Origin of the sequence: Marinobacter alexandrii, assembly GCA_039984955.1 — a bacterium.
Lineage (GTDB): Bacteria > Bacteroidota > Bacteroidia > Cytophagales > Cyclobacteriaceae > Ekhidna.
In genome coordinates this window covers 865,073-957,483 of the sequence record JBDWTN010000005.1, presented here as the reverse complement: position 1 = coordinate 957,483, position 92,411 = coordinate 865,073, and the positions used below count along the sequence as shown (strand labels likewise).

Sequence of the window (92,411 nt, the reverse complement as noted above, 5' to 3'; positions counted from 1 at the left end):
GAAGGGTAAGATGACGATACTAAATGCGATTAGAAATAAACTACTTCACAGAATAGTGGCAGTAGTGAAGCGAGGAACACCCTATGAAGATCGAATAGGACAAAATAAAGTGCAAATGACTTGATTTTACCATAGATATCGCTCAACTAGCAGGCGGTATGCCCACAAGTTGCAAAGAGCACTAAACTAGCGAAACTGACCAACCCCAGCAACAGCATCTATGAAAAACTGCGTTCTGAAAGTAAAGGCCAGAGCGGAGGAAAATGTTAAGGAAGGGGAACTATCTAAAGACGAAGCTTTGCGGTTCGGTAGAAGGATTAGTTGCTAGGAGCACTTTGACATATGCACTTTAGCGACTGTTACCTGCCGGCTTTTAAACACCTTTGAGTTTGTTTGGATTTCTGGAGGTATGGAAGACTCTGGATATCACAACCTTGTCCTCGGTTACTCTGTAGATAACCTTGTAGCTCCATATCACTAAGAAGCGATATTCCGATTTCTTGTGTTCCAACAAAGGCTCAATTCTTTCCATTTTGGGAGTTTCTTTCAGTAGGCTTGTTGAATTCAAAATTCTATTCAGAACTGTTTCGGCATATGAAACTCCTTGTTCCTCCTTTATGAATTTGATTGAACGTTCGAGCTGTCCATAGGCTCTCTTCGTCCAAATTACCTTAGCCATTCTTTGGATTGAGACTCAACTTCTGATTGTGATAAGATTTCACCGTTTTTCTCTTGTCGTTCCGATATTTCAATATCTGTCAATAGTGAAAGTTGTTCATAAACATCTTCAAGTGTTGATTTTGGAGTCAAACTATTGGCGATCTGTTTTAGATGTTCTTTGAGCTTCGTTTCCATGTCAACTAAGTTAACAAATGTCGATCTCATTCCGTTCTGGATCGGATAAATTTTGCTAATAGCACTGCTGGAAGGTAACGTCTAACTAGCGAGAGTATGCCCACTAGTTGTAAAGAACACTAAACTAGCGAAACTGCCCAACACCTACAACGGCTTCTATGGAGAACTGCGTTCCGAAAGTCTCAGTCCAGAAAGATGAAAGGAGCAAGGGGAAATGAAAGTAGCAGAATGGGCTGTGAAGCGGTCGATTTGCACTGAAACTGATAGAAAGCACACAGGCATATTCTCGCTAGTGCCTGTTACCTATCGTTTCTTTAGTTCTGGGTTAACCAGTTCTAAGATTTTTCCAGTTCCAATGATGGTCGCTCCTTCAGTAAATTCGAACTTTGTTCCTACAGTTAGTCTGTTTCTGAAGTGTTCAACTGCTACGATTTTAATTTTTGCTCTAACTGTTTCACCAGGTTCAACGTTGTTTCGCCCAACATAAATCTGTTTGCCAGAAGTTAGCATGTTATCAAATGGAACTTTATGGTTGGCCGGTATCCGGAAGATGCTTGCGTTGATCGACCTCCTTGTTCAGGTGTCCTAAAATAAAGTTCAGCTATAAAGTCTATATCAGTACTCACGAAGTTTGGTCAATTGTTTTGCTCTCTTTTGGAGAGTTTCTTCCACTTACGCTTATTCATTTCAATAAGAACAACACCATGCTTTCCACGAATACCATAGATAGCCTCTGATTGTTCAGTTGACTTGAGTAGAGAGATTTTCTGAATATCGGTCAATATGATTTCATTTAGGATTTTCTGACGTTCAATTGGATATCCGTTAATTACTATCAAAGGTGTATCAGAGGGAGTGATACTTGCTTTATCTCGAATAATCAGTTTTGTATCTGTTGAGCTATGAGAAATCTGTACACCAGAATTGTTTGTTGTGTCTTCCTCTGTTGGTGTGAAATTCAAATGAGAGTAGGCTTGATTTTCAATGTACTCGTTAAGGGTTGTCTGATCTGCAAGCTCTTCCCAGTCGGTTACAACTTCCTGAGATACAGCGTTAAGCCAATAGAGAGTTATGAGAATAGTTAGCAGTGCTCGCATAATGATAGGTAACGATCAGCTAAAATCCGTAGACTGACCATTCATTAATTGCTTTAAAACTATTTGATTCAAATGCTCGCTGCAAGTAGCTCATTAGCCTATGGATTTTTAGCGCCTGTTATGCTCTTTTAGTCTATTTTGAAGAGCTTCTGAGTTTGAGACAGTGAAAGAATCTCATATTGATTCACGTCTATATTTTCAGGAATTTTATCTCTTAATAGTGGCACGATGAACTGCGCGTTTAAACTATTTGCTACTTGAACTATCGTATTGATCTGGTTGTCATGAATGTTTTCAAGTTGATCATGCATAATGAAATGTAGATGTTCTATTTCTAAAGCATCTGCAAACTGAATATACGCAAAATCAAATGCGGCAATTTGTCCTTTCTTTTTACCTGTGCTTGGATTTCCTTCAACGTTCGTCACAATAAGGTTATATCCCTTATCATTAATCTGAGAACTTAAAAGATAATACTCACCATAAAGGCGATTTGACATTTCGGAAAAATACTTATTGAAGTCTCGTATTCTACTTTGAATTAATTCATCCTTAGAGGAAATCCCTTGATTTATGGAAATGAGTTCTGTATCAATTCTCGATAATTTCTCGTTGGAAGACTCCCACAGTCGTTTTTGCTCATCAAGATTTCCTTTCCTTTCAAACTGCTTGTTGAGATCTATGACTATTCGCTCTAAATCTTCTGTAACACCAGATTTTTGTAATTTTTCAGAAAGGTCATCTTCCTTAGTTCGAAGGTTGAGAATCTCATTTCTCAATTTCTTAATTGACTGTTCTAATTCAGGCAGCTCTTTAGTAATGTATTCGAGCTTTTCTACAATCAATTCATTATGAAAGCGAACTGTCTCTTCAAATGAAGCTTGTATTTCTGGAATAAGAGATTTGGCTTTATTGTATAAAGAAGCAACATGAGAAACGTCCAATTTGGTGACTTCTTTTTCCAACTCCTCCTTGCTTTCAGTGATTAAGCTTTTCCTCATCTCAAGTCTACTCAACTCGCTTGATGCCTTGTTTAAACTTAACTTTACGTTATTTAAATCATCAACATCTGTACTATAATTTTCATTAATACTGAAAGTTCTTTTCTCCTTTTCTAATTCTTCAATTTTATCATTAAGAAAGGAGAGTTGTTGAACGATTAAAGATAATTCACCTTCTTTTTTAAGCCTTCTTTGAAATTGTTCTTCTCTTTTTTTCTCATCAGACAATCTCTGTTTTTCAGCTAGTTCATCAGTACCTATTCCGAGCCAAAACAAAAACAACGCCTCATACACTTCGTTAGAAGCAAAGGAATTGAGGACCCGGACAATGTTGCCCATTTTATTCTTCTCATCCCGAATGTTTTTTGAAATAATTTGTCTAAACCTAGGTTCCCTTACCTGAGTGTTAAAGATGACTTCCTTCAATCTGTGTTCAAAGTCCTTGTCATTAATAATATTTTGACCATCAACTTCTTGTATCTTCCTTTTTCTAGGTAGAAAATTCCTTCTTATCAAGACTTTTTTAGTTGGGTTGCTAATGTCATCAACCAGGGTGATGGAAATAATGACTTCATTGTCTTTAAGGAAATTCTCGACAGTTGTATTGGGTTGCTTCTTAAATTCAGTGTCTTGATATATGTTTTTACCGTCTGCACCAAAGCAATAGTCGACTAGTCTTAAAACAGTTGTTTTTCCAACGTTATTTCCGGTTGACTGTTGATTTTGATTTTCAGGTGTTTCGTCAACAATAAAGTTTATACCCTTACGAAAGGTTATATCTCTGATGATTTCACTCCTCTTTTCTATTTTCAGATTTTCTAGAAACATTTTTGGAGCATCCCGTTTTTGCCTTTTTTAATAATACCCAAAATGAACAACCAGTCTAATACCAGAGTGTATAAATTCATGGTTAAACTTTGATCCTTGTTTGCAACAATATAAAGATCAAAAAAATCAATCTCTTCCTTCTCATATTTATCAAGGTAATCAATGAGTTGACCACCAAGGAAATATAAATCTCTTTCTGGATGAATATTTCTATCTAAAATCATGCTTTAGGTGGTTCTTCTAAAATATTACATCGCATAAATGCATCAACCATAATTACAAGAAGGCTAATCTCAATTGCTTCGATTGGTAAATCATTGTTGGTATTATCACTTTTATCTATTAGTTCCCAAAGTTCACTCTCAACATTGGAAAATATTGAATCAGCATTTTCTTTAATCTCATCAAATGAGTTGTACTTGCCTTTTTCTTTGAGATACAATTTTTTAATATTTCTTAAGACGAGTTCTTTTTTAGTTGACCCGATTCTTTCGATTTCATCGTAAATCTTACTAAGTCTCCCCTGATAGGCACTGTATTCTTCAATTATTGGCCTGTATTGGATTACATGATTAAACTGAATCTTCAATTCTGGATTAGGAGCCGTTATAGGTTCATCTGGCAAATTATCACCAAAAAAATCAGTCCCAATGTGGCCGATAACCGTATTTAAAGCAGATGGGTGTTTACCAATTAAATCTTTCCCAGATAATTTTTGTTTTGTTTGAGACTCGTGATTCCTCTTCATGTCCCGAAGTACTTTCACGGTATATTTCTCTATGTCATTTGTCTCGATATGGTGATTAGGGCAAAGAAGGAGTAAGTTCTTAAAATCTCTTCTTTCATCATCTGTCATATTTGGATTGTAGCGATCTGATTTATGCAAGCTTGGGTTTGCATCCTCAATATGACAAATATTCGAAAAATTGGTTTCGTCTTCCGAACTTAGTAGTTCGACTGGACAACTAGGGAATGCACAATTATTCCTTGACAAACCATAAAGGCGTTTGATTGTAAGTTGAGAATAATTTCGTGCACTGTTTTTTGCCATCCCTCAAAGATCAAAAAAATTTGTCGCAACTCATGATATTAGTTCGGTCTTGCAATTGAGCATAACATTAATGTAAACAACATTATGTTGTTTATCTACCTTTCAAATATACTTTTCGAAACCATACTGTCCAATGGGCTCTTGATATCTTCCAAATTTCTGCTGCTCACATGGGTATAGATCTCTGTGGTTTTTGAGCTGCCATGACCAAGCAAGCTTTGAATATACCTAAGATTCGTGCCTTGCTCCAGAAGATGTGTTGCAAAACTATGCCTCAATGTATGAGGTTTTACCTTTTTCTTAATTCCGGCTTTTAGAGAGGCTCGATTCAAAACTTTCCGGACACTCGTGGAGGAATATTGATGGCCCGCAGATCCCTCAAATAAATAATTTTCAGGTCGATATCGCTGATAATACAGACGTAGTAGTTTCAGTAGGTGAGGAGACAAAGTCGTCAGCCTATCTTTACATCCTTTGCCTTCTCTCACCCATATCCGCATGTGGTCAGCGTCAATGTCTGTAATTTTTAAGCTAAGTAATTCACCCACACGCAAACCTGCCGAATACAAGACTGTAAGTAATGCTTTATGTTTTAGGTTGGGTGTGTTTTGCAGAATAAGACCTACTTCCTCCATGCTGAGTACATGAGGTAGTTTTTGTTGCTTTTTAGGTCTATCCAGAGAAAAATACTGCGGGTCTTGACCCAGTACATGCTCTAAGTAAAACTTTATAGCATTGATACTCTGATTCTGATAAGATCTTGAGATGTTTTTGAGATGTTTTTGAGGTGTATTAATTGAGTATGGTATTGAATGATGTGCTGCCTAGATACCTGATGAAGCGGTAGGGGATAAGTGCAGGAGAGAAAACCCCTGAACATGGAAGCGTAAGTTCGTTGTGTTGAAGGACTATATCTCATCGAAACAAGCTTTTCGTTCATTAGCCGAACAGCTAGTTGATATTCTGAAGCTGTACGTGTGGTACAAGGAGAATTTTTCATCGCAGTAAATAACCCTTTTATTATTGACATAAGTATTTAATAAAATGGATAATTTCTCCTCCAATGCATGCCTTAATTGTGGTAAAGGGCTGGCCGGACGTATGGATAAGAAGTTTTGTGACGCCTATTGTAGGAATTCCTACAACAACCAACACAAATCTGAAGATGAACGCTACATCAAAGAAATCAATGTCATCCTCCGGAAAAACCGAAGAATACTTAAGACGCTTTGTCCTATAGGGAAAGCTACGGTGAGAAAAGAAGTGCTTGATGAAATGGGCTATAACTATCAATTTTTCAATAGCCTTTTCAAGACAGATACCGCACTTTACTACCTGGTCTATGATTATGGCATAGCTCCCATTAAAGAAAAGGGTGTGCCCAAGGCACTCATCGTACAGCGGCAAAGTTATATGGATGAGCTTGGATTTGAGATCTGGAAAAAATAATCCCCTATCCATAATTTATGAATAGGGGATTTAAATAATTGTTGCTTCGCGATCTAGCAGAACTCTTCGTATACCTGCTCCAGGTGATCTGCGATCATCTCAGCAGATCTTCCTTCAATGTGGTGTCTTTCCACCATATGTGCTAGCTCGCCATCTTTGAATAAAGCGATAGCCGGTGATGATGGAGGAAAAGGAAGCGTGAATTCACGCGCCTTTCGCGTTGCGTCTAGATCAAAACCCGCAAATACGGTTGTCAGATTATCCGGCTTCTTCTCTGACTTTTCAAGAGAGCGTAAAACGCCAGGTCGGCATGTACCAGCGGCACATCCACATACTGAGTTGATCACTAAAAGTGATGTTCCTTTATGATCTGTCAGATGATTCACAACTGCATCAGCAGAAGTTAAATCTTCGAATCCATTTTGAGTAAGTTGAGCTTTCATCGGAGCTACTAATTCCGCAGGGTACATATTCGTATTGTTTAATTTTTATTTATTACATAAAACCAAGTTCCAACTTAGCTTCCTCAGACATCATCTCTGTAGCATAAGGTGGATCAAAGGTCAATTCTATATTCACATCGTTAACACTCTCTACAGCCTTCACGTTCATTTCTATTTCGCTGGGGATACTCTCAGCAGCAGGGCAGGAGGGAGACGTCAATGTCATGATAATCTCTACATTATTAATAGGTAGAATATTGATCTCATAGATAAGTCCCAATTCATAGACATCAACGGGGATCTCAGGGTCAAATACATTTTTGATGGCACGTACCACCTCTTCCTTCAGTGCGAGAATATCGTTATTTGTTTTCGTTTCACTCATGATTCTTGCTTTGCAGTAAGCGCTAACGCATACATTTTCATTTGCTTGATCATTGCGGCAAACCCATTAGACCTTTGTGTGCCTATGAATCTATCCATGCCTATTTGCTTGGGAAAGTAAATCTCTGCATTCATCACATCTGTTGGAGGTGATTGACTCAGTACCCTAACTAACAAGCTTACCAGACCTTTTGTGATGGCTGTATTGGAGTCAGCTCTGAATTGAACTCTCTCATTATCCAGTTGAGCCGTCATCCACACTTTGGATTGGCAGCCTTTGACGATGTTGTCATCAAGTCTATATTCCTCTGGAAATTCTCCTAATTCAGCGCCAAGTTCCATGATGTAATCCAGCGTCATTTCCATATCCCCATCTAGCATGGAGAACTCCTCAATAATCTCTTCCTGACGTTGCTTGATCTGATCCATCAGCTAAATTTCTTCACAATGTTTTCCACTGCCTCACAAAAGATGTCTATTTCTTCTTTGGTATTGTAAACCGCAAATGAAGCCCTTACAGTTCCATCAATCTGTAGGTAATCCATCAGTGGCTGAGTACAATGATGCCCTGTTCGGACAGCAATGCCTCTGGCGTCTAAGAGTTGACCAAGATCATACGGGTGGACATCATCCAATAAAAATGAAATAACACTCGCTTTGTTGTCTGCCGTCCCTATCGCATTGAAGCCAGGAATTTCTTCCAGTTTCTCAGTAGCGTAAGTCAATAGCTCATGTTCATATTCGGCTATGTTTTCATGCCCTAGTCCATCGATGAAGTCCATGGCGTATTTGAAGGCGATTACTTCTCCAATATTTGGTGTGCCTGCTTCAAACTTGTAAGGGATGTCATTAAATGTGGTGCCATCAAATGAAACGTCTTTAATCATTTCACCACCTCCTTGATACGGAGGGATGGCTTCTAACATATCCCTTTTCCCATAAAGAACACCAACGCCAGTCGGCCCGTACATCTTATGACTAGACAAGGCGAGAAAATCGCAATCCAGTTCTTGAACATCGAGCTTTACATGAGGTGCCGCTTGAGCTGCATCAATCAACGTAATAGCGTCAAACTGTTGAGCTGCATCAATGATTTCTTTTACGGGATTAATTGTCCCCAGGGAATTAGAAACAAAATTCACTGCCACAAGAGCAGTTCTCTTATTCAGTAGTTTTTTGTAAGCATCAACTAAGATTTCTCCTTTTTCGTTGATTGGAATGACTTTGATCACGGCACCTACTTTTTCAGCAGCTAGTTGCCAAGGGACAATATTGGAATGATGCTCCAGTTGTGATACCAGTATCTCATCACCTTTTTTCAGGAATTTAGAGCCCCATGATTGGGCAACTAAATTGATGCTTTCGGTCGTTCCTTTTGTGAAGATGATTTCATCAGCTTCTGCAGCATTTATAAACTGCTGAACTCGCTCACGCGTCTCTTCAAATGCTTTTGTAGAACGTTCAGCTAAGGTGTGAATACCTCGATGAATATTTGCGTGATCTTTTTCGTAAAATTGGATCAATGAATCAACTACTGCTTTTGCTGTTTGGGAAGTAGCCGCATTGTCAAAATAGATCAAAGGTTTTCCATTCACCTCTTGGTCAAGAACAGGGAATTGACTTCTGATCTTTTCGATATCAAGCGATGCTGTAGCCGTACTCATTAGCTTAATTTTTTATCGATCAATTGTTGAACTTCCGAAATAACAGACTCCACTTTTACATGCTCCATAGTCTCTCGTGCAAAAGCATTGAGAATCATCGCTTTCGCGCTTTTTTCATTAATTCCTCTAGCTCTTAAATAGAAAATAGCATCCTCATCCAATTGACCAGAAGTACATCCATGCGAGCATTTCACATCATCTGCCCAAATTTCTAATTGAGGCTTGGTATGAAGCGTCGCGTCTTCAGAAAGTAAAATGTTGTTGTTGGACTGAAATGCGTTTGTTTTCTGTGCATCTTGTCGCACATAAATTTTCCCATTAAAAACTCCCGTTGATTTTTCATCCAGAATTCCTTTGTAAAGCTCATTGCTATACGAGTTGGGTTTCATGTGGTCAACAGATGTGTTGTTGTCTACATGAGATTTTTTATCGAGCAGAAATAAGCCATACATATGACCTTCACAGTTTTCAGCGTCTAGATTGATTGTCAGGTTATTTCTAACCATGGCTCCTTCAAAGGAAAATGTGTTGTTGTAGAAGTGCGAATCTCTAGACACGTTGGCTATTACCGTCTCGTGACTAAATGTTTCGGTATTGTAGTTTTGAACTTTTGTGTGATATCCAAAAGCATTTTTTCCAACCTCAAATTCAATATAGGAATTGGTGAAGGTTTTTGAGTCTGTAGGAGTGATCAATTTTTCGATGACTCTGAATGTATGACCATCCTGTACATTGACTTTAATGCGTGGATTGGAAATCCCATTAGAGTTAAAATGATAAATGAATACAGAAGCTTCTTGATTTGACAAGATTCTTACTTCCTGCTTTGCATAAGCCGTATTCAATAAACTTAAAGGGTCATGCTTTCCTTTAGAAACTTCCGCGACCTCATAGGTTACATCATTTGAAATAGTAGACTGCTCAATCGATAGTTCACCGTTGATAAAAACAAGGTGACTTCCATCTTCCTTGTAAAGCTTCTCGGAATCAAATATGCTTTTCCCTTCTAAGCTGAAATCAATGTTCTTTTCAAGCAAAGAAGTGACAGGTGTGAATTTATAGGCTTCAGACTTCTTGTGCGGAAGCCCTATTTCATTCAACATCTTTAGGGCATCTTCTTGAACTTGATTGCCTTGAAAGGAAGTAGTAAGACTATCTAATATTGTAGAAGTTTCCATAATCATACTGCAGCTACTTCTTCCTTAATCCAATCGTATCCTTTTTCTTCTAACTCTAATGCTAAGCTCTTATCTCCGGATTTCACTATTCTTCCTTTGTAAAGGACATGTACATAATCAGGGACGATGTAATCGAGAAGTCTTTGATAGTGTGTTACCACTATTGAAGCGGTGTTTTCTGTCTTTAATTTGTTTACTCCATCTGCAACAATCTTCAATGCATCGATATCCAGTCCTGAGTCTGTCTCATCAAGGATCGAAAGCTTAGGCTCTAACATAGCCATTTGAAAAATTTCATTCCTTTTCTTTTCACCACCGGAGAATCCTTCGTTCAATGATCTGCTCAGCAGGGCTTGGTCGATATCGACTAGCTTCATTTTTTCCTTCATGCGCTTAAGGAAATGAACTGCGTCAAGTGCTTTTTCTCCTCTAGCTTCTCTCACTTGATTGAGAGCAGTTTTCAAAAAGTTTGTTGTGGACACTCCTGGTATTTCAACAGGGTATTGAAAGGCCAGGAATATTCCTTTTTGAGCTCTTTCTTCTGGGCTCAATTCTAGTAGGTCATTTCCTTCGAAAGTCACTGATCCTCCAGTAACATCATAGTCTTCTCTTCCTGCCAGAACAGATGCTAATGTACTTTTACCTGAACCATTTGGTCCCATGATAGCATGTACTTCGCCTGCTTTTACTTCCAGATCAATGCCTTTGAGTATTTCCTTGTCCTCAATAGAGGCTTGTAAGTTTTTGATACTTATCATACGTATGTTGAGTTGACTTATCCGACGCTTCCTTCCAGGGTGAGCGCCAACAATTTTTGAGCTTCCACAGCAAACTCCATTGGGAGTTTGTTCATTACTTCTTTCGCAAACCCATTTACAATGAGTGCTACAGCAGTTTCTTCGTCGATCCCTCGTTGTTGGCAATAGAAGATTTGATCTTCTCCAATCTTGGAGGTGGTAGCTTCATGCTCTACCTGTGCTGTTTTATTCTTAAGGTCTATGTATGGGAATGTATGAGCACCACACTGATCACCCATCAACAATGAATCGCATTGTGAGAAGTTTCTTGCATTCTCAGCGCGCTTCATTATTTCTACTTGCCCACGATAGCTATTCTGAGATTTACCAGCAGATATTCCTTTAGAAACTATTCTGGACCTAGTATTCTTACCAATATGAACCATTTTGGTACCCGTATCGGCTTGTTGATAATTATTGGTTACAGCTACTGAATAGAATTCACCTACCGAATTATCTCCTTTTAAGATACAAGATGGATATTTCCAGGTGATTGCAGATCCAGTCTCTACCTGTGTCCATGAGATCTTAGCATGATCACCTGCACAAATCCCTCTTTTGGTTACGAAATTGTAAATACCGCCTTTTCCGTTTTTGTCTCCTGGGTACCAGTTCTGTACCGTTGAATATTTTACTTCGGCATTTTTGGCTGCATAGATTTCTACAACAGCAGCATGCAGTTGGTTTTCATCCCTTTGTGGGGCAGTACATCCTTCTAGGTAGCTTACATAACTTTCATCGTCTGCTACAATAAGTGTTCTTTCAAATTGTCCTGTATTTGCCGCATTGATGCGGAAATAGGTTGAAAGCTCCATTGGACACCTTACGCCTTTGGGTATGTAACAGAAGGAACCGTCAGAGAATACGGCAGAATTTAAAGCAGCAAAATAATTATCGTTGGCTGGGACAACAGAACCCAAATATTTTTTTATCAATTCCGGGTGTTCGTGTACTGCTTCACTGAATGAACAGAATATTACGCCGAGTTCTGATAGTTTATCCTTAAAAGTAGTAGCTACTGACACTGAGTCAATTACGGCATCTACAGCGACACCCGTAAGCCTTTTTTGCTCAGTGAGTGAAATACCGAGACGTTCGAAAGTCTTTAGAAGTTCTGGATCTACCTCTTCAAGGCTTTTGGGTTTTTTATCTTGTTTAGGAGCGGAATAATACCTGATGGCTTGATAGTCAACTCCGGGATAGTTAATGTTTGCCCATTTAGGCTCAGTCATTTTCTTCCACTGATCAAATGCCTTTAGTCTCCAGTCCAGAAGCCATTGAGGTTCTTCTTTCTTTGCAGAAATGAAACGAACAATATCTTCATTGATTCCTAAAGGGGCTTCATCAGCTTCAAAATCTACGGACCACCCGTGTTCGTATTCTTTGGAGGTAAATTCTTCTAAAATTTGATCGTCAGTACTCATCTATTTCCTTCGTTTCAAGAATGCAAAGGTATATCTTATTTATAGCAATTCTAAATAAGAACAAGGATCTTGAAAGAAGGTTCATAGCAAGCTTAATTTTTTAAAAAGTGAGGTGTTTATTCACACTTTCCTCCAATGAAATAAAGGTTTCGGTGCTTTCTATTCCATCTACTTTTTGAATTTTATCATGAAGAACATCCTTTAGATGTTGCGTGTCTTTACAATAAATCTTGCAGAAGATGTTATAGTTACCAGTAGTGTACCTAATAGTTGCAATTTCCGAGATCTCTTTTAACTCACTCACCACTCTATCATAAAGTGAACTTTTCTCCAGGTAAATCCCTAAAAAGCATGTGATGTCATACCCTAGCTTTCCATAGTCGATTTTTAGGGTTGTACCTTTAACGATCCCCATTTCCTCTAGTTTTTTCATTCTCACATGCACAGTACCGCCAGATACGAATACTTTTTTAGCGACTTCAGTGTAAGGCATTTTAGCATCTTCTGATAGAATGTTGAGGATTTTCAAATCGACGTTATCAATATCATAATTTTTACTCATATCGAAAGGGTTGAATTACGAATTTTTCAATTTAAAACGTTTGAAATTTATTTAGGTGTAAATATTTAACGAAAATATTGAATTATTTTTAATAAAATGACTATTCTACTAAATTTGATCTCATAATCATACTGTAGAGTGGTGAAACTGGCAGACATGCCCTCCTCTCTCGGGGGTGGAGATAAGGGATAAATCCCGGTTTGTTCTCTCGCGATTTGTAGAATCGAGAGAGAACGTTCGGGACTAACTGCTCCGTGGAGGTTCGAATCCTCCCTCTACAGCTCGATAAATTTTGGGTTAATGTTGTTTATTTAGGTCTTGGTAGGGGTGCCAAGACCTTTTTTCATTTTTAATCCTTTTCCAGTAATTCGCTTACCTTATCTTTATCAGCTATTTAAGAAAAATAACTGAGCCACTAAACATGGATAAACAACCTTGGCACGATAGCTACCCAGAAGGCGTACGCACTGAGATAAACCCTGATAGTTACCAATCAATACCGGAAATGGTGAACGAGAAGATCAGTGAATATCAAGATTTGGTAGCTTTTGAAAATATGGGGAAGGAGATTACCTTTTCTGAACTAGGTCAATCTATAGATCAATTTGCTTCTTATCTGCAAAATCATACGAACCTGAAGCAGGGAGATCGTATCGCAATCCAGATGCCTAACTTACTTCAATACCCAGTGGCACTGTATGGTGCTTTAAAGGCGGGAATGGTAGTGGTGAATACGAATCCACTTTATACACCTAGTGAGATGCTTCATCAATTCAATGATTCAGGAGTAAAAGCAATTGTGATCGTCGAAAACTTTGCGTGTAATCTGGAAGAGATTATCAAAGAGACACAAATTGAGACTGTTATCTTAACCAAGATAGGAGACATGATTGGTGGACTAAAAGGGAGCATAGTCAACTTTGTTGTCAAGAATATAAAGAAAATGGTTCCTCCTTTTAGCCTTCCAGCTGCCATATCTTTTAAAGATGTATTGAAAGCAGGGGCTGAAAAGCCCGTTTCCAAAGTGGATATTGAAGGCTCTAAACTAGCTTTTCTTCAGTACACTGGGGGTACCACTGGAGTGTCTAAAGGAGCCATGCTTACGCATAGGAATGTGATTGCCAATATTGAACAAGTTTGTGAATGGATGCTACATGGGGGGCTCGTGGAGAGAAAGGAGATTTTTATCACGGCACTTCCAATGTATCATATTTTTGCACTAACCTGTAATGCTTTGATGACTGTTCGGATTGGAGCCAGAAATGTTTTGGTTACAAACCCGAGGGATATGAAAGCATTCCTTAAAGATCTGGGAAGGCATAAATGGACCATACTCACAGGAGTTAATACGTTGTTCAATGGACTGTTGAATCAACCAAGCTTTAAAAATCTTGATTTTTCCAAAGTCAAATTTTCTTTTGCGGGAGGAATGGCTCTTCAAAAATTTGTGGCAGATAAGTGGTTTGATGTAACGGGTACTCCAGTGTCCGAGGGCTATGGCCTTACAGAGACATCACCAGTACTTACAGCTAATCCTCTGAGGAGAGATGCAGAAACAGGTTATATAGGTATGCCGATTCCTAGTACGGAGGTGATTATCATTGATGATGATGGTAATGAGGTGAAGACAGGGGAGCGTGGCGAACTTTGTGCTAGAGGACCTCAGGTCTTTCAAGGGTATTGGAATAGACCCGAAGAAACAAAAAACTGCTTTCATAAGGATTGGTTTAAGACAGGCGACATTGCTGTACTAGATGAGAAGGGATTTTTTAAAATAGTGGATAGGAAAAAGGAAATGATTCTGGTTTCCGGATTTAATGTCTATCCTAACGAGATTGAAGATTGTATTGCACTGCATGACAAAGTGCTGGAGGTTGGTGTTATTGGCGTTCCCGATAAAAAGTCTACTGAGGCAGTTAAGGTTTATATTGTAAAAGCAGATGCCAGCCTTACCGAAGAAGAAGTTATTGAGCATTGCAAAGAGCACCTAACAGGATATAAACGCCCTAAATATGTATCATTTATTGATGAACTACCCAAGTCTAATGTGGGCAAAATTCTAAGGAGAATTCTTAAAGAAAACGATTTAAAAACTAACACTTACGATTGACAATGAGACTTAAACTTTCGATTCTAATCACCCTTTTTTCAACATTTTTATTAGCTCAAAATACGAACAATGCTGATACTACTTATTGGCGAATAGGTGGGGTAGGAGCACTTACTTTCTCGCAAGTTTCCCTAACCAATTGGGCTGCCGGGGGACAAAATTCTGTATCCATAAATTCAAACTTTGGCATTTTCGCTAACCGCGTAAAAGGAAGAGGGAAATGGGAAAACTCCATGGATCTCGCCTATGGCTTGGTAAAACAGGGAGAAGCAAGCTTTACTAAATCTGATGACCTAATAAACATTGTGACTAAGTATAGTTATAAGATAAATAAAGATAATGGGAAATGGTTCTATAGTACAATAATGGATTTCAGGACTCAATTTTATGAAGGACTTGATGAAGAGGGTACTTTCATTTCGGATTTTATGGCACCAGGGTACCTGACGGTCGGACTTGGTATTTCATACGACCCAAGTGAAAAATTAAGTTTTTCTTATAAGCCCCTTACAGGAAAATTCACTTTCGTAAATAATCAAGAATTAGCCGATCAAGGTGCATATGGTGTAGACCCTGGCAAGAACTCACGAGCAGAGTTCGGTTCCTTCTTTAGAGCTAAATACAAGAACGATATTTTTGAAAGTAAGCTCGAACTATTTACCGGATATACAGAGAATGTAGGGGAGATTGATGTGAACTGGCAAAATGCATTGGTTCTTCAGTTAACCAAAGTATTGTCAACTAATGTATTTACTCAGTTGATCTATGATGAGGATATTTTAATTGCTGGAGATGACGGAGAAACGAAAGCAAGAGTGCAATTTAAGAGTGTACTTGGTGTAGGCCTTACCTATCAATTCGGAAAGCAGAAAAAACAATAAAGAATTAATCTAGTTAAACATACGTCAAAATTCATTTTGACGTATTCTTGTCATTTCAAAAACCAAATAAGTTAAGAATAGAATTATGCCTGAGTTTAATGTAGGAGATAATATGATCTATATATTTCCGATACTACTACTTTTTATGGTAGTGGAATATGTTTTAGCCAAAAAGGATTACGAATTGAAAGATTCACTTGCCGGGTTTGGCATTGCACTTGGAGCGGCTTTCATCTCCTTTTTCTCTAAAGCTTTTACAGTAGCGGTTATATTTCAAGGCATTTTCGAATTTTTCGAACCGATAAGGGAACAATACCTTGGTTACACGACTATTGGATGGGCCTGGTGGGCTTGGATTTTAGCTATAGTGGCAGATGATTTTAATTTTTACTGGCATCACAGATTAAGCCACACAGTACGAGTTTTATGGGCTGCTCATGTTCCTCATCATTCTTCGAAGAATTACAACTTTGCAGTGAGTATACGTAATGGATGGTTTATCACATTCTATAAACCAATATTTTGGCTATGGATGGCATGTATTGGTTTTGAGCCTATCATGATCGGTTCAGCATTGATTGTAAATGCTACATACCAATATTTTTTACACACGAAGCACGTAGGTTCTTTAGGTTTTTTAGGAAAAATATTTAATAACCCGCATGTGCATGCGGTGCATCATTCTAGTAATGTTGAATACCTGGATAAAAATCATGGAGGTATTTTGCTGATTTGGGATCATATTTTTGGAACGTGGCAAAATACTATCAAAGGGGTTGAGCCAAAGTATGGAATACTTAGCCCACCAAATACATACAATCCTATTAAGTTAAATACACATATTTTCGAAGACATCATTCATGATGTGAGAAAGGCAAAAAGCTTTAAAGAGGCTATGATGTACATCTTTGGCCCTCCAGGATGGAGTCCTGATAATAGTTCACTTACTGTGAAACAGATACAAAGAGGAGAAGTAGCGAAAGGCGAAGAAGCTTCTACTTCTGCTGCGGCGTAGGTTCTACGTTAGATTTTATATAGATATCACGTTGAGGGAATGGAATTTCTATTCCCTTTTCTTTGAACTTCTCAAAAATGGAGAAATACAATTCAGTCTTCAATCTCCTCGGTTTATCTGTATGGGTTGAAGTCCAGATTGCAAGTGTAAAGTTTAGAGAGCTATCCCCAAACTCGTCGAAAAATACATGGGGCTCAGGAAATTTTAATACATGATCATTTTCCTCAGCTACCTTCATGAGTACTTCTTTCACATCTTCAGGGTCTTCTTTGTAGCTAACCCCTACAGGAATGTCAAAGCGTATATTGCGATCATTGTGACTCCAATTTATAACACGGGATGAAATAAATTCGGAGTTAGGAACGATGATAGAAACATTTTCATTTGTGAGAATGGTTGTCGCTCGAACTGAGATATTGATCACATCTCCTTCAATATCTCCAACCACAATTCTATCTCCTACTTTAATTGGTTTTTCAAATAAGATAATAATTCCAGATATGAAATTGTCAGTTATATTTTGTAATCCAAAGCCAATACCGACACCAAGAGCACCAGCTAATAGACTCAAAGAACTCATGTCTATCCCTGCGCTTTGAATGATGAAAATTGCGCCAATAAACATAACCATCACACGGGTTATCAGTCCAATGGAGTTTCTGGCACCTTTTTCCATATTGGCTTTAACCAATATTTTATTTACCAGGAGGTTTCTAAATCTTTTTGCAACGAATGTTAGGATTATGAAACTAAGGAGGAAGTAGATGATGGTTCCCAGACTGATTTCACTCTTTCCTAAATTGAAAAGGTTGGTAGTGAAAAGCTCACCTAGTTGGGTAAGAAACGAAACAATATTTTCCCAGAGTTCTTTCAATGAATCTATTTTGTTTGATTGGTTAGACAGTAAACCTACTTTAGAAGTTTGAAAAATGGAATTTACAGACTTTTCAGAATTTAACCCGTAGCATCGCTTTTATTTCTGAGGCCGTATCCCCAATTGAAGAATCCAAAGACGAGCCAATAATGTTGGTTATTCCTGCAGCACCGGGAAAAGTTGTTTGGGCATATCTTATCCATATCGAGATGTTCCTCATAGGATCGTATCGAACCATCGCATAAGTCCTGATTCCTGAACCATTGTATGCCGGAATGGAAAATGCATAGAGGACGTCACTTTCGTAGACATATTGAGCATTATCGAAATCATCTGTTTCAAACAATGCCATCCGGGTATTGAATTTCAGTTTCCATACTTTGAAATTTACATCCTGTATAATGGCAAAGCCTTTCGTGAATTCTCCTCCTTCGTTTTGTGTGCTGCTTTGGACTTTGGTTTTTAATTTCAGCCATGGCCTAAGTTCATAATCTACATTGAAAATATAATTTCGTTTGATCTGATCTGCAAGGATGTTTAAGTTATCGCTCGGTAAGGTGACTTGCCTCTTTTGCTGGCGAATTTGGGCATACAGTGTAACTTGTCTGGAAGGAAAATGAGAGTACCTAGCTAGCCACTCCTGACCTACTGATGGAGCTTCCGTACGAAATCTTAACCAAGGGAATTCAAACCGATCGTAATAAATATTGACTTTGTGACGTCTATTAGGGGTGATAGATAAGCCCCAGTAGGTACCTTTTTCATTGATGTTTCTCGAATTTTCCGAAAAAGAATTTCCGTAAAACGAGTGGAAGTCACGATCGTAATTTCGTAAGACCATTGCGATATCAATCGTTCTGGATAGACTGGCCACTAACCCTCCAACAGCTCCAATTCCTCCGCTTTTTGATCTGGCAGTTTCGCTAAAAAAGGAGAAATTTTGCCATGTATAATTTAGGTAGGCGGAAGTGATGTAATTATGATCTCCCTTGAATTCAAACTGATTGTAATTATTTGGCTTGCGTTGTAGTGGACGACTATAGTGACTGTTGAGACCAGAAAGGCCAAAAGAGAATCTTCTATGTGGACGATACTGTATAAAAACCCCAATTGACTCCTCTTCAACCTGATTTTTGGTTGCCAGCTCTCGGGAAGTTCGATGAAATCCAGTGTTTTGAATGGAATTAACAAATTCATCAAAATCTGAAAAAGTGGTGTCGGATTGAACGTTTCCATCTTGTTTCAGTTTTGAGTAAAATACTGAAAATTCAAAATCCCCAAAACTCTTGGTTATTCCTGCTCCTCTAAAAAATCCAAATTCTAAGACAGATGTATATGGTCGTATGCCGAGCGTGTTTCTTTTGGCTGTGTTCACGGTTTCTGCGCCTTTTCCGGCATTGAAACCCGCTCCAAAAACTAGCCCTTGACCAACTTGTAATTGAAAATCACCCAACATGATCTTATCGAACCCAAACTTATTTTCTAGAAGTAAGTGGTACGAATAAAAATCAAACCCGTTTTGCCCATTATCGAAACTAAACTGCTCACCATTGTCTTTTTCGAAAGTGAATCCAAGACTGAAATCACCTCGATGACTAGTTCTGAATCGTCCATAGATTTTATTGGGAGACCCCTTGTATCTGGTTGGCTCGGAAGTTACTGTATCGATGATAGCATTGTTTTCACCACGAATAAATGTTGTGTCCAGAGGTAATGCCGGCGTATAACCTAGCTGCTCCTCTAGTCGCCGAGTATACCTAAGAAGAAAATAGTTATTGTCTTCTGTAAGTATCCTTTGAAGGATTGGTCGAGTATCTGCAGATGATTCTTTAACAGTGATGAATGGAAGAAGGAGCCTGATGGTTTCCAGATTCATCTCTGGTACAGCTTGCAGTTCATGGATGGATAACAGGTTTCCGAACCTATCTCGGTACGTAAAAAAATTAGATAATTGAGCAGGATTGAGAATATATAATGATGCAAGTTCTTCTGGCTCGACTGTATTTACATTGAGCTTATTGCTGTAATAAAGGAGTAACGACTCATAAATATCCTCGTAGGAAACATCTTCATCTTGAATTTGAAATAACCGCTCGGCAAACACTTCAAGATCAATTTCTTCATTCTGTGCTGATACCAGAAAGCAGGCTGAGAGCAATACTATGGAAAACCATTGCTTCATTTTTTGAATGAGTAGGCTAATGAAACTTCATGTATATTTCCTAGATTAGAATCATTGGAAAATGCGTAATCTAATTTGAAGTTTTTAGGATGAAACCCTACTCCAAATGCTCCTAATGATGGATTTGTGCTGATCCCTGTTCTGACAAATACATTTTCGATTATTTGGTATTCGAGTCCTGCTTTTATGATTTCATCAAAATCTAAATCCTTTTCTACTTCTATATTTAACATCAGTTCCGAGGAAGGGCGGTACGAAAAACCACCTTTCATTATTGTTGGAATCTTTTCTCCCGTCTCAGAACTAATCTCAGCTTGGTTGAGGTTGAAAATATGAGCACCGAAACTCATTTTGGGAGTTATCTCAGCAATCCCACCAAATTGTATGGCTAGTGCCTGATTGGTGCCAATCGTTGAAATATTGTATTGCAATAAGTCCAACCCAAGTCCGAGGCTAACCATCTGTATTTTATTGCCAATGGCAAGGTGAATTCGCTGTTGACTAAAAATATCATCACCAAATTTGTAGAAGCCAACTCCGGCATTTCCAATTTCTGAATGATACAGAGCACCTGCTCCAATGACTTGAAACTCTGACACACCGTATCTATTTTGGTATGCTGCAAAAGCTGTATGGGCATCAATGCCACCAATTCCCCCAATATTGTTAAATAGGCTGAATTCATCTTGAAGTGTGAGAGAAGCTCCTGCCATACCTGCACTTCGCCCTCCAAGGTTGAATGAACCATCCTGAGCTTGAATAAAAAAGGAAACAAAAAAGACGAGAATGCAGTGAACACGCTTCATGTCTGCAAAGTATGCATTTGGCAGCTTTATGTCAATAATTGTAAATTAACTCGTGATCAAGATTTTGCATATCGTAATAACAGCTACCCTTAGTATATGGGTCTCAATGGCTCAAGAAAAAGATACTCTTTACTATTCTGATGGTAGCATAAAAGCTATTGGGTTAGCTGAAGAGAAGGCTAAATCTGGAATCTGGGAATTCTTTTACCCTGAAGGAGAGTTGAATGCAAGACTCACATATAAGAGTGATGAATTGGACGGAATTCAGGAGTATTATTCATTTGATGGAAAGTTAATCGCTTCAGAATTTTATAAAGACGGGCTTCCAGAAGATACCGCTACCTATTTCTATCCGTCAGGACAAATTGAAAAGCATGGAAAATACGAAGATGGACTTTACACTGGAGAGTGGCTGTTTTATTATGAAAACGGGATATTAAAACGCAAAGGAATCTATGAAGTGGGGATTCCAAACGGACATTGGAGATTCTACCATGAAACTGGTCAGCTGAATCAGGAAGGTAAGCTGATGGCAGGAAAAGAGATTGGTTTTTGGACGTATTTTGATGAAAGTGGAAGTCAGTTATACGAGGGAAATTGGAAAGACGGAAAGAAAGCTGGGCAGTGGTATTTTTTCAAAAAAGGAAAAAAGAGGGAATGGAAAAACTTTGATTAGAACAAGGAAAGAATATTGATAAAGAAGAATGTTTCATTTTGGGCAGTCCGTGATAGCTCGAATCTGAAAGTAATATCATTCACCAATACTAGGTCAAGTCCAGTTCCATAGCTATATAAATACTGGTCAGTAAGTAGGTCGCTCCCGTCATAATCTGGATAGCCAACAGCATAGCCCTGGTCAAAATAGATTTTTCCATAAACAGTAATTGGAAAAGTCCGGAACTGCCTGAGCGGCATCACTTTGCTAATGTTATATTTTCTCCCGAAAAGCTGATGTTTAAATTCATTGCGTTGTAATACATACGAACTCGCTTCAATGATTCGCAGGTCATACCCGCGAAGTACCTCCGTTAAAAACCCAATGGAGTAATAGTTAAAATAGCTTCGGTCCTTTGCAGGAAAAGTACTCAGCCCAGACAGATTGGTAACCAGAAAAAAGTTGTCTTTAAATGTCCAGTATTTAGTCAAGCCCAGTCGCGCTCTCCAGAAATTTACTCCATCATTATAAATGCCGAGACCATGTTTAAACAATCCTACTCGATACCATTCTCCACTAGTTGGATAGTTTCGATTGTTTCGTTTGTCCCAAACAAACCTGTAACCAAGCCATAAATGCTGTTGTTGGGTTCTTCCATCTCCCAGATAGTTTTCATTAATACGTGCGACTGTATCGGCTACATCTAATCTGATATGCCCAAGGGTAGTTAAATGAAATGAATAGAATGAACTTCTATAGGAGTGACGGACGGATGTTCTGTATGCTCTTCGAAGAACGTCTGTCTCTGAGGATGTGAAACGTCGTATGTTTTCTCTGGTGATCACGGGTACGTTTTTTGTTTCGAAAAAACTGCTACTTATAAGCAATCCATTGCGTTGCTTTTTATCAATATATGGAATGCGATACTGGACATTTAGCGCAGTTTCAAATCCTGTTTGTAACCACAGTCTTAGCATTTCACCTCTTCCTCGAAAATTAAATTGTGTGAGTTTAATTCCATAATTAACCCTACTTAAATCGCGATCTCTGTTTACCCACCAGTCGTTGAAATTACGATCCACTAACCGAAAGATGGGGAAAGGATAGAAGTACCATCGTTCTTCAACTGTGATCTTTACATCAGTTGATCCATTTGTAGTGTTTACTAAATCAATTGATACTTCGTTGAAGAGATTGGTATTATATATGCGATTCTTGTCCCATATAAACATGCTGTCAAGTTGATAGCGTTGATAAATTTGGCCTTCCTCAAAACTGAGTTCTCGTGTTATCATTTGAGGCTTTGTTTTGAAATTGCCTTCAATGATTATTTGATTTATGGTAAAGAGTTCGCTAGAGTCTTGCTGACAGTAAGTAAACTGACAGAAACTAAGAAAAATGAAAATGAAGAGAGCTTTTTTCAATACCAATCAATCAAAATGTGAACCCACTATTCATAGCGGTTAACGCGCAAACTGTTGATTTTTTAGTCAGCTTGCAAATTTGCTTGGTACTTTTGTCTTGTGAATCGCATACTGAAGAAAATCCTCGTTTTCCCAATTCTGGTGTATCAATACTCTATCTCCCCATTGCTTCCACAGTCATGCAGATTTACACCTACTTGCTCACAATACGCGAAGGAAGCTATTCAGAAGTACGGATGGAAAGGGTTCTTGATGGGGATCAAACGAATCAGTAAGTGTCACCCATGGGGAGGGAGTGGGTATGATCCGGTGGATTAGTTCACAGAACAAAGCCCACTGATATTACAACGAAGGTGTTGAACAAAGTTCTGAAGGTACTGTGGTGAATGCTCATCCTCCATTGTAATCGCTTGCCATGTTCTATGTATTCCTCTTTTGGTTACTGGTACTAAAGCTAAACTTTCATCTTTGAGGTATGGCTCTATGATCCATTTGGCCATTACATTGATACCCATTCCGGCTCTCACCATTTCAAGAACTGCTTCTGTTACTTGCACTTGCATTATTTTTTTTGGTTTTATTCCAGCTGGTGCAAGCACTTGTGAAAAAAGGGTAACTGATTCAAGTGGATAAGAATGGATAATTACGTTTTGATCTTCAAAGTCTTCTGCTACAACGTATGGTTTCTTTGTCCAAGGATGATCGAGAGGGACCAATGCATACATCTCGTCTCTAAAGAGATCGTGATAACTGATGTTTGCGCGATCTGATGAGTCATAAATAATTGCTAAATCGATATTGCCGTCGAGAATTTGATCTTCGACATCCGCTGCATTATTGTGAAATATTTCTATCTCGACATTAGGAAATTCTTTCTTGAAGTCTGTCATCAATGAAGGAAGCCAATGGTAGCACGTATAACATTGTGTGGCCAATCGGAGCGTACCAGTACTGCCTGACACATACTTCTTGATGGATAGCTCTGTACGCTCAAGATCCTCCAGAATACGTTCAGCAGATTCCAAAACCATCTTTCCTGCATTGGTTAAAATCAGTTGCTTGTTGACGCGATGAAAAAGCTGAGTACCCAGTTGGTTTTCTATCTCTTTCAATTGATGACTGAGCGCAGATTGAGATAAAAACAAGGAATCCTTCGCCTTGGTAAGACTTTTTGTTTCTGCTACTTCCCGAATGAGTTTTAGATGCCTGATTTCCATTTTGCTATATTAGTAAAATTCATTGTTATTATAAAATCAATTCATCCAATTAATAGTGTGTCGAGTTTTGCTTTCCGTTCAATTTGAGGAAACGAACTTCTACTACTATGAAAATCAGAAATGTTTACTTATTGATACTTTTAGCTAGTTGCTGGGGGCCTTCTTTCTTATTTATCAAAATTGCGGTGGCTGAGATTTCACCTGTGATGTTAGCAGCACTACGAATTGGAATAGGAGCTGTTATCCTAAACCTGATTTTGCTTTTAAAGAAGGAAAAGCTGCCAGTAACACTTGTTTTTTGGAAGAAGACGTTTATTGCAGGATTCTTTGCGCAGGGACTTCCATTCACCTTGATCAATTGGGGAGAACAGTTTGTAGACAGTTCACTCGCCTCTCTCATTAATGGATTGGTACCACTCTGCACCATAGTTCTTTCTCAAATTATGCTTCGAAATGAGAGGATGACAAAGAATAAACTAACAGGTGTACTATTGGGATTCATAGGGCTCGCAGTTCTTGTGATGCCGAATTTACTTTCAGGAGTAACAGGTAGTTCTCAGGGTATCTTATCTATTACCGCAGCTGCATTTAGCTATGGTTTTGGACTGGTATATATCAAAAAGTACCTGATAAATATTCCTTCATTCAGGGCTCCAGCCGCTCAATTGCTTTCAGTTGCCATTTATCTTCTCCCAATGGCATTTTTAGCTGATTCATCATTTTCATTAATGGAAGTAAGTTGGCAAGCGATAGGAGCTGTTGCTATTTTAGGTTTGTTTGGAACGGCTGTAGCATTTGTGATCTATTTCAAGCTTATTGAGCAATCTAGTGTGGCTTATGCCTCTTTGGTAACATATCTGATGCCTGTTTATGGTGTAATCCTAGGTATTATTTTTCTAAATGAACAATTCACACTTTGGATGTTTTTAGGTGCTGTTCTTATTCTCGCTGGGATACGAACGGTTAATAAGCCACTCAAGTCAAAGATGAAAGTTTTTGGAGAGGGTTTGGATGCTGCGTATTTCACAAAATTCAGATAAGGATGATGAATGTTACATTCAGATTATTCATTTACTTGTTGCTTATCAATAGTTTGCAGGGGACTTTCGGCCAAACGCTACAGCATGGTTTTGTTACAGATACTGATTTAGTGGGAATCACCTAAAGAAGTATCGATGAGGCTTTATGATAGATACAATCAATTTTTGCTGATGGAAGCTTGGCGATTAAAAGAGAAGGTGGTTTGGGAGCAATTTGGTTTAGATTTTAATCCTGAGGAAGATCAGAATGTTTATTTAACTCTTAATCGTGGGATACGAAAGATAAATAGTCAAGTTAAGTTTGGTATTTCATTGAATAATTTTACTGCAATGACATTTAAACTCAGTCATTCTGTTGCCTTTAAATAGATAGTATGTTAGAAATAAGACCTACATGTGAGAATTGTAATAAGTCTTTACCTGCGAATAGCACAGAGGCTATGATCTGTACGTTTGAATGTACATTTTGCAAGAGTTGTGTTGATCTGTTTCAGAATGTTTGCCCGAATTGTTCGGGAGGGTTTGTGCCACGACCGGTTCGACCAGCTGACTTGTTAAAAAAATATCCACTGACTGATAAAATTGTCTATAAGCCGGTGGATATGGATAAGCAAAAAGAGTTGATTGAGAAATTTGCAGAGGTAGATCCAAAAGATCGATAGGTTTATTCAGTAGATGATTTGATATCCTTTCTGATGAGTTTTTTTATAAAGTTCAATTGCCGATCATTTCTGATCATTAAGTCTTCTCTGGTAAACCCTATATCATAATCAGGAAGAAGGCCTCTTCCACTATGCTCTTGTGGTTTCACATTGGTAAAACCAGCCACCAGAGGCGTGTTGACGAATATCCCTGAGTTAGGTAGACTCATTTTGATGAAGCTAAAACTGTTTCCACCTTCGTAAGCTCCATTGGTTTCTTTGCCTATGAATACCCCCAACTCGTAACTCTTTGCAAGAGAGGCAAATTCAGATGCTGCAGAAGAGGTTTGTTCGTTAATCAAGAAATAGATTTTGCCTTCAAATTTTCTTTCTTTAGATTCAAAAGGACCAATTCCAATATTTTGTTCTGCACTCAATAAATAAGTTCCATTGGGTTGTTGAGTAAGCTCATCCTTAATTTTTTCTCTTTCACTTGCTGGAACATCTGCATATTTCAGAAACTCTGAATTATCTGTGATGGTGTATGCATATTTATAATACTCAAATGGTTCATCATCTTTCATGAGATATGACAGTAATTCAACGCCATGAACATCCCAGCCGCCTCCATTATTCCTTAAATCCACGATTAGATACTTGGATCCTTTCTTTTTAATCTTTTTGAGAGACTTATCCATAAAATTTCTCATTGCTTGCTGTGCCTCATTTTCAGAATCACCTTCACCAAAGGAGTTGAAAGAAAGTGCAGCCACATCAGGAATGTCTTTTAAGAATGAAAGTTTAAAAGGCTTTGATGGGCCATTATTATACATTTTAAGCATTTTCTTATTGACTGGATTTTTCTTGTAGTTTGAAGAAGTCAATGCTGTACTTTGTGCTGGCGACTCAATAGAGATAAGCTGATTGTCAAAATCTTTGAATACCATCTCGTAGCTCTCTGATTGATCTATGAATGAGTAATAAAACAGCCAAAATGAAGAGCCGGTTAAGGTGATATCTTTTGCTAATTCGATGTACCCATCCGACCATTTATGTTTGTGAAGCTTACTTCTAAGACTATCGACTTTAATGCCATTAATGCTTACAAGTTCAAAACCCGGTTTGATCGTCTCATTTAAGGTTCCATTAAAGAGGACATAGGGTTTACCATTGATAGGGAAAAAGAAGAATGGAACTGTTTTGATTTTTCGAATGAAGCTATTCAAGTTTTTTGATGGAATAACATAAGTGTGTGCACATCGAATCTCGGCGTTTAGTTGTGCTAGTGTTCGAAAAAAATCATAAAAAGATTGTTCACTATTTAGCGATTCTTCAACTTCATTCATTCTAGATTGAATAACTTCTTTTGAAGTGTATCTATAGAGTCCAGGGTGCGTCTCCTCTAATAACTTACGGTAAAGCCTGAAGTCTTCTTTTTGTTGATCAGCTGTTAGTCGTTTGTCCTGAAGAGTATCTGACTGAGCGTAACCAAAAGAAACGATAACGGTAAGAAATATGAATAGTAGCCTTCGCATTTGAATTTATTTTTTCCTCAAAACAACGGGTAAATGAGTTTCGAAACTTCTCAAATCTAGGAATGAGATGTATTTCTTTATTTCAAAGAGGTTCTGAAAGATTTAGGGGTTTCTTTCGTGATGGACTTAAAGGTCCGTTGAAAAGTAGCTTGCGAATTAAATCCGCTTTCCAGAGCAATACCTGTTATAGTCAGATGATCATAAGCTGAGTCAGCTAGCTTTTCTTTCACTTCTTCAATTCTAAATTCATTGATATACTCATTTAGGCTTTTGCCTAGGTATTGGTTAAGTGCTTGGGAAATCTTCTTTTGAGGAATTCCTGTTCTATTCACCAATTCATTTAGTGTGAGGTTTGCATTTAAATAGACCTGCTCCTGATCCATTAATTGATTGAGCTTAGACACAATGTCTTTGGACTCTGAAATGTCTAACGGCGTATTACGGGATGAGACTCTACTTTGAATGATACCATTGATTCCAAGCCAATATACCAAGAGAGTAAGAGGTATGTATATAGGATACCATCCCACCAAGTCGAGAAGTTTATTTGAAAAACCTGGTAGGATATATGGGATAAGGTGGGAAAGCCAAAGAATTTGAAAAATTGTAATTGCAATTAAAAGATGTTTGACCCAGGTAGAAGATCGATGATGAACCTGGGATTTTCGCAACAGCTTAATAGCGAATACAAGGTAAATGGACAATGATAACCATCTTGGAACATCTACATATTTCTCATAAGCTTCATTGAAAAATATAATTGAATGAGGAAAAAGAGTATCTGAAAACCCAATCAAAAAACTAATTAATGCAGTGAGAGATAGCATTGATGGAATCAAGTCCAGGATAGTGGACGTGAAATGCAGCTTTTGCTTTTTGAAGTTGAAATCTTGACCGATATTGATTTTTGTATAAAAGAAAATCAAAGGCCCTAATGGCATGATAATGATTAAAGGAACTATTTGCTCTGCTATTTGAAGGATTATTGGTCCGGCAGTATTCAGAGTTAGAAATAAATACATGTTTAAGCCGGCCAAAGAAAAAAGCAGAATAATGATAGCCAATAGCCTATTTGACCGCTTGTTTTTTTTGGACCTGAAGAGAAGAATCGACGTGATAAATCCCTGAATGGTTCCGAACAGAATTATTAGATCAAAAAAATTAGACGAATTCATTTGTGAAGATTTCTCACGCTAATAGTCAATTATAATGCCTTAATGGAATTTTTATCGATTGATTTTTTTTATTCCTCAAGGATTTTTAGCTAAATGATTCGATAAAGATACTTGTCTGTTAAAACAAATAGTTTATACTTGCGTACATATACAGTATATACACTATTAACAATAATGACAATTTCATTATTTGAATAGCGATCAAATGAAGATAATTATTTCAAATGCATCTCCAGAACCTATTTATGAACAAATAGGGAAACAAATCAAATCACAGATTATTTCAGGTGATTTACGAGAAGGTGATCCATTGCCGTCAATTCGAAAGTTGGCTCAAGAACTCCACATCAGTGTGATTACAACCAAGCGTGCATATGAGGAACTAGAAAAAGAGGGATTCATAGACACAGTAGGAGGTAAGGGGACTTTTGTTGCAGTTCAAAACAAGGAACTGTTACGTGAAAAGAAAATGAAATCCATTGAAGATCAGATGGCGGAAATGGTATTTGAAGCGCATAAAATGGGTATTAGCCTTAAGGAGCTTCAAGAGATGTTGAACATTTTATTTAATGATAATGACTAACACACTAGAGATATCGAATCTATCCAAGTCTTATGGCGACTTCCATTTAAGTAATGTCTCCTTCAGTCTTCCTACAGGATATATTATGGGATTGATTGGTCCCAATGGAGCAGGTAAAACCACTATTATCAAAACCATCATGAATCTGGTGATGAAGCAGGAAGGAGAGATCAAAGTATTCGGGTTAGATCATCAGGAGGAGGAAGTAGCGGTAAAAAAGCGGATCGGTTTTGTTTACGACACCCCTAACTTTTATGCGCACCTGAACTTAAAGCAACTCAAGCGTGTCATTGCGCCATTTTATGAAAACTGGGATGATGCCGTGTTCAGAGACCTGGTGAATCGGTTTGGTCTGCCGTTCAGCAAGCCTTTGAAGAAATTCTCCAGAGGGATGTCCATGAAGGCATCCATTGCGATAGCCCTGTCTCATCATGCCGATTTCATCATTATGGATGAACCCACTTCGGGACTGGATCCAGTGGTACGCCGGGAGATGCTAGATATTTTGCGGAGCATGATGCAGGACGAAAACAAGTCCATTCTTTTTTCCTCGCATGTAACCTCGGACATTGAGCAAGCAGCTGACTACATCACTTATGTGAATAACGGACAGGTGGTCTTTTCCAAAACAAAAGATGAAGTGTATGAAGAATACGCGCTGGTGAAAGGAGGGAATGACCTCCTGGATCACGATACCCGAAAGAGTATGGTCGCTGTGAGAAGCAGTGAATACGGATTTGAAGGGCTCACGGAAGATCTGAAAGCCTCAAGGAAATTATTTGGTGACAAAGCAGTGTACGACAGAGCGACACTTGAAGACATCATGTTTTTTAACAACCTCAAAATCAAAGGCAGCAGGTAGTATGTTAAAACTTGTCATAAAGGATTTCAGAGCCAATAGGACCTATTTGCTATTGCTTTTTATCGTGCTGGCAGCCATAAGTTTTGGCTTTAACCTGGCGATAATAGCGGAAAGTGAAGTAGAAGCAGAACTCTTTCCCCTGGTCGTCATCTTAAGTGCCATGGTGGCATCTAAGCTGTTCATACTTGCAGAAGCAGAGGTCAGTGCGGATAAATTGTTTGCCGGATTTCCGGTCACAAGAAAGGAGATGGTGTTGGCGAAATACATTTCATCCGGATTGCTGATCCTGATGGCACTTAGCATCCATCTACTTGTTATCCGGATAAGTTCAACAGAAGCCTTGCGCTCTGAGAATTCATTCATCTATCAACCTGAAATGTGGATTATCTCCGGACTCATTCTTATAATTTCGGATGCTTTTTCCTTCCCTTTTTATTTCAGGTATGGAATCGCCAAAGGAGCCATGATGTATGGAGTAGTCCTGATCACATTCATGATGCTCACTGTTCTGGTACTCAACATGCTTAATCCGGGCGACTTGCTGCATGCACTATTTCTCCGGGTAACAGATCAGCCGGCCTGGGCAATATTTGCCGAACTGGTTGCCTTGTTTCTTTTGATTTTGAGCAGTTCAATTCTCATTTCAATCAGTGTATTTAAAACAAAGGACCTATGAACAGAGCAATGATTCTAAGACTCATACGTAGAGATTTTAGTGCCTATAGGACACAGATTCTCTTGCTTTCTCTCTTCATGCTTTTGATGAGTATGTTCATCACCTTTATTAACACAAACACACTTGGGATATTCTCTTCGGGCATTGGAAATATTATTATGATTATCATAGGCGTGTTTGCTGTGGAGCAATCCAGTAATGTAGTTCGGATGCATACAGCTAGTTTGCCAGTAACAAGAAAAGAAATCATTATTGCTCGTTTTCTTTCATCATCAATTATTGTTTCCGTCAATACCATTATTCATTTTGGAGTTTTCAATGCATTGGAAAGTATCATTCATGCTGAACCTAATTATACAGATCTGGGGTTTTTTAGCTATGCATTAATCTATGGAATACTCCAGCTTGCTATTTACTTCATTGTATTCTATCGAGTAACCCTTGTAGTTGCGGTTATCATATTTGTGATGCCGGCTATTTTATATACTTCTATTTCATCCAAATCTGGATTTTTGAACGACCTGATTCCCGGAAATTCGTGGTACTTATTTCTGTTCATGCTAGTAACAATAGGAGTTACCGTGCTTTCACTTTATAGCACAATCGTCTACTTCCGGAAAAAGGATCTATAAGCTCTTTTCTGGAGAATAGGATAAATGGCTTTAATTAATAAAACAGTTAACTATAAATATTATGATTATTTCAACAACTGATAACATACCGCATAAGGAAATTTCTGAAATCTTAGGAATAGCTAAAGGGAGTACGGTTCGTGCGAGGCACCTAGGCAGAGACATTTTTGCAACCTTGAAAAATATTGTTGGAGGAGAGATTGATGAGTATACGAAGCTGCTTGCTCAATCGCGCGAACAAGCAATGGAACGAATGATTTTAGATGCTACTAAGATGGGTGCTGATGCTCTGGTGAATGTAAGGCTTACTACGTCTATGGTAATGGAAGCCACTTCAGAGATTCTAGCCTATGGAACAGCTGTGCGACTTAAATAACTTCTTAAATTTTAAACCATCATATCATGAAACTTACAATTGAAAATTTGACCAAAACATACACCAATGGAGTGAAGGCAATAGACGGCTTGAACCTCGAAATTGGGACAGGAATGTTTGGCCTACTGGGACCAAACGGAGCGGGTAAGTCTTCACTTATGAGAACAATCGCTACACTTCAAAGGCCGGATTCTGGTACAATCACATTTGGAGATACAGATGTACTTAAAGATCAGACCGAGTTAAGAAAATGTTTGGGATATCTGCCTCAATCATTTGGAGTTTACCCTAAAATGTCGGCAGAAGATTTGCTGGATTACCTGGCAACTTTGAAAGGGGTGAAGTCAAAAGATGAACGTAAAAAACTGGTGCATGAAGTGCTCACGGTTACCAACCTCTTTGAGGTAAGAAGGAAAAATGTGGCTGGCTATTCCGGTGGCATGAAGCAGCGATTTGGCATTGCTCAGTTACTGCTTAATGAGCCAAAGCTCATAATTGTTGATGAGCCTACGGCAGGGCTTGATCCGGCAGAGAGGAGCCGATTCCTAAATGTGATTCGCGAAATTGGTACCACTAGTACGGTGATTTTTTCTACTCACATTGTGGATGACGTGAAGGAGCTCTGCACAGATATGGCTATTTTGAATGGAGGGCGAATCTTGAAGCACGCGATTCCTCAGGAATCTCTAGAAGAATTTAAGGGAAGAATATGGAGCGGAACAATTGACCCTGAGGAACTGGAGACTAAAGAATCAACTTTAAATGTCCTGTCTTCAAATTACAACCAAGATAACCGTCTGAACATCAGGATCTACTCAGATTCCCAACCAGCGGGGGACTTCAAAAGCGCTACACCCGATCTTGAGGATGTGTATTTCTATACGCTGAAAGAGGACGAACTCATTCTGGCCTAGATCCTTCATTATTCCATTTACAAAACGTACCGAAATGTTCTATTCCATTTTCAAGCATGAGCTTTCATACTGGCTCAGTAGACCCTTATTCTATATCTATTCTGCGATCTTTCTGATTGCTGCATTGCTTATCGCATCAAGTGCTGCAGGAATCTTTGATGAGGTGAGTGCAGCTGTTGACTCTACCAGAATTGTGAATTCTCCTTCGTCAATTACGGGCATGTTTAACACGCTATCGACACTTATTATTTTCTTATTCCCCACGATATTTGGTGTGTCTGTACATCGGGATTTTAAGTGCGAGATGCATAAAATTATGTACTCTTACCCCTTTACTAAGGGCCACTATTTACTAGCTAAATTTCTTAGCTCGCTATTGATCGTAAGCGGTATCGTCCTCTTTATTGGGATTGGATTGGCGATTGGGTTTATGCTACCTGGTACCAATGATCAGATCACTATCTCCTTCGACCTGATTGCCTATGCACAGGTGTACCTGGTTTATACACTACCAAATGCGTTGTTATATGGATCGATCGTGTTTGCCATCGTGGTGTTTACAAGGAACCTCACTGCAGGATTTGTTGCCGTCATTGCACTCTTTCTGATTCAGGGACTGACGGATATTCTACTTCAGGATCCGGAAAACAAGATGCTTGCAGTTTTCATGGATCCATTTGGCTTTTCGGCCACACAGTACTACATCCAATATTGGACGGCCGCCGAGAGAAACGAGCTCTACCTGCCCTTCACAGGTCTCATTATTTACAATAGACTGCTCTGGTTGAGTGTTGCCGCCCTGATCTCGGGTATTGTCTATCGCACGTTCTATTTTGGGCAACAGGCACTTTCCTTGTCATTCCGAAAAAAAGATAGCGAGCAAGTAGTAAAAAGCAATTTTGGAAATATTACCAGAGTGATCCTTTCCAAGGTGGAGTATGATTTTTCTTTTCTCCACAACCTAAAGGTGATGTGGAGGCTGTCTACTATGGATCTTAAATTCATAGTGAAAAGCTGGCCATTTATTGTGCTGACATTGTTTGGCCTAACAATGCTTCTGATTGAACATTCTCAAACAGGCATAGTTCGAGGGACTCCCATGTTACCAGTAACGTGGAAGATGCTGCGATATAGTGAGGCCTTTCATTTTGCAATGATTGTTTGCACCTTCTTGTATTCCGGTCTGCTCATTCAGCGAGCAAGAGCAACAGATTTTCTTCAGCTGGTCGATACCACACCTGTTCCGAATTGGACGCTACTTGGATCTCGGTTTCTTGCAGTGATCAAAATGCAGATGATGATGCTACTGATTGTGATGGTATCAGGCATTTCATTCCAAGTGTATAAAGGCTATTATGATTTTGAAATTGGTTTGTATCTAGAGGGATTATTTGGGATGGATTTGTGGCAATTTATGATCTGGACGTTCCTGGCATTCTTTATTCAGACTCTTGTGCGAAATGCTTATGTGGGTACGTTTATTCTTATCGCGATGTTCCTGGGGTTTGCAACTCCTCTGCTTGGAATGATCGGTTTTGAACAGGATGTCTTTGTTTATGGAAGAGGTCCTGGCACACTGTACTCTGATATGAATGGATTTGGCAACAGTTTGGCTGCATTTTATGCGTACATTTTTTATTGGATGCTTGCTGGAATGCTTTTGCTAATTGGAGCCGGGCTGTTACTGGATCGGGGAATTCTTCAGTCCTTTCGGGAACGATTAAAGGTGATGAAGTCTCGTTTACATGGAGGAACGCGGATCGCATTTCTGATCATACTGCTAGGGTTTTTGGGAATGGGATTTCGGATTTACTATGAAGATAATATTGCAAATCCATATGCTTCGTCGAAGGAGAAAGAACAATACCGAGCAGAATGGGAATTGAAATACGGACGATACAAAGGGGCCATCCAACCAAGGATTACCGCTATCGAAATCTTCCTGGATATTTTCCCCGAGACGCTGGATTTTAAATCGCGAGGTACCTACAAAATGATGAACAAATCCTCGATTGCTATCGATACTATTTTCCTTAAATACAATGACTACTCTTCCAGCTTTGAGTTTGATCAATCAGCTCAGATTATATCGGAGGATACCATCTTTAGGTTCAATATGTATCTCCTGGAAGAAACGCTCCTTCCCGGAGACAGTCTCGAGTTAACTTTTAAGGTTTGGAATAGACCCAACACTTTTCTACGTGAACATTCACCGGTATTGCGCAACGGCACCTTCCTTAATAATTTCAAATTGTTTCCTTCACTTGGATTTCCTGGGGGCGGACTGGAAGATGATGAAGTGCGAAAAAAATATGGGTTGGCACCTTATCCTTCAAAGTCGCTCCCGTCAGACACTACCGCTCTGGGCAATCATCAACTTTCGAGAGACGCAGACTGGGTTGATTTTGAAGCTACTATAAGCACTTCGGAGGATCAAACAGCGATTGCCCCAGGCTATTTACAAGAGGAATGGGTTGAGAATGGTCGTAGATATTTCCATTATAAAATGGATAGCAAAATGCTCAACATTTATTCATTCAACTCAGCGCGATACGAGGTGAAAAGGGACCGATGGAATGAGGTCAGTTTGGAAATCTATCACCATAAGGGGCACGAGCGCAACTTGGATAGAATGATGGATGGCATGAAAGCAGCTCTAGAATACTGTTCTAGTAACTTCAGTCCATACCAGCATAAACAAGCTCGGATAATAGAATTTCCAAAAACGTTTGGAAATTTCGCTCAGGCATTTCCCAACACCATTCCTTTTTCAGAGGGTCGTGGTTTCATCGCAGATGTTGACGATTCTGAAGAGGGGGGAGTAGACTATGCCTTTGATGTCACTGTACACGAAATGGCACATCAGTGGTGGGCACATCAGGTGATCGGAGCGGATGTGTCGGGATCAGGTATGCTTGCTGAAGGACTGGCGGATTATGTTCGATTAAAGGTGCTGGAAAAACAATACGGGAAGGGGAAGATGCGCAAGTACCTCAAATATGCAACGGACAAGTATTTACGCGACCGTGGAAGGGATCGAAAAGGAGAGAATCCACTCATATTTGAAGATAACCAGCCTTATATCCGATACTCAAAAGCATCGGTCGTGCTTTATGCCTTAAGTGATTATATAGGAGAAAAGAACCTGAATGCAGCTCTCAGTAAATATGTAGAAAAAGTAAAGTTTCAAGAAGCACCTTATACAACTTCTCTAGAATTGGTGAAATATCTAAGAACTGCCACGCCTGATTCTCTACGGTATTTGATCACAGATATGTTTGAGACCATCACTTTATACAACAACAAAATGATAAGTGTTACCTCGAAGGAACTAGATAATGAGAAATATCAATTGGATCTTGAATTCCAGGTCAGCAAGTATAGAAGTGACGAAAAAGGAAATCGTAGCTACGATGAGAAAGCCAAGGATGATGGGGAGGAGATTCTTTCTCTTGCACTGGTAGATTACCTTGATATTGGGGTTTTTGATGAAAGCGGAAAAGAAATCTATTTAGAGAAGCATAAGGTCACTTCAGTTAGGAATAAGATTTCGATCATTGTTGATAAAAAACCAATCGAAGTGGGTATTGACCCATACAATAAGTTGATTGATATAGAATCTAAGGATAATAGGAAGAAGATTTGAACCTATAATAGAGTTTAAAGGGATATAAAAAAATCCTCACATCTTCAGCATGTGAGGATTGCCATATTCTATTTGATTTCAATAAACTGTTTTGCCCAGTTTCTAAGTTCAAGGCTTTCCCTGTCAGGGAGCAATTGTTTAAATTTTCTATACTCTTTCCAAAATAGGTTTTTATTAAAACTTACTTTTTCAAGGATCACTTTGCTGTATTCGAACATTGAGGTTTTCATAAGAAAGTGAGTTAAATGTTACATGATTGAAGCTACTAAAGCAGCACCTATTGCTACTATCCCTAAGTAACCCATGATTTTAATTTGTTGGTAAATGTGATCATGATTATAGTTATCCGAATATTTCATATCCTAAAAATTTGTAATTGAAAATAAGACCAGACGAAATTGCTAAGGATTAACTATATGATGAATTGCATTATCCAGATATGCCTTTTTACATTTTTGACATAGGATGCTTGAGTATTTATTTGTTTTCGTGAATGTCTATTACTTGTAAGGCTTATTCTTTCTTTACTGTTCTTACGCTTTGCTGGCTGAATTGTAGTTTCTGTACATACTACTTCTTTAGATGTCTCAACCTCGTAAACATTTTCAACTAATGGAGCTTGGGTTGATACCCCTGATAGGATAGTGATTGTTAGAAATATAGTAAAAAATCTCACTTAAGTAGTATTACATTTATATATGATAGTATTACTATACGATAGTATTAAGTAATAGTTTCAGAAATATTTTGAGCTACAGTTTTTATGAATGAAATAATAGACTAAAGTTCATTCAACTCTTCTTTGTATCCACCACTTAAAATTGGAAAACGATACCAAGACCGTGGGTCAATATTGAAATCATCAAAATGAAAACTAGGAGCATATCGTTCTCGCTTCCATTGATTTCTGGTCCAGAGCCGAAAGAATTTTTTAAGCCAACCTTTAAGCTGGTCATCAGCATATTCTCCTTTTAATAAATCGTAAACTTGCTTCGGAGATTTTCCTTTTAAAATTGCTTCTCGTTCAATTTTCATCAATACTTCATACGGCATCAAATCTTCTTCATCGGTTTGATTTTGATCGCTTGGCCTGAGTTCTGCAGTAGGAGTGAGGGAGTTAACGTCATTCAGTCCATCAAAACCTAATTCATCCTCAGCGTATTTCAGCCATTGCAAAATGAAGTGTTTGCTTACTCCGGCAATAGGAGAGATGCTTCCGCTAGTATCCCCATCCATCGTAGCATAACCTACATCTCCTTCGCTACGGTTGGAGGTGGCAAGAAGTAAAGCATTCTTGATATTCGCCAGCATCCAGATAATGGGAGCTCGCGAGCGAGCCTGAATATTTTGAAGGGCTATATCATCCTGCTCCCAGGTTAATTTTCTTCCCAAGGCTTTTTCTATGCTTGATTGATAGCTTTCCACTTCACTATCAATAGTCCAGTGATGAAAAGTAGCCCCCAAGCTGTCTGCCAAATTCTTTGCAGAGTTAAATGTTGCATCTGAAGAGTTCACTGTTCCTTGATAGGCTGTAGTAAGCAATTGAGATGCAATCTCTTTCCATGTGATTCCAGCGAGCTCAAACCCTAGTTTCCGCTCCAGTTCATTTTTGCCTAGTTGCTCCAATGCATTTTGGATAGCAAAACTGACCAATGTAGCAATGCTACTACTATCCGCGCCACCACTAAGGGACAATACGAATCCCTGGCTTTTACTTTTTCGACAATAATCAAATAAGGCAAGAGAAGCAGCGTGAGAAAACTCCTCGTATTGATTTTTGAAATCTGGTTTGACATTCTCGGTAGCAGAGCTTTGATCAAAATCTACCTCTACAGCGAGCACTCGATAATCTTGAAACGACAACCTTTTGTTTCGCCCAATCAATTTCCCTTTTTGAGCTATTAGCACATCTCCGTCATAGATCATTCTGCCTGCTTCATTCCCAAGCAAATTGGCGTAGAGATACACACAATCAAATTGCTCTGAACTCTTGCAAACAAGGTCTTCTCTGAACTTAGCCTTATCAAAAGCAAAATGTGAGGCGCTTGGATTTAGAATTAGATCTACGGTTTTTGTCAGTAGCTCACATGGTCTATTGGGCTGCCATGCATCTTCACATATTTCAAAGCCTATGGAAATATCTTTATGATCAATAATAATATGACCAAATGGATATTCGCTCCCGGCAACTTCGATGATGTCGATTTTTGTTGATGGCCAGGGGGTAAACCATCTGGGCTCATAATGTACGCCATCATTGGCCAGTTTCTGTTTGGCATAAAACCCTAAGATTTTCCCATCTGAGACAAAACATGTGCTGTTGTAAATGTTATTCTCATGACGTAGTGGAAGCCCAATTGTTAAAGCAATTTCTTTGGTCGAAGGTAGAATCTCTAGAAGCTTTTCAAGTGCTTTTTCAGGAAGCCATTGACTTAGAAATAAATCTTCGCATCCATATCCCGTAATACATAATTCGGGAAGGCATAAAATGTCAATAGACTGTTCTTTAGCCTCTTCTATTGCACTTTCGATCTGCCTAAGATTGTTTTCCCAATCAATTGGTGTTTGATTCAGGCAAGCTCCAGCCAATTTTAATTTTCGGCTCATTTTTTTTGCGTATCATCCAAATTTAGCTTTTCATAGGTCTTCTGCGCAGCATCCTGCTCTGCTTTTTTCTTGCTGAAGCCATATCCGATTTCCATTGGTGTTTCATTCAGAAATACTTGCGCTGTAAACTTACGATCCTCTTCATTGATGATTTCAAATCGTAAGTCTTTGTTTTCCTTTTGTGACCATTCAAGCAATCTGCTTTTGAAATTGGTGATCTTGGATATTAGCTCATCAAAATCATAATGAGGTTTGATCAGCTTTTTGATTACGAACTTCTTGCAGTAGTGAAACTCGTGATCTAAATATACAGCACCAATTAAAGCTTCCATGCAATCACCATATACGGAACGATGGGCTCTTGATCCCTGGTTGTATTGTACCAATTCCCTAAGTCCTATTTTCTGACCCAGGCGATTAAGTGATTCTCGATTCACGATCTTTGCTCGAATCTCAGTTAAAAACCCTTCCTCTTTGAATGGGAATTTTGCGTAAAGATGCTCTGCTACAATCATTCCCAGAATGGCATCTCCCAGGTATTCCAGTCGCTCATATGATTCTTTGATGCCGCGATCATTGAAAGAAGCTACACTACTGTGGCGCATTGCTTGCTTATACAAGGCAAGATTGATTGGCGCACGACCAGTAATTAACTGGAAAGACTGACGAAGTTTTTTTTCGGATTTAAATGAGTTTAGTATTCGCCCCGATAATATTTTCGGAATCGAAGACACTATCCGTTGTATTTTCCGATAATAATGGAAGTATTGTGTCCACCAAAGCCAAATGTATTGCTCATCGCAATATTTACTTCACGTTCCTGAGCTTTGTTAAATGTGAGATTTAAAGCTGGATCGATCTCAGGATCATCAGTGAAATGATTAATGGTCGGTGGTATAATTCCTTTTTCAATGGCCATAAGGCAGGCTATAAACTCTACTGCTCCAGCTGCACCAAGGAGGTGACCGGTCATGGATTTGGTTGAGCTGATATTCATTTTTGCGGCATTTCCACCAAATACGCGTTGAGCAGCTTTGATTTCACCTGCATCACCTAGAGGTGTGGAAGTACCATGAGTATTGAGGTAATCAATTTTATCTGCAGTCAAGCCTGCATCTTTCAATGCATTTTTCATCACTAATTCAATACCTGCACCTTCTGGATGCGGTTGAGTAATGTGATACGCATCAGCGGACATGCCACTTCCTAAAATCTCTCCATAAATTTTTGCGCCTCTAGCCTTTGCATGTTCTAGCTCTTCTAACATAATTGAGCCAGCGCCTTCTCCTAACACGAATCCATCGCGATCCTTATCATAAGGACGAGAAGCTGTTTCTGGAGAGTCGTTTCTCTCTGATAGGGCTTTCATGGCGTTGAATCCTCCAATTCCTGAAGGAATTACACCGGCCTCTGATCCGCCAGTTAGAATCGCATCTGCCTTACCTACTTGAATGTATGTGAAGGCATCTGTAATTGAATTATTGGAAGATGCACAGGCAGAAACTGTTGCAAAGTTGGGTCCCATGAAACCGTACTTAATTGAAAGTAGACCCGGAGTAATATCCGCAATCATTTTTGGCACAAAGAAAGGATTGAAACGAGGAGTTCCGTCACCTTGCGCAAAGGCCATAACTTCATCTTGGAATGTACTAAATCCACCAATTCCAGTCCCCCAAATCACGCCAATTCGTGTTTTGTCCACACTGTCTAGGTCCATCCCTGAATCATTGATGGCCTGCTCTCCTGTCACCATACCGTATTGGGTATTGGGATCCATTTTGCGAGCTTCCTTTCGATCTAGAAAATCTTGAGGATCAAACCCCTTTACTTCACAGGCGAATTTCGTGCGGAATTTTTCGGTATCAAAACGAGTAATGGGAGTCGCGCCACTTACTCCTTTGGCCAAAGAATCCCAATATTCATCTTTAGTATTTCCCAAAGGGGTAAGGGCACCAATACCGGTTACAACGACTCGTTTTAATTCCATAAATGTTTAGGCTAAGTTGGTTATTTACTTAACGTTTTCTTCCAGATAAGAGATAGCGTGACCTACTGTCGCGATGTTTTCAGCCTGGTCATCAGGAATAGAAATGTTGAATTCTTTTTCGAACTCCATGATCAGCTCCACGGTATCAAGCGAGTCAGCTCCTAGATCATTGGTGAAGCTTGCCTCTGGGTTAACCTCGGACTCTTCTACACCTAGTTTGTCAATAATAATTGACGTTACTTTTTGTGCTATTTCAGACATTTTTGTAATGTTTGGTTAAAAATGAGTTGCAAAGAAATAATATTCTCAAACTAAAATCAAATAAGTCGTTTGAGACATTTGTATTGCGAATTTAGGTCTTAGCTTGCACTTTATATGAAGAAAAACAAATTAGATGGCGGGTATGCCATTGATTTTGATTTATTCGGGCTGGTATGCAATAAAAAGGAATATAAACTCGCATGGCATATCAATGAAGCGATGAACATTTCGCTGATAAAACAAGAAGATGTCAAAATTGAATATGCTGATAATACAGCTATTTTAATTTCAAATTTCATATATGAAACTGAATTCCAGACAATCGAGCTGTTACAAAATAAGCTGGTAGGTGGAGGAAATGTAAAAAATCAATTATTGCTACCAGAACTGAAGCAATTTGATTATCTAATGAAATTTAAGGATCAAACAGGTGAGTTAACTACCGGAAACGTTAACGTAATATTCAAAGAAATTTCTATTATAGAGTACGCGATACGACTTAATTTTGATACTTTGAAGTCAAAAGAAAACCTTCTCTACTAAAAACCATATCACTCAATGAGTTCCATTACTAAGCGAACAAAGATCGTGGCAACCTTAGGTCCTGCCAGCAACAACAAAGAGACCATTACTAAATTGATAGAGGCGGGAGCCAATGTTTTGCGATTAAACTTTTCTCATGGCTCTCATGAAGATCATAAAAAGGTAAAGGATTATATCCGTGAGATAGGAAAGGAAAAAGAATATCATGTTGGAATCCTTCAGGATTTGCAAGGGCCTAAAATCAGAATTGGGCTGATGAAAGATGGAGGTATGGAAATTAGTGATGGTCAAGAATTAATCATCACTACCGATGAAGTAGAGGGAGATAATAAACGAGTGAGCACTGTATACAAAGAGATTGTAAATGATGTGAAGGCAGGCGATACAATCCTTATTGATGATGGAAATATAGAATTGAAAACCGTTTCAGTAAGTGATAATGAGGTGGTCACAGAGGTGGTCCATGGAGGTGTTTTGAAATCTCGAAAAGGAATCAACTTACCGGATACGGAAGTATCCGCACCTTGTCTTACCGAAAAAGATTTAGAAGATCTTCAATTTGGATTGGCTCAGGATGTGGATTGGATTGCGTTGAGCTTTGTTCGAAAAGCCGATGATATCCGAGAACTCAAAGAAATAATAGAAAAGGCAGGAAAGGATACCAAAGTAGTGGCTAAAATTGAAAAGCCAGAAGCATTAAGTAACATTGACGAGATCATAGAGGTCACAGATGCTATAATGGTCGCTAGAGGCGATCTTGGTGTTGAGATACCGATGCATGAAGTTCCGCTTTGGCAAAAGAAAATTGTGGAAAAATGCAATCAGACTGCTAAGCCAGTGATTATTGCTACTCAGATGATGGAGAGCATGATTGAAAATCCACGTCCGACTCGAGCGGAAACAAATGATGTAGCCAACGCCGTAATGGATGGTGCCGACGCATTGATGCTTTCTGCTGAGTCTGCAGCAGGAAAGTTTCCAATAGAAGCCGTTCAAAAAATGTCTGAAACGATTATGGCGGTAGAATCCGAGGCGAGTTCGATATACAACAGGTATTACGACAAGCAGTTTGAATCAAGCACTCGAGTGAATGATCTCTTGATCAGAGCATCATGCCGACTGGCAGAGAATACCGGAGCACGTGCACTGGTATGCATGACTAAATCAGGATACACCGGGTTTAGAACAGCTATGCATAGATCCACAGCAGAAATCTATTTGTTTACCAATAATGAGAAGTTGGTTCATCAGATGTGTTTGGTATGGGGTGTAAAAACCTTTCTATATGATTCACATGAAAACATAGATAAAACACTGGTAGAAATTGAAAAGAAACTGGTAGATAGTGAAAACTTGAAAAAAGGAGATATTTTCATCAACACTTCATCTATGCCGCAACACTGGCACGGTCATACGAATATGATGAAGGTGAGCGTGGTAGAGTAATGCTGATGACAATAGATTTTACTTAATCTATTGAGTTAATGTGATAGGTCTTTTTGTACTAGATGAAGATCTAAGTAAGCCATACAGCGAATTAGATCAACGAGACACGTACTTTTTTCTTCTTGATACGCGTGTTGTTGAGTGTCTCTATGGCCATTTTTGTTTCAGATGCATGTATAGCTACAAATGCACAGTCTTGTTTGACTTCAATAACACCGAGCTGGTCTTTAGACAAGTGAGCCTGCTTAAAAAAGACACCTGCTATGTCACCTTTCGATATTTTATCCTTCCTGCCGCCAGAAATAAATAATGTATTCCATTGTGAGCGAGAAGGTAGTTTGCCGTGACTAATCGTTTCGATTTTGGCATCTGTAACGAAATCGGGAAGTGGCTCCTTTTCCCATTGCAGAATATAGGCTGTTCCTTTGGTATTCATTCTTGCCGTTCTTCCATTTCTATGTGTGAATTCTTCACTTTTGTGTGGTAGCTGGTAGTGTAAAATGAATCCTAATTCGGGAATGTCGAGCCCCCTAGCAGCAAGATCTGTCGCTACAATGAGCTGATGAGTTCCGTTTCTGAATTTGATGAGTGCTCGCTCTCTATCAATTTGCTCCATCCCCCCATAAAAGCAGCCATGACTTATTTTGTGTGCTTCGAGGTGAGAGCTGACACGCTGGATGGTGTCTTTGAAATTGCAGAAAATGATTCCTGGTTGGTTGCCAATGTGGCTGAGTGCTGCAACGAGTGAATCAAGTTTATCTTTGTCAGGAGACAATACCCGCTTGATTTTTAGCTGAGAAGTGTTTTGCCCTAAGTAGTCGACTGTTATTGGGTTTTTGAGTCCAACAAATGAGGGAATGGATACACCCTGCGTGGCAGAAGTGAGGATACGCCTTTTTACGTTGTGAAGTGCGCCTATGATTTCTTTCATCTCGTCTTCAAATCCAATTTCTAATGACTTATCGAACTCATCGAGGACCAACGTTTTGATGTCCTTAATAGGGAAGTTTTTGTAGTGTATGTGGTCAGAGACCCTTCCTGGAGTACCAATCAAAATTGCAGGTCTATGCTTCAACTCTACTTTATCCTTCGAACCAGCGCGACCGCCGTATACTGAATTTACCTTATAGCCAGTTCCCATTTCTCGTACAACAGATTCTATTTGTATGGCCAACTCTCGAGAAGGTACAAGAATCAATACTTGTATTTCGGTACAATCAGTATCGAGACTCTCCAATATAGGGAGGAGGAAAGCGATTGTTTTACCAGTTCCTGTTGGAGATAACAGTACCAAGTTGGAGGTAGACTGAAGTGCTACAGATGCTTCTTCTTGCATCGGGTTGAGCTTCTGGATGTTAAGCTTCGCAAGAATGTCTTTTTGACTTTTGATTGGCATTGCTAAATTGTAAAAAGTATGTAGATGATCACTATAATAGTATCAATTAGGTAAAGATAGGGATTGGTGTAGCCTTATTCTTTATTGTTGAGTTCCTACTCAATTGAGATGACTATTGCTTAGCTGACTTTAAATAAAGCTGTTCTACTTTTTCTCTTGCCCAGGGTGTCTTTCTTAAGAATTTAAGACTGGATTTAATAGAAGGATTGTTGTTAAAACTGTTGATGTTGACTTTTTTTCCGAGTTCTTCCCAACCGAATTTAGCTACTAACTCAGCTACAATGTCGGCGAGTTTCACCCCATGTAGCGGATTGTTGGGTTGCTTTTCAGGTTCAATGAATTCGGCATTTTCAAGATCCATGACAGTCTTATTAGTAGTTAAATATTTTCAACAAAACTTGAAAAAACTTTTTTGTGAAGTTCCAGGTCCATATTTGGAGAAAGCGCTACACGAGCGATATAATCTTTGTCGCCTTCTTTCGTGGTTCCTTGAGTGGATGTTGCTGGTATTGTCCAATAGCACCCTTTTAATTGCCCATAGCTCACGCAGTACTTACTCTCATGGGGAATTTCGTCAATCATTAGATTGATTAATTTAAGATTTAGGGCTCTCTTGTAAGCTTCTTTTTCTTCTTCCGTATTTCCTTTGGTCGGAAGATCTAACGAAAACACAGAGGGCGTAAATCCTTTTTCAGCCAGTTCTTCTGAAACAAAATTGATTTTCGCCCCTGGTAGAGTTTCATGGATGAAGTTTACAAAATTACGTGTATTTCTGTAAGCATCGTTGATTCGTTGATTCATCGAAGGAATTTGCCTGGCCAAGATTTGATATTGAAGATCTGTAGCTTCGTTATCACAAAGTTTTAAATGCATTTCTATTTTTTCCATTAATGCTTCTGCTTTTTTATTTGCTATGCAATAGCCAGCAGTACATTGTCCACCACTTGGAAATTTTGAGCCACTCACATAAGAAATTGCTCGAATAGTGGAGAGTATTTCATCTTCACCTAAAAAATGTGTGTTGGGACAGAATGTTTGATCTAAAATAAAAACTGGATCGATCGCAATTTCACCTGTTGATGTTTTACGTTCCTTGCTCAAAGTATCTTTTAGTTTTATAAGATCTGGAACTTCAACTCTAGGGTTTGTTGGAATTTCAACAATGATATAAGGGATTGCATCTTCAAGAGCAATTTCATCTAGAACGACACCAACACCTTGAACCATATCGTTACCCCCATCAACTGGTAAATCTACCACCTCTACATTATCAATGCATGCAGCAACACGTCTCGCTTGATCATTTGTTCCACCATAGCAATTGGGTGGGACAATGAATTTAATGGCCTTCCCCTTGTGTTTTTCCAGAGCATCATGAATTAGACCCATCATAATTGCGTATTGAATAGATAGCCCACTCGAACCAACTAATGCTTTCGTGTTTGAACCAGTAATGGATGCAATTGAATCCAAGACGAGTTTTTTGTCTGCTTCCACATCACTTTCATGGGTATTGAAAGAGGACTTGTTGATTAGGGATTTTAAAGCGGATAGGCAATTAGCAGGAGTCATCGCTATGGTCTCTCTTCTTCTTACATGCTGAATTTCGGAGATATAACTCTCGTTTTGCTGGCCATTTACTAATAAGATACTTCCCAGTGCATCATTAACATTAAGAAAAAAATCAATATTCGAAGTAAGATTGAAATTGCCAAGTTCTTCTTGCTGCGAAACAACAATAGTACTGCCGTTAAACTCGGGAATAGCCGATGTGTTCTCAACGTTCTTTAAATTAAATTGATAGCCATAAATACTCCTTAATATATCAGTATCAAAGAAATCTGGCAGTTTATCTGTATAAAGGATTTGTGTGTTTTTATTAGTTAATAGATTTTTTCTTAGAATGGCTAGAATTGGGGTAGTCCTTGATGAAAAACTTATTGCATTCTCAGGGTTTTGATTATTTAAGTTAGCTATTGTCCATTCTAGCAAACAGGATAATGGATGGCCTAATCGAATATAATCGTAAGCAGTGGGTAATTCATTGAGTGCGGCAGAATCGGAATTATTGTCATTAAATAAGATTTCAAACTGCTCTAAGAATTGAGTTTTGGCCAATTCTTCATTATAAATATCTAGCCGATGAGTTGTTAAGTTCAACCAATCAGTAGGCATATTATCTAATATACTTTTAATATAATCTAGCATTTTATTGTCTTCCATAATTTTCATCTGAGATAGGTCGGTAATGTGCTTGGTTAAGTTTAAAAAGTGCTATTAGATGTTATGTTATACTACGCCCAACGTCTCTATTTGACCTTCGCCTTTCTGATTATCTGCAAAATTAGCTGATTGTATAATTTCTGAAAGTACTTTATCGACTTATGAAGTTTTAGCCTTTTAAAGAGGTTGGGAATTAATTTAGAAATCGCTGTAATAAAAATGAATCAAATATTGACTTTATCATGACTAGAATAGAAGATAAAGTAAGAGTACAATGATCAATGCCATCGCTATCCATCTGTAACCAACCTTTATTTCTGAAAATTCATATTGGCAAATGGGACAAATCTTACTTTTGGCATCTACGTCCATTGCACAGGAGGGACATTCTTTTGTTCGCATCAAAGAGTTTTTAAAGCTGCAAGCAACACAAAAACCCAGCCAAGGATGAGCAATAAACCACCAATGGGAGTGATAGCACCCAGCCACTTCATTCCTGTAAAGCACAAAATATAGAGTGATCCTGAAAATATCAACATGCCAAAAGTCATGCTGTATCCGGCATAGTTGAGCCAAGAGTTTTGGTACTTAGTAAGCAGTATAGCAATTCCCATAAGAGCAAGTGTGTGATAAAACTGGTATTGAATGGCTGTTTGATAGGTATCGAACGTACCTTCAGTTTGAAGTTTATTTTTCAAGGCGTGTGCTCCGAATGCGCCTAACCCGACAGCTATAATGCCTGAGATGGATGAAATGATAAGGAATAGTTTATGCATTTATTTCTTTTCGTTGAAATAGGATGGAATTTCGAAAATTCCTTCTAAAGGTGTTATGTCAATCTGGACTTTCGTCGCAGTTGTGGTGATTAGACGATCACCGAGCTTTGCTTTTCTCTTGAGAACCAAACCATTCCATACCCAAAGTTCTTGAAGTGCTTTACCTTCAAAACTCCAGACCTGACACTTTTTATCTAACAATGTAGAATCAGTGGGTAATTGTTCACCTCCCATTGAAAAAAGTATTGCTTCTGACACTTCTCCAGGCTGTTTGTAGGATGCTTGTTGACTCCATTTAAAATCCTTTTTTAAAAGGTATGTGCTATCATCCTCACTAATACGGTAGATGAAATCACCATCTTTAAGTTCAACCAGCGTTTGAGTACTGCTTATTCCGTAAAGCTCAAAAGTCATTGTACGTTGGCGGAGGCTTTTCCATCCATAATCCTGAAAGATCATGAACTCTTCGCCTTCAGCGTCACCTGATATTTTATAATTAATCTCAGCGCTTTGAATAGCATATTTCTTGAAATTTTGAGAACGAAGCTCTTCTGTTGTTTTTGCTTGAGCACTAACCAAAAATGGAAGCATTACGAAAATAGATTGGATCGTTTTCATGATAGGGGCGTGATTAATTTATCAAAGATAAAAAAACCCTGACGTCCTATCATGATGAATATCAAGATGAGGTGCCAGGGTTGTCAACCAGCTATAGTCAATCCCTAGTCAGGGGATTATCTTAAATGTCTTGGGGTGCATTTATTTAGTTCATTCGCAATCTTTTTAAGTGTAATGTCAGATGCGTCACTGAACCGTTCTAAAGGATGAATTTCTTGCGGATTTCTTGCGTTTGAAATGAGTTGGTTGAAATCATTCCATGTTCCGAATTGATAGGAGCTTGATGAAGAATTATACCAAAGTACTCTAATATGTGTGGTGGTTTCCATGGCAGCATTTTTAGGTGTTTGATATTTCGAAATTAGGATAGCTTACTTTTCAAATCCTGCCAACCTACTTTCATTTTCTGCCATAATGCCTCTCAGCTGTCCAAAACATCCTTAAAAGACCTGTCAAAGCGATTTTTATACTGAGAAGCAAACGAGCTTACGTTATTCATTCCTATAATCTGAGCAGCTTCTGTGGCCGTTCTTACTTTATTGTCTTTCAAATAGTTTTCAAGGTATTGCCATCTAACTTCTTTAATTAACTCATATGGAGTTAGCCCAGATATTTTCTTGATCATTCGATAGACTTTACGTTCACTGGCGGCCATTTCATCTGCCAGATCCAATACCGATAGATGTGGATCATCTACTCTTTTGATGATAAGATTCTCAAGTTTATGCATTACGTTTTTTTCAAACTCCTCAGCGGTATCTCCATAGAGTTTAGATAGTACTTTATTACTATCCCAATCACGACTCATGATGTTTTGAATTTTGGCTATCAATTCCTCTTTATCAAATGGCTTGCTAATCACATCTTCGGCACCTTTTGATATCAAATCGAGCTTCTCTTCCTTATCAGTTCTTGCACTAACCACCATCACTGGAACTTTCTTTAGTTCTTTGTCTTTTTTTAAGTGATCAACCAACTCGAACCCATCCATGTATGGCATCATTAAATCTGTGATGATCAGATCCATTTTTTCTGTTTGCAACAGATCTAAAGCACTAGCGCCATTTGCTGCTAGATACACCCTGAAATCCGAACTCAGAATACTCTGGAGGTAAGTTCTTAGCTCTCGATGATCTTCCACGATTAGAATTGCTTTGGCATCTTCATTTACTGTTTTAATACCTGGAACTTGAAGTCGCTCTTTTTCTTCTTGCAAGTCTATCCAGAGTGAATTTCGAGTTACTACATCGAGTGAGCGTTCCGGTACAATAGCCTTTGATACCCAATCATTCTTTTTGAAAGGGAAGCGAACAGCGAAAATGGTCCCATCATTTCCGTTAGATGCCTTAATGGTTCCACTATGTAACTCAACCAACTCTTTCACCAAGGCCAAACCAATACCGACCCCTGCTTGCGAGGTGTTTTTATTTGCTGATTGGTAATATCGGTCAAAGATTAGGTCCAAGCTTTCTTCAGGAATACCTGGCCCAGAGTCAGTGATTGAGATTTGAAGGTGGGTTTGATCTGTATCCAACAGAACATCTACTGTTCCATTAGGAGGAGTGAACTTAATAGCATTGGAGAGAAGGTTATAAATGATTTTTTCAAATTGATGTGGATCGATTTGCAATGAAGTTTCATCCTCAGCGTGACTGGAAAATTTCAGTTCTATGGCTTTTATGTCAGCAGCACTGCTAAACATTTTAGTGAGAAGCCTTAGATAAGGAACCATCTTCACGTATTGGAGCTCGAGGGTTACTTGTCCTTCTTCTAATCTGGTTAGATCCATGATCTCATCTGCGAGATAGAGTAGTCGCTTACCATTCTTAACCCCCAGATCCAGCAGTTCTTTTGATTCTTTATCCAGGATTTCATAATCTCGTTCGGTGATTTTATCCAATGAACCGAGAATAAGTGTAAGAGGAGAGCGGAGGTCGTGTGAGATGTTCGCAAAAAATCGCGTCTTTGCCTGATCTAATTCCTTAAGTTTGGCTGATTGTCCTTCTATCTTTTGAAGAAGCTTCTTACGCTCCCTGAGTTGCTTCCTAAGAAGGATGGCAATAGCAACCAAGAGAATAAGAATAACAGCAATAGCAATAATGATGATGTTTTGAGAACGAATCTTTTGTTCTTGAATTAATGCCTCTTCTCTTAAAATTTGGTTCTCTTTTTCTTTAAGCTCATTTTGAAACTTAGCCTCCGTTTCTTCAGCAAGTCTTATAACGTTTTCATCATTAATTGAATCCTGAATATGAGTATAATCAAAAAACAACGTAGCAGCACGTTCAAAATTCTTTAGATTGGCTTCCACCACTCCTAACCGATAGGTAGATTCAGCTTTTCTCTCCAAGCTTGAAGAATTATTAGCAATCCGGTAAGCCAATTCAGCATTCTCTTTTGCTTTGTTGAATTGATTAAGTTCAATGTAGATTTTAGCGAGACTTATTGCAGGGTATGTCAGGGAAAGGTTTTCACCAAATTCCTTTTTAAGGGCGAAAGACCTTTTTGCATAGATTAGTGCCGAGTCATAAATACCTTCATTGAAATAGGTTTCCCCGATGTTACCATATGTACTCGCAACATTCCTCTTGTTCTGAAGAAGTTCTAAACCTTGTATTGATTTTGTAAAGTACTCTCTAGCTTTTCTATATGCCCCCATTTTCATATAGCTTATTCCTAGATTATTGAATATCCCTCTTGCCCTTCGGTCTTCTTCTCCAACAATTGATATAGCTTCATCATAATATTCAATTGCCTTCTGAGGATTATTCATTTGATTGTAGACTAATCCAAGGTTACTCATGGTACTAGCAGCTGAAGCTTCTTGCCCTATGTCGAGCTTTATCTGAATGGATTGAGTTAAATATTTTATAGCGGAATCATACTTTCCGATCACTTCATATGCGTTACCAATATTGTTGCTGTTTGATGCAATACCTCTTTGATTATTTAACTTCCTGTTGATTGCCAGAGATCTGTGTAGGTCTTCTATTCCGTAATCTTCAAGCTCATTTTCCTTTTTTATAATTCCAATGTTTGAGTAGCAAAAAGCAAGGAACTGTTCGTTATCCAGTTTTTTTGCAGCCTCTATTTCCATTTTAGCATACATCAATGCAGAGTCTGCATTTACACGCCTATATGTCCAGGCTAATTCATCTAATACCCTAAACCTTAAAGAGTCATCTGTTACGGTTTGTAGATCATTTTTAAGGCTGTCTAGGAATTGACGCAATTGTGAATTTGCCTGAATGGATGAAAGAAGGATTAGTATAAATGGAATAAGTTTTTTCATGGCGGAATTACTTGGCAACTAAAGATATAAAAAAAGCCCCCCTGAATAGATCAGAGGAGCTCAACTTCTATCCACGGTGTTATGCGTGATTAGGTGGATTTCAATATCAAAGCTATGGTTTCACTTTTTAATAATTCTGCCAACTTGCTTTAGTATCCTGCCAAATCATTCATAAAATATAGCAACGTCTTCTAGTGGCTTTCTCGCCAGGTCAGGAACAAATACCTCTTTCTTTGGGTACCCTATTGGAAGTAATAGATAAGGACGCTCATTATCTGGACGATTTAAAATTTTCGTAAGGAAGTTCATCGGAGATGGCGTATGTGTCAGTGTAACTAGGCCAGCCTTATGAATCGCGGATATAATCATCCCGCAAGCAATACCTACTGATTCATTGACATAATAGTTATTGTTTTTCACTCCATCCTCCATTTCAAACACTCGCTTGAATATGATAACCAGCCATGGTGACTCTTCCAAAAAGGGTTTGTTCCAGTCTGTTCCTATTGGCTCCAGATCTTTAATCCAACGTTCACTCATACGTCCATGATAGCTGTCATATTCTTCCTTTTCGGCAGCTTCTCTGATGGCTTTTTTCATCTCGGCATTAGAAATGGCGCAGAAAGTCCAGGGTTGTTTGTGTGCTCCAGAGGGCGCTGTAGATCCCGCCATGATCAGGTTTTCTATTAGTTCTTTGCTAACAGGTTTGTCTGAAATATCTCGTACCGTTCTACGAGTATCTAGCCACTCATAGTATGATTTAGCTCTGTCCTCTGCCTCACTTAATTCATATACATCCCTTTCATAACTCACATGTGGATGTCCATTGATGTTTTTCTTATCCATTATTACTTTCAAGGTTACATGTTGATGATAAATAGCCTCAACTGAAAATCGAAGTTAAGAAGAAAGTGCTATGAGATGAGCTCAGAAGCTAAAACTTCTTTTAATTGAATTAAATTCGAGATCAATAAAAATCTAACTATGAAGAAATTACTAACCATATGGTCAATAGGGCTATTGCTTTTTTCTTGTGATAACTCCTCAAGTTCAACTGGAGAATCAGCAGTAGTCATTCAATCTATTTCTGAAGCTTCCCTGAAGAATCATGTTCAAGTTCTGGCTTCTGACGATTTTCAAGGAAGAAAACCTTTCACAGAAGGTGAAACTAAAACAATCAATTATTTGACAGATCAATTTAAGTCTTATGGATTGGAACCAGGTAATAATGGATCGTATGTACAAGAAGTGCCTATGGTAGAACTTACCGCTATGCCATCTGAAACCATGGTCGTATCCGGAGGCTCAAACGAAGTGGTTCTTAACCTCCTTGAAGATTTTGTGGTCTATACAGAAAAAGTGGTGGATGAGGTAAGTTTAGATGCTTCTGAATTAGTGTTTGTCGGATATGGTGTGGTAGCACCTGAGTACGATTGGAATGATTATGAAGGGCTGGATGTGAAAGGGAAGACGGTAGTTGTGCTTGTCAATGATCCTGGATTTGCTTCTGGAGATTCAACCTTCTTTAAAGGAGAAACAATGACCTATTATGGACGATGGACATATAAATACGAAGAAGCAGCTAGACAAGGAGCTGCAGGGTGCTTAATTATTCATGAAACAGTACCAGCAGGGTATGGTTGGTCTGTAGTTCGCAATTCTTGGTCAGGAGCAAGTCTTTACCTTGATCAATCAGGAGCTGTTGATCAATCGGAAGTGCTCGGCTGGATTACTAGAAAGGCAGCCATAAAGGTTTTTGAAGCATCGGATGTTGATATGAAGAATTATGCGGAAAAATCTAGAAGTCGAGATTTTCAAGCAGAAAGCCTTGGCTTGAATGCATCAGTTTCTGTTAAGAACAAGATTGCCAAAGATAAATCTCAAAATGTTGTGGCTAATATTACAGGTTCTGAAAAACCGGATGAATACATTATTTATTCTGCTCATTGGGACCACTTGGGCATAAGTCAGGAAATAGATGGAGATAGTATATACAATGGAGCACATGATAATGCTTCTGGTACTGCTACGTTACTTGGAATTGCGGAAGCTATGAGTAAAATGGATCAACCAAAACGCTCTGTTGTTTTTCTAGCAGTAACAGCTGAAGAGCAAGGATTACTAGGATCTAAGCATTATGCTCAAAACCCAATTTATCCTCCTAATAAAACAGTAGCTAACATCAACATGGACGGGATCACAGCATGGGGTCCCATGAAAGATTTGACAGTTGTTGGGTATGGTCAGTCAGAGCTTGAAGATATTGCAGAAGCAATTGCAAAAAAACAAGGGAGATATATTATCCCAGATCCAGATCCGGGTAAAGGATATTTTTTTAGATCTGACCATTTCCAATTTGCAAAAGTAGGTATTCCTGCACTTTACGCTTCAGGTGGATATGAGCACATGACCAAAGGAGTAGCCTATGTTGATAGCTTAAATAAAGTATACCTCAATACGCAATATCATCGCCCACAAGATGAATACTCGGATAGCTGGACATATGATGGGATGGCACTAGATGGACAATTGTTGCTTGAAGTTGGAAACCAGATTGCCAATTCGAATGAATGGCCGAAGTGGAAAAAAGGATCGGAATTTAAATCCATAAGGGACCAGGATAAGTAATCAAATTAGAAGCATTTTATAAATAGAATCTTAAAAAGGCCCATGAATTATGGGCCTTTTTAATTGGGTATATGGCAAATATTGTTTTGCCATTTGATAAAGTATGGTAAAATGTATTTAATGCGGAATATAATTTTATGATTATTTTCTTTTCTCATAAAAATTCACAAACTTCGATCTAATCAGTTTGAACCAGCATTTTAACTGACTCATGTAAAATATTCACTTTGGTTGCTACCAGCTATGGCGATCAATGGTTAAGATTTTATGTGAAATAGGATTTAACTATGGCAAGGATACTCACCCTTTGGGCATTAGCCCTCACTGCTACTATTGGCTCCAGTGGAAGCCAATTCAATCAGGATATTCCTCCTGATCATGCACGTATTTACGGTGTAGTAATTCAATTTTCGTCAAAGTTTGCAAATAGTGGAGCATGTAAACAAAACCCTTGTTGGGCTTTGGTCGCTGTTCGTAATGTGAAAGGATATGGCTCTGGTTTTAGGGGTGCCCTTAGCCCCGGAGATACCATCAGTGTCAAATTTTCCTCCACATTACTTCCAACTCAAACACTATTTCCAGAGCGAACAAATCATCTCCCAGGCTTGGGAGTGAATGATGAATTTTCAGGTGATCTAAAGCAACAGATTGACCTCCTTAGTCAAAGTGATTCCTATGAGATATCAGACTATGAGAAAATGAATTAATAATACCTTTTAACAAATACTTACTATGAAAAACAAACCTAACATTCTATTGTCGCTACTAGTCTTTCTGTTAGTGGCACTTGTACCACAGATGTCCTTGGCGCAAGTAAAAAATGAACAGGACAACATTAAGTCCAGGCCTAACATCCGATTCAACAATAAGAAGTTGATGAAGATGCAAAATCCAGGTCTGAAGATTACGGACAAAATCGATAACCCAACGCTTAGGGCTGAGTATGACTGGCTCAGATTACGAAATCCAAATACTGGAAAAATCCCAGAAAGCATTGAGCAATTGGAAATGGAATTTGTGAAATCATCAAAATCAGGTTTAAGCAAAGCAAGCTTTGATCTAAACATTGGATTGATGGAACCAGGAGATCAGGCATCTCCCTGGATCAATAGGGGACCTTTTAATGTGGGTGGAAGAACCAGAGCACTTGCTATTGATCGCACAGATGAGAATGTGATTTTAGCAGGTGGAGTTTCGGGAGGCCTTTGGAGGTCGGTCGATCAAGGAGCTACCTGGACTAAGGTAACACCAGGACAAGAGCACCCAAGTATCACAGACATTGTGCAAGATCCGAGAGTTGGATTTGAAAATATTTGGTATTACGGTACAGGAGAGCGAATTGGTAACTCAGCCTCTGATGGCGGAGCTTTTTTTGCAGGAAATGGGGTGTATAAATCTACCGATGGTGGATTGACCTTCAGTGTGTTAACTGCTACCCAAAACAATACACCTGAAAGTTTTAATGCAGCAGATCCATTTGATTTGATTTTCGCTGTGGATATTGATCCAACGAATGGAAATCTGTATGTAGCTACCTTCAATGGTGTTCACAGATCTACGGATGGCGGTGCTACTTTTGAGCAGGTTTTAGCAGGCGCTTTCGACAATGAGTCTGACATCCATATTACTTCAACAGGAGTTTTATATGCTGCATTGGCCAGCGGTGCTGTAAATGCAGGCATCTTCCGATCTACTGATGGAGCGAATGGTACTTGGGCCAACATTACTGCTGGAGGTTTTCCAGCAAATTTTAGCCGCACTGTAGTGAGCACTGCACCTAGTAATGAAAACATACTTTACCTTTTATCTGTAACTCCAGGGGCCGGTTCTCTTGGGATGAGTATTTGGAAATATACTTATGTATCTGGTGACGGAACTGGAGCTGGTGGTGTTTGGGAAGATCGATCTGCTAACGTTCCGGCTTTAGGCGGAAGCGTTGGGAATTTCAACCCACAAGGTGGGTACAACATGATTGTACGAGTACATCCAACAGATGAAAATCTTGTTTTTATTGCTGGGACGAACCTGTACCGATCTTTTGATGGCTTTTCTACGCCTATTGGAAATGATAACTGGGTCGCAGGTTATGCTGTAACTAATGATATTAGTCTTTACACCAATCAACACCCTGATCATCATGGATTGGAGTTTTTCACATCTAATCCAAATATGGCAATATCTAGTCATGATGGAGGACTTTCTCTGACAAATGATATCACAGCTTTTGATGCAGGTGGCCCGCTCGGAAATGAATCGGTTACATGGTCAGACTTAAATAACGGTTATTTAACAACTCAGACGTACGCATTATCTATTGGCCCAGGAGATCAACTCCAAGCAGGTTTTCAAGATCAAAGTACCTGGTTTACAAATAATACGGGTTCTACCAATCCATGGACAGTAGTAGCAGGAGCAGACGGTTCGTACAATGCCTTTAATGCTGACGGAACTCTTCGTTACGTTTCCTTCCAAAATGGCACCACATTCCGTCAGGAATATACAGATGCAGATAGTGATAATCCATTAACTCAGGACTTCATAACTCCGAATGGAGCTGGTGGATTCCTGTTTGTAAATCCATTTGAACTTGATCCAAATGATAGAAATATCATGTACCTAGCTGCAGGATCTACCGTATGGAGAAATGATAACTTACCGGCAGCCACACCTACAGTAGGTTGGGCGGCTTTGACTAATGCAACAGTTGCCGGAACGGCATCAGCTATTGGTATATCTACATCTCCGGCTAACGTGATCTATATAGGGTCTACTACCGGACAAGTGGTTCGAGTCGATGACGCGAATATTGGAAATCCGACTGGAGTAGATGTGACGGACGCAAACTTTCCTGCAGGAGCTAATGTGACAAGTGTAGATGTTAATCCAAACGACGCAAATGATGTAATTGTAGCATTTTCTAACTATGCAGTTGTTAGTATTTTTCGAAGTACAGATGGAGGAAGTAACTGGACAGATATTAGTGGTAACCTAGAAGAAAATGTGGATGGATCAGGAAGTGGCCCGTCTGTGAGATGGGTGACTCGAATTGGTTTCAACGATAGGTTTTTTGCAGCGACAAGTGTTGGCTTGTATTCAACGGATCAGTTGAATGGAGCTGCAACAGTTTGGACCCAAGAAGATCCAAACGGAATTGGTAATGTGGTTATTGAGCAAATCAGAAAGAGAGATAGTGATGGGTTGGTAGTTCTTGGTACGCATGGTAATGGACTATATTCAGCCAATTTTGAAATAACACCACCTCCAATATCTGTAATCAATCCACTCGCTGATGTGGAAGTAGATATAAATAGCGTTCCTTCCATCATTGATGTGAGCAATGTATTCCAATCAAATACAGATCCTCCCGAAACATTGACACTATCCGTGACTGGTGACAACCCTGGTTTGGTAAGTGCTTCGCTCTCTGGAACAGATTTGACCCTTACATATACAGCTGATCAATTTGGTGATGCTATCGTAACATTGACAGCAACTGATGCTTCTTCAAACGAAGCTAATGATGTGTTTGCTGTGACTGTGAATCCACCTCCGTTAATTATCACGGAATTTCCATATCTGGAAAATTTTGAAGATGGAGAGGATGGACCTGGTTCTTTACCGAGAGATTGGTCCATAACCGCGGATCCTCCTTACACTTGGACAGTCATTAGTGGACCCACACCTACTGGAGGATTTAATAATGCGACTGGACCTTTGGTAGATCATACAACTGGAACCGCAAACGGTTTTTACGTTTACACTGAATCTTCTGGAGGTTTAGTGGGAGATACTACCGAGTTGATTACACCACCAGTGGTTATTTCAGACCTTATAAATCCAACTTTTGAATTTTATTATCACCTTTTCGGTGAGGATATAGTCTCATTTGAGGTAGAGGTGATTGATGAAGTTAATGGTACTGTTACGAATGTGTTTACCAGAGATACTTTGGTTCAAACAGCACAAACTGATCCGTATCTATTGCAGATTGTATCGCTAGGAGACTATGGAGATACAGTTCGTGTAAGGTTTAGAGGAATTAGAGGAGCGGTTGCGACAGATGGTTTCCTTGGTGATATGGCCATAGATGATGTGCGCTTCTTTGATGCTCCATTAGAATTGGTGATCGCTAATCCTACTGAGCTCACAGAGTCTCTAGAAAAAGGACAGACGTCAACTCAAATACTTTCTTTGACCAATATTAGTGAAGACACTGTAACCTTCGATATTACGTTGGAGGATGTTGATGGAGGAATTGGAGTAAGCGCATCGACTGTCACACTTGCGCCAGGAAGAGCTGGTCAGCAAATGGTCAAAAGAACGACTCGTTTTACTGGTGATTTCGTTGATCTAAATAGTACAAGATCAATACCGGATTTGACTCCTAGCGTTTTGGCTATTGAGCAATATGCATCTGGTTTTGAGAATTTCCTTCTGGGAGATATCAATGGACAAGATGGATGGGTAGGCCAGTTTGTAAACTGGGTTATTGATACTTCCAATCCTTCAGAAGGAAGTCAACATATTCGAAGCTTGTCAGATGGATTGGGGCAAACCTTAGCCTTCTCTCCAGATGTACCAATAGGAACAGACCCTGTTTCCTCTGTATCTGCCCGGATTAATATTCAAGGGACGGGTGTAACATGGCAATTGATTCCTCAATCCAATACCGCGGAATTGGTAAACACTCGTTTACAATTTAATCCAGATGGAAGTATTGATGTTTTGGTGCCAGATGGTTTGGATGGTGCTGTTTTCGAACCTTTAGGAGTAACGACTCCTTCAGGATATTTCAAGGTGGATATTGAAATAGATCGTGCTACATCCAATTTCAAAATATTTTTTGACGATGAAGAGGTATTCAGTGGCTTAGGATTTGCTGGTGATATTGAGCAATTGGTTTTGCTTTCTCTCATGGAAACAGCAGGTCCAACACTTGATTTGGACGAACTTCAAATATTGGATGGAGAAGTAGAACGTGGTGTACCATTCCTATCAATAGATCCAGCTTCTGGCATTATACCAGCAGGAACTTCTGTAGATCTGATGGTTACATTTGATGCTACGGAACAAGATTTTGGAACCTTCACAACCAACATTGTTGCGGCAATAAATGGTGGTGCTGATGAATCTGTTATTGTACCAGCAACACTCTCTGTAACTGGAGATCCTACAATTTTTGTTGATCCAACAGTTGTACAAGCAGTAGTAGATTTTAATAAGCCTGAAACTAGAATAGTTACGATTGAAAACACCGGAGGTAATCCGCTTGATTTTGATCTTTCTGTAATAGGAGCAGATATAGGAATTACCACAGCTCAACTTAGCGATCAATTGATGGCTATGAGTACGAATGAAGTATTGTTAGACAGTCGAGTTCAATCAAAATTGGCGATGGATAATTCTCTATCATCACGTATCGAGGATATTAATCCACAACCGAAACCTTTGTATATCACTATTGGTGAAGAAATCTTCTCAGAAGATTTTGAAGGTGGGGTTTTCCCTCCAGCGGGATGGACTGCCATAGATAATGAAGGAACGGGCGTAAACTGGGGATTCTCATTAGATGTAGGAGAAGCTAATTATAGTGGATCAGGAGAAGCAGCTACTGTCAGTAGCGATGCATTTGGTTTGGCTGAATTCGATGCTGAGCTTAGAACTCCGAGTATCAATGTTGCAGGAAAATCTAACCTGAGCCTAACCTATAATGTAAACTATCAGAACCTTGCTGGTCTCGATTTCTTTGATTTGGATATCAGTACAGATGGAGGAACTACATGGACGACATTGCTTAGCTGGAATGAAGATCATGGAGCTTTCAGAAGCCTTCCTGGTGAGCAGGTTAACATTGATCTAGATGCTGCGATTGCAGGAGCTTCCGATATGATACTCAGATGGAGATATTATGATCCAAACACAGGTGATTTTGATTGGTACGCACAAGTAGATGATGTAGTAATCAATGAAAATACAGAAGTATGGATGGCATTGGATCAGACTTCAGGAACAGTTCCGGTTGGTGAAACAGCTGAGATAGAATTGCAATTTGATCCAACGGTAGTAGATCCAGGATTCTATGTTGCTGGAATCATTGTTAATAGCAATGCGAGCAATACGCCTATTGTTGGAGTAGTTGTTTCAATGGAGGAGCTGGAAGCTGCTGAAATTTCAGTTAATCCAACATCTTTAACTCAAGAATTGGTGTCTGGAAGAAAAGCGTCGCAAACGCTTACCATTTCAAATTCAGGAGAAAGTGCGCTTGATTTTCAGTTTGAGGATAATTTTCCAAACGTAGGGGAAGTATCCACGACTACAAGTATCAATAGTACTGAGGTTGAGGTTAAGACTCAAAAGCGAGATGGAGAGTTTAATCCATTTAGTATCAGGGCAATTCAGCCTACACAAGGATCATACGCAATTGAGCCTCCTGTTGACTTTTCGGATGTGTTTTATGCTACTAACTTCGAAACATTTGATGTTGGGGATATCAACCTTCAGCAAGGATGGACTGGACAATTCGTTAATTGGGTAGTTGATAGTACAAATCCAGGTGGACAAGATCAACATATCAGAAGTGTTGCAGATGGCTTGGGACAAACATTAGCATTCAGCCCGCAAGTAGGAGTTGGTACAGAGGATATTTCGTCAGCTTCTATGTTAGTGAACCTAGAAGGTGAGGGAGCCACATGGCAAATCATTCCTCAATCTCCGACACAAGAATTCTTAGTAACTCGATTAAGTTTCGATGCGGATGATAGTGTTAGAGTATTGGTATCAGATAATGGCGGAGAATTCCAGACACTACCTATCAGTGCGCCCGAAGGATATTTCGAGGTGAAAATTGAAGTAGAGAGATTAACAAGTGACTTTACCATTTACTTTGACGACACTGAAGTTTTCTCAGGGAATGGATTTGTAGGTTCAATAGAGCAAATCGTTTTATTGGGTTTAATGGAAGTTGCAGATCCTATCATGGATATTGATAATCTCCAAATTGTTGATGGAATCATACCAGAATTGAGCTTGTCTGCTTCGCCAATAAGTGGTGTTGTTCTTTCCGGTGAATCCTTAGATGTGCAAGTCACATTTGATGCTACTAATCTTGAAGGTGGCGTGTATGAGGAAGATTTAGTAATTAATAATAATGATCCTGATAATAACCCATTGGCAGTTCCGACTACCTTGACGGTAATTGATCCTCAGATCATTGCTATTAATCCTGAAGAGTTGAATGAGACATTGGCAATGAGTGAAACGTCTACTCAGACTTTGACTATTAGCAATGAAGGTGTAGCAGATCTCAATTTTAATATCAATATAGATGGAGATGTTGTTGTGCCTGGATCTCATGCTAATCTTAGTGAAGTTCCATCTTCAAAAGATTGGTTGAGTGATACAAGAATAGTTGCGAAGCTGGCTGAAGATAATGGTCTTCCTAATGCTTCAAACGATCCGAATAACACACCTGTAGGTCGTATGGGAACTGTCGCACTTCTTTTCGAAGACTTTGAAGATGCTACTTTCCCTCCAGCAGATTGGACAGTTATTGATAATGAAGGTACAGGAGTTACTTGGCTGTTTGCTGCAGATGCTGGAGAAGGAAACTACTCTGGATCAGGTGAAGCTGCTACTGTCAGTAGTGATGCATTTGGTGTTGCAGAATTTGACGCAGAACTCATAACTCCGGTTATCGATGTAGACGGTCAAACTGGACTTGTATTGGAATACCTAGTCAACTATCAAAACCTTGCAGGACTAGATTTTCTAGATGTAGATATTTCTACTGATGGAGGAACTACCTGGAATAATATGCTTAGTTGGAATGAGGATCATGGATCTTTCTTTAGCACACCTGGTGAATTAGTATCTATAGATCTTGATTCATTTATTGGAGCAGCTACATCCTTCCAGGTTAGATGGAGGTATTATGATCCGAACACAGGTGATTTTGATTGGTATGCACAAATAGACGATGTAGTTATTGGCGTGCCATGGTTGAGTTTAGATCAAACGGCTGGAGTTGTGCCTGGTGGCTCATCGATAGACATTGAGGTTACCTTCGATGCGACGGTACTTGAGGTTGGGACTTATACTACCAATCTGGTTGTGTGTAGTGATGACCTTAGAAATCCTGAACAGGTTGTGCCAGCTACTTTGACAGTACTTACGCCTCCAACTATTGTGTTGAATCCTGATGTGATAGATATTACATTATTTGAAGGATTTACTGATGAAGCTTCTGTTTCTATTAGCAATTCAGGAGGAGGAGACCTCAACTATGATGTCATTTCTATTCCTGATTTTGTAACGAGTATTTCTGGAGGTATTGGTGTATTGGAACCTGGTGATGAAAGTGAAATTGGAATTCAGATTTCAGCTGAATCTCTTCTACCAGGTATTTACAACGATACTATCCGTATTGAAAGCAATGATCCAAATACTCCAATTGCTGATGTGGTAATTAATCTAACTGTGGAAGAATTCATCGTGCTAGATATGATTGTCGAAGCAATTTGTTCTGATAATCCAGATGTAGAGCGTACATGGAAGGTGACAAATCCAAATATTTTTGAACGCGACGCATTTTGGTTCTTAGTAGGAACAAGTGAGTTTGATGATATTCTACTAGAACCAGGTGAGAACTTCATTTCAGCACCAACACAAACTGATCGTCCAAATACGTTGAATTTGAGATGGTTGGATGAGGATGATGTAATTCAAGATGTATCTACTGGAGCAATTGATACTCCATGTGAAGTGGTAGACTTGAATCTTACGTCGGTATGTAGTAATAATCCTGATTTGTTCAGAAGATGGAGAGTTCGAAATATGAATTCATTCAGAGTGATGGTGACATGGGAGGTTGTAGGTACTTCTCAAACAAGCAGCTTGTGGGTTGATGGAGGTACGGATACTTTCTTCTTTACGTTTGCAGTTTCAGGACCAAATACAACAATCATTAAATGGTTGGATGAGAATGGAGATGAACAGCAAAACACGAAGGCTTCTGGCGGAGAAATGTGTGATGTAGATAATTCATGTAATGCCGGTGAAGTAGTTGCTTTCAATCAAGGCTTGAGGAAGAATGGTAAGAGTGTCCTAAGCAGAAGAAGTATTACTTCAAATGCGATAGGCTCTCCTGAGGAGAATGATGAATACAATTTCCTTTCTCTTGGATTTGGAGGTTCGGTAGATATTAAGCTAACTAGTATGATAGTGGATCAGCCAGGTAATGATTTCAGATTGATCGAAACATCATTCAATGATGTGAACAGATCATGTGAGTCTTATCCTGAAACTGCCGATGTATATGTATCCATGGATGGAATAGATTACATCTATGTAGGTTCTGCGTGCAAGGATGAAGATTTCGACATAGCCACAAGTGGTTTGATGGAAATTGAGTACGTACGAATTGTTGATACTTCTAATCCAGTTTTATTTGGAGGTGATGCGGATGGTTTCGACGTGGATGGTATTCACTGTATAAACAACCACTTCTCTGGAGCAGCACCAGTCTCGTTTGGCCTGGCTAACATCGTTCCTGATGAAGAAGATGATACCATGATTGCTTACCCTAATCCTTTTGATAAGGAAATTGGAGTTAAGATGAAAGTTGAATCGAAAGGGAAGTATGTAGTGACAGTTCATGATAACCAAGGTGTGATCATAGCTGAGCGTGTGGTGGATGCATTCTCTGGTCAAGTATCAACTGCAATAGATGCAGGTAAGCTTGCCAATGGAGTTTACATCATTACCGTAACTTCAGAAGATGGTTCATTCAAGTCTTCTAATACATTGATTAAGCGCTAATTTTAATAAATTTTATATTCTGAAAAAACAGCGGCCACTATGGCCGCTGTTTTTGTTTTATCTTAGTTTTTCTAAAATTAAAATCATGAGAAACCTAACCTTAACTCTTATACTTTCCATCTTTTTCTTTGGTTGTGAGCATAGCCATGAGCACTCACATGAATCTTCTAATTTGGAACAAGAGGAACTATATAACTATGATATTGAAGATAGAATTGCTGAAAAAGGAATTGTTCTTCCTGAGTTGTCTGCTCCGGTTGCAAACTATGTTCATGCTGTCCGCACAGGTAACCTTGTTTTCTTAGCGGGAAAAGGACCAACAAAACCAGAAGGTGGATACATCTCGGGTAAGGTAGGAGCTGATCTAACAGTAGAACAAGGATATGAAGCGGCAAAATTGGTTGCTGCTGCTCAATTAGCAGCATTAAAGCTAGAAATAGGTGATCTGAATAAAGTAGTAAGAGTTGTGAAGGTATTAGGTATGGTTAATTGTACTCCAGATTTTGGCAATCAACCGGAAGTAATCAATGGATTTTCAGATACGATTGTGGAAGTCTTCGGTGATCGTGGAAAACATGCGCGTGCTGCTGTAGGAATGGGTTCATTGCCTCGAAATATTGCTGTGGAGATAGAGATGATTGTAGAGGTGAGAGATTAAATTTTTATACTTGCGGTACATTTATAATCGCCATCGCCATGACATTAAAATCGCTTTTAATCATTTTGCTTGTAATATTGACAGCTTCTTTTGCTATTGCACAATCTAAAGAGCAAAAAAACAAACACTTTTCTCACAAGATGGGAACATATACTGACCCTAGAGATGGGACGGTATACAAGACCATTACATTCATCAGAGAACAACATGGCACATTCATAGAACGAACATGGTATGCAGAGAATGCAAAGTTCTATGTTGAAGGTTCTAAAACGTATAATAACACGCCAGAATACGGTAATCAATTCGGAAGGCTTTACAACTATGAGCAAGCGAACCGTGCTTGCCCGGAAGGATGGCATGTACCTACTATTCATGAATGGAAGCATCTATTTCATTTTTTTGGAGGATGGCATCATTCGGGTAAATATTTAGTTGCAGGAAAAGAAAGCGATATGGATATGATGTTTGGAGGATTTGGACAACCTGGAGGAGAATTTAAAGGAATAGGAGTGCATGGAAACTGGTGGGACAATGAATTAAAAGACAGTAATTCAGCAGGTATTATCACACTAAAAAAAGGAGATGAAGACATCTATCATTCAAGAGTTGGAGATAGTCATTATTTGAGTTGCAGATGCGTGAAGTTTCATAACTGATAGGATTAAGTGATTAGATCCTTTAGTATTCTTATTGTTCTAATTCCTATTGTTGTTTTTTCTCAAAGTAAGGATACAACAACAAGCAAAGGATCTTTTGCAGCCTTTCCTGCAGTAAGCTATGCTCCCGAAACAAGCTTGCAACTTGGGGCTGTAGCTATTTGGGTTTTAAAGAATGATGATGATTCTCAATCCACTTTTCAAAGACAATCTACAGTTACTCCATACTTTGTATACACACTAAAGAAACAGCTGCTAACAGTAGTTAACCTTGACTATTATTTATCTACGGGTCAGAACTTGAATGCTTCAATACGTTACTACAATTTCCCGGATTCTTATTTTGGAATTGGAAATGATAACGATCCGGATACTTCAGAAATGTATACCAATAGGTTCTTCCAGTTTGAAGGGCAATTTTTGCAACCACTTAGTGAGAAAGTATTTGTGGGCGGAACTTTTGATACGCACCTCACGAGTATTCGAGATTTAGAATCTGATGGCTTTTTGGAGACCGATAGCCCGAATGGTATACAAGGAGGAAATCTTTTTGGATTGGGCCCGGCTTTTAGATATGATACCCGTGATTATACCATCTATCCGACAAAGGGTTATTTGATTTCTAGCAGAATGGTTTTCAACGTATTAGGAGATTTTAATTACACGGGCTATGAGGCTGACTTTCGAAAATACTTAAGCATTGTAAACAAGGATAATATTCTGGCAATTCAGTTTAGGACTCAATTTACGGTTGGCACGGATGTACCATTTTACAAACTACCTCAACTAGGTGGAGACGAGCGATTAAGGGGAATCTCCAATGCTAGCCTCTATCGGGACCGACAAATGATGTACACACAAGTAGAGTATCGCAGACCTCTCTTTTGGAGGTTTGGAATGACGGTCTTTGCTGGAGTAGGAGATGTGGCCTATGATCTAAATGATTTCAACCTTTCTGAGTTTAAATATGTAGCCGGAATAGGAGGCAGGCTAGCTATTATCCCAAAGCGCAAGCTGAATGCGCGTCTGGACCTTGGTGTAGGAAGGGGCGGACAAACAGGAATCTATATTGGCATAAGCGAAGCGTTCTAAGACTTTAGACTACTCCCCTGAATTTCAAAGTGTATGTCTTCCTTATTAGTCAGTTTTAAATCTTGGTCGTTCAATTTCTTGGAAACAATCTGGATTTGGCTTCATGTTTGGATTATTGAAGAAGGCATTAGCTGTCTCCATAGCACATGGGTTTGCCCAATTGGTAGTGACAGTATGTTTCCATCCTTTGAATATCAAATGGAAACTGTTAGGTAAGTTTTTCTTCATATCTAGCGCCCATTTTACTGGAGTTTCCGAATCATATTCACCATTCATTAATAAAACAGGTATATCACTTTTGATAGGTTTATTTTCAATGTTTGCTACTTTACTAACCCCCCAAATATCACATATTGAAGAATCAAAAACTGCTGGTGACAATCCTCTAATTTCCGGATAGCGATAACTTTCTTCAATAACCTTCTTTTGAGAGGTGAAAGGGTACTCTTCGGCGCACCAAACAGATAGTCGCATACCGACTCCATTTCCCATGCCTGATGCTTGAAATAGATAAGATAGCTGTTCTTTAACTGCGCTAAGATCATTGTTGAGCAGTTTATTCATTTCATATGGAACGTTCATAACATCCGAAGTTGATGCTGCGCTAAAAACCGTAATCAAGTCATAGCCTTTCAAATAAAAAGTCTCTACCTGATTGGTATTAGGATTTTCAACTTCAACCACCAGAGGATCATCCGTCTTATCCCTTAGATACTCAAGGAATCTTTCCTTCAAATTTGGATAAGCATTGTTGCAATTAGGATCTACCTCACAATCTGTTAGCAAATGCTTAGTAGATTCCAATAGATTTGATACACTTTCCTCATCGTAATTTACCTCTAAGGGAAGAGGAGAGTCCATTACAACGCTGCGAATTGCATCTGGGTAATCTCGAAGGAGTACTTGAGCAATCTTTGTGCTGTATGAAATAGTCAATAGATTGTACTTGTCTATTCCTAAGACTTTTCTTAGATCTTCGATATCTGCGGCAATCTCTTTGGTATTGTATCCTTCCAGGTCTGCACCGTCCTCTATTAACTTAGATCTGCAAGCTTTTACTGCACCCATGAACAAGCTATCAGTTTGACTTTTTGTTAAGCCTGGAAGATTTGAAAGACTTACAGCTTCCGACCATTCAGGACAAGCGAGATTAGGTTTAGCATATTGTGTACCCCTTTGCTCAAATAATATAAAATCCCGATCGTCTAGATACTGATAATAATTCATATACTGTGATGCTTTCATGGAGGTATAACCTGGCCCTCCTACAGTATATATTACCGGATCAAGTTGAGGATTTGGATGACGACTTTTGAAGATATAAACAGGTAACTTAATGGTATTGCTATTTGGTTTACCCCTATTTTCAGGTACTTCCAAATAACCAAATATATACTTCTGCTTCTTAGAAATCTTATGAGTGGTCTTCTTCGATTCTTTGAAAGATGGAGCGTAATTATTTTGCAGTCCAAAGCAAACACTACATATGAAAAGACTGATTAATACAGTTAGTAATTTCCTCATAATACTATTCTTTCACTGCTACCCAAACGGATAGAAATCCTCTGTCGACTGCATGAGTGGTACCGTAAATTTTTCCATCTTTATAATAGAATGAAGTATTGTAAGATCCGCTGTTATCTCCGGACATCAACGCCCCGTAAATAACATCGGTTTGAGTATTGATTTTTCCGTTTTTGAGTTTGACACCTTTCCTGTAGAATGTCCCTTTCATCTCATTGTCTTTGACGCTGGTGATTTTCATCATAGCGAAGTTGTCATCATTGGAGTTTTCAGGACTCATGTCAAGTTTCCAACTCCCAATCAATACATCTGTTGATTCCTGGGCTTGTACTTCTGTTAATGCAAATAATAGACTGATTGAGAATAAAATGATTGCTTTCATAATTGTTTTGTTTTGAGTTATGAGGCAACATTCACTCAAGTTTAGGCCTGAATCGTTTCAATTAAGAAATTGAGACCTATTCTTTTTCATGTTGTGGGTTCAATTGGAAAATTGACTCGTCAATTCGTACGCTTAAGTTCACTAGGGGAAATCCCCAAATGCTTTTTAACTGCTCTATTAAAGGAAGATTTTGAATTGAATCCTGCATCGTAAGCCAGTGAGAGAAGGGTAAACCTGTCGTTTGAAGGGTCCTTCACAAGTTGAGTTATTTCCTGAACTCTAAATTCATTCACATAATCCGTGAAAGATTTATGTACTACTTCGTTTAATATTTTAGTAAGTAGATAAGGTTTAACTTTTAGGTGTTCTGCTAAGATGGCAAGTGTTAATAGAGAGTCTTTATAGATTTTTTCTTCTTTCATCAGTACTTCCAGCTTATCAGCTAATTCTTTTAAGCTATCTAGTTCAGCTTCTGAAAGTCTTTTTCTTTTTTTCAAAATACGCTGATCACCTCTTATGATACTGGAAATCCCAAACCAATAAATCAATATGGCTATTCCAATGAAGAACGGATAGTAATAGAATCGGGTGAAATAATAATAGTCTTGACTGACAGTGGTGATGTAAATAACTAAGTCAGCAATTAGAATCACAAGTACAATCAAATAGTAAGTCCCAAATGAGCGGACTAGATTGATTACCCATTTAAAATTCTTTTCATCTACTTCATTTTCATCCAGTTTTTTTAGCAGTTTGAGTGATTTAATGGAAAAAAAGATAATTAGCAGGCTGGCGATAATTGGTACAGTAGAATAGTTTCGCCAATAGGCATAACCATAATAACCAAGCCACGTCAAGCTTTCCTTTGTGCCATCCCAAAAGAAATTTTGAGACCTCACATAGACGCTGCATACTATCTGAATAATGATAGGAATGAGTAGCCAACGATCACTTTTGCTGAACTTGAAATTTTCTTGAGTCTGAGCTTTAACATAAAGGAAGAGGAGGGGGCCATATGACCAATTTAGGTCTAATGTAAGATGGTACCAGGTATCGTAGTAGCCGATACCAAAAAGTCTAAGGACCTGATTTAGCAAACCATAGGATAGTACAAGAAGGAGTATTGCTTTGTATTTGTTGGCAATAATCCTATCCTGATTGGATTTTCGCCAAAGAATGGCTGAGAATATGATCCCTTGAGTCAGACCTATACAAAGAATAATGACTAAGATACTTGTCAGTGTATCCATATGAAGTAAAGATGCATGGAAACGATGATTTAGGCTAAATCATTTGAGGGTTTCTTTCTTATCCATTGAGAACTAGAAATCAAGCTCCTGGAGTGTATCGTTGATTTTTTGATCTTTTCTTTCCTTCCTGAAAGTCTTCCAATAGAGCCATCATTCGTTCATGGATAAAAAAGAGTGGAGTTTCAACGAGATATTCTGGTGTGAATTTGCAGTAAGCAATAAAGTTTGTTAATTGATCTCCCTTTAGCTTTGTTTTTTGAGATACCCATTCTCGGTCAAACTTTCGGTATGCTTTATCGGTGATGGATTTACTTTCCAGAAGTTTTTGAAATTTCTTTTGCTCTTTTCCTTTTTTAGTGAGCCCGGCCATGTCAAATTGGAAACCAACTGAGGGAGCTAGGTCAGGGTGTTGCAATTGCTGTGCAGTAGGAGGTGAGTAAGGGATAAATAATTCTGGTAAGTCAATATGAAACGTCGAGTCTACAGGGTTAGTTTCTAAGACAAGCTGTTTAAATCTTACATACTCAGGAAACAAATTCACCTCTACCTCGCTGAGTTGAGTTGCCTTTTGTTCAAGAAAAAATGGGATAGTTTCCGAAGACCAATTTTCCTTTACAATATATGAGACTGATTTATACCCTACGTAAGTCAAGAGCAAAGAATCCCCTTCTTTAACTGGAATTTTAAACGATCCGTCAATTTCATTGTTAGTCAATTTCTGAGAAGAGACATTACTGATGTGAACGCCTATCAATGCTTCTAGTGTGCTAGAATCTCGCACAATTCCATGGAGATAAGTCCTTTGTGAAAAAACTGAAAGACTTAGCGAGACTAAAAGAATAATGAAAAGCAATCGCATTTATCAAAGATCCAGACCCATAGTATTAATAACTAGTATTTAAGAATCTTTAACATTGAATGTTAAGCCATATAAAAAATAAAAAAACCCTTTCTGGTGTTTCAGAAAGGGTTTGAAATTTTAAGGAAAAAATCGTTTACTCCTCTGGCATTAATACAATCTCGATGAGATTATCTTCAACCAAATATTCTTGAGCAGCTTTTTGAATATCTTCAGCTGACAGTTTCTCAATCATTCCTTCGAAGTTGTGGAACTCTGAAATTGGTCTACCATTTGAATAATAACTACTCAATTGATTTAGCCAATATCTATTTTCTTGAAGGTTTTCCTTTCTATCTATCCGTTGAGCCTCTTTGATTTCACTCAAATCCTCTTCTGTAATTCCACTTTTCTTGATGAGAGAAATCTCATCATACACAGCTTGCTTTAACTCTGCTACATTTTCTGGCGCACAAGGGAAAGAAACAGAGAATGTATAACTCTCATATGGACGTTTACTCATGGAACCTCTGGCCCCAACACCATACACTCCACTTTTTTCCTCACGTATAAGGTCAATCAGTCTGTTGGTCATTATCTCACCCAAGCTTCTTAGCTTATATGATTCTTCTACACTATACATTGCCTCATTTCTATAGTTAATGGATACCTGACTTTTTGGGTCTGTTCCTTTATTTATAATCTTCTCTAGTTTTCCTTTAGGTGGACGAATACCTAAATCTTTCCATGTCTCTTCTCTACTTGTTGTTGGGATGCTAGCTAAGTATGTCTCTATCATGGGTTTGATTTTGTTTACATCAAAATTCCCAACTAAAAAGAATGTAAAGCTAGATGGATCGGCAAAGCGTTCTTTGTAAATGTCATATGCTTTATCTAAATCAATCTTGGCAAGATCTTCTGCTGTGGGGAAGCCTACACGCGGATGATTTTGACTCAAAATTTTAATACTCTCATTCTGAAAATAGAACTGAGGGTTGGACATCAAATTTTGATAGAGCATCGTATTTCTCATTTTGTAAGATTCAAAACTCTTTTGATCCTTTCGGGGCTGAGTAAAAAACAGATGAATCATTTGCATCATTGTCTCAAGATCTTTCGGTGCAGCACTTCCGCTAAGTCCTTCGCTATAGGTGCCAACAAATGGCCTCACTTGAACTGTCTTACCAGCAAAGAGCTTATCTAGATCTGTTTTGGAGAAATCAGCTAAACCACTTTCTCCTATGATACCACCAACATAAGATGCGCTTTGATAGTCTTCATCATTGTAGAGTGAATGACCTCCATGACTAAATGCGCTCATCAGGATTTCGTCGTTTTTAAAGTCAGTGGATTTAAGAACAACTTTAATACCATTAGATAAGATGATTTCAGTTGCTTCAATATTCTTAAGTGCATTTTCTGACTTGATTGTACCTTTTGTCGGCATTGACGTCATGAGTTCTGAACCACCTAATTCATCCTTGTAAGCTTCTAATTCCTCTTTTTCTATCTCTTTCAGCAATGAAAATACACTTTCCTCGGTAACATCTTTATTTTCATTTTCAGGTCCTGTGATTACAACAACCCTATCATTTTCTTTAATCCATTTTGATGCGTATTTATTGATTTCCTCAATTTCTACACCCTTAAATTGCTCGTTGGCAAAGCTGAAAGAGAACTCTGACGAAACAACGGTTGATTCATTTAAGAAAGAAGAAACATACTGAGATGCCAATCTCCTGCTTTCTGTTTTATCTTGTTCTTTCATTCGTCTCTCCATACTGTTAAGCGTTCTTTTTTTAGCCCGCTCAAGCTCACCTTCTGTAAAACCGTATCTTCTTACTCTTTCATTTTCTTTTACCAATGCTCTCAGTCCATTCATTATGCCATCTTCGCCAACCATGGCAAAGGATGAGTAGGTCTTTTTTGTTCGAACCATATTACGATAACCTGTGCTTGCGAAAACGAAAGGTGGTTCTCCTGATTGTCGTAGCTCATTTAATCGTTGGTTTAGCATGCTATTGAATAGATTATAGGTAAGTTGTCTTCTATAATCTCCTAGGGTCTCAACTTTGTCTTTATCATTTTGCTTGTATACCAATTGTACTTGTGTAAAAGAGGCTTCTTTGTCTTGCTCTATGGCAACATATGTTTCCTGATGACTTGGAACCTCAAATTCATTTCTTTCTCTTGTACTCTTCGGGTTTTTCAGTTTTCCAAAACGATTTTTTATTTGCTTCTCCATCTCCTCTGGCTCTAGACTACCCACAGCAATTACAGCCATCAGGTCTGGCCTGTACCAATCATTATAAAAATCTCGGATGGTTTCATAGCTAGCATTTTCAATGATTTCTTTTTTTCCTATCGGTAATCTTTCAGCATACTGGGAATTCTTAAACATCACAGGAAACCATCGATCCCTCATCCTTTGGTCTGCACCTTGTCCAAGTCTCCATTCTTCTATAACTACTCCTCTTTCTTTATCTATTTCCTCTTCTGAAAAGTCTAATCCACTGGCCCAGTCTTCTAAAACTTTCATGCCTTTGTCTATTACTTCAGGGTCTCCTGTTGGAATAGGTAGCATATACACTGTTTCATCAAAACTTGTGTAGGCATTTAGATCAGCGCCAAACTCTACCCCAATGGATTGTAAGTAGTTGACCAACTCGTTTTTCTTGAAGTTCCTACTTCCATTAAAAGCCATATGTTCTACAAAATGCGCCAAACCTTGCTGATCTTCATTTTCAAGGATGGAGCCAGCGTTGATCACAAGACGAAACTCTATTTTATCTTCAGGTTTAGCGTTTTGCTTGATATAGTAGGTAAGTCCGTTTTCTAGTTTTCCTATTTTGACACTGGGATCAGAAGGAATCGTGCCTGTTAAAGGCTTTTGGATTTCACCTGAAATATCTTTCTCTTGTCCATAGACAGTTTGACTAATAATAAGCATGCTGAATATGGATAAGCATGCTAAGAATCGATTAAGGTTCATAATGAATGATTTAGTGTTTAAAGAATAGTCGCAAATTTTGATCAATATATAACTATAAATTTAGTTATACAACTGTTTTTGCAGTTGATTGATGGCAATTAAGAATCTTTAACAGTTTGGTTAGAGCACACCTTTTTATAAGCGGTGACATTCCTCTCCTCATTATTTATTTTCTTTATGGCACTAAAGACTAAAAAACCTATGAGAAAACTATCAGCAATAATCACATTAATGCTTTGTGTTTCTCTTTTTGCGCAGGAGAAACGTTTCTTTATGCCCAAAGAGATGCAGGAAGCCTATAAGAATGGCACTCGATCATACGATGGAAAGCCAGGAGACAACTATTGGCACAATACGGTAGACTACAATCTTAAAGCGACCATCGACCCTACGACAAGAGGAATTGATGGTATTTCTACCATTAAATACACCAACAATAGTCCAGATGATTTAAGTACCGTTGTTGTTCGATTGTACAACGATGTATTTAGAAAAGCAAACCCACGGGCTTCCCGAGTAGACCCGAGAGATATTGACGAAGGAGTAACCTTGAACATGGTGAAAGTGCGTGGCGATTCAGTTGACCTGGAAAGTAGATCTGTTACGAGAAATGGAACCAACCTATTTGTTAGACTAACTGAGCCTGTGAAAAGTGGTGAATCAGTGGAACTTCAAATCAATTGGGAACAATTTGTGCCATACACAAATCGAAGAACAGGTGTAGCAGATAGCACATCTTATTTTGTAGCATATTGGTACCCTCAAGTGGCAGTGTATGATGATGTATTTGGGTGGGATACACAGAGTTATTCACTCAGAACAGAGTTTTATAATAACCTAGCTAACTTCAACGTGGAACTTACTGCTCCAACATCATTCACCGTTTGGGCTACAGGAGTACTACAGAATCCTGATGAAATATTCAATCAGGAGATTCTTGATCGCTACAATAAAGCATTGACAGCAACAGAGCCTATGGACATCATGAATGGCGATGATCTAGAAGGTGGATTTAATCACAAGTCTGGTACATGGAAGTTTAAAGCTGATGAAGTACCTGATTTTGCGTTTGCTATGAGTGATCATTATGACTGGAATGCTGCTTCACAAAAAGTAGAAGGGAAAGATGTATTGATAAGCTCTGTTTATCCATCAGGTAATCCGGATGGCTTTGCAGCGATGACGCCTAATCAGCAAAAGACAATGAAACATTTTTCAGAAGATGTTCCCGGTGTAGCTTATCCATACCCGCGATTCACTACATTCATTGGGCTAGGAGGAGGAGGAATGGAGTTTCCTATGATGGCTTACAATGGAGGTCCTGGCCTTGGTGTGACAGTGCACGAAATGTATCACATGTATTTCCCAATGTATGTGCGTGTAAATGAAAGAAGATTTGCTTGGATGGATGAAGGCTGGGCAGATTACATTACTTCTGTAGTTACCAACCGTTATTTCGAAGATGATAACTCTCCGATATTCACGAATTTCAAAAGCAGTGTAGGAGGTATGCAAGGACGGTATGAGGACCTTCCGCTAATCACCTCATCACAGTTCATGGATGGTAGCAACTATGGGTACGCATCTTACCCACTGCCATCGTTTGTTTATTCTATGCTTCATCATCACCTTGGGGATGAAATGTTCTTAAAAGCTTACAGAGAATACATTAATCGCTGGGCCAAAAAGTCCCCGATTCCTTACGACTTCTTTTACACATTTGAAAATGTAAGTGGCCAGGACTTAAGCTGGCTATGGAAGCCGTGGTTCTTTGAGTACGGTTATCCAGATGTGAAGATTGAGGGTATCAAAAAAGATAAACTTACAATCTTGAATGCGGGGAGCCGTCCAGTTCCTTTAAAAGTGGAAGTAAAATACGATGACGGTACAGACTATGAGATTGCTATGTCAGCAAAAGCCATGTCAGCAAAAGATAGATTAGAAGTCGAGATTCCTAATTACAAAAAGATTGAAACGATCTCGATAAATGCTAGTGTACCAGACCTGGATGATACCGATAACTTTTATCCATCACTAAAAGATCGAATGGCTGGTTTAGATATACCGGATTTCATTATGGGCAAATATCAGGTTGCGAATTTCAACATACAAGCGTTCATAGAGAACGATGAAGGCTTGGTGAAAGTACGTGTTCCAGCTGCAGGAATGAACTCGGTTGTGATGCCTAAAGAAGATAAATGGGTTTCATTGGATGGACAAATAGTTATCTCGTTCGACAATAGTGGTGATAAAACCAGTATGTCAATGGAACTGAAGAATTTTGGTGTGACTGTTCAAGGGACTAAAGAATAGTTTTTAGATTTTTGAGATCAAAAAAAGCCCTGTCACTTTTCAGTGACAGGGCTTTTTATTTTGACCCGGAAAGGATCAATAGTATTTATATTGAAATGGAATGCCGCTGCGGGATTCTAAATCTTCTCCTAATTCTTTATGATCCTCGTCTCCATCTTCGCTAAACCATCTGATCATTAGCATCGCACCCATTGATTGTTTCTCTTTCAATACTATCATAAGCTGATATAGGCATTTCATTGTTCCTGTGTCAAAATGCTCAAGCTTCAATTCAACAATAAATGTAGGTATGGTCGTTTTCTTTACTTGATCAATGATGGGCAGATAAAAGTCTTGCACATCTCGCATAAGTGACCTGCCTTCAATTTTCAGCAACCCGGTGCTTTGATTAAATCTTACATTAGGTATAATATCTTCGTTTTCCATTATTGACAGCAGTGGTTTGCAATAGTTAATACATTTTATTTAGCGAGAGTAACCAGCAAGGTTAAGATAACTAATCCTTTTTCATTTCCTCAAATTTATCATCTTCTTGCTGTCTGGGAAAAATATTATCCTCCAGATTGACATCTGGAAGCTTTTGATTAGGATCAATGGCTATACTCACCACTTCTTTTTCTTTTAGGAAAGTCTTTGTCACCTCAGCTTCATTCAGCCTCCATATTTCTGCAGGAAGCTGTTGCACTTCTTTTGTGCCATCGGCATACGTCCACTCAATGATAACAGGCATGACAAGCCCGCCCTTATTTTTCAGTTTTAGCTCGTAGATCTGTTTACCGGAAAGTTGACTTCTCATTTCCCCTTCGTCTAGTCTGCTCAAGAATTGTCCGTAACCTCCATCGCTTGTTGGAGCTAATGCAAAAGGTTGTGGGCCATCTGAAAACCCATTACCCTGATCGCCTTTTGCTGTGCCAGAAATCCGTTTTGTATTGCCTTTTTGTTGCTTGTTTTCGACGTTGTTTTGCTCTTCTTTTAGTTGAAACCACTTGACATCAGCCAATTCTATATCCACTGTTTCTGTGGTGAAAAACCATCCTTTGAAAAACCAGTCTAAATCTGTAGCTGTCCCATCTTCCAATGTCCTAAACAGATCCGAAGGGTTGGGGTGTTTGTACTTCCATCGATTTGCATATTCTTTGAATGCGATATCGAATAGTTCTTTGCCAACAATGGTCTGTCTCAGCATTTGAAGTCCTACAGTAGGTTTCTGATAGAAGTTAGCACCCATTTGAAATAGCAAGTCATTGTCTGAGTTAGTCATGATAGGTCTGAGTGTTTTTTGATCTCCCATCATAAAAGGAACAATATCCTTTGGTGTGGTGCTGCTCCAATCTGGATAGCGCTCAGCAAGTGTTCGCTGATGAAGAAAGGTATTAAGTCCTTCATCCATCCACATCCATTTGCGTTCGTCAGAACTCACAATCATCGGAAACCAGTTATGACCTACCTCATGGATAATGGTACTCGTCATACCTCTTCTTGCTTGATCACTTATTTGCCCCTCACTATTAGGTCTCCCACCATTAAAGGAGATCATTGGAAACTCCATTCCAATGTTAGAAGTGTTTACCGAAATAGCGACCGGGTAAGGATAATCAAAGGTCGCTTCAGAGTATACTTCAAGTGCTTGCTTTACCCCATTCGTAGACTCTTCTGTCCATACTGGAAGACCTTCTTTGGGATAGAATGACATAGCCATTACGGTATTGGTTGGCAATTTTACAGCTATTGCATCCCAGATAAATTTACGAGAACTCGCAAATGCTACATCTCGTACATTTTCAGCTCTGAATTTCCATGTTTTCGTTCCGGACTTCTTTGTCTTTTCGTTTTTCTTTGCTTCTTCTGGTGTGATGATGAACATTTGCTTATCAAAAGATTTTCGCGCCTTATTCAGTCGATCTCTTTGTGTTTTTGTAAGTACTTCAGCCTCATTGGTTAATAATCCTGTGCCCGCCACTATATGATCTTCGGGTACTGTCAGTTCCACATCATAATCTCCAAATTCTAATGCAAACTCACCCAATCTCCTGAACTGTTTATTTTGCCACCCTTCCGTGTCGTTATATACAGCCATTCGTGGAAACCAGTGACCTAATAGGAACACCTTATTATCATTTTCTGGGAAGTATTCATAACCTTCTCTGGATAACAGGAATTTGGCTCTATCAGTGATGTAGTTTTTCCATTTAATCGAGAATGTGATATTCTGTCCAGATTTCAATAGTTCTGGAAGGTTAATACGCAATAACGTGTTGTTTACAATGTATTCAAGCGCTTTTCCATCAGACCCTTTGATCGACTGGATGTCAGTGCCAGCAGGAAAGTCAATAGGTCTGACAAGGTATTGCATCTGAAGAGATGAGATTGAGTCTCGAACACCACCCATGACATCACCGAAATCTTCATTGCCTTTTCGATTGACATTCTGTTCGATGTTTAGCCATAAAAAACTTAGGCTATGTGGAGAATTATTGAAGTAGGTAATTGTTTCTTCTCCTATTAATTCATTGGTTTTTTCATTGATCGAGGCTTTGATCGTGTAATCAGCTCTTTGCTGCCAATAGTCTTCGCCAGGTGCACCGGATGCCGTTCGGTAGGAGCTAGGTGGTTCTAATAATCGATCAATCGCATTGAATTTCCCAGAATAGCCAGGGACATCTTGCGCGCTCAAAAAAAGAGTGGTGGTGAAAAAGATGATAGTGAGTAAGGATCTCATAGGAGTATGTGTTGATTTGATCATAAATTTAGTGAATGAGAAATTTGCCTGAAAGGCTGATTACACAAATGGCAGTTTTCATTTGGTTGCTTAACTTAGATGCATATTAAAAGTTGGATAAATCATGCATGGAGGCAGACGTTACAAACTCATTCAAACTTTAAACTGGGGAAGAAAATACATTTTCATTTTCATCATCTTTGATACAATACCTGTTGCCCTATTTTATTTTTTAGGATTGAATTGGCTGAGTATCCCTTGGCAGCCCATTTCTTTGATAGGTATTGCTGTGGCTTTTTATCTGGGATTTAAAAATAATTCCTCCTATGAACGTCTATGGGAGGCTAGAAAGATATGGGGTGCTATTGTGAATGTATCTCGATCGTTTGCCATATTGGCAAGAGATTTTATTCATAACGATGGGACTATAGTAGAGCTGGGTGAAGATGAGCTAAATGGGATCAGAAAGCGATTAGTTCATCGTCATGTTGCTTGGCTGCATGCCCTGAGTATTGAATTGAGAAAGTTGATGAGCTGGGAGCATAATAAGGCAAGTGATCAGGAATTTAGAAAATTCCATGGTGTGGAATATAGCCCTGAGAAACTGCAGAAGCTAAAAGATTACTTATCAGTAGATGAGTATACATATGTAATGGAGAAAGGAAATAAACCATCACACATTCTGAGCATGCAGTCCAAAGATTTGATGACTTTGAGAACATCCGGTCCACTAGAACATTTCCGTCATCTGGAAATGCAAGGGTTGATCACCGAAATGTATACGCTCCAAGGACAAAGTGAGCGAATCAAGAAATTTCCATTCCCTCGACAATATGCGACAGTCAATTTCTTTTTCACTGTATTATTCATAGGCCTTCTTCCATTTGGGATGTTGAATGTTTTCGCTAATCAAGGAATAGACTGGCTTATTTGGTTAAGTATTCCTTTCTCGGTAATGGGCTCTTGGGTTTTCTGGACGATGGAGATGATTGGTGATTATAGTGAAAATCCATTTGAAGGAATGTATAATGATGTGCCTATCGCTACAATGGCGACTGATATTGAAATAGATATCCGTCAGATGTTGGATGAAGAGGATCTACCAGAACCACTCAAGTTTGAAGGAGGTATGAATATTCAATTGTAACATCTACTTTTTTACATAGTTTTCAATAACAAAATCCATCTCCAGATCCCTGTCATTAATTATGTCCTCAATGGTATAGTTGATGATGTGATCAGGGATTAATCCTCTATTGCTAGTAGTTTGTTTTTTGGATTTAGGAAAAGAGGTTTGATACCTGGGTATTCCTATTTTCACATCTGTGTAAGGAATACTTACATATTGTTTCGATCCGCCTGAGAAGCCTTCATAGCGAGTTCCTGTTTCTTGACCTACTACTATTGCATTGGCATATTCCTTTAGAAATCTCGCTACAGATCCTGCAGCAGAAAAGGTGCTAGCATTTACAATTGCCACAACTTTTCCTTGAAAACTATTCTTATTCTTTTTGGGGAGTTTAGATGTTTTTTCTTTGCCACTCCATGAAATGCTTTTTCGTAGATAAGGATCAGTACTTTCTATTTGCATAATGAAAGGCACCAAGTCGTTGGCGAATTCTTTCCTTCCGCCATTGTTGTTTCTCAAATCTATGATGAGTGTGGAGCAACCAGCATCATTTATTGATTCAAAAACCTCCTGATAGAATTTAGCAGATTTTAAATGATATCTTTCCAAGAGTTGACGATAAAACGTTTTCAATTTCAGGACAGCATATTTTTCCTGAATCTCCAGTTCATAAACATCATCAACACTTTCATTTTTTGGTTCTGGTGTAGGATTTTTTAATTGATAATTAGCAATTAGTTTACTATTTGTTAAGGGCTGAATTGTTACTAGGCTTTCGGTTCCTGTTCTGAATTTTGAATAGCTAATTTCAAATGTTTTTGATTGATCAATATATAGATAGTACATCCAATTAAAACTTGTTTGTATTGATCGGTGCGCATATCCAACAATGTTTCCATCAGAAGGAGTATACCGTATCAATTGACTAATAATTTCTTTTGACGATTTTCCATTTATTATCATAATTTCATCTCCTCTTTCTAATTGATTTTCGTTCGAGTAATCATTCCAGAGGTATATTCTGCCATTTAGTATTTGAATAGAAAGTGGCAGATACTTGTAGGTATCGTTTCCAAATCCTTGATGTGGCGAATCACTCCAGGATCCCAGCGCAAAATGTCCTTCATTACTAATAGTGGATAGTTCAGTGATTAGCTTGAAATGTTCAATTATTGAGTAACTACCCTGATCTAAACTTCCAATGATTTGTACTGCTTGCTCATCAAAGTTTGGATTATAATCTTCTAGTGCAGGATTGTAAGTCCTTATGTCATCTCTCAATGAAGTAAGACTTTCTTGTACTTGATCCTTGGTTAAATCTTGACTTAAGGCAGAAAGAATACATAAACTGAAAGCAAATAGAGATAGGAATGTCTTCATACTTTTTCGGTTAGGTTAAAATTAAGATAAAGACTGTATGATGCATTCAAAGATGCATTTAGAATAAATGTTTTTTTGAAAAGTCTTTGGCAATTTCATCTATCAAAGTATGATAATCGTTCCATGCTTGATAAACCTCTTCAGCCCACTTTTTGATCATCTTTTTGCATTTATCTTCGTCATTGGACCGGGCAATGATATCAGTTGTCGTTATACTTCCTCGCTGATAAATTTCTGGAGGAATTGAAAATTCATCCGGCTTATTTACTTTATATGCGTTTAGATGATCACTGAGTTTTGGAGATAGTTGATAATTCCAATGCGTCTTGTAAATAAAGATGAGGTGTAGCCTGAGCAAATGAAAATGGTTATTCCATCGACCATGTATTTCGGGATGTTGAAGCGTATGTGCATCTACGCTTAGGAAGCGATAGCTATGATTTTCTTTCTTTGAGTAGTCAATTGATTGGAAGCCAAGACTGAAAATTTCCACACATTCGTGTACTCCTCTCGTAGTGTTTGCACCACAAAACTGACACACCCCCTTGTCTAGAAGTACTACATTATTCTTTTCAGCTATACTGATGTAATCCTGCATATCTATGTTACCTGAATTGTAACCCAATCACCTTTCTCTAGTACATACAGCCGAATACGCTCAGAACTGTTAGGCAGCTGAATATAGCCTTTATGGATAAATCCAAGTTTTTGAAGTATATGCCATGAGCTTATGTTTAGGTCAGTTGTAATGGCACTAATTTGTTGCTGTTGATAATCCGTAAAAGCAAGCTTAATCATGGCTTTAGCGCCCTCCGAAGCATACCCCTTACCTTCAGATGTTGGAAGCAGAGCATAACCAATGTCCATTCCATCTACACCTTCTCGGTTATGGAGGCTACAGGTACCAACAGCCTTGCTGGTCTCTTTTTCGATCATTACATGATTTATAAATCCTTTTTTATTCAAGTCAGGATCCATCCGATCTTCCATATATTGAATTGCATCCTCTTTAGAATGAATACCTCTATCGCCAATGAACTCGTGCCATTTTTCGGTATTCATAAGTTCATTTAAAAAATCAGCATCTTTTTCAGTAATGAGGTTTAGGTATAATCGTTCAGTTTTCATAAATATTCAGGAAAACAAAGATGAGTGTTTACAGTCATTATTGGTGAAACACTAGCTAGAATGGATTTGTGTATGTAAGGCATGATATCATGACTTTGTCTATTCTAACCAGTACAACATAGATTACACATATTCTTTACGCAATATTTCTACATCAATCTAGGTATTTACCTTAGATAACTTTAACCTCAATTTTCTAAATCTTTAACATTAATTGAGATTGGATAAAAACTTACTATCTTTATATATAACGATAGAGGTTTAAAACCATTATCCGAGAACCTAACCAACCTATGACAATCAAAAAGCTTTTTAAGATAGTGTCGATCTCGGCATTTTTCTTTATTTCATTTCAGTCGTTTGCACAGGATACATCCAGTGTTAAACAAAATAAAGGTGTTGATATTTTTATAACACAATCTCCTAAAATCATAATATCACTTGATGAAATCATAGATATTAAATGTAATGGAGACAATCAAGGAGCAATAAATATCACACCATCAGGAGGTTTTCCACCTTATAATTACTTCTGGAGTCACGGAGCAACTACTCAGGATGTAGCTGATCTATCCGCAGGAAGTTATCGTGTCGCAGTTTATGATGGATTTAGCTGTAGCGATACATTAACTGTTGTCATTGAAGAGCCAGAACCGCTTACGGGTATTATTGCAGATGTTGACGACATCCTTTGTTACGGATATAACCAAGGCGCAATTAACCTGGAAGTATCTGGTGGAGTTGCACCGTATACTTACAATTGGAGTAATGGAGCTAAAACGCAGGATTTGCGTGGAGTTGTATCAGGCGAATATTCTGTTTTGATAACAGATGCAAATAACTGTCAGGAAATCGTTGTTGCAAAAGTCGAAGAAAAACCGCTCATTGTCAGGTCTTTTGATGATCTAACCAATATAAAGTGTTTTGGTGATGAAACAGGAAGCATTGACATTTCGATAGAAGGCGGCAGTCCACCTTATTCTTACGTGTGGAGTAATGGTGCCACGACGGAAGATTTGACGAACCTTAAGGCTGGTCAGTATGAAGTGACAGTTTCTGATTCAGAAGGCTGTACAGAGGTGTACACCGCACGGGTAGAGCAACCTGATAAACTTGTTTTAAACCTTGATGATGTTAGAAATGTCCGTTGTTACGGAGATGAAGGAGGTGCAATAAATATCGGTGTAACAGGTGGTACGATCCCATACACTTATGAATGGAGCAATGGTATCAATACACAAGACATTGCAGGAGTAAAAGCGGGTAATTATACCGTAAAAGTTACAGATGCAAATGGTTGTAGCGAAACTCTGGAGGCTCAAATTACACAACCTGAGAACCTTCAGGTTACTCTTGTAGCAAGCAAAGATGTTACGTTCCATGGAGGCAATGACGGTTCGGTCGATATTGCTGTGGAAGGTGGAGTAGCCCCCTATAAATACAAATGGAATAACGAAGGAACAACTCAGGATATTGATAATTTAGAATCCGGTAACTACTATGCCAAAGTAACAGACGCAACTGGCTGTAGTAAGATTATACACGTAACCATTAAGCAACCTCAATTACTTTCTGCCGCTATCGATGAAGTAACCAATATCAATTGTTACGGTAATGAATCTGGAGCAGTCTCTATATCTGTTGAAGGAGGTGTTAGACCTTATGAATATCTCTGGAGTAATGGCGCAACTAGTGAAGATATTTCCGGATTAGCGGCAGGTGAATATTCTGTCGTAATCAAAGATGCTAATAATTTTGAAGTGCAAGTGGACACTGTTTTAACTGAGCCTGAAAAGTTCATGGCTGAAGTGGTAGAGGTGAAAGACATTCTTTGCAACGGGGATAAAACAGGAGGAATCGATATTGAGGTTTCTGGTGGAGTTGCACCTTACAAATATTACTGGGGCAATGGAATGATTGTCCAAGATATTACGGACGTACCTGCAGGTTCATACTCCGTGAAAATTGTGGATGCCAATAGGTGTGAATTATCGTTAGATACAGTGATCGTTCAACCAGAAGAAATGATTGCTGATTTGGATCAGGTGGTGAATATTCTGTGCTATGATGATGCGACAGGATCAATTTCTCTCAGCGTTTCTGGCGGAGTTGAACCATATGAGTATCTATGGAATAATGAGGCAACAACCAGAGATTTAAGTGGCTTAGCTGCAGGACAATATGATGTGAAAGTTACCGATGCGAATGGTTGTGTGAAAAATGTTAGCACACGTTTAACTCAACCAGAGTTTTTAGTGATCAGGGAAGAAAGTGTTGAAAATATTGACTGTTTTGGAAATAATAATGGATTCATAAATCTGAACATTACCGGTGGTGCCAGTCCTTATTTTTACAGTTGGAATACAGGAGATTCAACAAAAAACATAAGCAATCTGGTCGCAGGAGACTATAACATGACGGTAACCGATGCGAATGGATGTACCGCTGCTTATAGCCAGACAATAACTTCTCCTACCGAACTAGTAGCCACATTAGAAGGCACTACTGACAACTTATGCTTTGGGGATAGCCAGGGAGAGGTGAATATCAATGTCGTTGGGGGGGTTCCTCCTTATCGATATAAATGGAATACCGGAGCTACCACACAAGATCTATCCAATATTAAAAGCGGGATCTACAATGTTGAAGTGATCGATAAGAACGGGTGTGTCGATACACTATCGGCTGAAGTTAAAGAAGCACCACTCATGGAGATTGCAATTGAATCCACTGATATACTTTGCTTTGGTGAGGAAACGGGAGCCATTGATCTTACTGTGAATGGCGGAATTCCACCGTATAAATATGAGTGGAGCAATGGGGCCACTACTCAAGATATTAGTCAAATACCAATGGGACAATATTCGGTTTCGGTAACTGATGCGAATAATTGTTCTCAATTGAAAGAAGTGATGATTTCAGAGCCCTCCAGGTTTATCGCAATTCTTGAGTCTGAAAAAGACATAGCCTGCTACGGACAAAGCACTGGAGAGGTGAGGATTCGTGTCAGTGGTGGAGTGGTACCTTATACGTATGAATGGAGTAATGGAGCGAAAACTAAAGACTTGATTGATATTCCTGCTGGAGATTATTTACTGAAAGTGACCGATGCAAATGGATGTGAAGAGCAAGTTCAATCTACGATCAATCAACCTTCAGAAGTGAAGTACACCATCAATGATGTGACCAACCTGAACTGCTATGGAAATAATGGCGGTGCGATAGATATATCTATTACTGGAGGAGTTGGTCCATATCAATATTTATGGAGCAATGGGGCGACAACTCAAGATCTGGTTGACGTTCCTGCGGGTAACTATAGTGTTACAATCACTGAAGGCAATGGATGCCAAAATGTATTGTCAGCAGAAATTACTCAACCATCACAATTAGTATTGAAACTTGACAATGTCGTCAATGTACTTTGTAATGGGGATAATACAGGAGCTGTTAATATTTCAGTAGAAGGAGGCGTTGCGCCTTACAAATACAGTTGGAGTAATGGCGCTGAAACACAAGACATTAGTAATCTGGCTGCAGGTAACTACAGCATCACGGTGACGGATGCAAATGGATGTATGAAGTCGGCTTCCACGGCCGTTCAACAACCACAACCTTTTGTTGCTTCAATTCTAAACCTTGAAAATATTAAATGTAACGGTGATTCTACGGGATCCATTACATTGAACGTGACCGGAGGAGTAAGGCCATACACCACTCGCTGGAGCAATGGATCTTCACTGCAAAATTTAAGTAACCTGGTTGCAGGGGATTATGCGGTGACCATCACCGATGCGAATGGATGTGTTCAGGAGCTTAATGCATCAATCACCGAACCGGAACCACTGGTTGTAGATCTAATTCGTGCAAAAGACGTTTCGTGCGCTGATGGCACGGATGGTAACATTAATATCTCAGTAAAAGGAGGAGTTACCCCTTACCAATATGAGTGGAGTAATGGAGCAGTTACTCAAGACTTAAATAATGTTCCTGCTGGTACTTATTCAGTACGGATCATGGACGCAAACGGGTGCGAAGATGCAAACATTGTGGTAACACTTTCTGAGCCAGAAGAATTGGTTGCAAACTTCAATCGTGTTTCTAACATAGATACCTATGGGTTAAGTACAGGTTCGATTGATATAAATGTAATAGGAGGAGTAGCTCCTTATAGCTATAGTTGGAGTAATGGTGCCACAACTCAAGATATCGAAACGATACCTGCTGGTAACTACTCCGTTTTTGTTACTGATTCGCAAGGCTGTGAAGTGGTCTTAAATACGAGTGTGACTCAGCCTCCTGAGTTAGACGTTAAAATAACTTCAGTGACGGATATACTTTGTAGTGGCGATCGTACTGGCGCTATTGAAGTAAGTGTAGACGGTGGAGTTCAACCCTATACATTCAACTGGAATAATGGAGACAGCACGCAAAGTATTTCCAATATTCCTTCGGGAGATTATGCGTTAACGGTCACAGATGCAAACGGACATAGAAAAGTAGTGACTTCTAAAGTCGCGGAACCTACCCCAATAAACATCAACCTAGACAATGTGAAAAACGTGTTGTGTTTTGGTGATCAAACAGGTTCACTTGACATTACGGTAACGGGCGGTGTTCCTCCTTACAGGTATTTGTGGAACAATAACGCGACAAGCCAGGACTTACAAAACATTACAGCAGGCAATTATTCATTGACAGTTACGGATCAGAATGGGTGTGAAAAAACATTGAATGCTGCAATCACACAGCCAGAAGATTTACAAGCAAGGATTGTGTCTGTAGAAAATGTGAAATGTAATGGGGATAGTGAGGGTGCTATCAGAATTGAGGTACTAGGTGGGGCTCAACCTTATCAATACAGGTGGAGCAATGGAGAAAGAACGCAAAACATTGAAGATTTGATTGCAGGTAAATACTCTGTTAACATAATGGACGCCAATGGATGCAGTAGATCATTGGAAACGACCATCAACGAGCCAACAGAAATGGTTGCAGAAATTTCCAAAGTAGTACACAACAATTGCTTCGGAGAGCGTCAGGGATCAATCTCACTTTATGTAATTGGAGGAGTCGGTTCTTACTCATTCTTCTGGAGTAATGGTGATTCCACTCAGGATGTAAGTAACCTACCTGCTGGATCGTACGATGTGATCGTTCGTGATTCTTTAGGCTGTGAGGAGAAATTAGTAACAGTTGTGGAAGAGCCTGCTGAATTAGTAGCATCCGTAACTTCTGTGAGAGACATTGAATGTAATGGAGGTGAGGAAGGGAAAATAGAAATAGATGTGCAAGGTGGTACATCTCCATATGCTTTCAACTGGAGTAATGGGACCTCCCAGCGAAACTTATCTAACGTAGGTGCAGGTGAATATTCACTGGCTATTGTTGATGCAAATGGCTGTAGTTTCAACCTCAACACCGAAGTAGAAGAACCTCCGGTACTTACCCTTGTGCTGGATACCGTACAGCATAATTTGTGTAAAAATGATGAGAAAGGATATGTCGATATCACGGTTAGCGGGGGTGTAACACCTTATTCATACACCTGGAGTAACGGAGAAAGATCGGAGGATCTAGTCAATGTTATTGCAGATAAATACACGGTAACTGTAAAAGATGCAAACGGATGTATGCAGGAATTGTCTACTGAGGTATTAGAGCCTCAGCTGCTTTCCATAATCGTTGATTCCGTATCAAACGTAACCTGTAATGGTGATGAAACTGGCTACATTGGTGTGAGAGCAGCGGGCGGTGTTGAGCCTTACAGGTTTACCTGGGATAATGGAGCTACGGGACCAACATTGGTCAATGTTTTGGCAGGGACCTACAAAGGCACAGTGGAGGACGCAAATGGTTGTAAAGCCATGGTGCTGGGTGAGATCGGTCAACCTCCTGCACTTGTGAGCAACATAGATGCCATAACAGATATCCAATGTTACGGGGACAGTACAGGCGCCATTTACGTTACGGCATTAGAAGGAACGGGCCCTTACGAGTTTGAATGGAATAATGGAGCTACTACGCCGGACATTACCAATTTGAAAGCTGGAGATTACCGATTGAAAATCACGGAAGGCAATGGCTGTGTTACTTATTTAGAAGCGTCTGTCGAAGAGCCTGATCCATTTAAATATGAGATTGTGAGTGTTTCTGATGTGAACTGTTACGGAGATGAACAAGGCGCCATCGATATTGACATCATCGGAGGTGTGGAGCCTTACAGCTATGCATGGAGTAATGGAGCCACGACACAGGACTTGACGAACGTTACTGCAGATAACTACTCAGTACTGGTTTCTGATGCGAATGGTTGTCTACTCACGATTAACGCCACCATCGAGCAACCTGGAAAACTAGATTTGCAAATTGACTCGGTGAGAAACGTAAAATGTTGTGGGGACACAAGTGGTGCAATCTTTATTTCAGTAAATGGAGGAGTTGCCCCTTACAGGTATCAGTGGAGTAATGGAGCAACTACTCAAGATATTACGGACCTTCCATTAGGTAAATACACCGTAACGGTTACAGATGCCGTTGGTTGTGAGATTACAGCGTTAGATGATGATGATCTTGACCTTTACGATCAGGTTGTTACTACTGGTAAGTTTGTTACCAGAGAAATCAACTTTGAAGTTGCCAAGTCGACTTTAAGGCCAGAGTCTTTCCGAATTGTTAATAAGATTGCTACCGTGATGAAGCAATATGCTGACTTAGCCTTCTTGATTGAAGGACACACGGATGCAGATGGTCCGGCAGACTCTAACCAGAAGCTTTCTGAAGAACGAGCCATCTCTATTAAGAATGCATTAGTCAAGTTTGGAATTGCTGAAACCAGATTGAGAACCATTGGTTACGGAGAAAGTAAACCAATCGCTTCTAATAATACGCAGGAAGGTAAGCGTCAAAATCGACGAGTGGAATTCGTATCACTAACTGGTAATCTAGCTGGAGAGTTAGAACAGTTAAACGATGTGCAGCAAGAAGATGAGTAGTCGAATATGCAATCATTGTATTAGGTAGTTGAATAGCTACCTTAGATATAATCAAAAAGACCTCTTAGCTAAGAGGTCTTTTTTGGTTTTATGCTTGCGCTAGATGGGGCAATGCAGCTAGGTTTTGTTAGCTATCTGTGTTTTCTTTTAATGATCAATCTAACGATTAATACCCCGGTCAAAATCAATCCGAATAGCGCAAAAAGCCCATAGACTTCTAGGGTTTGTTCATGATAAACAGCCCCATCTTCAGAAGAAAAAAATCGGCCTTCAGAATCGTAATCAAAACTTGCTCGCTTAATATAAATCCAAAGAAGTAAGGAAGTAATGATTGCAATGAACAGGATGAATATGTAGTGTGTATACTTCAATCAATGATGTTTTTTAACCTGTTGGTTAGAATGTTAATGAGGGGGGAAGTTCGTTACCAGCATTTTAGTTGTTATGGGGTTCACCCGAAGATCATGTAAAGTATTAGACCCAGAGTTGGTAGGGCTTGAAGTAGATAGGAAACAAAGCGTTAAGATGCTTTGTGCCTATGACTCTTAGTACAATTAAAACTAAAGTAGATATGATAATTACAAATCCTCCAACATAAAGCAATTTGAGATACCCGTCGTTACCAAGTTGAAGGGTATAAAACAATATTGCTGCAGTCGAGATAGTTGTTGCAATCCATAAAAGTCTTGGCATAATTGTCCATGCCAAAAGTTCATTGAAACCGGGTTCTTCATCTTCTGCTGGTTCGACTTCAATTTGGCGTTTTATGTTCAGGAAAAAAACAATTGCAAGGCCTCCTAACCCAATAGTAATTAGAGTTGGAACTCCCCGTTCAATTTTGTTGAAGGATGAATCCAACTATTAGAATTGCTGAAAAGACCCTTTCAAGGTAAGGAAGAAGTTTGTTCATCGGTTTGAGTTCACGATAGCAATTATATCGTAAAATTTGGATTTTTCTTATAAGCAGAATCAATTTCAACTAGTCTATTTCATGGTCTGTGGCTCACAGACCATATTATTCCAAATACTTTAGTGATAAATGAATAAATTCAGATATGAATTCCATGTTTGAGTTGAAAAGAAATTCATCACTTGAATTAAATGAGGTGTACTTCTGGACAGCCACAATTAAGGATTGGAAAAAGCTATTAGATCAAAATAAATACAAGCAGTTCATTATTAACACGTTACGTGAGCTGGTTGAGAAAAAACTCATTCGAGTATATGGATTTGTTATTATGCCAAATCACATTCATCTTTTGTGGGAGTTGATTTCACTGAATGGAAAAGAAAAACCTCACGCATCGTTTGCTAAGAAAACAGCCTATCTGATTGTAAAAGACTTGAAAGCGAATCATCCTAGTGTTCTTCCATATTTTCAAGTCAATGAAAAAGAACGTTCTTTTCGTGTTTGGCAAAGAGACTCACTAGCCATTCTTATAGATTCTAAGAAAATAATTGAACAAAAATTGGATTACATCCATGGGAATCCTCTTCAAGAAAAATGGAATCTGGTGTCACGGCCAGAGCACTACCAATGGTCCTCAGCATCATTCTATGAAACTTCTTCTTCAAATATTGACTTCCTTACTCACTACCGAGAAAGGTTCTAAGCAGATCGCTTTAGATTAATGGTCTGTGAGTCACAGACCATGGGGTAGAGCATTATATGGAGGCGATGACTGATTGATTTAAGCTTGTGGTGAACAACACCAACAAGAGCTTGAATAATATTATCAATAACAATTATTATAATATGAAATAGATAGCTATTAATGATTATTTACTCTTTTTTACAAAAATCCCTTCGAATAGAAGTCCAGCTCCCCCAATAATCGCTAGAAGCGCAATAAATACTTTGTAGGAATTATGGTTTAGATATGTCAGAGCACTATCCAAGCCAATAAACATGAAAATAATACCTGATGCAATTCTTGATAATTTTCTATAAAATAATTTATTATTCATTGATTTTGATAAAGATTGAATTAGTTACTCATGGTTTCTCGACACAATAATACCTAATGTACTATGTTAGAAGTGTGGTTCTTGTTTTGACGTACCATATCGATGAGCACAATCGGACGTTTACATTAGGGTTTAAGTAAAAGTTACACTCTGTGCATTAACCGCTGCAGTTTCCATCTAAAATGTCTTGTTGAGTGGGGTTATAAGAATTGCCAAATACTTCATAGTCATTGCTTAATCCACTATTAATAATGGTTTGGATTCCACAAAAATCTTCTAAAAGATCATTTTCCCTCACTTTTAAAAATCCACCTACAGAAGAAACATTTCTTAAACCATTGAGATTTACTAAAGCTCGATTAAAACCAAGATATAAAAATGATCCAATGGATGTGACGTTATGTAATCCTTCCAGGCTTTGTAATGAAGTGTTATCTGAAAGATGAAGTTCTTCTCCAATTGACGATAAACTTCTAAGTCCTAATATGTCCTGTAGTTCTTGGTTGTCTCCAATAAATAGCTCTCGTCCAACAGAAGTCAAATTCATTAAATCATTGAGGTTTGTCAAAGCTTTATTCTTCCAAATATATATGCTGCCATTTACTGCTGATAAGCTATTCACTCCTTCTAAGTTGATTAATTTGGAGTTCCCAACAACACTAAAATAGCCTTCAATAAGTGTCAAATTGTTAAGACCATTAAGGTTTAACAGAGCGTCGTTAAACTGTATAATTAAATTACCATTCAAGGATTTTAGTTTACGCAACCCATTCAAACTCGAGATCAAGGTTGATGAAGAATTTAAGGTACCGATAGTGATGTTTCCTGTTATCTGTGTAAAACCTTTGTTTCCAAACTCATCAATTTCTTGTTGAGTTAAGAAGGTAATATCACCTTCAAATACCTCAGAATTAAATTCGTCTTCTTCGTAACTACAACTAAATATGATTGTGAATAAGCAAAGGAAAAAGACAAGGTTCTTCATATCATAAATGGTTGGTCGTTAATACGTTAACGTTGATAATTATACAATTATTTTACCTCAAAAGCAATATTCAACTTTGAACTGATTAGTTGCAATGGCCCCTCTCTGAAGTTTGGAAGTCGAATCCCAATTGTTGTTAACAGCAATCGAAAAAATCAATTTTGAGAATACTCCAAAGGTCTATAGTAATCCTTTTATTCCACCAGTTACTGGAAAACGATTGTCTAGAGCGGGTATTGTTGGCGACAGCACTAACGTCCAACTAAAATGTGTGTGCGCCCCAGTTGCTAGAGGTATGAAAATTTCCGATTCGCATTGTTATATCAAAGGGCTCAATTCGCATATTCATTTTAGTTTGTTATGTTTATTGAAACAATTTTAGGTTTTCAAATTTGAATTCAGAAACCTGCTTTCCAGTTTCATCGAAAATTGCGTATAAACCTTTATTTTTAACTAAATAGCATGACAAACCATCATATATTTTGTCGAACTTAGGTTTAATCAGCCAATTACCTGACTTATTGACCCCATATTTTCCTTGGACTTGTTTTATATAGGAATTACCCGCAAAACCTAAATCAATGTCGAAAGAGACTTCCTCACACTTTTTGAAATAATCTGAAATATCAATATCAAATTTCTTAGCTATAATTTTATTACCTGAAGAAGTTATCAAAAAAGCTTTCTTCTTTATATATGCTATTGAAGTGTCAGTTTTAAATATTCCAGCACTATCAAATTGTGGTTTAAAGATTAGACTACCTGCATTATCCAAAAATCCCCATTTGTTATTTTTTCGGATCATCAACAATTGATTTGTGCAATCATT

79 protein-coding genes and 1 tRNA gene (1 of these 80 cut by a window edge) are annotated in these 92,411 nt (G+C 38.7%); 29 read left to right on the top strand and 51 right to left on the bottom strand.

Annotated elements, in window-relative coordinates:
- Positions 1-373: 373 nt before the first annotated feature.
- The 8 genes from ABJQ32_04705 to ABJQ32_04670 all read right to left on the bottom strand — a co-directional run bounded on the left by ABJQ32_04705 (position 374) and on the right by ABJQ32_04670 (position 5,467).
- Complete coding sequence (locus tag ABJQ32_04705) at positions 374-679, bottom strand: type II toxin-antitoxin system RelE/ParE family toxin (GenBank protein ID MEP5288925.1); 306 nt, start codon at positions 677-679, stop codon at positions 374-376.
- The gene (locus ABJQ32_04700; protein ID MEP5288924.1) at positions 667-855 is read right to left on the bottom strand and encodes a hypothetical protein; all 189 of its coding nucleotides are present in this window, start codon (positions 853-855) and stop codon (positions 667-669) included. The genes ABJQ32_04705 and ABJQ32_04700 overlap by 13 nt, the downstream gene beginning before the upstream one ends.
- A 303-nt stretch (positions 856-1,158) precedes the next feature.
- Complete coding sequence (locus ABJQ32_04695) at positions 1,159-1,365, bottom strand: hypothetical protein (protein ID MEP5288923.1); 207 nt, start codon at positions 1,363-1,365, stop codon at positions 1,159-1,161.
- 125 nt (positions 1,366-1,490) lie between these two features.
- A complete protein-coding gene (locus ABJQ32_04690; protein ID MEP5288922.1) occupies positions 1,491-1,952 on the bottom strand; it encodes a hypothetical protein in 462 nt (153 codons plus the stop codon).
- A gap of 128 nt (positions 1,953-2,080) precedes the next feature.
- Positions 2,081-3,781 (bottom strand): DUF2326 domain-containing protein, encoded by a 1,701-nt coding sequence (locus ABJQ32_04685; protein ID MEP5288921.1) that lies wholly within the window; start codon positions 3,779-3,781, stop codon positions 2,081-2,083.
- Positions 3,772-4,005 carry an ABC-three component system middle component 6 gene (locus ABJQ32_04680; GenBank protein ID MEP5288920.1) on the bottom strand — a complete coding sequence of 78 codons (234 nt, stop codon included), beginning with the start codon at positions 4,003-4,005 and terminating at the stop codon, positions 3,772-3,774. Before ABJQ32_04680 ends, ABJQ32_04685 begins: the two co-directional genes overlap by 10 nt.
- Positions 4,002-4,832, bottom strand: coding sequence for an ABC-three component system protein (locus tag ABJQ32_04675; protein ID MEP5288919.1), 831 nt, complete (start codon positions 4,830-4,832; stop codon positions 4,002-4,004). The genes ABJQ32_04680 and ABJQ32_04675 overlap by 4 nt, the downstream gene beginning before the upstream one ends.
- A 95-nt stretch (positions 4,833-4,927) precedes the next feature.
- Positions 4,928-5,467 (bottom strand): tyrosine-type recombinase/integrase, encoded by a 540-nt coding sequence (locus ABJQ32_04670; GenBank protein ID MEP5288918.1) that lies wholly within the window; start codon positions 5,465-5,467, stop codon positions 4,928-4,930.
- A 409-nt stretch (positions 5,468-5,876) separates the two neighbouring features.
- Between ABJQ32_04670 and ABJQ32_04665 the strand changes: the two genes are divergently transcribed.
- Positions 5,877-6,281: a hypothetical protein gene (locus ABJQ32_04665; protein ID MEP5288917.1), complete on the top strand. Its 405-nt coding sequence runs from the start codon at positions 5,877-5,879 to the stop codon at positions 6,279-6,281.
- 53 nt (positions 6,282-6,334) lie between these two features.
- On the opposite strand, the gene ABJQ32_04660 is transcribed toward ABJQ32_04665, so the two are convergent.
- The 8 genes from ABJQ32_04660 to ABJQ32_04625 form a co-directional block, all read right to left on the bottom strand.
- On the bottom strand, positions 6,335-6,751 hold the full coding sequence (locus ABJQ32_04660; GenBank protein ID MEP5288916.1) for a BrxA/BrxB family bacilliredoxin: 417 nt from the start codon (positions 6,749-6,751) through the stop codon (positions 6,335-6,337).
- A 25-nt stretch (positions 6,752-6,776) separates the two neighbouring features.
- Positions 6,777-7,109: an iron-sulfur cluster assembly protein gene (locus tag ABJQ32_04655; protein ID MEP5288915.1), complete on the bottom strand. Its 333-nt coding sequence runs from the start codon at positions 7,107-7,109 to the stop codon at positions 6,777-6,779.
- A complete protein-coding gene (locus ABJQ32_04650; GenBank protein ID MEP5288914.1) occupies positions 7,106-7,537 on the bottom strand; it encodes a SufE family protein in 432 nt (143 codons plus the stop codon). Before ABJQ32_04650 ends, ABJQ32_04655 begins: the two co-directional genes overlap by 4 nt.
- Positions 7,537-8,772 (bottom strand): cysteine desulfurase, encoded by a 1,236-nt coding sequence (locus tag ABJQ32_04645; GenBank protein MEP5288913.1) that lies wholly within the window; start codon positions 8,770-8,772, stop codon positions 7,537-7,539. Before ABJQ32_04645 ends, ABJQ32_04650 begins: the two co-directional genes overlap by 1 nt.
- Entirely contained in the window at positions 8,772-9,950 is a 1,179-nt protein-coding gene (gene sufD, locus ABJQ32_04640; GenBank protein ID MEP5288912.1) for a Fe-S cluster assembly protein SufD, read from the bottom strand. The genes ABJQ32_04645 and sufD overlap by 1 nt, the downstream gene beginning before the upstream one ends.
- A 2-nt stretch (positions 9,951-9,952) precedes the next feature.
- Positions 9,953-10,708 (bottom strand): Fe-S cluster assembly ATPase SufC, encoded by a 756-nt coding sequence (sufC, locus tag ABJQ32_04635; protein MEP5288911.1) that lies wholly within the window; start codon positions 10,706-10,708, stop codon positions 9,953-9,955.
- A 17-nt stretch (positions 10,709-10,725) separates the two neighbouring features.
- Complete coding sequence (gene sufB, locus ABJQ32_04630; protein MEP5288910.1) at positions 10,726-12,171, bottom strand: Fe-S cluster assembly protein SufB; 1,446 nt, start codon at positions 12,169-12,171, stop codon at positions 10,726-10,728.
- 100 nt (positions 12,172-12,271) lie between these two features.
- Entirely contained in the window at positions 12,272-12,733 is a 462-nt protein-coding gene (locus tag ABJQ32_04625) for a winged helix-turn-helix transcriptional regulator (protein ID MEP5288909.1), read from the bottom strand.
- A 132-nt stretch (positions 12,734-12,865) separates the two neighbouring features.
- Between ABJQ32_04625 and ABJQ32_04620 the strand changes: the two genes are divergently transcribed.
- The 4 genes from ABJQ32_04620 to ABJQ32_04605 all read left to right on the top strand — a co-directional run bounded on the left by ABJQ32_04620 (position 12,866) and on the right by ABJQ32_04605 (position 16,739).
- Positions 12,866-13,014 (top strand) — tRNA-OTHER (locus ABJQ32_04620).
- A gap of 140 nt (positions 13,015-13,154) precedes the next feature.
- The gene (locus ABJQ32_04615) at positions 13,155-14,843 is read left to right on the top strand and encodes an AMP-binding protein (GenBank protein ID MEP5288908.1); all 1,689 of its coding nucleotides are present in this window, start codon (positions 13,155-13,157) and stop codon (positions 14,841-14,843) included.
- Between the two features lie 2 nt (positions 14,844-14,845).
- Positions 14,846-15,724: a DUF3078 domain-containing protein gene (locus tag ABJQ32_04610; protein MEP5288907.1), complete on the top strand. Its 879-nt coding sequence runs from the start codon at positions 14,846-14,848 to the stop codon at positions 15,722-15,724.
- Positions 15,725-15,809: 85 nt separating this feature from the next.
- Positions 15,810-16,739 (top strand): sterol desaturase family protein, encoded by a 930-nt coding sequence (locus tag ABJQ32_04605; GenBank protein MEP5288906.1) that lies wholly within the window; start codon positions 15,810-15,812, stop codon positions 16,737-16,739.
- Here ABJQ32_04605 and ABJQ32_04600 read toward each other — a convergent pair.
- From ABJQ32_04600 to ABJQ32_04590, 3 genes are all read right to left on the bottom strand, one after another.
- Positions 16,720-17,613, bottom strand: a complete 894-nt coding sequence (locus tag ABJQ32_04600; GenBank protein ID MEP5288905.1) for a mechanosensitive ion channel domain-containing protein — start codon at positions 17,611-17,613, stop codon at positions 16,720-16,722. The two genes, ABJQ32_04605 and ABJQ32_04600, sit on opposite strands and share 20 nt — an antisense overlap.
- A gap of 73 nt (positions 17,614-17,686) precedes the next feature.
- Entirely contained in the window at positions 17,687-19,795 is a 2,109-nt protein-coding gene (locus ABJQ32_04595) for a helix-hairpin-helix domain-containing protein (GenBank protein ID MEP5288904.1), read from the bottom strand.
- Positions 19,792-20,601 carry a hypothetical protein gene (locus ABJQ32_04590; protein ID MEP5288903.1) on the bottom strand — a complete coding sequence of 270 codons (810 nt, stop codon included), beginning with the start codon at positions 20,599-20,601 and terminating at the stop codon, positions 19,792-19,794. Before ABJQ32_04590 ends, ABJQ32_04595 begins: the two co-directional genes overlap by 4 nt.
- Positions 20,602-20,707: 106 nt before the next feature.
- Between ABJQ32_04590 and ABJQ32_04585 the strand changes: the two genes are divergently transcribed.
- Positions 20,708-21,277 carry a toxin-antitoxin system YwqK family antitoxin gene (locus tag ABJQ32_04585; GenBank protein MEP5288902.1) on the top strand — a complete coding sequence of 190 codons (570 nt, stop codon included), beginning with the start codon at positions 20,708-20,710 and terminating at the stop codon, positions 21,275-21,277.
- Here the strand turns inward: ABJQ32_04585 and ABJQ32_04580 are convergent.
- Positions 21,274-22,680, bottom strand: coding sequence for a POTRA domain-containing protein (locus ABJQ32_04580; protein ID MEP5288901.1), 1,407 nt, complete (start codon positions 22,678-22,680; stop codon positions 21,274-21,276). The two genes, ABJQ32_04585 and ABJQ32_04580, sit on opposite strands and share 4 nt — an antisense overlap.
- 99 nt (positions 22,681-22,779) lie before the next feature.
- On the opposite strand from ABJQ32_04580, the gene yidD reads away from it, so the two are divergent.
- Positions 22,780-22,998, top strand: coding sequence for a membrane protein insertion efficiency factor YidD (yidD, locus tag ABJQ32_04575; protein MEP5288900.1), 219 nt, complete (start codon positions 22,780-22,782; stop codon positions 22,996-22,998).
- On the opposite strand, the gene ABJQ32_04570 is transcribed toward yidD, so the two are convergent.
- Positions 22,995-23,897: a LysR family transcriptional regulator gene (locus tag ABJQ32_04570; protein ID MEP5288899.1), complete on the bottom strand. Its 903-nt coding sequence runs from the start codon at positions 23,895-23,897 to the stop codon at positions 22,995-22,997. The genes yidD and ABJQ32_04570 overlap by 4 nt on opposite strands.
- 107 nt (positions 23,898-24,004) lie before the next feature.
- On the opposite strand from ABJQ32_04570, the gene ABJQ32_04565 reads away from it, so the two are divergent.
- The 3 genes from ABJQ32_04565 to ABJQ32_04555 all read left to right on the top strand — a co-directional run bounded on the left by ABJQ32_04565 (position 24,005) and on the right by ABJQ32_04555 (position 25,599).
- Positions 24,005-24,937, top strand: coding sequence for a DMT family transporter (locus tag ABJQ32_04565; GenBank protein MEP5288898.1), 933 nt, complete (start codon positions 24,005-24,007; stop codon positions 24,935-24,937).
- Positions 24,938-25,108: 171 nt separating this feature from the next.
- Positions 25,109-25,306, top strand: coding sequence for a hypothetical protein (locus ABJQ32_04560; GenBank protein MEP5288897.1), 198 nt, complete (start codon positions 25,109-25,111; stop codon positions 25,304-25,306).
- A gap of 5 nt (positions 25,307-25,311) precedes the next feature.
- Positions 25,312-25,599: a DUF1272 domain-containing protein gene (locus ABJQ32_04555; GenBank protein MEP5288896.1), complete on the top strand. Its 288-nt coding sequence runs from the start codon at positions 25,312-25,314 to the stop codon at positions 25,597-25,599.
- Between the two features lie 2 nt (positions 25,600-25,601).
- On the opposite strand, the gene ABJQ32_04550 is transcribed toward ABJQ32_04555, so the two are convergent.
- A complete protein-coding gene (locus ABJQ32_04550; protein MEP5288895.1) occupies positions 25,602-27,113 on the bottom strand; it encodes a S41 family peptidase in 1,512 nt (503 codons plus the stop codon).
- A 77-nt stretch (positions 27,114-27,190) separates the two neighbouring features.
- A complete protein-coding gene (locus tag ABJQ32_04545) occupies positions 27,191-28,135 on the bottom strand; it encodes a helix-turn-helix transcriptional regulator (GenBank protein MEP5288894.1) in 945 nt (314 codons plus the stop codon).
- A 358-nt stretch (positions 28,136-28,493) separates the two neighbouring features.
- On the opposite strand from ABJQ32_04545, the gene ABJQ32_04540 reads away from it, so the two are divergent.
- The 7 genes from ABJQ32_04540 to ABJQ32_04510 all read left to right on the top strand — a co-directional run bounded on the left by ABJQ32_04540 (position 28,494) and on the right by ABJQ32_04510 (position 35,977).
- Positions 28,494-28,871: a GntR family transcriptional regulator gene (locus ABJQ32_04540; protein MEP5288893.1), complete on the top strand. Its 378-nt coding sequence runs from the start codon at positions 28,494-28,496 to the stop codon at positions 28,869-28,871.
- Positions 28,864-29,733 (top strand): ABC transporter ATP-binding protein, encoded by an 870-nt coding sequence (locus ABJQ32_04535; GenBank protein ID MEP5288892.1) that lies wholly within the window; start codon positions 28,864-28,866, stop codon positions 29,731-29,733. Before ABJQ32_04540 ends, ABJQ32_04535 begins: the two co-directional genes overlap by 8 nt.
- A gap of 1 nt (position 29,734) precedes the next feature.
- Positions 29,735-30,409 carry an ABC-2 transporter permease gene (locus ABJQ32_04530; GenBank protein ID MEP5288891.1) on the top strand — a complete coding sequence of 225 codons (675 nt, stop codon included), beginning with the start codon at positions 29,735-29,737 and terminating at the stop codon, positions 30,407-30,409.
- Positions 30,406-31,041 carry an ABC-2 transporter permease gene (locus ABJQ32_04525; GenBank protein MEP5288890.1) on the top strand — a complete coding sequence of 212 codons (636 nt, stop codon included), beginning with the start codon at positions 30,406-30,408 and terminating at the stop codon, positions 31,039-31,041. The genes ABJQ32_04530 and ABJQ32_04525 overlap by 4 nt, the downstream gene beginning before the upstream one ends.
- A 61-nt stretch (positions 31,042-31,102) precedes the next feature.
- Positions 31,103-31,417 carry a YbjQ family protein gene (locus tag ABJQ32_04520; protein ID MEP5288889.1) on the top strand — a complete coding sequence of 105 codons (315 nt, stop codon included), beginning with the start codon at positions 31,103-31,105 and terminating at the stop codon, positions 31,415-31,417.
- 26 nt (positions 31,418-31,443) lie between these two features.
- Positions 31,444-32,331 carry an ATP-binding cassette domain-containing protein gene (locus tag ABJQ32_04515; protein MEP5288888.1) on the top strand — a complete coding sequence of 296 codons (888 nt, stop codon included), beginning with the start codon at positions 31,444-31,446 and terminating at the stop codon, positions 32,329-32,331.
- Positions 32,332-32,365: 34 nt separating this feature from the next.
- Entirely contained in the window at positions 32,366-35,977 is a 3,612-nt protein-coding gene (locus ABJQ32_04510) for a M1 family aminopeptidase (GenBank protein ID MEP5288887.1), read from the top strand.
- Positions 35,978-36,045: 68 nt separating this feature from the next.
- Here the strand turns inward: ABJQ32_04510 and ABJQ32_04505 are convergent, their stop codons facing one another.
- From ABJQ32_04505 to ABJQ32_04485, 5 genes are all read right to left on the bottom strand, one after another.
- Positions 36,046-36,207 (bottom strand): hypothetical protein, encoded by a 162-nt coding sequence (locus ABJQ32_04505; protein ID MEP5288886.1) that lies wholly within the window; start codon positions 36,205-36,207, stop codon positions 36,046-36,048.
- Between the two features lie 550 nt (positions 36,208-36,757).
- Positions 36,758-38,584 carry an NAD(+) synthase gene (gene nadE / locus ABJQ32_04500; protein MEP5288885.1) on the bottom strand — a complete coding sequence of 609 codons (1,827 nt, stop codon included), beginning with the start codon at positions 38,582-38,584 and terminating at the stop codon, positions 36,758-36,760.
- Positions 38,581-39,204: a ribonuclease III gene (gene rnc / locus ABJQ32_04495; protein MEP5288884.1), complete on the bottom strand. Its 624-nt coding sequence runs from the start codon at positions 39,202-39,204 to the stop codon at positions 38,581-38,583. The genes nadE and rnc overlap by 4 nt, the downstream gene beginning before the upstream one ends.
- 113 nt (positions 39,205-39,317) lie before the next feature.
- Positions 39,318-40,571 carry a beta-ketoacyl-ACP synthase II gene (fabF, locus tag ABJQ32_04490; GenBank protein MEP5288883.1) on the bottom strand — a complete coding sequence of 418 codons (1,254 nt, stop codon included), beginning with the start codon at positions 40,569-40,571 and terminating at the stop codon, positions 39,318-39,320.
- Between the two features lie 24 nt (positions 40,572-40,595).
- Positions 40,596-40,832: an acyl carrier protein gene (locus tag ABJQ32_04485; GenBank protein MEP5288882.1), complete on the bottom strand. Its 237-nt coding sequence runs from the start codon at positions 40,830-40,832 to the stop codon at positions 40,596-40,598.
- Between the two features lie 114 nt (positions 40,833-40,946).
- Here ABJQ32_04485 and ABJQ32_04480 point away from each other — a divergent pair, with 114 nt between their 5' ends.
- The gene (locus ABJQ32_04480) at positions 40,947-41,375 is read left to right on the top strand and encodes an IPExxxVDY family protein (GenBank protein MEP5288881.1); all 429 of its coding nucleotides are present in this window, start codon (positions 40,947-40,949) and stop codon (positions 41,373-41,375) included.
- A 15-nt stretch (positions 41,376-41,390) separates the two neighbouring features.
- Positions 41,391-42,821, top strand: coding sequence for a pyruvate kinase (pyk, locus tag ABJQ32_04475; protein ID MEP5288880.1), 1,431 nt, complete (start codon positions 41,391-41,393; stop codon positions 42,819-42,821).
- A 91-nt stretch (positions 42,822-42,912) separates the two neighbouring features.
- On the opposite strand, the gene ABJQ32_04470 is transcribed toward pyk, so the two are convergent.
- The 8 genes from ABJQ32_04470 to ABJQ32_04435 all read right to left on the bottom strand — a co-directional run bounded on the left by ABJQ32_04470 (position 42,913) and on the right by ABJQ32_04435 (position 51,972).
- The gene (locus tag ABJQ32_04470; protein MEP5288879.1) at positions 42,913-44,217 is read right to left on the bottom strand and encodes a DEAD/DEAH box helicase; all 1,305 of its coding nucleotides are present in this window, start codon (positions 44,215-44,217) and stop codon (positions 42,913-42,915) included.
- Between the two features lie 112 nt (positions 44,218-44,329).
- Complete coding sequence (locus tag ABJQ32_04465; protein MEP5288878.1) at positions 44,330-44,578, bottom strand: VF530 family protein; 249 nt, start codon at positions 44,576-44,578, stop codon at positions 44,330-44,332.
- A 17-nt stretch (positions 44,579-44,595) separates the two neighbouring features.
- A complete protein-coding gene (locus ABJQ32_04460; protein ID MEP5288877.1) occupies positions 44,596-46,440 on the bottom strand; it encodes a hypothetical protein in 1,845 nt (614 codons plus the stop codon).
- A 401-nt stretch (positions 46,441-46,841) separates the two neighbouring features.
- The gene (locus ABJQ32_04455; protein MEP5288876.1) at positions 46,842-47,216 is read right to left on the bottom strand and encodes a DUF423 domain-containing protein; all 375 of its coding nucleotides are present in this window, start codon (positions 47,214-47,216) and stop codon (positions 46,842-46,844) included.
- Positions 47,217-47,834 (bottom strand): hypothetical protein, encoded by a 618-nt coding sequence (locus ABJQ32_04450; GenBank protein MEP5288875.1) that lies wholly within the window; start codon positions 47,832-47,834, stop codon positions 47,217-47,219.
- 116 nt (positions 47,835-47,950) lie between these two features.
- A complete protein-coding gene (locus ABJQ32_04445) occupies positions 47,951-48,163 on the bottom strand; it encodes a hypothetical protein (protein MEP5288874.1) in 213 nt (70 codons plus the stop codon).
- A gap of 92 nt (positions 48,164-48,255) precedes the next feature.
- Positions 48,256-51,126, bottom strand: a complete 2,871-nt coding sequence (locus ABJQ32_04440) for a response regulator (GenBank protein ID MEP5288873.1) — start codon at positions 51,124-51,126, stop codon at positions 48,256-48,258.
- 165 nt (positions 51,127-51,291) lie between these two features.
- On the bottom strand, positions 51,292-51,972 hold the full coding sequence (locus ABJQ32_04435; protein MEP5288872.1) for a nitroreductase family protein: 681 nt from the start codon (positions 51,970-51,972) through the stop codon (positions 51,292-51,294).
- Between the two features lie 138 nt (positions 51,973-52,110).
- Here ABJQ32_04435 and ABJQ32_04430 point away from each other — a divergent pair, with 138 nt between their 5' ends.
- The 6 genes from ABJQ32_04430 (at position 52,111) to ABJQ32_04405 (ending at position 65,979) form a co-directional block, all read left to right on the top strand.
- Complete coding sequence (locus ABJQ32_04430) at positions 52,111-53,754, top strand: M28 family metallopeptidase (GenBank protein MEP5288871.1); 1,644 nt, start codon at positions 52,111-52,113, stop codon at positions 53,752-53,754.
- A gap of 287 nt (positions 53,755-54,041) precedes the next feature.
- Positions 54,042-54,461: a hypothetical protein gene (locus ABJQ32_04425; GenBank protein MEP5288870.1), complete on the top strand. Its 420-nt coding sequence runs from the start codon at positions 54,042-54,044 to the stop codon at positions 54,459-54,461.
- A 25-nt stretch (positions 54,462-54,486) separates the two neighbouring features.
- Positions 54,487-63,570 (top strand): choice-of-anchor J domain-containing protein, encoded by a 9,084-nt coding sequence (locus tag ABJQ32_04420; GenBank protein ID MEP5288869.1) that lies wholly within the window; start codon positions 54,487-54,489, stop codon positions 63,568-63,570.
- Positions 63,571-63,655: 85 nt separating this feature from the next.
- A complete protein-coding gene (locus ABJQ32_04415; protein MEP5288868.1) occupies positions 63,656-64,228 on the top strand; it encodes a RidA family protein in 573 nt (190 codons plus the stop codon).
- A 38-nt stretch (positions 64,229-64,266) separates the two neighbouring features.
- Entirely contained in the window at positions 64,267-64,887 is a 621-nt protein-coding gene (locus ABJQ32_04410; GenBank protein ID MEP5288867.1) for an FISUMP domain-containing protein, read from the top strand.
- A gap of 9 nt (positions 64,888-64,896) precedes the next feature.
- Complete coding sequence (locus ABJQ32_04405; GenBank protein ID MEP5288866.1) at positions 64,897-65,979, top strand: BamA/TamA family outer membrane protein; 1,083 nt, start codon at positions 64,897-64,899, stop codon at positions 65,977-65,979.
- Between the two features lie 45 nt (positions 65,980-66,024).
- On the opposite strand, the gene ABJQ32_04400 is transcribed toward ABJQ32_04405, so the two are convergent.
- The 5 genes from ABJQ32_04400 to ABJQ32_04380 form a co-directional block, all read right to left on the bottom strand.
- Positions 66,025-67,503: an alpha/beta fold hydrolase gene (locus ABJQ32_04400; protein ID MEP5288865.1), complete on the bottom strand. Its 1,479-nt coding sequence runs from the start codon at positions 67,501-67,503 to the stop codon at positions 66,025-66,027.
- 4 nt (positions 67,504-67,507) lie between these two features.
- On the bottom strand, positions 67,508-67,885 hold the full coding sequence (locus tag ABJQ32_04395; GenBank protein MEP5288864.1) for a hypothetical protein: 378 nt from the start codon (positions 67,883-67,885) through the stop codon (positions 67,508-67,510).
- Between the two features lie 119 nt (positions 67,886-68,004).
- Positions 68,005-69,135, bottom strand: a complete 1,131-nt coding sequence (locus tag ABJQ32_04390; GenBank protein MEP5288863.1) for a helix-turn-helix domain-containing protein — start codon at positions 69,133-69,135, stop codon at positions 68,005-68,007.
- 79 nt (positions 69,136-69,214) lie between these two features.
- A complete protein-coding gene (locus ABJQ32_04385) occupies positions 69,215-69,994 on the bottom strand; it encodes a carboxypeptidase-like regulatory domain-containing protein (GenBank protein ID MEP5288862.1) in 780 nt (259 codons plus the stop codon).
- Positions 69,995-70,130: 136 nt separating this feature from the next.
- Positions 70,131-72,965, bottom strand: coding sequence for an insulinase family protein (locus tag ABJQ32_04380; GenBank protein ID MEP5288861.1), 2,835 nt, complete (start codon positions 72,963-72,965; stop codon positions 70,131-70,133).
- 201 nt (positions 72,966-73,166) lie between these two features.
- On the opposite strand from ABJQ32_04380, the gene ABJQ32_04375 reads away from it, so the two are divergent.
- The gene (locus ABJQ32_04375) at positions 73,167-75,278 is read left to right on the top strand and encodes a M1 family metallopeptidase (protein ID MEP5288860.1); all 2,112 of its coding nucleotides are present in this window, start codon (positions 73,167-73,169) and stop codon (positions 75,276-75,278) included.
- A gap of 75 nt (positions 75,279-75,353) precedes the next feature.
- Here the strand turns inward: ABJQ32_04375 and ABJQ32_04370 are convergent, their stop codons facing one another.
- Positions 75,354-75,704, bottom strand: coding sequence for a SiaC family regulatory phosphoprotein (locus ABJQ32_04370; GenBank protein MEP5288859.1), 351 nt, complete (start codon positions 75,702-75,704; stop codon positions 75,354-75,356).
- A 70-nt stretch (positions 75,705-75,774) separates the two neighbouring features.
- Entirely contained in the window at positions 75,775-77,997 is a 2,223-nt protein-coding gene (locus ABJQ32_04365) for a M1 family metallopeptidase (GenBank protein MEP5288858.1), read from the bottom strand.
- 124 nt (positions 77,998-78,121) lie between these two features.
- On the opposite strand from ABJQ32_04365, the gene ABJQ32_04360 reads away from it, so the two are divergent.
- On the top strand, positions 78,122-79,144 hold the full coding sequence (locus ABJQ32_04360; GenBank protein MEP5288857.1) for a bestrophin family ion channel: 1,023 nt from the start codon (positions 78,122-78,124) through the stop codon (positions 79,142-79,144).
- Positions 79,145-79,147: 3 nt separating this feature from the next.
- Here ABJQ32_04360 and ABJQ32_04355 read toward each other — a convergent pair whose 3' ends face one another.
- Genes ABJQ32_04355 through ABJQ32_04345 form a run of 3 tightly spaced genes read right to left on the bottom strand, consistent with a single transcriptional unit; the run spans position 79,148 to position 81,634 of the window.
- Positions 79,148-80,506, bottom strand: coding sequence for a S41 family peptidase (locus tag ABJQ32_04355; GenBank protein MEP5288856.1), 1,359 nt, complete (start codon positions 80,504-80,506; stop codon positions 79,148-79,150).
- 58 nt (positions 80,507-80,564) lie between these two features.
- The gene (locus ABJQ32_04350) at positions 80,565-81,104 is read right to left on the bottom strand and encodes a DUF5946 family protein (GenBank protein MEP5288855.1); all 540 of its coding nucleotides are present in this window, start codon (positions 81,102-81,104) and stop codon (positions 80,565-80,567) included.
- A gap of 2 nt (positions 81,105-81,106) precedes the next feature.
- Positions 81,107-81,634 carry a GNAT family N-acetyltransferase gene (locus tag ABJQ32_04345; GenBank protein ID MEP5288854.1) on the bottom strand — a complete coding sequence of 176 codons (528 nt, stop codon included), beginning with the start codon at positions 81,632-81,634 and terminating at the stop codon, positions 81,107-81,109.
- A gap of 293 nt (positions 81,635-81,927) precedes the next feature.
- Between ABJQ32_04345 and ABJQ32_04340 the strand changes: the two genes are divergently transcribed.
- Positions 81,928-88,629: an OmpA family protein gene (locus ABJQ32_04340; protein ID MEP5288853.1), complete on the top strand. Its 6,702-nt coding sequence runs from the start codon at positions 81,928-81,930 to the stop codon at positions 88,627-88,629.
- Between the two features lie 131 nt (positions 88,630-88,760).
- Here the strand turns inward: ABJQ32_04340 and ABJQ32_04335 are convergent, their stop codons facing one another.
- Both ABJQ32_04335 and ABJQ32_04330 read right to left on the bottom strand, forming a co-directional pair.
- On the bottom strand, positions 88,761-89,000 hold the full coding sequence (locus ABJQ32_04335; GenBank protein MEP5288852.1) for a hypothetical protein: 240 nt from the start codon (positions 88,998-89,000) through the stop codon (positions 88,761-88,763).
- A 103-nt stretch (positions 89,001-89,103) separates the two neighbouring features.
- Positions 89,104-89,487 carry a hypothetical protein gene (locus tag ABJQ32_04330; GenBank protein MEP5288851.1) on the bottom strand — a complete coding sequence of 128 codons (384 nt, stop codon included), beginning with the start codon at positions 89,485-89,487 and terminating at the stop codon, positions 89,104-89,106.
- Between the two features lie 197 nt (positions 89,488-89,684).
- Between ABJQ32_04330 and ABJQ32_04325 the strand changes: the two genes are divergently transcribed.
- Positions 89,685-90,242 carry a transposase gene (locus ABJQ32_04325; protein MEP5288850.1) on the top strand — a complete coding sequence of 186 codons (558 nt, stop codon included), beginning with the start codon at positions 89,685-89,687 and terminating at the stop codon, positions 90,240-90,242.
- 166 nt (positions 90,243-90,408) lie between these two features.
- Here ABJQ32_04325 and ABJQ32_04320 read toward each other — a convergent pair whose 3' ends face one another.
- From ABJQ32_04320 to ABJQ32_04310, 3 genes are all read right to left on the bottom strand, one after another.
- A complete protein-coding gene (locus ABJQ32_04320) occupies positions 90,409-90,597 on the bottom strand; it encodes a hypothetical protein (protein MEP5288849.1) in 189 nt (62 codons plus the stop codon).
- A gap of 157 nt (positions 90,598-90,754) precedes the next feature.
- A complete protein-coding gene (locus tag ABJQ32_04315) occupies positions 90,755-91,582 on the bottom strand; it encodes a hypothetical protein (protein MEP5288848.1) in 828 nt (275 codons plus the stop codon).
- 364 nt (positions 91,583-91,946) lie between these two features.
- Positions 91,947-92,411 carry the 3' portion of a WG repeat-containing protein gene (locus ABJQ32_04310; GenBank protein MEP5288847.1) on the bottom strand. 276 nt of this gene lie beyond the right edge of the window, so the window shows 465 of its 741 coding nt (coding positions 277-741); its start codon lies off the right edge, out of view — the gene reads right to left on this strand; it ends in the stop codon at positions 91,947-91,949.

Excerpts from the sequence above, each read along its gene's own strand:
- nadE (MEP5288885.1), bottom strand. The coding sequence starts at position 38,584 with ATGAGCCGAAAATTAAAATTGGCTGGAGCTTGCCTGAATCAAACACCA.
- ABJQ32_04595 (MEP5288904.1), bottom strand. The coding sequence starts at position 19,795 with ATGAAGCAATGGTTTTCCATAGTATTGCTCTCAGCCTGCTTTCTGGTA.
- ABJQ32_04360 (MEP5288857.1), top strand. The coding sequence starts at position 78,122 with ATGCATGGAGGCAGACGTTACAAACTCATTCAAACTTTAAACTGGGGA.
- ABJQ32_04315 (MEP5288848.1), bottom strand. The coding sequence starts at position 91,582 with ATGAAGAACCTTGTCTTTTTCCTTTGCTTATTCACAATCATATTTAGT.
- ABJQ32_04610 (MEP5288907.1), top strand. The coding sequence starts at position 14,846 with ATGAGACTTAAACTTTCGATTCTAATCACCCTTTTTTCAACATTTTTA.
- ABJQ32_04520 (MEP5288889.1), top strand. The coding sequence starts at position 31,103 with ATGATTATTTCAACAACTGATAACATACCGCATAAGGAAATTTCTGAA.
- ABJQ32_04385 (MEP5288862.1), bottom strand. The coding sequence starts at position 69,994 with ATGCGATTGCTTTTCATTATTCTTTTAGTCTCGCTAAGTCTTTCAGTT.
- ABJQ32_04645 (MEP5288913.1), bottom strand. The coding sequence starts at position 8,772 with ATGAGTACGGCTACAGCATCGCTTGATATCGAAAAGATCAGAAGTCAA.
- ABJQ32_04685 (MEP5288921.1), bottom strand. The coding sequence starts at position 3,781 with ATGTTTCTAGAAAATCTGAAAATAGAAAAGAGGAGTGAAATCATCAGA.
- sufC (MEP5288911.1), bottom strand. The coding sequence starts at position 10,708 with ATGATAAGTATCAAAAACTTACAAGCCTCTATTGAGGACAAGGAAATA.
- ABJQ32_04665 (MEP5288917.1), top strand. The coding sequence starts at position 5,877 with ATGGATAATTTCTCCTCCAATGCATGCCTTAATTGTGGTAAAGGGCTG.
- ABJQ32_04445 (MEP5288874.1), bottom strand. The coding sequence starts at position 48,163 with ATGGAAACCACCACACATATTAGAGTACTTTGGTATAATTCTTCATCA.
- ABJQ32_04355 (MEP5288856.1), bottom strand. The coding sequence starts at position 80,506 with ATGAAGACATTCCTATCTCTATTTGCTTTCAGTTTATGTATTCTTTCT.
- ABJQ32_04365 (MEP5288858.1), bottom strand. The coding sequence starts at position 77,997 with ATGAGATCCTTACTCACTATCATCTTTTTCACCACCACTCTTTTTTTG.
- ABJQ32_04555 (MEP5288896.1), top strand. The coding sequence starts at position 25,312 with ATGTTAGAAATAAGACCTACATGTGAGAATTGTAATAAGTCTTTACCT.
- ABJQ32_04325 (MEP5288850.1), top strand. The coding sequence starts at position 89,685 with ATGAATTCCATGTTTGAGTTGAAAAGAAATTCATCACTTGAATTAAAT.
- ABJQ32_04535 (MEP5288892.1), top strand. The coding sequence starts at position 28,864 with ATGACTAACACACTAGAGATATCGAATCTATCCAAGTCTTATGGCGAC.
- ABJQ32_04450 (MEP5288875.1), bottom strand. The coding sequence starts at position 47,834 with ATGAAAACGATCCAATCTATTTTCGTAATGCTTCCATTTTTGGTTAGT.
- ABJQ32_04525 (MEP5288890.1), top strand. The coding sequence starts at position 30,406 with ATGAACAGAGCAATGATTCTAAGACTCATACGTAGAGATTTTAGTGCC.
- ABJQ32_04530 (MEP5288891.1), top strand. The coding sequence starts at position 29,735 with ATGTTAAAACTTGTCATAAAGGATTTCAGAGCCAATAGGACCTATTTG.
- ABJQ32_04380 (MEP5288861.1), bottom strand. The coding sequence starts at position 72,965 with ATGAACCTTAATCGATTCTTAGCATGCTTATCCATATTCAGCATGCTT.
- ABJQ32_04390 (MEP5288863.1), bottom strand. The coding sequence starts at position 69,135 with ATGGATACACTGACAAGTATCTTAGTCATTATTCTTTGTATAGGTCTG.
- ABJQ32_04695 (MEP5288923.1), bottom strand. The coding sequence starts at position 1,365 with ATGCTAACTTCTGGCAAACAGATTTATGTTGGGCGAAACAACGTTGAA.
- ABJQ32_04670 (MEP5288918.1), bottom strand. The coding sequence starts at position 5,467 with ATGGAGGAAGTAGGTCTTATTCTGCAAAACACACCCAACCTAAAACAT.
- ABJQ32_04410 (MEP5288867.1), top strand. The coding sequence starts at position 64,267 with ATGACATTAAAATCGCTTTTAATCATTTTGCTTGTAATATTGACAGCT.
- ABJQ32_04700 (MEP5288924.1), bottom strand. The coding sequence starts at position 855 with ATGGAAACGAAGCTCAAAGAACATCTAAAACAGATCGCCAATAGTTTG.
- ABJQ32_04460 (MEP5288877.1), bottom strand. The coding sequence starts at position 46,440 with ATGGAAGACAATAAAATGCTAGATTATATTAAAAGTATATTAGATAAT.
- ABJQ32_04430 (MEP5288871.1), top strand. The coding sequence starts at position 52,111 with ATGAAGAAATTACTAACCATATGGTCAATAGGGCTATTGCTTTTTTCT.
- ABJQ32_04440 (MEP5288873.1), bottom strand. The coding sequence starts at position 51,126 with ATGAAAAAACTTATTCCATTTATACTAATCCTTCTTTCATCCATTCAG.
- ABJQ32_04545 (MEP5288894.1), bottom strand. The coding sequence starts at position 28,135 with ATGTATTTATTTCTAACTCTGAATACTGCCGGACCAATAATCCTTCAA.
- ABJQ32_04350 (MEP5288855.1), bottom strand. The coding sequence starts at position 81,104 with ATGCAGGATTACATCAGTATAGCTGAAAAGAATAATGTAGTACTTCTA.
- ABJQ32_04480 (MEP5288881.1), top strand. The coding sequence starts at position 40,947 with ATGAAGAAAAACAAATTAGATGGCGGGTATGCCATTGATTTTGATTTA.
- ABJQ32_04615 (MEP5288908.1), top strand. The coding sequence starts at position 13,155 with ATGGATAAACAACCTTGGCACGATAGCTACCCAGAAGGCGTACGCACT.
- ABJQ32_04370 (MEP5288859.1), bottom strand. The coding sequence starts at position 75,704 with ATGGAAAACGAAGATATTATACCTAATGTAAGATTTAATCAAAGCACC.
- ABJQ32_04505 (MEP5288886.1), bottom strand. The coding sequence starts at position 36,207 with ATGAAAACCTCAATGTTCGAATACAGCAAAGTGATCCTTGAAAAAGTA.
- fabF (MEP5288883.1), bottom strand. The coding sequence starts at position 40,571 with ATGGAATTAAAACGAGTCGTTGTAACCGGTATTGGTGCCCTTACCCCT.
- ABJQ32_04515 (MEP5288888.1), top strand. The coding sequence starts at position 31,444 with ATGAAACTTACAATTGAAAATTTGACCAAAACATACACCAATGGAGTG.
- ABJQ32_04680 (MEP5288920.1), bottom strand. The coding sequence starts at position 4,005 with ATGATTTTAGATAGAAATATTCATCCAGAAAGAGATTTATATTTCCTT.
- ABJQ32_04570 (MEP5288899.1), bottom strand. The coding sequence starts at position 23,897 with ATGGAAATCAGGCATCTAAAACTCATTCGGGAAGTAGCAGAAACAAAA.
- ABJQ32_04510 (MEP5288887.1), top strand. The coding sequence starts at position 32,366 with ATGTTCTATTCCATTTTCAAGCATGAGCTTTCATACTGGCTCAGTAGA.
- ABJQ32_04565 (MEP5288898.1), top strand. The coding sequence starts at position 24,005 with ATGAAAATCAGAAATGTTTACTTATTGATACTTTTAGCTAGTTGCTGG.
- ABJQ32_04470 (MEP5288879.1), bottom strand. The coding sequence starts at position 44,217 with ATGCCAATCAAAAGTCAAAAAGACATTCTTGCGAAGCTTAACATCCAG.
- ABJQ32_04540 (MEP5288893.1), top strand. The coding sequence starts at position 28,494 with ATGAAGATAATTATTTCAAATGCATCTCCAGAACCTATTTATGAACAA.
- ABJQ32_04690 (MEP5288922.1), bottom strand. The coding sequence starts at position 1,952 with ATGCGAGCACTGCTAACTATTCTCATAACTCTCTATTGGCTTAACGCT.
- ABJQ32_04395 (MEP5288864.1), bottom strand. The coding sequence starts at position 67,885 with ATGAAAGCAATCATTTTATTCTCAATCAGTCTATTATTTGCATTAACA.
- ABJQ32_04340 (MEP5288853.1), top strand. The coding sequence starts at position 81,928 with ATGACAATCAAAAAGCTTTTTAAGATAGTGTCGATCTCGGCATTTTTC.
- ABJQ32_04420 (MEP5288869.1), top strand. The coding sequence starts at position 54,487 with ATGAAAAACAAACCTAACATTCTATTGTCGCTACTAGTCTTTCTGTTA.
- ABJQ32_04485 (MEP5288882.1), bottom strand. The coding sequence starts at position 40,832 with ATGTCTGAAATAGCACAAAAAGTAACGTCAATTATTATTGACAAACTA.
- ABJQ32_04465 (MEP5288878.1), bottom strand. The coding sequence starts at position 44,578 with ATGGATCTTGAAAATGCCGAATTCATTGAACCTGAAAAGCAACCCAAC.
- ABJQ32_04425 (MEP5288870.1), top strand. The coding sequence starts at position 54,042 with ATGGCAAGGATACTCACCCTTTGGGCATTAGCCCTCACTGCTACTATT.
- sufD (MEP5288912.1), bottom strand. The coding sequence starts at position 9,950 with ATGGAAACTTCTACAATATTAGATAGTCTTACTACTTCCTTTCAAGGC.
- pyk (MEP5288880.1), top strand. The coding sequence starts at position 41,391 with ATGAGTTCCATTACTAAGCGAACAAAGATCGTGGCAACCTTAGGTCCT.
- ABJQ32_04605 (MEP5288906.1), top strand. The coding sequence starts at position 15,810 with ATGCCTGAGTTTAATGTAGGAGATAATATGATCTATATATTTCCGATA.
- ABJQ32_04435 (MEP5288872.1), bottom strand. The coding sequence starts at position 51,972 with ATGGATAAGAAAAACATCAATGGACATCCACATGTGAGTTATGAAAGG.
- ABJQ32_04400 (MEP5288865.1), bottom strand. The coding sequence starts at position 67,503 with ATGAGGAAATTACTAACTGTATTAATCAGTCTTTTCATATGTAGTGTT.
- ABJQ32_04585 (MEP5288902.1), top strand. The coding sequence starts at position 20,708 with ATGGCTCAAGAAAAAGATACTCTTTACTATTCTGATGGTAGCATAAAA.
- ABJQ32_04560 (MEP5288897.1), top strand. The coding sequence starts at position 25,109 with ATGGAAGCTTGGCGATTAAAAGAGAAGGTGGTTTGGGAGCAATTTGGT.
- ABJQ32_04675 (MEP5288919.1), bottom strand. The coding sequence starts at position 4,832 with ATGGCAAAAAACAGTGCACGAAATTATTCTCAACTTACAATCAAACGC.
- ABJQ32_04415 (MEP5288868.1), top strand. The coding sequence starts at position 63,656 with ATGAGAAACCTAACCTTAACTCTTATACTTTCCATCTTTTTCTTTGGT.
- ABJQ32_04705 (MEP5288925.1), bottom strand. The coding sequence starts at position 679 with ATGGCTAAGGTAATTTGGACGAAGAGAGCCTATGGACAGCTCGAACGT.
- ABJQ32_04375 (MEP5288860.1), top strand. The coding sequence starts at position 73,167 with ATGAGAAAACTATCAGCAATAATCACATTAATGCTTTGTGTTTCTCTT.
- ABJQ32_04550 (MEP5288895.1), bottom strand. The coding sequence starts at position 27,113 with ATGCGAAGGCTACTATTCATATTTCTTACCGTTATCGTTTCTTTTGGT.
- ABJQ32_04650 (MEP5288914.1), bottom strand. The coding sequence starts at position 7,537 with ATGGATCAGATCAAGCAACGTCAGGAAGAGATTATTGAGGAGTTCTCC.
- sufB (MEP5288910.1), bottom strand. The coding sequence starts at position 12,171 with ATGAGTACTGACGATCAAATTTTAGAAGAATTTACCTCCAAAGAATAC.
- ABJQ32_04345 (MEP5288854.1), bottom strand. The coding sequence starts at position 81,634 with ATGAAAACTGAACGATTATACCTAAACCTCATTACTGAAAAAGATGCT.
- ABJQ32_04655 (MEP5288915.1), bottom strand. The coding sequence starts at position 7,109 with ATGAGTGAAACGAAAACAAATAACGATATTCTCGCACTGAAGGAAGAG.
- ABJQ32_04320 (MEP5288849.1), bottom strand. The coding sequence starts at position 90,597 with ATGAATAATAAATTATTTTATAGAAAATTATCAAGAATTGCATCAGGT.
- ABJQ32_04660 (MEP5288916.1), bottom strand. The coding sequence starts at position 6,751 with ATGTACCCTGCGGAATTAGTAGCTCCGATGAAAGCTCAACTTACTCAA.
- ABJQ32_04455 (MEP5288876.1), bottom strand. The coding sequence starts at position 47,216 with ATGCATAAACTATTCCTTATCATTTCATCCATCTCAGGCATTATAGCT.
- ABJQ32_04625 (MEP5288909.1), bottom strand. The coding sequence starts at position 12,733 with ATGAGTAAAAATTATGATATTGATAACGTCGATTTGAAAATCCTCAAC.
- ABJQ32_04590 (MEP5288903.1), bottom strand. The coding sequence starts at position 20,601 with ATGAAGCGTGTTCACTGCATTCTCGTCTTTTTTGTTTCCTTTTTTATT.